At 71.3% G+C, this 85449-nt stretch carries 68 protein-coding genes and 1 pseudogene; 38 read left to right on the top strand and 31 right to left on the bottom strand.

Translation table 11 applies throughout. The features are described 5' to 3' along the window. Positions 1 to 76: 76 nt before the first annotated feature. The 4 genes and pseudogenes from IEY93_RS21290 to IEY93_RS21275 form a co-directional block, all read right to left on the bottom strand. Entirely contained in the window at positions 77 to 247 is a 171-nt protein-coding gene (locus tag IEY93_RS21290) for a hypothetical protein (RefSeq protein WP_203968400.1), read from the bottom strand. Positions 248 to 524: 277 nt separating this feature from the next. Beyond that, complete coding sequence (locus IEY93_RS39405) at positions 525 to 998, bottom strand: BBE domain-containing protein (RefSeq protein ID WP_268241573.1); 474 nt, start codon at positions 996 to 998, stop codon at positions 525 to 527. Positions 999 to 1125: 127 nt separating this feature from the next. Beyond that, positions 1126 to 1191: pseudogene (locus IEY93_RS39400) on the bottom strand (hypothetical protein); the annotation flags it as partial. 73 nt (positions 1192 to 1264) lie between these two features. Next, the gene (locus IEY93_RS21275; protein WP_189164851.1) at positions 1265 to 2173 is read right to left on the bottom strand and encodes a helix-turn-helix domain-containing protein; all 909 of its coding nucleotides are present in this window, start codon (positions 2171 to 2173) and stop codon (positions 1265 to 1267) included. A 139-nt stretch (positions 2174 to 2312) separates the two neighbouring features. Here IEY93_RS21275 and IEY93_RS21270 point away from each other — a divergent pair, with 139 nt between their 5' ends. The 4 genes from IEY93_RS21270 (at position 2313) to IEY93_RS21255 (ending at position 5361) form a co-directional block, all read left to right on the top strand. After that, a complete protein-coding gene (locus IEY93_RS21270; RefSeq protein ID WP_189164850.1) occupies positions 2313 to 3770 on the top strand; it encodes an MFS transporter in 1458 nt (485 codons plus the stop codon). A 46-nt stretch (positions 3771 to 3816) separates the two neighbouring features. Continuing rightward, the gene (locus tag IEY93_RS21265; protein WP_189164849.1) at positions 3817 to 4125 is read left to right on the top strand and encodes an alpha/beta hydrolase; all 309 of its coding nucleotides are present in this window, start codon (positions 3817 to 3819) and stop codon (positions 4123 to 4125) included. Further along, the gene (locus IEY93_RS21260; protein WP_189164848.1) at positions 4122 to 4460 is read left to right on the top strand and encodes a hypothetical protein; all 339 of its coding nucleotides are present in this window, start codon (positions 4122 to 4124) and stop codon (positions 4458 to 4460) included. The genes IEY93_RS21265 and IEY93_RS21260 overlap by 4 nt, the downstream gene beginning before the upstream one ends. Positions 4461 to 4704: 244 nt before the next feature. Beyond that, on the top strand, positions 4705 to 5361 hold the full coding sequence (locus tag IEY93_RS21255; protein ID WP_189164847.1) for a flavodoxin family protein: 657 nt from the start codon (positions 4705 to 4707) through the stop codon (positions 5359 to 5361). Here the strand turns inward: IEY93_RS21255 and IEY93_RS21250 are convergent. From IEY93_RS21250 to IEY93_RS21210, 9 genes are all read right to left on the bottom strand, one after another. After that, positions 5304 to 5840 (bottom strand): hypothetical protein, encoded by a 537-nt coding sequence (locus IEY93_RS21250; RefSeq protein ID WP_189164846.1) that lies wholly within the window; start codon positions 5838 to 5840, stop codon positions 5304 to 5306. The genes IEY93_RS21255 and IEY93_RS21250 overlap by 58 nt on opposite strands. Beyond that, positions 5830 to 6222: a carboxymuconolactone decarboxylase family protein gene (locus IEY93_RS21245; RefSeq protein WP_189164845.1), complete on the bottom strand. Its 393-nt coding sequence runs from the start codon at positions 6220 to 6222 to the stop codon at positions 5830 to 5832. Before IEY93_RS21245 ends, IEY93_RS21250 begins: the two co-directional genes overlap by 11 nt. A gap of 3 nt (positions 6223 to 6225) precedes the next feature. Then, positions 6226 to 7434, bottom strand: coding sequence for an MFS transporter (locus IEY93_RS21240; protein ID WP_189164844.1), 1209 nt, complete (start codon positions 7432 to 7434; stop codon positions 6226 to 6228). Between the two features lie 7 nt (positions 7435 to 7441). Further along, positions 7442 to 7954 carry an aromatic-ring-hydroxylating dioxygenase subunit beta gene (locus IEY93_RS21235; RefSeq protein WP_189164843.1) on the bottom strand — a complete coding sequence of 171 codons (513 nt, stop codon included), beginning with the start codon at positions 7952 to 7954 and terminating at the stop codon, positions 7442 to 7444. Then, on the bottom strand, positions 7951 to 9270 hold the full coding sequence (locus tag IEY93_RS21230) for an aromatic ring-hydroxylating oxygenase subunit alpha (RefSeq protein WP_203968397.1): 1320 nt from the start codon (positions 9268 to 9270) through the stop codon (positions 7951 to 7953). Before IEY93_RS21230 ends, IEY93_RS21235 begins: the two co-directional genes overlap by 4 nt. Further along, entirely contained in the window at positions 9267 to 10433 is a 1167-nt protein-coding gene (locus tag IEY93_RS21225) for a glycosyltransferase (RefSeq protein ID WP_189164841.1), read from the bottom strand. The genes IEY93_RS21230 and IEY93_RS21225 overlap by 4 nt, the downstream gene beginning before the upstream one ends. A 445-nt stretch (positions 10434 to 10878) precedes the next feature. Next, positions 10879 to 12474, bottom strand: a complete 1596-nt coding sequence (locus IEY93_RS21220) for an MFS transporter (protein WP_189164840.1) — start codon at positions 12472 to 12474, stop codon at positions 10879 to 10881. Between the two features lie 54 nt (positions 12475 to 12528). Beyond that, complete coding sequence (locus IEY93_RS21215; RefSeq protein WP_229691327.1) at positions 12529 to 13239, bottom strand: LppX_LprAFG lipoprotein; 711 nt, start codon at positions 13237 to 13239, stop codon at positions 12529 to 12531. A gap of 85 nt (positions 13240 to 13324) precedes the next feature. Beyond that, entirely contained in the window at positions 13325 to 13819 is a 495-nt protein-coding gene (locus IEY93_RS21210; RefSeq protein ID WP_189164839.1) for a MarR family winged helix-turn-helix transcriptional regulator, read from the bottom strand. A gap of 153 nt (positions 13820 to 13972) precedes the next feature. Between IEY93_RS21210 and IEY93_RS21205 the strand changes: the two genes are divergently transcribed. Further along, entirely contained in the window at positions 13973 to 15178 is a 1206-nt protein-coding gene (locus IEY93_RS21205; protein WP_189164838.1) for a cation diffusion facilitator family transporter, read from the top strand. Here IEY93_RS21205 and IEY93_RS21200 read toward each other — a convergent pair. Then, entirely contained in the window at positions 15098 to 15724 is a 627-nt protein-coding gene (locus tag IEY93_RS21200; RefSeq protein WP_189164837.1) for a 4'-phosphopantetheinyl transferase family protein, read from the bottom strand. The two genes, IEY93_RS21205 and IEY93_RS21200, sit on opposite strands and share 81 nt — an antisense overlap. 162 nt (positions 15725 to 15886) lie before the next feature. Here IEY93_RS21200 and IEY93_RS21195 point away from each other — a divergent pair, with 162 nt between their 5' ends. Both IEY93_RS21195 and IEY93_RS21190 read left to right on the top strand, forming a co-directional pair. Continuing rightward, positions 15887 to 19351 carry a zinc metalloprotease gene (locus IEY93_RS21195; RefSeq protein ID WP_189164836.1) on the top strand — a complete coding sequence of 1155 codons (3465 nt, stop codon included), beginning with the start codon at positions 15887 to 15889 and terminating at the stop codon, positions 19349 to 19351. Between the two features lie 233 nt (positions 19352 to 19584). Next, positions 19585 to 19992 (top strand): hypothetical protein, encoded by a 408-nt coding sequence (locus tag IEY93_RS21190; protein WP_189164835.1) that lies wholly within the window; start codon positions 19585 to 19587, stop codon positions 19990 to 19992. Between the two features lie 64 nt (positions 19993 to 20056). Here IEY93_RS21190 and IEY93_RS21185 read toward each other — a convergent pair whose 3' ends face one another. Then, positions 20057 to 21460 carry an aminopeptidase P family protein gene (locus IEY93_RS21185; protein WP_189164834.1) on the bottom strand — a complete coding sequence of 468 codons (1404 nt, stop codon included), beginning with the start codon at positions 21458 to 21460 and terminating at the stop codon, positions 20057 to 20059. 233 nt (positions 21461 to 21693) lie between these two features. Here IEY93_RS21185 and IEY93_RS21180 point away from each other — a divergent pair, with 233 nt between their 5' ends. Together IEY93_RS21180 and IEY93_RS21175 are read left to right on the top strand one after the other, a co-directional pair. Further along, positions 21694 to 22122: a CBS domain-containing protein gene (locus IEY93_RS21180; RefSeq protein WP_189164833.1), complete on the top strand. Its 429-nt coding sequence runs from the start codon at positions 21694 to 21696 to the stop codon at positions 22120 to 22122. 280 nt (positions 22123 to 22402) lie between these two features. Beyond that, positions 22403 to 23041: an SDR family NAD(P)-dependent oxidoreductase gene (locus tag IEY93_RS21175; protein ID WP_229691326.1), complete on the top strand. Its 639-nt coding sequence runs from the start codon at positions 22403 to 22405 to the stop codon at positions 23039 to 23041. Between the two features lie 67 nt (positions 23042 to 23108). On the opposite strand, the gene IEY93_RS21170 is transcribed toward IEY93_RS21175, so the two are convergent. After that, the gene (locus IEY93_RS21170) at positions 23109 to 23981 is read right to left on the bottom strand and encodes a sigma-70 family RNA polymerase sigma factor (protein ID WP_189164831.1); all 873 of its coding nucleotides are present in this window, start codon (positions 23979 to 23981) and stop codon (positions 23109 to 23111) included. 136 nt (positions 23982 to 24117) lie between these two features. Between IEY93_RS21170 and IEY93_RS21165 the strand changes: the two genes are divergently transcribed. The 3 genes from IEY93_RS21165 to IEY93_RS21155 all read left to right on the top strand — a co-directional run bounded on the left by IEY93_RS21165 (position 24118) and on the right by IEY93_RS21155 (position 26152). Next, positions 24118 to 24531 carry a VOC family protein gene (locus tag IEY93_RS21165; protein WP_189164830.1) on the top strand — a complete coding sequence of 138 codons (414 nt, stop codon included), beginning with the start codon at positions 24118 to 24120 and terminating at the stop codon, positions 24529 to 24531. A 173-nt stretch (positions 24532 to 24704) separates the two neighbouring features. Then, positions 24705 to 24887 (top strand): alpha/beta fold hydrolase, encoded by a 183-nt coding sequence (locus tag IEY93_RS21160; RefSeq protein WP_189164829.1) that lies wholly within the window; start codon positions 24705 to 24707, stop codon positions 24885 to 24887. A 137-nt stretch (positions 24888 to 25024) separates the two neighbouring features. Continuing rightward, positions 25025 to 26152, top strand: a complete 1128-nt coding sequence (locus tag IEY93_RS21155; RefSeq protein WP_203968396.1) for an AI-2E family transporter — start codon at positions 25025 to 25027, stop codon at positions 26150 to 26152. On the opposite strand, the gene IEY93_RS39580 is transcribed toward IEY93_RS21155, so the two are convergent. From IEY93_RS39580 to IEY93_RS21135, 4 genes are all read right to left on the bottom strand, one after another. After that, on the bottom strand, positions 26076 to 26462 hold the full coding sequence (locus tag IEY93_RS39580; RefSeq protein ID WP_372444481.1) for an N-6 DNA methylase: 387 nt from the start codon (positions 26460 to 26462) through the stop codon (positions 26076 to 26078). The two genes, IEY93_RS21155 and IEY93_RS39580, sit on opposite strands and share 77 nt — an antisense overlap. A 67-nt stretch (positions 26463 to 26529) precedes the next feature. Next, positions 26530 to 26736 carry a DUF397 domain-containing protein gene (locus IEY93_RS21145; RefSeq protein ID WP_189164828.1) on the bottom strand — a complete coding sequence of 69 codons (207 nt, stop codon included), beginning with the start codon at positions 26734 to 26736 and terminating at the stop codon, positions 26530 to 26532. A 24-nt stretch (positions 26737 to 26760) separates the two neighbouring features. Continuing rightward, a complete protein-coding gene (locus tag IEY93_RS21140) occupies positions 26761 to 26967 on the bottom strand; it encodes a DUF397 domain-containing protein (RefSeq protein ID WP_189164827.1) in 207 nt (68 codons plus the stop codon). Next, on the bottom strand, positions 26958 to 27785 hold the full coding sequence (locus tag IEY93_RS21135; RefSeq protein ID WP_189164826.1) for a helix-turn-helix domain-containing protein: 828 nt from the start codon (positions 27783 to 27785) through the stop codon (positions 26958 to 26960). Before IEY93_RS21135 ends, IEY93_RS21140 begins: the two co-directional genes overlap by 10 nt. Positions 27786 to 28010: 225 nt before the next feature. On the opposite strand from IEY93_RS21135, the gene IEY93_RS39395 reads away from it, so the two are divergent. From IEY93_RS39395 to IEY93_RS21105, 7 genes are all read left to right on the top strand, one after another. Further along, positions 28011 to 28142 (top strand): hypothetical protein, encoded by a 132-nt coding sequence (locus IEY93_RS39395; protein ID WP_268241572.1) that lies wholly within the window; start codon positions 28011 to 28013, stop codon positions 28140 to 28142. Beyond that, positions 28139 to 28594, top strand: coding sequence for an ATP-binding protein (locus IEY93_RS21130; RefSeq protein WP_189164825.1), 456 nt, complete (start codon positions 28139 to 28141; stop codon positions 28592 to 28594). The genes IEY93_RS39395 and IEY93_RS21130 overlap by 4 nt, the downstream gene beginning before the upstream one ends. A 503-nt stretch (positions 28595 to 29097) precedes the next feature. Continuing rightward, positions 29098 to 29601, top strand: a complete 504-nt coding sequence (locus IEY93_RS21125; RefSeq protein ID WP_203968394.1) for a hypothetical protein — start codon at positions 29098 to 29100, stop codon at positions 29599 to 29601. Further along, positions 29601 to 30989 (top strand): hypothetical protein, encoded by a 1389-nt coding sequence (locus tag IEY93_RS21120; protein ID WP_189164865.1) that lies wholly within the window; start codon positions 29601 to 29603, stop codon positions 30987 to 30989. Before IEY93_RS21125 ends, IEY93_RS21120 begins: the two co-directional genes overlap by 1 nt. Continuing rightward, positions 30986 to 32467, top strand: coding sequence for a vWA domain-containing protein (locus IEY93_RS21115; protein WP_189164823.1), 1482 nt, complete (start codon positions 30986 to 30988; stop codon positions 32465 to 32467). The genes IEY93_RS21120 and IEY93_RS21115 overlap by 4 nt, the downstream gene beginning before the upstream one ends. Before the next feature lie 14 nt (positions 32468 to 32481). Next, positions 32482 to 33594: an ATP-binding protein gene (locus IEY93_RS21110; RefSeq protein WP_189164822.1), complete on the top strand. Its 1113-nt coding sequence runs from the start codon at positions 32482 to 32484 to the stop codon at positions 33592 to 33594. Next, entirely contained in the window at positions 33591 to 36383 is a 2793-nt protein-coding gene (locus tag IEY93_RS21105) for a DUF5682 family protein (protein WP_189164821.1), read from the top strand. The genes IEY93_RS21110 and IEY93_RS21105 overlap by 4 nt, the downstream gene beginning before the upstream one ends. A 76-nt stretch (positions 36384 to 36459) precedes the next feature. Here IEY93_RS21105 and lexA read toward each other — a convergent pair whose 3' ends face one another. Both lexA and IEY93_RS21095 read right to left on the bottom strand, forming a co-directional pair. Then, the gene (lexA, locus tag IEY93_RS21100; protein ID WP_189164820.1) at positions 36460 to 37116 is read right to left on the bottom strand and encodes a transcriptional repressor LexA; all 657 of its coding nucleotides are present in this window, start codon (positions 37114 to 37116) and stop codon (positions 36460 to 36462) included. Between the two features lie 126 nt (positions 37117 to 37242). Further along, positions 37243 to 38154: a hypothetical protein gene (locus tag IEY93_RS21095; protein WP_189164819.1), complete on the bottom strand. Its 912-nt coding sequence runs from the start codon at positions 38152 to 38154 to the stop codon at positions 37243 to 37245. Positions 38155 to 38546: 392 nt separating this feature from the next. Between IEY93_RS21095 and IEY93_RS21090 the strand changes: the two genes are divergently transcribed. The 5 genes from IEY93_RS21090 (at position 38547) to IEY93_RS21070 (ending at position 44152) form a co-directional block, all read left to right on the top strand. Next, complete coding sequence (locus IEY93_RS21090) at positions 38547 to 40328, top strand: ABC-F family ATP-binding cassette domain-containing protein (protein WP_229691325.1); 1782 nt, start codon at positions 38547 to 38549, stop codon at positions 40326 to 40328. Positions 40329 to 40415: 87 nt separating this feature from the next. Continuing rightward, positions 40416 to 41084 (top strand): tetratricopeptide repeat protein, encoded by a 669-nt coding sequence (locus tag IEY93_RS21085; RefSeq protein ID WP_189164818.1) that lies wholly within the window; start codon positions 40416 to 40418, stop codon positions 41082 to 41084. Positions 41085 to 41234: 150 nt separating this feature from the next. Further along, positions 41235 to 41726: a GNAT family N-acetyltransferase gene (locus tag IEY93_RS21080; protein WP_189164817.1), complete on the top strand. Its 492-nt coding sequence runs from the start codon at positions 41235 to 41237 to the stop codon at positions 41724 to 41726. Between the two features lie 203 nt (positions 41727 to 41929). Continuing rightward, on the top strand, positions 41930 to 43234 hold the full coding sequence (locus tag IEY93_RS21075) for an aspartate aminotransferase family protein (RefSeq protein WP_189164816.1): 1305 nt from the start codon (positions 41930 to 41932) through the stop codon (positions 43232 to 43234). Positions 43235 to 43480: 246 nt separating this feature from the next. Next, positions 43481 to 44152, top strand: a complete 672-nt coding sequence (locus tag IEY93_RS21070) for a lytic polysaccharide monooxygenase auxiliary activity family 9 protein (protein WP_189164815.1) — start codon at positions 43481 to 43483, stop codon at positions 44150 to 44152. A 190-nt stretch (positions 44153 to 44342) separates the two neighbouring features. Here the strand turns inward: IEY93_RS21070 and IEY93_RS21065 are convergent, their stop codons facing one another. Beyond that, a complete protein-coding gene (locus IEY93_RS21065; protein WP_203968393.1) occupies positions 44343 to 47732 on the bottom strand; it encodes a S8 family serine peptidase in 3390 nt (1129 codons plus the stop codon). 305 nt (positions 47733 to 48037) lie between these two features. On the opposite strand from IEY93_RS21065, the gene IEY93_RS21060 reads away from it, so the two are divergent. Together IEY93_RS21060 and IEY93_RS21055 are read left to right on the top strand one after the other, a co-directional pair. Further along, positions 48038 to 48292, top strand: coding sequence for a Smr/MutS family protein (locus tag IEY93_RS21060; RefSeq protein ID WP_189164814.1), 255 nt, complete (start codon positions 48038 to 48040; stop codon positions 48290 to 48292). A gap of 93 nt (positions 48293 to 48385) precedes the next feature. Beyond that, positions 48386 to 49159, top strand: coding sequence for a pyridoxamine 5'-phosphate oxidase family protein (locus tag IEY93_RS21055; RefSeq protein WP_372444479.1), 774 nt, complete (start codon positions 48386 to 48388; stop codon positions 49157 to 49159). A 117-nt stretch (positions 49160 to 49276) separates the two neighbouring features. On the opposite strand, the gene IEY93_RS21050 is transcribed toward IEY93_RS21055, so the two are convergent. Continuing rightward, complete coding sequence (locus tag IEY93_RS21050; protein WP_189164813.1) at positions 49277 to 49747, bottom strand: hypothetical protein; 471 nt, start codon at positions 49745 to 49747, stop codon at positions 49277 to 49279. Beyond that, positions 49744 to 50583 carry a hypothetical protein gene (locus tag IEY93_RS38395; protein ID WP_203968392.1) on the bottom strand — a complete coding sequence of 280 codons (840 nt, stop codon included), beginning with the start codon at positions 50581 to 50583 and terminating at the stop codon, positions 49744 to 49746. Before IEY93_RS38395 ends, IEY93_RS21050 begins: the two co-directional genes overlap by 4 nt. A 178-nt stretch (positions 50584 to 50761) precedes the next feature. Between IEY93_RS38395 and IEY93_RS21040 the strand changes: the two genes are divergently transcribed. Next, a complete protein-coding gene (locus IEY93_RS21040) occupies positions 50762 to 51694 on the top strand; it encodes an antibiotic biosynthesis monooxygenase (protein WP_203968391.1) in 933 nt (310 codons plus the stop codon). Between the two features lie 18 nt (positions 51695 to 51712). Here the strand turns inward: IEY93_RS21040 and IEY93_RS21035 are convergent, their stop codons facing one another. Continuing rightward, on the bottom strand, positions 51713 to 52402 hold the full coding sequence (locus IEY93_RS21035) for a GntR family transcriptional regulator (protein ID WP_229691324.1): 690 nt from the start codon (positions 52400 to 52402) through the stop codon (positions 51713 to 51715). 325 nt (positions 52403 to 52727) lie between these two features. Between IEY93_RS21035 and IEY93_RS21030 the strand changes: the two genes are divergently transcribed. Beyond that, on the top strand, positions 52728 to 54530 hold the full coding sequence (locus IEY93_RS21030; protein WP_189164811.1) for an acyclic terpene utilization AtuA family protein: 1803 nt from the start codon (positions 52728 to 52730) through the stop codon (positions 54528 to 54530). Here the strand turns inward: IEY93_RS21030 and IEY93_RS21025 are convergent. Next, positions 54476 to 55774, bottom strand: coding sequence for a cation:proton antiporter (locus tag IEY93_RS21025; RefSeq protein ID WP_189164810.1), 1299 nt, complete (start codon positions 55772 to 55774; stop codon positions 54476 to 54478). The genes IEY93_RS21030 and IEY93_RS21025 overlap by 55 nt on opposite strands. A gap of 536 nt (positions 55775 to 56310) precedes the next feature. Between IEY93_RS21025 and panD the strand changes: the two genes are divergently transcribed. Further along, entirely contained in the window at positions 56311 to 56739 is a 429-nt protein-coding gene (gene panD / locus IEY93_RS21020; protein ID WP_189164809.1) for an aspartate 1-decarboxylase, read from the top strand. A gap of 35 nt (positions 56740 to 56774) precedes the next feature. Here the strand turns inward: panD and IEY93_RS21015 are convergent, their stop codons facing one another. Next, positions 56775 to 57233: a MarR family winged helix-turn-helix transcriptional regulator gene (locus IEY93_RS21015; RefSeq protein ID WP_229691323.1), complete on the bottom strand. Its 459-nt coding sequence runs from the start codon at positions 57231 to 57233 to the stop codon at positions 56775 to 56777. A 285-nt stretch (positions 57234 to 57518) separates the two neighbouring features. On the opposite strand from IEY93_RS21015, the gene IEY93_RS39575 reads away from it, so the two are divergent. Next, positions 57519 to 58856: an extracellular catalytic domain type 1 short-chain-length polyhydroxyalkanoate depolymerase gene (locus IEY93_RS39575; protein WP_189164808.1), complete on the top strand. Its 1338-nt coding sequence runs from the start codon at positions 57519 to 57521 to the stop codon at positions 58854 to 58856. 57 nt (positions 58857 to 58913) lie between these two features. Here IEY93_RS39575 and IEY93_RS21005 read toward each other — a convergent pair whose 3' ends face one another. Then, a complete protein-coding gene (locus tag IEY93_RS21005; protein ID WP_203968389.1) occupies positions 58914 to 59780 on the bottom strand; it encodes a PaaX family transcriptional regulator in 867 nt (288 codons plus the stop codon). A 126-nt stretch (positions 59781 to 59906) separates the two neighbouring features. On the opposite strand from IEY93_RS21005, the gene IEY93_RS21000 reads away from it, so the two are divergent. The 4 genes from IEY93_RS21000 to IEY93_RS20985 all read left to right on the top strand — a co-directional run bounded on the left by IEY93_RS21000 (position 59907) and on the right by IEY93_RS20985 (position 64803). Further along, the gene (locus IEY93_RS21000; protein WP_189164807.1) at positions 59907 to 60791 is read left to right on the top strand and encodes an amidohydrolase family protein; all 885 of its coding nucleotides are present in this window, start codon (positions 59907 to 59909) and stop codon (positions 60789 to 60791) included. Further along, positions 60788 to 61246 (top strand): MaoC family dehydratase, encoded by a 459-nt coding sequence (locus IEY93_RS20995; protein ID WP_189164806.1) that lies wholly within the window; start codon positions 60788 to 60790, stop codon positions 61244 to 61246. Before IEY93_RS21000 ends, IEY93_RS20995 begins: the two co-directional genes overlap by 4 nt. A 533-nt stretch (positions 61247 to 61779) precedes the next feature. Further along, on the top strand, positions 61780 to 63123 hold the full coding sequence (locus tag IEY93_RS20990; protein ID WP_189164805.1) for an MFS transporter: 1344 nt from the start codon (positions 61780 to 61782) through the stop codon (positions 63121 to 63123). Positions 63124 to 63231: 108 nt separating this feature from the next. Next, a complete protein-coding gene (locus tag IEY93_RS20985) occupies positions 63232 to 64803 on the top strand; it encodes an acyl-CoA synthetase (RefSeq protein ID WP_189164804.1) in 1572 nt (523 codons plus the stop codon). 180 nt (positions 64804 to 64983) lie between these two features. On the opposite strand, the gene IEY93_RS20980 is transcribed toward IEY93_RS20985, so the two are convergent. Further along, positions 64984 to 65949: a ketopantoate reductase family protein gene (locus tag IEY93_RS20980; protein ID WP_189164803.1), complete on the bottom strand. Its 966-nt coding sequence runs from the start codon at positions 65947 to 65949 to the stop codon at positions 64984 to 64986. Between the two features lie 89 nt (positions 65950 to 66038). On the opposite strand from IEY93_RS20980, the gene IEY93_RS20975 reads away from it, so the two are divergent. After that, positions 66039 to 66608, top strand: coding sequence for a TetR/AcrR family transcriptional regulator (locus IEY93_RS20975; protein WP_189164802.1), 570 nt, complete (start codon positions 66039 to 66041; stop codon positions 66606 to 66608). 96 nt (positions 66609 to 66704) lie between these two features. Here IEY93_RS20975 and IEY93_RS20970 read toward each other — a convergent pair whose 3' ends face one another. Beyond that, positions 66705 to 79961, bottom strand: coding sequence for a hemopexin repeat-containing protein (locus IEY93_RS20970; protein WP_189164801.1), 13257 nt, complete (start codon positions 79959 to 79961; stop codon positions 66705 to 66707). A 371-nt stretch (positions 79962 to 80332) separates the two neighbouring features. Here IEY93_RS20970 and IEY93_RS20965 point away from each other — a divergent pair, with 371 nt between their 5' ends. The 3 genes from IEY93_RS20965 to IEY93_RS20955 all read left to right on the top strand — a co-directional run. Next, positions 80333 to 83071: a hypothetical protein gene (locus IEY93_RS20965; protein ID WP_229691322.1), complete on the top strand. Its 2739-nt coding sequence runs from the start codon at positions 80333 to 80335 to the stop codon at positions 83069 to 83071. A gap of 204 nt (positions 83072 to 83275) precedes the next feature. Then, the gene (locus tag IEY93_RS20960) at positions 83276 to 83419 is read left to right on the top strand and encodes a hypothetical protein (RefSeq protein WP_189164799.1); all 144 of its coding nucleotides are present in this window, start codon (positions 83276 to 83278) and stop codon (positions 83417 to 83419) included. A 269-nt stretch (positions 83420 to 83688) separates the two neighbouring features. Further along, a partial coding sequence (locus IEY93_RS20955; RefSeq protein ID WP_229691321.1) for a hypothetical protein occupies positions 83689 to 85449 on the top strand: 1761 nt, incomplete at its 3' end.

The raw sequence follows: 85449 nt of genomic DNA, 5'->3' as shown, positions 1-85449 counted from the left end.
GCAGGGCTTGCCCTTCGCGACGCCGCGGAAGCGGCTTAGCGAGAAGCCGCTCCCTTCAAGGAGCGGAGGAGTCACGTCAGGGGTGATGCCGAACGCCCGCCCGTAGCGTCTCGTCCAGCATGTTCCGGTGCTGTCCGGTGGACAGGACCAGCGGCGTGAATCGCGGATCGTCGTGCAGTGCCCGGATGACCGGAGCGCACTTGATCGCCTTGGGCCGGGTGCCGAGAATGATGGCTATCTTGCGCATGGACGGTGGCTCCCCGAGAACGGCATGCGGCGGATCACGCGCGCATGCGGGTCAGGTTCACTGGATCGGAACGCGGTCGACCTGTGCGGGACCGCGCCGGGCACCGCCTGGGTCCGCGTCGAGGGATTTCCGCGGCAGCGGCAGGCGGTGACGGGTACGGAGAAGACATCCGGCCGGTGGCGGCCGGGGAGTGACGAACCTTTCCCACCTGCCCTCAGACCGGGGAACGGCCGAACGGCCGCAGGGGGAAGACGGTCGGAAGAATCGGCCGGCCGGGTCAGCCGCCGGCGGGCTCGATGGACAACGCGTGCCGGAAGAAGTTCGTCGGGTCGAAGCGGCGCTTCACCTGGCGCAGCCGGGCGTAGTTGTCCTTGTAGTAGAGGGTGTGCCAGGGCACGCCCGAGCGATTGTGCCGAGTATCGGCGACATCATTGTCGGGATAATTGATGTAACAGCCGTCGAAACTCTCGCCGGGCACCGGGACGCCCCCGGTCGAGGCGAAGAAGTCTTCGTAGATGTCCCGTGCCCAGCCGACATAGAATGCGTCGTCGGCGGAGTCGGCCCAGAATGTCTGGAAGCACATCTTGAACACCGAACCGCGCTGTGCGTTCGCGGTCGCGTGCGGTGCGACGGCGTTGACCTGACCGCCGAATGAGAACAGCACCAGCATGGTGTCCGGATTGTGAAAGTCGCTGCGGGTCATGTGCCGGTACACCGCCGCTATCTGGGCGTCGGTGAAATTCTTTTGCATATACCCGGATTTGTGGACGCCGCGTGAGCTCGGATTGGTGATCGTCGGGTTGTTGGTCCCCACCATGCGCCGGATCGGTCAGGTCGGCGGCGACGCCGGTCACCCGGTCGCCGAACTCGTGCGGTTCCGCCACCCCTGGAGGCTTGCGGGCGACGCCCACCACCATGGCGCCCTCACTCGCGAGCGCGCGCACCGTGGCCGCGCCGATGCCGGCCGTGGCGCCGGTGACGATGAAGACCTTGCCGGTCAGCCGCAGGTCCACCGCGTCACCTGACCAGGTCCGGCGAGACCGCCGGGGTCGTGGCGGAGGTGTGGCCGATCCCGGTGGCCAGCAGCTGAAGCGCGGCGAGCGCGGTATGGGACGGGCCTCCGGCCTCGGCGCTGTACAACAGCACGCGGTGGCCGCTGTCGTCGGGCAGATGCAGAACCTCGAAGTCCAGGAGCAGCTCACCCACCTCGGGGTGCCGGATGTGCTTGGTGCCCGAGGTGCAGGTCGCCACCGGGTGCCTGGACCACAGCGACGCGAACTGCGGACTGCGCATGGAGAGCTCACCGATCAACTCGGCCAGTTCGCGGTCGTCCGGATGACGCCCGGCCACCAGCCGCAGCGACGCCACCGCCCGGGTGGCCTCCTCGTCCCAGTTGGCGTACAGGTCGCGGTGGTGGGCGTCGAGGAACAGCATTCTGGTCAGATTGGGGCGGTCGGCCGTGCGGCTCGGGGCCTCGAAGTCACAGTGCCCGGCGAGGAGGAGGTGGCCGAGCCTGTTCCACACGAGCACCTCTGTGCGCCGGCCGAGCACGACCGCGGGGACATCGCTCATCGCCTCGATGATCCGGCGGGTCCCCGGCCGCGGCACCGCCGGGCGGACGGCCCTGCGCCGCTTGACCGGGGTGGGCCGGGCCAGGTCGTGCAGATGGGCACGCTCGTCCGCGTTCAGGTCGAGGGCCTGGGCGATGGCGTCGATCACGGACGTGGACGCGTTGGCGCTGTGCCCCTGCTCCAGCCGCGCGTAGTAGGTCGCGCTCACCCCGGCGAGCTGGGCGAGCTCCTCGCGCCGCAGTCCCGGAACCCGGCGGGCGCCGTACGACACGATCCCGACGTCCTCCGGCTTGACAGCCGCGCGCCGGCTGCGCAGGAAAGCGCCGAGCGCCGTGTTGTTCTCTCTGTCGGCCATGCGGCCCACTGTAAGCACGATCCGCGCGGCGCTGCCTATCCCTGCCAGTGCTTGGCACGTCAGATTCTGGTTGCCCCGGAGGCGGCCTTCTAGCGTTGCGCCAGGATCCGTGAATCCAGCCTTCGGAAGGAATCACCGCATGACCAGCGTGGACCAGACATCGGCCGCCCACGGCGGGGCCACCAGGGTGACGGGCAGGCATCGCGTCGTTCTCCTGCTGCTGCTCAGCGCGAGCTTCACCCTGGCCGTGGACTTCTCGATCCTCAACGTCGCCCTGCCCGAGATAGGAAGCGGCGTCGGCTTCGGCCTGGAGAACCTGCAGTGGGTGGCCACCACGTTCGCGCTCTGCGCGGCGGGATTCACCCTGCTGTTCGGCCGGATCGGCGACCTGTTCGGGCGCCGCCGGCTGTTCCTCATCGGAATGGCCCTGCTCGGCGCCGGATCCCTCGCCGGCGGGCTGGCCACCTCCCCGGAGCTGCTTCTCATGGCCCGGGCCGCGCAGGGACTGGCCACGGCCGCGGTCACCCCGGCCGCGCTCTCGCTGCTCACCACGTCGTTCCCGGAAGGCCCGCTGCGCGACCGGGCGCTCGGCCTCAACGGCGCGCTGATGGCCGCGGGGTTCACGACCGGCGCGATTCTGGGCGGAGTGCTCACCGATCTGCTCAACTGGCGGTGGGCCTTCTTCATCAACGTGCCCGTCGCGGTCGCCGTCCTGGCCGTCGCCCCCCTGGTGCTCGCCGAGAGCCGGCCGGCCCAGCGGCCCCGGCTGGACATCCCGGGCGCCATCACCGTCACGCTGGGGCTGCTGGCCCTGGTCTACGGGCTGACCGCCGCGGGCGAGCACTCGTGGACCGACACGCGGGCCGTCGCCGGCCTCGCGGGCGGCGTCGTGCTGCTGGCGGCGTTCTGGCTGGTGGAGTCGCGGGTGGCCGCGCCGCTGGTGCCGGTGCCGATCCTGCGCAGGCGTTCGGTCGCCTGGGGTAACGTCGCGGGCCTGCTCGCCTTCGCGACCGAGACCTCACTGGTGTTCCTGCTCACCCTCTACCTGCAGAAGGTGCTCGGCTTCTCTCCGTTGGCGGCGGGGCTCTCCTTCGCGGTGCTCGGCGCCGGCACGGTGCTCGGCGGCATGATCGCGCCGAAGGTCATCGGATGGGTCGGCAACAAGTCGGCCATCGTCTACGGCTTCGCCGCGCAGACCGCCGCCACCCTGCCCCTCGCGCTGCTGGGCCCGACCTCGGGCTGGATGACGCTTCTGCTGGTGGCGACCTTCCTCGGCGGGGTGGCCAACCTGGTGGCGATCGTCGGTTTCATGGTCACCGCCACCTCCGGCCTCCCCGACCACGAGCAGGGCCTGGCCGGTGGACTGGCCACGATGAGTCAGCAGGTCGGCATCACCATGGGCATTCCGATCATGAGCGCGATCGTCAGCGCGCGGGTCCACGGCCTGGGCGGCCAGGAGACCGCGTCCAGCGTCCTCGACGGGGTCGGGACGGCCATCTTCGTGAACGCCCTGCTCTGCCTGGCCACCGGAGTGCTGGCCGCTCTGTTCCTCCGGCGCCCGGCGAAGGCGCCGGTGACCCAGGCCACCACGGCATGACCCCGGGGCCGGCCACGCCGCACCGAAGAGGGAGAAGGCCCAGGCCATGACCGTACGGCAGGTTCCCTGGGCCCCGCTCACCATCGCGGCCGCCGGACGCGAGGTCCGGGCGCGGTTGCTCGAACCCCCCGGCCGCCGGGGATGGCTGGTCTGGGCGCACGGCGGGAGCTGGGTCCGCGGATCGGTCGCCGAGTGGCACACGCCCGTCGCGGAGCTGGCGCTGACGGCGGGATGCGCGGTGGTGAACGTCGAGTACCGGCTGGCGCCGCGCCACAGGCATCCCGCCCCCGTGGACGATGTGCTCGCCGCGCTGGACTGGGCGCACGCCGAGGCGGCCGCGGAGCCGGAGGCGTGACCGGGACCATCGAGGTGACGGACCCGGCCCGCACGCCCGACGGCGGGATGGCCGCGCTGTGGATGCTGTCGTGGCCGCTGCAGCGGGCCGTGTCGGCCGACCCGATCACCATCCGGGCCCACTACGGCAGGGGTTTCCACCACCCGCACCTCGGAGGCGGAACGGTCGGGGAATGGCCGCTCAACGTGTTCGACTCCGAGCAGGCGGCGCACGAGACGCCGACGCTGCGCGCCATCATCGCCGCCGAGCTGCACAACATCGTCTACCAGCGCGACTGGCGGATCGTCCCGGCCACCGCCGGCCGCCCGGCGGGCGAACGCCCCGGCGCCGGGTAGCCGGGCCCGCACCGGTCACACCGGCCCGTGACCCGCGCCGGGCGCACCGCATGCGACCGGCTCAGGGGAACCGCGTCCGGCTCGCGGGCGCCGGCGCCGGACCTGCCGGCGGTCGCGACACCCGGACCGCTTTCGGTGGTGCCCGATTGTGAGTAGGTTGAGGCTGCCTCGGTGTGCGATCAAAGAGGCCTTCGTCAGGTGGCCGGTCCTGGGTGGCGCTGAGCGGACAGGGGAGACCCTTCGGATGAAGATCATTGCGTTGTCCTGCACGCAGAAGCGTCTCCCGTCGCTGACCGACGCGCTGCTGGAGGCGGCGATCAGCGGCGTCGTCCAGGAGGCCGGTGACGCTCAGATCCAGCGGATCCGGTTGATCGACCATCGCATCGCGATGTGCGAAGGCGAGGACACCTGCCTTGATCCCGAGGTGGGCCGGTGCACGCTCGACGACGACTTCGAGCATGTCGTCGATCTGGCCGAGGGCGCGCAGGCGATGCTGCTCGCCATGCCGGTGTACGCGGGGAACGTGCCGGCGATTCTGAAGATCTTCCAGGAACGCCTGAAGAGCTACATGAACGCCACGCGACGCCCGTTCGGCAACCTGCTGGTGGGGACGATCGTGCACTCCCGCACCATGCTGACCGAGCCCGCACTGGGGTCGCTGTTCCCGTGGTACCTGCGCCTGCGCAACAAGAACGTGGCGTCGGCGTGCTTCACCCAGAGCGGTCACCAGGACCTGACCCGCACCGCGGCGCCCGACCTGTGTGCGGCCGTGGGCCGGCAACTCGGCATGACGCTCGACGCCGGCCGGTCGCCGGCCGGCGAGCGCACGGCACTGCCGCTGGTTCAGTCACCCGCCCGTCCGCGGTGCGGTGACCCGGCCGCGTCCTCTCCCGGAGCGTGAGGAGATTCCGCGCGCCAGGTGCACCCGTCCCCTGACTGCTCGCACGACACCGTGACGTCCGGTTCCACGTAGCGGGATGCGATGGCGGTGTTGAGCTCCTGGCAGTAGCCGCACGGTGAGGAGAACGTCAGTACCACGCCGGCGCGGGCGGCCCGTTTGCGGTACCGGAGGATCCCGCAGTCGGTGTTGCGCAGGACGGTGCCCGAGGGCGGGCGCTCACTGGTCACCGCCGAGTCGTACAGCATCAGCTGACGCTGCAGCCGGGTCATGAAGTGATCGGTGGCCGACACCCCGGCGGGCCGTTGCGCCCGCAGCAGCTGCGCGGTGATGCGGGAGTTCGCCTGGATCCACGCGGCCAGGCCTTTCTCGCCGTGCTCTCCCAGGACGAACTCCTCCGCGGCCGCCTGGGCCTCGAAGAACCGCTGGCGCCACAGGTCGACCTTCTCGGCCGGGTCGAGGGAGGACGGTTCACCGGTCATGGTCGGCGTCCTTCCCGGTGGCGGCGTCCAGCTCGGCGAAGACCTCCTGGGCGACGCGCAGCCCGTTGTTGGCGACCGGCCATCCACCGTAGTAGGCGAGCTGGATGATGACTTCGATGATCTTCTCGCGCGACATCCCGAGGTGCAGGGCGGCGCCGATGTGGCCGCGTAACTCCCAGTCGGTCCGCGCCAGCGTGACCGCGGTCAGCGCGACCAGTTCGCGCTCCTCGACGCTCAGGTGCGGGCGGGTCCAGATCTCACCGAACAGGTGGTCGACGGTGATCTGCAGGAACTCCGGGTAGGACCCCGGGCGCGGTTCGCGGCCGAAGACCTGCTGGAACATGGCCTCGCCCCGTTCATGCCGGGAAGACGGCTGGTTCATCGATCAACTCCTTGGTGTTGGCCGAACGGTTGTCAACGTCCACGACGCCAGGAAGGCGACGCCCAGCAGCGCGGCGCCGCTGCCGAAGGCGGCCGGAACACTCACCCGCTCGGCGATGAGGCCGACGACGACCGGTCCGACCACGGCGCCGACATCGGTGCACATCGAGAAGAGGGCGACTCCACTGCCGCCCCGGCCGGCGACGACGTCGCCGACCAGCGCGGCCGGTGCGGCGCCGAGCAGCGCCGATCCCGCCGCGTACACGCACAGCAGCACGACGAGCCAGGCGTAGGTGTCCACGAACACCAGGGCCGTGATCGCCGCCGCGGCCACACCGGTGCCGGCGATCATGGCGGGCCGGCGGCCGGCCCGGTCGACGGCCCGGCCGGCCGGCGTGATCAGCAGCGCCTGGACGACGGCGGATATCGTGAACGCCCACCCGACCCACGTCACGTCATGCCGCCACGCCACGACCACCATGGGGACCAGGGCGCTGCGCAGCCCGAACAGCACCCATCCCTGCGCCAGCCCCGCAAGGCAGGCCACCACGTAGCGCCGATCCCGCAGCAGGACCGGCAGCCGGACCACCGCACGGCCCGGCTCGGCGCCGGTCGCCCGGCCGGCGCCGAGCACCGCCAGTGTCAGCGCCGCGGCGGCCAGCAGCAGCACGGCGTAGACCACGAACGGCACGGGCAGGGCGATGACGGCGAGCGGGCCGCTCAGCGCAGGTCCGCAGACGCCGCCGAGCAGGAAGCCCGCTTCGAACACCGCGCCGGCCCTGCCCCGCCCGTCGGCCGGTGCGACCGCCAGCAGGGTCGCCAGTGCCGACACCGAGAACAGCACCGAGCCGATGCCGCCGAGGCTGCGGAACACCAGCAGCTGCCCGTAGGACCCGGCGAACCCCGTCAGGGCCGAGGAGAGCGCGCAGAGCAGCAGGCCGGCGACCAGGACCCGCCGCTCTCCGAAACGAACTCCGAGCCTGCCGCAGAACGGACTGGTGGCCAGCCGCATCAACGCGAACAGGCCGACGAGCACGCCGATCTGGGCAGGCCCGGCCCCGAACGTCGCCGCGTACACCGGGAGCACCGGGAGCACCAGTCCCAGGCCCAGCATCACGCAGCCACCGACGACACTGAGGACGTAGACCTCGCGAGGGAGACTCGGCTGGGCGGTGGCAACGGGTGGGACGCTGCCGGGGCCGGCCGTCGTCACCGTCCGCTCACAGGATGATGCTGAGCTTTCCGTGCTCGTACAACGTCTCGTGGTCGAGCACCACGACCCGTCTGCGGATCCGGAACGACTCGCCGTCGACGACGATCTCGAACCGGTACTTTCCGACGTAGGTGTCCGAGCGCCCGTGCCCGAACCGGTACACGATGACGTTCGCCGCCACGTCGAGGTGCGTGCCCCGATCGGTCAGGATCTCCACGTTGCCGATCATCCGGTTGGTCCGCGACCGGGGGTTCTCGCACCACACCTCGCCGTTGAGGAGTTGCTCGATCCGCTGGCGCAGCCGGGTGGCGTCGTCGTCGATGAGCCCGAGCGCGCCGGGGGTCTCGCCGCGGACGTCGGTGGCCGGCACCGTGTAGCGGACGTCGGCGGTCAGCATCTCGTCGTACCAGTCGAGCAGGCGCCACTCGTCGAGCAGTCGCGCCTCACGGACAAGGAAGCGGTTCACCCGGTGCCACAGCCGCACCTCGGCCGTTTCGTCGATCGTCAGCTCGGTGGTCATCGTGATTCCGCCCCTTGCATCTCGGCCCGGTGGGCGATATCGAGGTGGCCCTCGTCGCCGTGCATCAGCCGGTCCCACTGCCGCCAGAACTCCCGGGCGGGAAGCTCGTCGGTCGTCTCCGGGACCTCTTTGTTCATGCCGCGTGACAGGTCCGAGTAGCGGACCGTGCGGTTGAGGTAGCCCCGCTGGCAGGACTCGACGATCTCGATGTCGTCGGGGGTGGCGAAGCCGGCGGGGCCGAGGAACGTCAGGTAGTGGCTCTTGCGGAGTTCCCGGATGTCCGGATCCTCGTCCTTGGGGGCCAGGGCGACCGAGGTGATGGCCATCTGGCCCGCGCCGACCGGGTCGATCTTGCGGATCGTGATCGCGATCGCGTCGATGATCATCAAGTTGGGGAAGATCAGCACCGCGCGATTGGTGCCGGTGATCCGTTCGGCGCGTTCGGCGCCGAACCGGTCGATGAACCGTGCGGCCGTCGCCTCGATCCGCGGCCGGACCTCTTCGCCGAACATCGGCGTCCAGTAGGCGAGCGGGCGGGCCGCCGCCGGTGGCAGCTCGTTGGCTCCGTGCCCCAGCCCGAGGGCGCGGCCGAAGCCGCCTCGCCGCCGTGGCGGCACCGACCCCAGCGACTCCATGTAGCCGACGTAACGCTTGTGCAGGGCCCGGAAGTGGTAGATGTCGACGCTGTTCTCCATCATGAGCTTCCAGTTGGCCCGGGCCCCGTGCAGCTGCGCGCCCTGGATCACCTCCATCCCGACCTCGGACTGGTCGTCGATCAGGTCGAGGTACTCCGTCGCACCCGCCAGGTACTCGGTCAAGGAGCGCGGCTGCTGCGGATCGAAGGTCAGGAACACGAAACCGCGGTAGGTGTCACTACGGTGCCGAGCCAGGCCGAAGTCCGCCTTGCGGAAGGCCGGCCCGTACCCGTCCGGGAGGGGCACCCCGACCAGGTCGCCCTGGTTGGAGAAGGTCCAGTCGTGATACGGGCACCGGAACGATCTGGTCTGCCCGGCCGGTTGCGAGCAGATCAACGCCCCGCGGTGGGTGCAGCTGTTGGCGAACACCCGGATCACCCCGTCGGACCCGCGTGCCATGACCACCGGGCGCCCGCCGACGTCGCGTGCCACATAGGAGCCCGGCGCGGGCACCTCCGACTCGTGCCCGACGTACAGCCAGCAGCGATCGAAGATCCTGGTCATCTCCTGTGCGGCCAGGTCGTCGTCGGTGTAGGCGCGGCGATCCACCCGGAACGACAGGCGCTCGAGATCGTCGATCACGATCGGGTCGCCCACCGGCCGCTGCAGTTCGATCGTCACTGCTCTCCCTTTCGCTGTAACGTCTCGGCCGTGCCGATGACCAGCTCGGCCGTGCGCACGGCGGAGTCGCCGCACTCCGGCTGCGCGGCGCGCAGCCTGGCCCGGTAGTCGCGGGTGGGATCGAGCAGATCGGTGACGGCGTCGGTGACCGCCTGCTCGGTGACGGCGGCCGGCTCCAGCGCCGTCCCGAAACCCGCGCTTCCCACGAAGTACGCCTGGATGGGCTGATCGACGGCCAGTGGGATCACCAGCATCGGTGTCGCCGCCCGGATCGACTCCGCCACGGAGTTGTAGCCGCCATGGGTGACGAACACGTCGGCGCGCTCGAGCACCTCACGCTGCGGCAGATACGGGGCGGTGAGCACCTCATCGGGCAGCGCGAGTTCCTCGGCGAGATCTCCTACCGAGGCGATCACCTGCGCACCGGTCGCCGCCGCTCCGATGATCACCGTGCGAAGCAGCTCCGGCCGCCGGTAGAAGATCGTGCCGAAGGAGACGTACACCACCGGGCGGTCGGGGTCGATCCGATCCAGGCCGGAGAAGGGGACCTCGTCGCCGCGGGGCCCCTTCGCACCCGGCAACCCGACCAGTCGCACACCGTCGTCGGTGACCGCGTCGTCCCCGACGAGAGCGGGGATCGTCGGCATCAGATTGAGAATCGGCGAACGCGCCGAGTGAGTCCGGGTCGACCACAACACCCCGTGCCTGGTCAGATAGTCGCCGACCTGCTCGTCGTACGGCCAGCGACCTCGTCTGTGCTCCCGCGGGCAGACTCCCCCCAGGTTGGCCCAGATCATCCCGTACGGCACGCCGGACGCCTGTGCGCCGGCCATGGCCGACGCCGTGACCGGCAGCGAGTCGACGAGCACGAAGTCCGGGGCCGTCGCACGGATGGCCTCGGCCGTCTGGCCGGCCACCGGCGACGATTCGAGCATCGGGCCGATCTTCGCCGGGTCGCCGCTCCACGGCGCCATCTCGACCTGCCCGATCGGGTGGACCCGCGCCGTGCCCAAGGCCTGGCGGCGCCGCTCGTCGAGCGCGCCGCCGTCCGCGGACAACAGCAGCAACTCGACCTCACTGCCGGCGTCCTGGAGGGCATTGACCACCGGAATGTAGGGGTTCAGATGGCCATGCTGGGTCGTGGTGAGGAGGGCGACGCGCATCAGATCTCCGATCCATCGAAGAAAGACGACTAGGCCGACTCGAGATGCGGCTTCGGATGCGCCACAACGGCTACCACCGTGACACCCCAAGCTTGTCGAAAACGAGTCGAAACGGCTACGCGCGAACGGCGGAACTCCGCCTCCGGACAGGCGAGAACACCCGGCAGGCGCAAGGGACCATCCGACGTTCAGGTACTGCTACGAGGCTCTACGCATTGCCCACCATCGCTTGAGGGGACACATCGATCGGCGCTACTCGGAACAACCCTCTGGAGAACCGGGTGCATCACCCGCACCCCAGGCAGTTTCGCTGGGAGGTGCAATCGATGTCAACGCCTCGCAAATCGTCGGCCGGCGCCACTCCACGGGACGCGACTTTCGACCGGGCTCCGCCTCGGCGCTCGCGGCCGATCCACCGTCACGGCCGTGTCCGGCGGCGGCAGGGTCACCCCGCCGGCGGCGCGGGACGCGTGGAGCGGCCGGGCAGCGCCAGGGCGACCAGCGCGCCCGCGGCGCACAGCACGGCGGTCAGCAGGAAGATCTCGGTGTACTCGGTGTGCAGGGCCTGGCTCACCTTGGCGGTGTACTCGGCCAGCCGCCGGGCGTACTCCGCCGGCTCCACCCCGAACGGCAGTGGCGTGTCCAGGTCGGCGGTGAGCGACCGGAACCGGTGGAACCCCCAGGCCGACAGGGCGGCGACGCCGAGCAGCATGCCCATCATGCGGGCGACCACGACCGCCGCCGAGGCGACACCGTGGCCGGCCGCCGGGGTGGCCCGCAGCACCGCGGAGGACACTGGGGCGACCACCGCGCCGAGCCCGAGGCCGGCCACCACCAGGTCGGTGTCCACGCGCGGCAGGCCGAAGGCGTACGCGGCGGCCGCCGGCGCCACCGGCCACCGGGAGATCAGGAAATAGCCGGCGGCGGCCACCAGCAGCCCGGCCACGGCCACCGGCCGGTCGCCGAACCGGCGGGCCAGCAGGCCGCCGGCGAGCGCGGCGAGCGCCAGCGCGACGAGGAACCGCGACAGCACCAGCGCGCCGCCCACGGCGTCCTCGCCGAGCAGCGTCTGCGCGGCCAGTTGCACGTCCACCAGGGTGACCAGCAGTGCGGCGCCGGTGAGCAGGCTCACCCCCATCGCCGCCCAGAACCGGCCCCGCCGCACGCCGGTCAGGTCCAGCAGGCGGACCGGCGCGCGACGTTCCCAGACGGCGAACGCCACGATGGCGGCCACCCCCGCGGCGAGGGCGGGCGGCCCCCAGGGCGGGAGCACGGCCCGGTCCGGCTCGGGGTTGTACAGGCCCGCGACGAGCAGGCCGAGCGCGAGCGCCAGCAGCAGCCCGCCCGGCACGTCCACCCGGGCGCGTGATCCGCTGTGCGGCCGGGGCGGTGGCACCGTGTGGTGCACGGCCACCGCGGCGGCCAGCGCGAGCGGGATGTTCACCCAGAAGATGCCGCGCCATCCCACCAGAGCGGCCACCCCCGCCCCGTACAGCGGGCCGAGGACGCTGCCGAGCTCCTGTGCCGCACCGATGGCGCCGAGGGCGACCGGACGGGCGTGCTCGTCCCAGAGATCGCCGACCAGCGCCATCGTGATCGGCAGCAGCGCGCCGCCGGCGATGCCCTGGACGGCGCGACCGGCCGTGAGCAGGGGGACCGACGCGGCGAGCGCCGTCAGTGCCGACCCGGCGGCGAACCCGGCCAGGCAGGCGTGGATCAGCGGGCGGCGGCCGTACCGGTCGGACAGCCGGCCGAGCAACGGCATGGCGGCGACGTAGCCGAGCAGGAACCCGGTGACGATCGGGGTGGCCCGTTCGAGGTGGTTGATCGGCACGCCGATGTCGCGGGAGATGTCGACCAGGATGGTCACCACGACGTAGGCGTCCAGCGCGGCCAGCAGCACGGCGGTGCCGCCCACTCCCAGCGCCACCCGCCGCGCCGCCCGCCCCGGACGGGGGGAGTGGCCGTCGGGCAGGTCGCCGGCGGGAGCGTCGGAGGGGACGGAGGTCACGGGCACTGAGGGCTCTGGAGGCAGGGTCATCGGCTAACTCGGCAGGAGCTTCGGTGGAGTGTGCGGCCGGATCGGCAGGCGCCGTCAGCCGGTCGGGGTGGCGACGGTGACCGGGGCGTCGTAGCCGTCGAAGGTGACCAGCACGGTGCCGGTGTTGGCCCCCGTCCCGATGGGCAGGCGGGCCTTCAGCAGGCGGCCCGAGTCGGCGGCGACCCAGATCTGCCCGTCGACCTTGTCGTTGACGCCGGGGACCAGCGTGGTGACGACCTGCTGGGGCAGGGTCACGGCCACCCGGTAGGCGTCCGTGCTCCCCGCCTTCTCGGCGGCCTCGGTCTTCGGGTTCTCGGCGGTGGCGAGCAGCCGGGCCACGCCGGTGTCGGGGTCGAGGATGGCCGACGGGTCGTAGATGCCGGCCAGCTCCTTGCGGGTCATCGTCTGGTAGCCGCCGGTGGGTCCCTTGAAGTAGACGGTGTCGCCGGTCACCGTGAACTCCAGCTCCTGCAGGTTGCCCAGGACGTCGATCTGCAGGGTGCCCTTGGCGTCGCCCTCGCGGGTCAGGGAGCCTTCGGCGTTCTTGACCGGTACGGGCGGTCTGCCCTCCGTCGTGATCGTGAAGGAGACCGTCTTGACCGCCTTCATCGCCGTGGCGGCCTTGCCGAGCAGGTCACGCCCCTCCGGCAGGCCGGCTCCGCCGGAGGGGGAACTGCAGGCGAGGGTGAGCCACAGCGACAGGAGCAGCCAGGCGATCAGGGAGACGGCACGGCGGGCCGGGGGAGCGGGGCACCTTTTCGACACAGCCGGATGCTAGCCACCCGAACCCGCCCGTCAGCGTTTTTCCCCGGATCGGTACCAGCCCGTGCCTTGCGGCCCCCGCCTCGGCTCAGTTGCGTTCCTCGGCGCGCAGGCGCAGCAGGTGCTTGACCACCGGGGTATAGGCGACCTCGATGGCCTCGACCAGCTCGGGGGTGAGGCGGTCGATGAGGTGGTAGCGGACGTTGGCGACGTGCAGGGGCGCCACGCGCTGCATGGTCTCCCAGCCGTGCTCGGTGAGCACCGCGAACGTGCCCCGCCGGTCGTCCGGGCAGCTCTCTCTGGCGACGAGGCCGGAGACCTCCATGCGGGCGATCTGGTGGGAGAGCCTGCTGCGCGACTGGATCGTCGCCTCGGCGAGATCGCTCATTCGCATGCGGTGGCCCGGGCTCTCGGAGAGGTTCACCAGGATCTCGTAGTCGTTCAGCGACAATCCGAACCCCTGCAACTCGCGGTCGAGGCGATGTTCGAGAAGCTTGTGCGCCGCCAGGTGGGCCCGCCAGGCCCGCTGCTCGGCGCTGCTCAGCCAGTTGGTTTCAAGGTCGTCGGATTTCGCCGTGCTCATGATGTGAATCTATCTCTTTCCGCGGCCCGGCCGGCGATCGTGATCTCCGCGGAATGCCGGAATCATCGGTGGTTCACCGATATTTTCCGCCAGTAAGCGGATTTCCGGACGCGGCGCCGCATTCCGGGCCGGTCGCGGGGAAGGAGCGGCGGAGTGAGCGACGACGAGGCGGCCGAGGCGAGCGGCGAGAAGACGGCCGAGGCGGCCGGTGGGACGACGGCGGCGGCGAATCCCGGCCAGGAGAGCCTGCTCACCGTCGTGGTGGCGGCACTGATCAATCTCGCGATCGCGGTGGCCAAACTGGTGGCGGGACTGCTCAGCGGCTCGGCGGCCATGCTGTCGGAGGCCGCCCACTCCGGCGCCGACACGGTCACCGAGGTGCTGCTGGTGATCGCCGTACGGCGCAGCGAGCACCCGGCCGACTCCCGGCACCCGTTCGGGCACGGCAAGGCCGGGTTCTTCTGGGCGCTCATGGCGGCGGGCGCGACCCTCGTCGTCGGAGCCGGCTTCTCGATCACCCACGGCGTGCAGACCATCACAGAAGGAGAGGACCTGGGGGACCTGCGGATCTCCTATCTGGTGCTGGCGATCGCGTTCGTCCTCGAGAGCATCTCGTTCCTGCGGGCCGTCCACCAGGTGCGCGGGGCCGCCGCCCGCATCGATATGACGGCGCGGCGGTACGTGGTGGACACGCCGGACACGGCGCTCAAGGCGGTGGTGTTCGAGGACTCGGCCGCGCTGGTCGGCATCGTGGTGGCGGCGATCGGCCTGTTCGGCTACCAGGTCACCGGATCGGCGGTGTGGGACGGCGCCGCCTCGATCGCGATCGGCCTGCTGCTGCTCGGCGTCGCGCTGTACCTGATCAGGGCGAACGCCTCGCTGCTCATCGGGCAGGCCGCCCCGCCGCGCCTGCAGCGGGACATCCTCGCCGAGATCGTCGCGCGCCGCGAGGTCGAGCAGGTCGTGGAGCTGCTCACCATGATGCTCGGCCCGAACGACGTGCTGGTCGCCGCCAAGATCGACTTCGTGGACGAGTGCCGCGGGGACCGGCTGGAACGGGCCTCGGACGAGATCGAGCACCGGCTGCGGGAACGCTTCCCGGCCGTCACGCACGTCTTCCTCGACCCCACCCCGGCCGGACCCGCGATCCGGGCACGGTCCCCGCTGCCCGACGGCTCCCTCCGGCCGGCTTCCGGGCCTCCCGGCTCCGGGGAGCCCGCCGAGCCGTCGGGATCTCACGGGGACGGCCGGGCCGCCGGGCCGGCGGCACCGGAGCGGTCAGCCGCCGATCCGGCGCAGCTCGGCCGGGTGATCGGTGATCGCGGCGGCGACGACGTTCCCGGCCGTCCACTCCAGTAGCCGCCGTCCCCGCCACTCGCCGTCCAGCTCGTCGGGCACGTCGGTCACCGGGAAGTCGTCGAGCTTCAGCTCACCCCGCTTGACCAGGGCCTCCTTGCGCACCCACTGCCGGATCACCCGCGTCTTGCCGTCGCCGAACCTGGCCAGCTCGGCGGGCGACAGGGCGAACTCCACCAGGGTGCGCTCCAGCGGCCGGTCGGGCACGTGCTCGGCGTCCACGCCGACCCGGCCGGGCCCCGCCACGGCGCAGACGTACCCGCGGGTGTGCGAGAGGCTCACCGCGAGCCCGGGCGCCTCGGCGATGGACGGGCGGCCGTGGCCGGGGCCGTGCTCGTCGCAGTGCTGCACGAGCGTCAGCTCACGCGCGGGACGGCCGAGACACGCCGCCGCGCACTCGCGGACCAGAAGGTGGGCCGCCGTGAAGTCGTCGCGGTCGCGATCGTGAACGAAGCTCCGCGCCCGCTCGCGTTCGGTGCCGGTCAACGCGCCGGTCACCGCGGCCAGCACGGCCTCCGTACGACCCGCCATCACGATCGAATCGCGCACCCGCCCACCTTAACCCGGCCCGGCAGTGCCTGCCCGCTCCTCCTCCGGGCGGGCACAGGAGCGGGATCCCGCGGCGAATCATCATGGTTTTCCGTGATGCCCGGCCGGTCGCGCCGTTCCTACACTTCCGTGGATCGTTCCTACGGCATCGCTGGAGCACCCATGGACGGACGACGGATCGCGGGCGGACCGGCCCGATCACCATCCCCGCACTGGCTCGTGACCCTGGTGGCGACCCTCGTGATCGTGGTGTTCGCCGTGCCGGCGACGCCGTCGCGGGCCGATGACTTCCAGGTCTGCCGGGTCACCATCGAGATCATGACGGGCAACGACGGGATCGCCGACAGCACGGGGGTCGCGGTCAGCCTCGGCGACGACACCTACGGCCTCCAGCAGAACACGGTCGTCTTCGACGACGCCGACGGCGACGGCGCACCCGGCCCCTCCGGCCCCTTCCAGCCGCACCAGGGCGGCACAGGAGACCGGGCGCAGACCGGCTTCACCTGGAACGGAAGGCTCTCCTCCTGCGTGGCGGAGGCGGAGCTCAGGCACGGCTTCGTCTTCCAGCACCTGACCGGCTCCAACGACGAGTGGGACCTGCAGGGACTGCGGATCTCCGACCCCGACTCCGGGCACGTCTACTTCGCCCGGCAGGGCGGGCCGATCTTCGGCTCGATCTTCCATTTCACCCGGCAGGAGCCCTTGTGGAACACGACGGGGCAGCGCCTCGGCGAGGTCTGCCGGGTGGAGGTCGTCGTCGGCACGGGGGACGACGGCATCCGCGACGACTCGGCCGAGTACCTCACCCTCGGCGGCCAGGACCTGATCTTCGACGACGCCGACGGCGACGGCCGCACCGATCCCTATGTCTACGCCGAGCCGGGCGCCCAGGACCCGTACCGAATCGAGGGCACCCGCTTCCACAAAGGCGGCACCCATGACGACAGGAACGCCTTCTTCCACTGGAAGGCGCGGCTGTCGCCCTGCCTCCCGCTGGCGAGACTGAGGATTCCCTTCGGGATCCGGCACGTCAACCAGGCCGACGACTGGATGGCCGACAACTGGAACCTGCAGTCCCTCCTGGTCGCCGACCTGGACACCGGCCGGGCGCTGGTGAACCAGGCCTCCACGTCCGCGGCCCCTCTGCACCGCTTCTACAAGAACAGCGACCAGACCTGGAGCACGCCGGTCTTCCCGGCCGGCTACCCCGACCCCGCGCTCGACACCGACGGCGACGGTCTCACCGACCTGCAGGAGCTGAACGGCATCCGCGAGGCAGACGGCGACCTGGACACCTGGCTGCCCGACCACGGCGCCGATCCCTGCCGCACGACCATCGCCGTGGAGATCGACTGGTTGCAGGCGCCGGAGGCCGCCGACCGTCCCTCCCGGAAAGCCCTGGACGAGGCGATCGAGATGTTCTCGGCCGCCCCGGTCCCGGCGCCGGCGTCCTGCCCCTACGGCTGGGGGGCGACCTCCGGCGTCCAGCTCATGATCGACCTGTCCGAGGAGATCCCGGTGTCCGACGCGGGACGCCGCCGCCCGCTGAACGTCGCCGACCGGACGGGGCAGACCGACTTCGACCGCTACCGCAGGTTCCACTTCCGTCAGCACCGGACCGGCCGCTTCTTCTACAACCTCTGGGGGTTCACGCACGACGGGTCGACCAGCGGCGGGGTGTGCTGCCTCGGTCCGGACGACAACGGCTTCCTGGTCACCCTCGGCGCCTGGGACGCCGCGAAGCGCACGCCGCGCGCCCAGGCCGCCGCGTTCGCGCACGAACTCGGGCACGCGCTCGGCCTGCGGCACGGCGGCGGCGACCGGGCGAACTTCAAGCCCAACCACCTGTCGGTGATGAACTACCGGTACGCCGCCACCGGCATCCCCGAGTTCAGCGCCTGGCGCACGACGATCGGCGGTGTGCCCGAGGGCGCCGATCTCACCCTCGAGGACAAGCGCCAGATGATCGAGTCGGTGAGCCACCTGGACTACTCCGGCGCGCAGCTGCCCACCCTGGTCCAGACGTCGCTGAACGAGAGCGCCGGAGTCGGCGCGGGCCGTGACCTGGTGGCGGCGTGGTGGGATCCCTCGCTCGCGGTGCGGGCCGGCGACGCGTCCGCGGGTCTCGACTGGGACTTCGACCAGGCGGGGCGGCCGAACCCCGACGATGCCGCCCGCACCTCGACCTGGATCATGGCGGGGGCCGAGGTCTGCGTCGCGCCGCGCTCCAGCGCCGGACGGGCCGATCAGCCGGTCAAGGCCACCGCCGCGACCGGCGACCGGTTCGTCATGAACGCGCAGTGGCCGCGGGGCGTGATCCTCGCCGGTGACGACCACGACTGCGACACGCCCGCCGCGGAACCCGACCAGGCGCAGGACTTCCCCGGTGACGCCCAGGTGGAGCCGGTCGGCACGGACTACCCGGTGAAGTACGGCTACGCATCCGGCATCACCGGATCCGACGACTGGGCACGGATGACGATCCGGATCGGCGCCGCCTCGGCCCCCCTGCCCGAAGAGCCGGACCACGGGATGACGCAGTCGGAGAGCGACCGGGTCGTGGTCGAGCTCTTCGACGCCCTGGCGGGCGGAACGGCGCCCGCTCCGGGGGCCCCGCGGTGGGCCTACGCCTACGTCAATGCCGCGACGGTCACCGAGGCACCGATCGGAGCGCCGACCGCGCTCCATCCGGGCTGGCAGTGGAGCACCGGCGGCGGGCAGGCGACCGTGACGCACACCGGCACGGGCCGGTACCAGGTGCGGCTGCCGAACGTCGCCTCGACCGGCGGGATCGCGCACGTCACCGCGTACCGGACGGTCTACCGCGGCCGGACCTGCGCCGTCACCGGTTACCGGCCCGCCGGCACCGACGAGATCATCGACGTGCGCTGCCTGGACCAGAACGGGGCGCCGATCGACTGGTGGTTCACCGTGTTCTTCGCCGCCCCCGCCGCCGGGACACGGCCGCTCGCCACCGTCGCGTACCCGGGCGGCGGTGGCCTGGACCCGGTGCTCAACAGCGGAACGTACAACTCGGCGGGGCAGGTCAACCGCGTTCTGCGCGACGGCCCGGGCCGGTATCGGGTGCGGATCACCGGCGCGGCCTTCGCCACCGGCGGCGGCCACGTCCAGGTCACGCCCTACGGCGACGGCCCCGCGGCACGCTGTGCCGCCGAAGGGCGCACCGCCCTGTCCGACGCTCTGGAGATCACGCTGGCCTGCCGTGCCATCGACGGGTCCGCCGGCCAGGACAGCGGCTGGCTGCTGTCCTACACCGACGGAGTCGGCCTGCACGGCGACGCCTCGGTGCCCGCCGCGTACACCGAGACCACCGGCGATCCCGCCGCCCCGGCGGTCGACGTGAGCCGTTCATGGAACGCCTCCGGCGAGGTGCCTTCGGTGACGCGGCTGTCGACCGGCTGGTACCGCCTGACCTGGGCGACCGGCGGCAAGCTCGGCGGCGACGTCCAGGTCACCGCGACCGGCGGCTCGGGCCGATATTGCCACCTGGGCGCGATCATCGACTACCAGGCGCCTCCGCAGATGTCGGTCGACGTCTACTGCTCGACGCCGACCGGCTCATCGGGTGACGCGACCTTCGGGCTCGCCTACATCCGGCGTCCCTAGCCACCGTGGTGCGCGGCGCCGGCCACCACGGCCGGTCGCTCGTCCATCGGCCGCCTCCTGCCAGGGGGACGGACAGGGTCCCCAAGTTTACCGACACGATCTCCGCCGCGCGTGGCCCGCGATCCCGGCCGGCCCGTAGACCTGGATCGGCAGGAGCCCGGCGCGCGGCGGCGGAGCCCGGACGGGGGCGCCGCGCGGCGGCTCGTCATCGATGATCGGAACGGAGAACACACATGCGGATCAACAAGCTCATCGCACTCGCCGCCTCGGCGGCGGCCGGGGGGACCCTGATGTTCGCGAGCCCGTCGGCGGCCGCCGCGGCCCCGGCCGCCGCGGGCGGCCAGGCGCTGGCCGCCTGCCGGATCGCCGCCGGCCCTGAGTACCTCTCCGGCCGGACCGTCCGGCTCTGGTTCTGCGACGGGACCGGCGGGACGGCGAACGGCTACCACGGCCAGGTGCTCAGCGGGCGGGCCGGTGACCAGCTGTATCTCAGGAGCGCGACCGGCACCATCACCGCCCTGGTGAACGTCCCGGCGACCGGTGACTACAACACCCGCACCGTGGGCGACCACGGCGGCCCGTGGCGGGCCTGCGTTCACATCCCGAACGAAGGTCAGATCTGCACGGTGGCGGCCTGGTGACGGCGACCTCCGATGAACGCCTTCCACCAGGGCGGGGCGGCGATCGGAGCGCCGCAGCCCGCGCTCAGCCGAGGAGGCCGGACATCCAGGTCTCGACCTCGTCCGGGTGGCGGGGCAGGCCGCTGGACATGAGCCGGGCGCCGTCCTCGGTGATCAGCAGGTCGTCCTCGATGCGCACGCCGATGCCGCGCAGCTCCGGCGGCAGGGTCAGGTCGTCCGGCTGGAGGTAGAGGCCGGGCTCGACGGTGAGCACCTGCCCGGCCTCCAGCACCCCGTCCAGGTACGTCGAGGCCCGCGCCTTGGCGCAGTCGTGGACGTCCAGGCCGAGCATGTGCCCGCTGCTGCACAGCGTGTACCGGCGGTACAGGTCGCCGTCGGTGGAGTCCAGCACGCCCCAGTCGCGCAGCCCTTCGGCGATCACCCGCATGGCCGCGGCGTGGAAGTCGCGGAAGCGCGCGCCGGGGCGCAGCACGGCGATCGCGGCGCTCTGCGCCTCGTACACCAGCTCGTAGACCTGCCGCTGCACCGGACCGAACCGCCCGGACAGCGGCAGGGTGCGGGTGATGTCGGCGGTGTACAGGTCGTCGGTCTCCACGCCGGCGTCCAGCAGCAGCAGCTCGTCGCGGTTCAGCCGGCCGTCGTTGCGGATCCAGTGCAGGACGCAGGCGTGCGCGCCGGAGGCGGCGATCGTCTCGTACCCGACCGCGTTGCCCTCCAGGCGGGCCCGCAGCCCGAAGACGCCCTCGACGTACCGCTCACCACGCGGATGGGCGAGCGCCTGCGGCAGCGCCCGCACGACGTCCTCGAACCCGCGCCCGGTGGCCTCGACCGCGTGCTGGAGCTGCGCCACCTCCCACTCGTCCTTGACCAGCCGCATCTCCGCCAGGTGCGCGGTCAGCTCGGTGTCCGCGTCGCCGTCGCGCGCCGGCACCAGCGCGTCCACCGAGCCGTCCACCCCGCGCAACACCCGGGCGGGCGCGGCCAGAGCACCGGGAAGCAGGTCGAGCGGCGCGCACTCGATCTGGTACAGCGCCTCCGCCTCGGCCAGCGTCGGCCGCGCGCCGACCCAGAACTCGCCGTACCGGCGGTCGCGGTAGAACTCCTGGCCTGCCGTTCCCTCGGCTCCGCGCGGCGACCGGGGGCGGGTGAACAGCGTGGCGGCGCCGGACGGCGCGATGACCAGCACGTCGTCGGGCTCCTGGCCGCCGGTGAGGTAGGCGAAGGCGCTGTGCGGCCGGAAACGGTGGTCTGCGTCGTTGCTGCGGACCTTCAGCGTGCCCGAGGGGATGACCAGCCGCTCGCCGGGGAACCGCTGAGCGAGGGCGGCCCGCCGCTTGGCGGTGTAGGCGGCGAAGGGCAGCGGCGCGAGGTCCGGGCGGCTCGTGTCGGCCCAGCCGCCGGTCATGAAAGCGGCCAGGGCCTCGGAGATCGGCAGGTCGTGACTGCCGGTGTTCAGCTGATCGCTCATCTGCGGTCCCAAGAGTTCGAGGTGGTGCGAGGCATCGTACTCACCGCCGCCTGTCACCTCCGCCCGGCCGCCGGCCGCGTGTGCCGGGTGCGGGGCGCCTGCTTCCTCCTCCTTTCACCGGTGCTCACGTTCCGTTCGAGTGCTTTGCAGGATCCACGCTTAAGGATGTCGGTGAATGGGGAAGTCAGGAGATACCTTTCCGACCTCTCCTTAACCGTGACGAGGTGGTGTCGATGCTGATCAGCGCGATCTTGCGCAGCAAAGGGAACACGGTGGCGACCGTTCGGCCACAGGCCACGGTGACCGAGCTACTCGCGGCCCTGGCCACCCACAACATCGGCGCCGTCGTGGTGTCGGAGGACGGCGAGACCATCGTCGGCATCGTCTCCGAGCGCGACGTCGTGCGCCGGCTGCACCAGCGCGGGCCGTCGGTGCTCGGCGAGCCGGTGTCGGCGATCATGACGACTCCGGTGCGCACCTGCGAGCCGCACGCCGACGTCGACGACATCCGCCAGACCATGACCGACCACCGCATCCGCCACCTGCCGGTGCTCGACGGCGGTCGGCTCGCGGGCATCGTCAGCATCGGCGACGTGGTCAAGAGCGCCATCGAGGAGCTCGAGACCGAGAAGGCCCACCTGGTCGACTACCTCCACGGCTGAGCCGGCCCGGGGGTTGTCAGGCCACGGGCCGCAGGTGCTCGTGCGCCCATTCCTCGAAGGTCGTGAGCGGGATGCCGAAGGCCCGGCCGGGGACCTCGGTGCGCTGTCCGGCGCCGGAGACGGACGTTGCACGAACTGCCGCACGCCCGCGGCCGGCGCGCCTTCGACCAGGTTGACGGCCTGGGTCAGCTCGCCGCCGGGACTGAGAAGACCAGCTCGAGCCAGGCGCGACGCCGTCGCCCGCCCGCGTTACGGACACAGCGAGCGCCTCGCCGACGCCGTGGACGCCCTCGACCGCATCGTGGCCGAGGTCCGCGCCGCCGGAGGCGTCGCCGACGCCGTCGGCATGGACCTCGCCGACCGTTCGAGCATTCGCGCCGCGGTCGACCGCGTTGAGAAGCTGCACGGACGGCTCGACGGCGCCTTCAACAACGGCGCGGCGATCCAGCAGCCCGGCCCGCTCGACGCCACGAGCGACGAGGACATCGACGAGCAGTTCGCGGTGAACTTCCGCTCGCACTGGACCGCCATGACCGCCGAGGCCGCGCTCATGCGACAGGGCGGCGGCGGGGCGATCGTCAACACCTCCAGCATCGGCAGCCGCCGCGCGAACCCCGCCCTCCCGGCGTACGGCGCCATGAAGCGCGCGCTCAACAGCATCACCGAGACCGCGGCCGTGACCTGGGGGCGTCAGGGCATCCGGGTGAACGGCATCACCCCCGGCGGCACCGCCACGGCGATGATCGACGCGTGGGAGACGAAATCCCCGGGCGTCATCGACCGCATCAACGCGGCGACCCCGCTCGGCCGCATGGCCGAGCCCCGCGAAGTGGCCGAAGTGGCCGCGTGGCTGCTCAGCGACCGTGCCTCCATGGTGAACGGCGCGATCGTCCCGGTCGACGGCGGCGCCGGCGCCTGAAAGGGCGAGCCGTGGCGGCACCGCGCCGTATCCCGGGATCAGCACGAGAGCCCCAGACGGGTCCCGGTCAACGCCGCTCCTCGCCGGCGGCGGGAAGAAGGACGATGTCCAGGTCGCGGAGCCGGTCCGGGTCGGTGTCGATGGCGATGCCGGTGATCTTCCCGTCGTCGACGGTGAACGTGAGGACGGCCTTCCGCAGGCCGCGGTGCGACCAGACGGCCGCGGGAACGCCGTCGACCAGCGCGAGCCGGGCGGCCTGAGCCCGTCCGGCGAAGAACGCCGCCACCGCGTGCCCGCCCCGCACCTCGCCGACCACGGCGTCCGGATCGAGCAGTTCGAGCAGGGCGGCGAAATCCCCGCTCCGGGAGGCCGCCAGGAAGGCGGCGACGATGTCCCGCTTCGCCGACCGCGCGGCCTGCGATGCCCCGGCCGCTCCCTGCACCCGGCGCCGGGCCCGGCTGGCCAGTTGCCGGGCCGCCGCCGGAGAGCGGTCGATGACGGGGCCGATCTCGCCGAACGACACGGCGAACACGTCGTGCAGCACGAACGCGAGCCGCTCCGCCGGAGTCAGCGTGTCCAGCACCACCATCAGCGCGACACCGACCGAGTCGGCCAGCAGCGCCTCGTCCTCGGGGCTGGCCTGGCCGGTCGGGTGGATGCGCGCCTGCGGCTCGGCCGGTTCGGGCGGCAGCGCCCCGGCGGACTCCTCCCGCCGGTTCCGGCGTGCTTCGAGCAGGTTCAGGCAGACCCGGGCGACGATCGTGGTCAGCCACCCTCCCGGGTTCTCCACCTGACCCGTGCCAGCGCGGGTGACCCGCAGCCACGCCTCCTGCACCGCGTCCTCGGCCTCGGCGGGAGAGCCGAGCATCCGGTAGGCCATCGCGTGCAGGCGGTCGTGATGCTCGGCGAACCGTTCGCTCAGCCAGTCGTGCTCGGCCATCTGTCACATTCCTCCGTTCAGGCGGTCAAACCAATTGACCGGCGGAACTGAGGAACGTGACGGCCCGGCCGGGACGTCGCACCTGCCGGTTCAGGCAGCACGAGTACCTCGAAGCGGCAGTACAAGGAGACAAAGCATGAAAGCGCACGTTAGCTCTATCCTCCTCGGCGTGCAGGACATGGACCGGGCCAAGCGGTTCTACGTCGAAGGGCTCGGCTGGAAGGTCAAGCACGACTACGGCATCTCGGTGTTCTTCGAGTCCGACGGCGGCTCGCTCGTCGGCTTCTACGGCCGCGAAGGCCTCGCCGGCCAGGTGGGCACGAGCCCGGAGGGCAGCGGCTTCAGCGGGCTGGTCCTCACCTACGTCGTCCGTAGCCAGGAGCGGGTGGACGAGGTCATGGCGGAGGCCGAGAAGGCCGGCGCCACGATCCTCAAGCCGGCCGGCGCCCTGCCGTGGGGCGGGTACGGCGGCTCGTTCGCCGACCTGGACGGCTACATCTGGAGTCTCGGTTACAGCGCCCAGGGCAAGGACCAGCCCTACGCCGAGTAGCCCCCAGCGAGCGCGGCGGCACGGCCGGGTACCCCCGGTCGGCCTCTGCCAAGCGTGACCAGTATGCCCGGCACCGGGGATCAGGTCCGGCGTCGAAGCGGGATCGCATCGACGCCGGACCACCGCGCGTTCGCGGTTTCGACGAGGAGGGGCGCACCGGCGGTGGGTGGGACGTGGTGCGGGTGTGCCGGCGCCCGGGTACGGCGGTGCTCTTCCCGCAGGAGTGGAGCGACAACCTGTCCGACTTCTACAGCGACTACACGCTGCGCCTCCTGAAGAACGCCGGACACTTCAGCCCGCTGGAAGCGCCTGACGTCTGGGCCGAGAATGTCCTGGAGCGCGTGCGCGAGGCATAGCGAAGCTCATCGGCCCTGAACCGGTGAGTCGGCATGGATGGCATCCGGCCGGCCCCTGTCGACCATCTCGTCCACGCTCGGGCGTCCTCCACGTGGGACAAGTCCGGTTTGCTGGGACAGTGTCTAGGGTGTCCTTTGTGCCTGCCACGCTGAATGCCCGAAAGACGCGCACCGCGTTGCGCACCTCGGCGCGCATCTCCCTGGAGATGCTGCTCGTCGTCGTGATGACGGCGGTGGGCCTGTGGATTCTCGGCCGGATGTGGTCGGTCCTGTGGCCGCTCGTGATCGCCCTGCTGCTCACCACGCTGACCTGGCCCCTGACCCGGTTCCTGCGCCGGCATGGCTGGCCCCCCGCCTTGGCGGCGTCGGTCGTGACCGTGCTCTTCCTCCTGGTCGCCGCCGGGACCGTGGTGCTGATCGCCGTCCCGGTGGCGTCCCAGTCCGGAGAGCTGGCCAGGGGCGTGGGCGACGGCATCCAGAAGTTGCGCGACTGGGCGGCCGGGCCGCCGCTGAACATCGGCGCCGACCAGGTCAGCACCGCGTTCGACAGCGCGGTCAAGCGTGTCCAGGACAGCGTCGGCAGCATCGTCACCGCCACCCTCACGGGCGTGGGCACCGTGGTCAACGGCCTGGTGAACACGGTCCTGGCGCTGTTCCTCATGTTCTTCTTCCTCAAGGACGGCCCGCGGTTCCTGCCTTGGCTGGCCCGCCAGTTCCCCGGCCGCCTCGCCACAGACGTGCAGATCGTGGCAGCGCGAAGCTGGGACACCCTCGGCTCGTTCGTGCGCTCCCAGGCGTTCGTGGGCCTGCTCGACGCCGTCTTCATCGGCCTCGGCCTGTGGATCGTGGGCGTGCCGCTGGTCCTTCCCCTGGCCGTCCTGACCTTCGTCTCGGCGTTCATCCCCATCGTCGGCGCGCTGTTCGCCGGTTTCGTCGCGGTCCTCATCGCGCTGGTGTCCAACGGCTGGACGGACGCGCTCATCGTGCTCGCCATCATCGTCGTCGTACAGCAGCTTGAGGGGAACGTGTTCCAGCCCATGGTGCAGAGCCGCGGCCTCGGCCTGCACGCGGCGGTCGTGCTGCTGGCGGTGACGCTGGGCGGCAGCCTGGCGGGCATCGTGGGCAGCCTGCTCGCCGTCCCGGTCGCCGCCCTGATCGCCGTGGTCTGGAACTACCTCCGCGAACAACTCACCGACCCGCCCGAGGAGCCGGAATCCGACCAGCCGGAACCTGGCGAGCCCGTCCAGGCGCGGACGTCCACCTGACCCACTCGCCGGACGACGGCGAACGGGCATCGGCCGCACATGCTCTGCCGGGTGCGGCACGGGCGGGGCTGCGCCGGATGCCCTCGCCGGCGCCGCCTTCGAACAGCACGTTGTCCGGGACGACGACCGCGGCCCGGCCCGGCATCGCCATCAGGCGGGCGATGTGCTGGACGAAGTTGAGCTGCTTGTTGGTGGTGGTCTCCCAGAAGTCCGGTCGGTCGTAGGCGATGTCATCCCGCGTTGCCTCGCCGTCCAGCCCGATCACGATGATCGACGACTTCTTGCCGAACGGCGGATTGGCCGGCACCAGGGAGGCGTGGATATCCGGCGGTTTCCCCAGGGCGTCGATCCATACCTGTCTTGCTTCCTTGAAGTGATCAGGACAGAGAGTCGAAGGTGCCCGTCTTGACGCCGCCGATGAAGGATCGCCACTCGGAGGGGCCGAGAACCAACTTGGGGCCGTCGGGAACCTTGCTGTCGCGTACCGCGACCACGCCGGGCAGGTTGGCGGCAACCTCTACGCACTGACCGCCGTTCCCACCGGAGAGCGACGACTTCCGCCATACGGCGGCACTCAGGTCCATTTGCGTCTCGCTTTCTCGGTGTGATCAGGACAGGGGGTTGAGGGTGCCCGCCTTGATGCCGCCGACGAAGGATCGCCACTCGGAGGGCCCGAGAAGCAGCTTGGGGCCGTCCGGAACCTTGCTGTCGCGTACCGCGACCACGCCGGGCAGGTTGACCGCAACCTCTACGCATTGTCCGCCGTTGCCCGAAGACCGCGACGACTTCCGCCATACGGCGGCGCTCAAGTCCATTTCTGTCTCGCTTCCTCGATCATCTTGCGGGATACATGCTCAGGGTATGCCCATAGTCGTATGGCTTCATATCGCTTTCGGATCGAGGCCACGAATTCGTGGCCGCTAGTAATCTGTCCCTGAACCGGTGAGTCGGCGTGAACCGTGTCCGGCCGGCCGTCCGGTAGTTCGGCGATCATGAAGGGCCCGGCCAGGCCTGGGAGACATGCCGGGTCAACGACCTGTATGGAGACGGTGGATCGCTGGGCGACCTCCAGCAGATAGCCAAGCTGTTCTCGCATTACCTCCGGTTCTCCTACCTGGCGCTTCAAGACGCCTGCGTCGATGAGAACGAGGATCAACGGAGGATTCCTCCTATCGAGAACATTTCGGCGTCGCATGCGGGCCTCCGTCCTCTCCTCGACCTCCTCCGCCGTGATCTGGGGTTCAAGGCTGAAAATGTGCCGGGCGTAGGGCTCCGTCTGGAGAAGTCCGGGGATCAGCAGCGGGTCCCAGGAGCGGAGGACGAGGGCGGTCGGCTCGATCTCTTCGACCCAGCCCTCGAACCAGATCGGACCGCCGGGACGAGAGATGAGGCGGCGGCGCAGGTCGGAGAAGTACGTGCTTCCGTCTTTGCCGAAGAGCCGGTCCAGCCTCTCCGCGTCCGAACGTGAGGGCGTTCTCGTTCCGCCCTCCAGGCGGCTGACTTGCGTCTGAGTGCAGCCGAGGCGTGCGGCGACGGCGGCCTGGGAGAGTTGGGCGGCCTCGCGGAGGCGGCGCATCTCGGCGCCGAAACGTGTGCGGGGGGATTCCGGGCCGGGGAAAGGCTCGACGCTCATCGCGGTCCTCCAGAAAACGGGGTGAAAACGGACTTTCTGGTTGCGCGGATAATGCCAGGCGACGGTTTAGCCAAACCGATTTCTGGCGTCGCCGGTCATCGTCCGGCGTGCCGATTCGATCCTGGATTCGGTGGTCACGGGCCAATCTAAGCACACGTCTTCTGCGGTCGTCAGGACGAAAAGAAAACGAGTGAAAGCCCAGGAACCAGGAAGGGAGGGCGGGTTATGCGCGAACGCAATGGCGGCCTTTTGGGCCCCACCGGCCCGCGCCGCAGGTGTGCGGACATCGGCCCGGAGCACGTGTGCAGGTGGGCCGTCATCGCGGTCGGCACGGTCGCGGGGGCGGTGCTCGCGTGAGGTCGGACGAGCAGGTCATCCGGCACGGCGGTGAGCTACCGGGCGCGGACGCCTGGAGCGGCGACTTCCCCGGCGACATCGCCTCCGTACCGGCGGCGCGGGCATGGGTGCGCGGCCTGCTGGCCAACCGGATCGCCACTTCCGCGCTGGACGACGTTCTGCTGCTGCTGAGCGAGGTGGTCACCAACGCGGTCACCCACTCGGCCTCGGGGAGCACGACGGACGGGCGGGTGACGGTACGCGTGGCCGTGCGGGGCCCGGCGGCCTCCCGGCTGGTCCACGTGGAGGTGACCGACGCCGGGTCGGCCACCAGCGCGCCGGTCGCGCGGATGGCGGCGGCCGACAGCGACGGCGGACGCGGCCTGTGGCTGGTCAACACCCTCGCCACCGCGTGGGGCTCCCACCGCGACGGCGAGACCGGCAGGACGGTCTGGTTCCAACTCGCGCTATAGATCGTCGGCCCGAGGGGCGAGCGCGAGCCTGCTGTCAGGCGCTGGAATGGGAAGTCGCCGGTCAGGCTTTCACGCTGCGGCGTTGGATGCTCGCTCGATGTGGTTGCCTGGTCGCTTCAGGTGAGGCAGTATAAGGAGTGCCGCACCCCCGGTGGGTGTCGGAAGTGAGGCCGGGACTACCGATGGAATCGGGTGCCCGGCCTTCGCGTTGTCTCGCCTCAGTTGAGGCAGATCAGCGTGATGCGGTCGGACAGCGCATGGGGTCATGGGTTGACCACCAACCTGTAGCGGCGCACTCAAGTGGCCGAGGACGTGCTGCGCCCGGCCGGCGCTTGCGCGCAGTCGAGGACACCCTGTGGTGGCGCTGGTGCCGGGGGCCCTGGTCGCGTGGAGCTCTGAACAGCGGGTTCGCTGCGCGATCACATTTGTCGGTGGGGGTCCCTATGTTGGGCCGTGTTCCGCCGCTTCGCGGAAATCCCCCCCCATGTTCAGGAGATGGTGCGTTGTCAGACTGGGAGAGGTCGAGCACGGCGCGGGTGGTGCCGGCCGCGCGGCCGCGCAAGCTGGCCAAGGTCCCGTTCGTCGAGCTGGCGGACGGGCGCCTGCAGGGTGTGGTGTCCAGCGGCTCGGACGTCGAACGGGTCTACGTCTCGTCGGTCGAGGCCGGCACGTACGCCTACGCGTGCAGCACCAACAACAACCGGCCCTGTGGCGGCGCCCGGGGCTGGTTCTGCAACCACCTCAGGGCGCTGGTCACCGAGGCGGTGCTGCAGTACGGCGCCGAGCGGGTCGCCCGCTACCTGCGGGTCGAGGTCGCCGATGAGGAGCCGAGCGCGCAGAGTGTCCTCCACGCCATGACGGCCACCAACCCGTCGCAGGCGGACGGCAAGGCCGCCGCCGCCGTCTTCAGCCGGTTCCTGCGCCACCTGGCCTACCTGGAACTCGCCCCGGCCACGCCCCCGATGCCGGAGATGCAGTGGTTCCCGGCGACCAGGACGGTGGCGTGATGCGCGCAGACCTGCTCGCCGAACCGATCGACGGCCTCGACGAGGCGCTGGCGGCCGTGGACGCCCTCGACCGGGCGCTCGCCGCCGGGCTGCTGCGCCCTCAGCCCGCTCAGGCCGCCGATCTGACCGAGGTGGCCGACGCCGTCGCCGGCACTCCGCTGGCCGAACGGGTCGCCGAGGCCGCCGGCAAGGCGGCGGCCGGAGCCGCGAGTGAGGATCACTTCGTCGCGCTCGCCGCCGCTCGCGTCGCGCTGCTCGGCTCGGTCCACGACGCGATCACCACGCGCGTGGACGAGGCCGTCGGCCGGCCCCGCGGTGAGAGCACGGCGACGCCGGCCGGGGGGCCGCAGGCGGCGAACCCGCTCGCCGCCGCCCGCTCCTGGCTGTCCGATCTGGCGCGGGCCGGGTGGCGGGGCATCGACCACGACGTGGTCTCCGGCGCGGCGCAGATCGTCACCGCGATGCTGCCGGACCCGGCGCTGCGCCGCCTGGCGACGCTCCTGGACGGCTTCGCCGCCGAGCTGGCCGCGTCCTGTCCGGGCGCGGCGCTGGAACGGGTCCCGTCCCGCCGCTGGGGCGACCTGTGGTCGCGCGCGATGCTGCTGACGCTGCCCGGCGCCGCCGGGGCGCCCGCGACCGGCACGGCCACCGGCCGTCTGCTGCCCCTCGGTGTCGACCTGCACGAACACGCGACCGCCGCGCAGGCCCAGGTGCACGCGGTGTTCGAGCCCGCGGACGGCACCCCGTCCCGCCTGGTGCGCGCCGCCGTGTCGGTGCCGAAGCCGGACACGGTCATCGGAGCCGGCGTCTGGCAACTGCTGCGCCCGCATCTGTCCCTGCTGGCGGCCCTCGCAGAGGGCCGCTCGATGGAGCTGACGGACATGCCGGTCACCGCCGAGGGCGATCTGCTCTGGAGTGACGAGCACGCCCGCCCGGGCGAGCCGGCCGACCCCTTCGCCACCGCGCGGGTCGCCCTGCCCGCCGCGACGGCTCCGGCCGCCGCGCCGCTGGACCGGCACCCGGCGCGGATCGCCGTACCGGTCTTTCTGGAGGGGTACGCCGTGCGGAAGGACGACGACGGGGTGACCTTCACCGTCACCGGGCGGCCGCTCGCCGTCGACACCGGCCGCGTCCCGGACGCCTCCCCGCTGACCCCGGAGGTCGTCGCGGCCTCGACCGCGTGCATCGGCCTGCTGCGCTGGGACGCCGGGACGTTCGGCGTCCAGCCGCTGGCCGTCGAGACGACCGTGCGTAAGAAGGCGGTGGCGATGCACGCCGGCGCCTGGGCCGCGGGCACGGCCGACAAGGCCGGCGCCAAGGCGGAGAAGGCCGCGACCGAGGCGGTGGCGGTGCTGCGCGAGCGCGCGGGAAGGCTGCTGCGGAAATGACCGAGCCGAACCCCGATGCGCGGGTCACCGAGCCGGACCCTCAGGTGGACGCCGACGACAACCGCCGCCAGGTCCTGTACTGGCGGCTCCTGGCCCGGCTCTTCGACCACCAGGAGCAGGCCACGCTGGAATCGGCGAGCCTCGCCGTCGTCGAGGACATCGGCCTGCCGCCCGAGTTGCTCGACCCGCAGACCTCGGTCGACTCGATCGTGCAGCGCCACCCGGCACTGGCCGCCGAGTTCGACGGCCTGATGGTGCCCGAGAGCGGCGGCGACGGACGCGACCGCGCCGCCGAGGTGCGGCGGGCGGCGCTGGTGTCGAAGGTGCTGCTCAACGTGTACGCCACCGGCTCGGGCACGGTCACCGCCGGGCAGCTGGCGCGCTGGCAGGCCGACGCGGGCTGGCTGGAGCGCGCGCTCGGCTGCCGCCCCGGCGAGCTGCGCGGCGGCCGGCCCGGCGCAGGCACCGGAGGCGGGTCGGCCGGCTCCGGCGGGCCGGGAGGCGGCGGGGTCGGCGCGGCAGGTCCCGGAGTCAGCCCGACCGGTTCCGGTGGCGGCGGGGTGACGCCGGACCTCAGCCGGCTCATCCCGCAGATCGGGCCGGAACTCGGCGCCCTCGAGGCCGACCTGGTCAAACGGATGCACCTGCGGGAGGTGCTCGCCGACCCCGCGCTCGCCGCGCGCCTGACCCCGAGCATGTCGCTGATCGAGCAACTGCTGCGCGACAAGGGAAACCTGTCGGGCGTGGCGCTGGCCAACGCCAAGGCGCTGATCCGCCGTTTCGTCGACGAGGTCGCCGAAGTGCTGCGCACCCAGGTGGCCAAGGCCGCGATCGGCGCGCTGGACCGCTCGGTTCCGCCCAAGCGGGTCTTCCGCAACCTCGACCTCGACCGCACGATCTGGAAGAACCTCACCAACTGGAGTCCGGAGGAGGAGCGGCTCTACGTCGACCGGCTCTTCTACCGGCACACCGCCCGCAAGACGACGCCGCAGCGGCTGATCGTGGTCGTGGACCAGTCGGGGTCGATGGTCGACTCGATGGTGAACTGCACCATCCTGGCGTCGATCTTCGCCGGGCTGCCGCGGGTGGACGTCCACCTGATCGCCTACGACACTCAGGCGCTCGACCTCACCCCTTGGGTGCACGACCCGTTCGAGACCCTGCTGCGCACCAACCTCGGCGGCGGCACCGACGGCACGGTCGCCATGGCGCTGGCCCAGCCGAAGATCGCCGAACCGCGCAACACGGTCGTGGTGTGGATCTCCGACTTCTACGAATGGCGGACCGAGCCGCTGTTCGAGAGCATGGCCGCCATCCACCGCTCCGGCGCCAAGTTCATCCCGGTCGGCTCGGTGACCAGCTCCGGCCGCGGCAGCGTGAACCCCTGGTTCCGCGAGCGGTTCAAAGACCTCGGCACGCCGGTGATCTCCGGTCATATCCGCAAGCTCGTCCACGAACTCAAGACGTTCCTCGCCTAGAAAGGTCCCTGACCATGTCCGACCTGCTGCGCGCGCCCGCCGAGATCAAGTACGCCGAGGAGCTCAACTGGCTGGAGTCGATCGACGTGGGCCCGAAGCCGTTCTCCTGGCGGCTGTCGCCGAAGATGATCCGCCTGTTCATCCTGGGTTCCGAGCGCTCCGACGGCCTGGACCGGGAGATCTCCCAGAAGTGGTTCGGCGAGCGCAGCTTCGTCGAACGCTCCATCGTCACGCTGGCCTCCGACCGCGGCCTGCTGCTCATCGGCGATCCGGGGACGGGTAAGAGCTGGCTGGCCGAGCTGCTGGCCGCCGCGATCTGCCGCAACTCCACGATGGTGGTGCAGGGCACGGCGGGCACCACCGAGGACCACATCAAGTACTCGTGGAACGTGTCCATGGTGATCGCCAAGGGACAGTCGCGGGAGTCGATGATCCCCTCGCCGATCATGACCGCGATGGAGGGCGGCGCGATCGGCCGCTTCGAGGAGCTGACCCGCTCCACCAGCGACGTCCAGGACGCGCTGATCTCGATCCTTTCTGAGAAGTACATCTCGGTGCCCGAGCTGGACGGCGACAACATCGTCTTCGCCAAGCCCGGTTTCTCCATCATCGCCACCGCCAACAGCCGCGACCGGGGTGTCAACGACCTGTCCTCGGCGCTCAAGCGCCGCTTCAACTTCGTGCGCATCCCCGTGGTGACGAACAAGAAGAGCGAGGCGGAGATCGTCCGCTTCCGCACCGAGGAGCTGCTGCGCCGCCACCAGATCGAGCTGGACGTGCCGCCGACGCTGCTGGACGTGCTGCTGCGGAGCTTCGCCGACCTGCGCGCGTCCTCGGCCGCGGCCGGCAGCGACGACGAGCGGCTGGAGTCCGCGCTGTCCACCGCCGAGCAGATCGGCGTGCTGGAGGACGCCATCCTGCACGGCAACTTCTTCGGGGAACGCGCGCTGACCGCGCACACGCTCGCCTCCTCGCTGGTCGGGTCGCTGGCGCGGCGCGCGCCGGAGGACCTGGCCATCCTCAACAAGTACCTGCACGGCGTCGTGGAGCCGCGCAGCAGGCAGGAAGGCGGCGCATGGCCGGAGTTCCTGGAGGGCGGCCGCGACGCGATCGCCGTACTGTCATGACCACCCCTTCCGAAGGGGCGTTCACCGCGCTTCGCACCCAGTTGCAGCAGGCCGCCGCGACGTTCGCCGACGGGCCCGAGGCGCTGGAAGGCATCCTGCTCGGCATCGTCGACGACGTCGACCGGGCGGTGCGCGAGCCGCTGGAGATCTTCCCGGTCTGCCACCACTCGCCGGCCTCGGCGATCGCGATGGCGCGGCGGCTGCGGGACAAGCAGCCGAAGGTGGTGTACCTGGAGCTGTGCGAGGACCTCGCGCCGCTGCTCACCGAACTGCGCAACTGCGAACTTCCGGTGGCGGTGCAGGCGTTCGCGAGCGAGATCGACGGCTTCCCGGCCGAATGGGCGCCGCTGTCGGTGGTCGCGCCCATCACCGAGGCGTCCGCCGAGTACCAGGCGATCGCCTACGCGCTGGAGACTCCGGGCGTCGAGCTGGTGCTGGTCGACCGCTCCTGCGACCACGTCTTCCAGTGGGACACGCGCGAGCCGCGGCCCGCCGAACCGGCCGACCCGGACGCGCCGGCGGCGCAGGAGGAGACCGCGCTGCACGGCGACGCGGTCGGCGTGGAGATCGGCGACCTGCGGCCCCGCTTCGCCGAGCTGGAGGAGCACCTGCTGCGCCACGGCCGCGTCCGGCACTGGTCGGAGTGGTGGCACCAGTACGTCGAGCTGCCGCTCGGTGACGGCGACCACGACACCTACCGGCAGGTCATGCTGCTGATCGGCAGCCTGTTCCGCCGGCTGGCTCCGGGCGACCCGGAGCGAGTGCGGGTGGACGAGGACCGCGAGCGCCACATGTGGACCAGGATGCGCGAGCACCTGGCCGCGACCGGCACCGACCCCGCCGACTGCCTCTACGTCTGCGGCGCCTTCCACGCGGCCAGCCGGGTAGAGGAGTTCGGCGTCGGCGGCACCACGACCTTCGAGATCAGCCCGCCGACCGCCACCAAGTGGCAGTACGGGCTCATCCCGTCCAGCAACGCGGCGATCGAGGCGCAGTTCGGCCTCGCCGCCGGCTCGGTGTCGATCGCCGCGTCCGTGTGGGCCAAGAACCTCAAGCGCACAGGCGTACGGCCCTACCGGCTCGCCGGGCAGGCGGGCGCGAAGAAGCGGGCCAAGCCCGGCAAGGCCGTCACGCCGGCCGGTCCCGCACCGGCCGGTCCGCCCCCGGACCGGCTCTCCGGGTTCCTGCGGCGGCTGCCCGTCCTCGACCCGCTCGACGAGGCCGAACTGCTCGGCTGGTCGGTGGAGATCGTGCGCGCCGCGCGGCGCAACGGCTATCTCGCCTCCACCGCCGACGCCATCGCGGTGTTCGAGACCTCGATCCTGCTGGCCGGGATGCGCGATCGGGCCAAGCCCACGCCGTACGACTTTCAGGACGCGGCGGTCACCTGCATCGAGAAGGACACCGTGCCGGGCCGGCGTGACGTGGGCCGCCTCGTGGAGATCATGATGGGCGGCGACCGGATCGGCCGGGTCGGCTACGACGCGCTGCCCCCGCTGGCCCGCGACGTGTACGACCGGCTCGCGCCGCTGGAGGTGAACCCACAGCAGCGCGGCGTGCGGCGGGCGCTGCTGGACATCGCCGCCCGGCCCGAGCTGGAGCAGTGCTCGGACGTGCTGTGGATGCTGCGCTACCTGATGCCGCAGGGCGCCGCGCGGCCGATCATGGGGGAGCGGCGGCTCGGCGAGCGGTCCATCCAGGAGTCGTGGGACCTGGCGCTGGGCACCCACCAGCGGGCGCTCATCGAGCTCGGCTACGAGGGCGTCAGCATCGAGCAGGTCCTGGAGCAGCGCCTGCGCCGCACCGCCTACGGCCCGCGCGCGACAGCGGCCACCGTCCTGGCCGCCGTCGAAGACGCGACGCTCTACCTGGGCAGCCGCCGCCTCGCCGACGAGCTGGGCACGCGCGCACTAGAGGTCCTGGCGGCCGAGCGCAGCGTCGACGGCGCGCCGGAGGTGCTCGCCCGGGTGCGGCGGCTGCTGGCGTACTACCGGACCAGCGAGCCGGTGCTGCCGGCCTGGATCGAGTCCTTCGTCAAGACCGGCTATGCGCACTACTGCACCCTGCTGCCGACGGCGTGCACCGACGAGGAGGCGTCCGTCCGCCAGGTCGCCGCGATGCTGGGCTTCCTGTTCAGCATGGAGAGCCTGGCGCTGTCGCTGGGCTGCGACCGGACGCAACTGGAGCTGGCGCTCGCCCAGTCGCATCCGCGGGAGCCGTCGAAGGTGGCGCTGCTGTGGGCCGCTCAGCTGCAGCTCGGGCGGCTGTCCCGTGCGGAGCTGCGGGCACGCTGCGACGAGCTGCTGGACAACCCCCTGGTGGTGCCCGCCTACCCGCGCTACCTCAGCGGGTTCGTGCACGCGCTGGAGCCGGTGCCGGGCCTCGCCGACTTCGTGGTGGAGGCGGTGTCCAACGCCTTCGGCCGGCTGCCCGATCCGGTGCTGTTGCCGTGGCTGCCGACCCTGATCAGCACCCTGCGGTCCGGCGGCGCCGAACTGGCACCGCTGCTGATCCGTGAGGCCGGGCGCGTCTTCCCCGGCCGGCTCGCCGCGCTGGACGCGTGGGTGCCGCCGTGGCGGGCCGAGGCGGCGGCGCCTGTGCGGCCGGTCCGGCGCGCGGGCGGCGGCGGGGTCGCGCTGCTCGCCGCCCACCCCGCGACATGCGACGCGGTGGCGACCCTGCTGGGCTGCGACGGAGCCTGGGAGGCGGCCGCTCCACGGGGCGCGGAGCTGCTCGATCGCCATCCGGACACCGCCCTGGCACTGGAAGCACTGCTGACCGCTCGGTGAACCCAGTGGGGTGACACGGCGCATGCCGTGGATCCGCCGTCACGGCCCGGCGGATCCACGGCTCATCCGGTCGTGATCAGAGGCTGCGCAGGACCGAGACGACGATGCCCAGCACTACGGCGTCGTCACCTTCGATCACGTCGTAGGCGGGATTGCGTGGTTCGAGAAGGACATGCCCGTCGCGCCGGCGGTACACCTTCACCGTGGCCTCGCCATCGATCATCGCGGCGACGATCTGACCCGAGTGGGCCTCCGGCTGCTGGCGTACCACGACGATGTCCCCGTCGCAGATGGCAGCGTCGATCATGGAGTCGCCACGCACGCGCAGGGCGAACACGGTGCCGCGCCCGGTGAGGTCGCGGGGGAGGCTCAGCATGTCGTCCACGTGCTCGTCGGCCACGATGGGGCTGCCCGCGGCGATGTCACCGACCACGGGCACGGTCACCAGATCGGCGGCCGGCTCCGGTGCCGACCCCCGCAGGAACAGGCGGACGTCGATCGGCCGGGTCATGGTCGTCCCCCGGCTCAGGAACCCCTTCTCCTCCAGGCTCCTGAGATGCCTGGACACCGCCGAGGACGACCGCAGCCCGACCGCGTCGCCGAGCTGGCGGGTGCTCGGCGGATATCCGTACCTGACCACCCAGTCGCGGATCGCGGCCAGGATGCGCTGCTGGCGGTGCGGCAGCGCCGAGACGTCCAGGTAGTCGAACGCGTCAGGATCGTAGGTGGTCACCCGCGAAATGCTAGAGCCCGCAAGCCCTCACCGCGGCAGACCGTCCACATCGTGTCCCTGTCCCAGAGCCGCCGATACGGCGATATGCGGCAGGCCAGGAAGGTGCGCGGCTTGCTCAGGAGAGGGTCACTCGATGCCGAGGTCGTCGATGGTGGTGGCGGTGACGGCTTTGGTCAGCCACTTCTCCAACTGCTCCAGGTCGGTGCAGGCCAGGATCGCCGCGGCCTGACGATCGGTGACCGGAACACCCCGCGTGGCGAGCACGGTGAGGACGGCATTGGCCTCCCCCTCGGCCTTACCCTTGGCCTTACCCTTGGCCTCCCCCTCGGCCTTACCCTTGGCCTCACCTTCGGCCAGGCCGCGGCCATAGTGCCGCTTGGCGAACGGAGTGGAGACCGGCCAGTCGGTGACTTCCATCTTTGCCTCCAGCATGCTTCGGAACAGGGCCGGACCGCAGTCGTATGCCCACTCAGTGTAAGGAACGCCCGGCTCCACCGGGAAGAAATCGGTGGCCGACGCGAACGCCTCGGCCACCTTCGGATCGTCGCCGTGCCCGAACACGCTAAGCACCCCGCTCGCCGGGTCGGCGGCGATCTGCTTCGGGTCGGTGAGCCGTGGCAGATCTCTGCGGCCGTAGATCACCGGCGTCAGCACGTAGCTCAACGCGCCACGGCGGACGTTGACCGGTTCGTCCCAGACGCCGGCGTCCAAGGCGCGGGTGAACACCAGCACCTGGACGTCCTTGCGGGTCTCCAGCGCCACTGCGGCCGCCTTGATGGCGAACTGCTCCAGCTTGCCGGCCGACAGCTCGCGCTCGATCTCCACGATGACGGTGCAGGCGCGGTCGTGCGCGGGGCCGACCCTGACCGTGTTGTCGGGATACAGGTCAGTGGACACCCGATCGCTCACGCTGTATGGCCCGGCCGCCAGCGGGAGGCCGTCGGGCACCTTGACCGCGGCGGCGCGTAGTAGGGCGAGGGTGATGGCGGGATCGGAAGTGATCAGGTTTCTCAAGGCGTCGTGCCAGGGGAGAGGCATGTGCGTAACGTTACTATGCGATTACTCTCAGCAGGTAATCGGTGCGGGTGCTTCGCGCGCCTGGGCGGGTGCGGAGGCTTGCCGGCGGTGGTTCGGTGGCTGTTATGGTGGGGGCGCTGTGATCGGATGTCAGGAGACCAGACGTGGCAGGTGACGACGACATCTCCGGGTGACACCGGAGGTCGATAGGCCCCGGCGGCATGGCCGCCGCCGATGTGGCCGCCGTCGTCGTACCCCGATCCCTGTCCCGTGGCTGCGGCATGTCGCGCGCCCGGACCATCCACGAGGTCACCGCATGTCCAATACGTTCATATCCGCTGCACCCTGTCCTGATCCGGGCAACCGGCGGAGGCGCCCGGTCGCCGTCCCTTTCTGGACAGGAGGGTCCGCCGGTGAGTGACGCCCTGCTCGCCCGCGACCTCGTCCGGACGCTGGGCACGCGCCGGGTGCTCGACGGCGTTACCCTCACCGCCGCTCCCGGTCGCCGCATCGGGCTGATCGGCGAGAACGGCGCGGGAAAGTCCACGCTGCTGCGCCTGCTGGCCGGAGTGGACCGGCCCGACTCCGGCACCGTCACCCGTCCCGCCGACCTCGGCTTCCTGCACCAGGAGATGCCGTTCGACGGCCGGGTCACGATCGCCGGCGTGCTCGACGACGCCCTGCGCGAGGCGCGTGCCGACCTCGCCGAACTCGACCGGCTCAGCCAGGCGATCGCCGCCGCTCCGGACGACGCCGGCCTGCTCGGCGCGTACGGGGCGCGGCTGGAGCAGGCCCAGGAGCGCGGGTCCTGGGACGCCGACCGGCGTGCGAAGATCGTCCTCGACCGGCTGGGCCTCGGCGGCGTGCCGCACTCCCGCGCGCTCGCGTCCCTGTCGGGCGGGCAGCGCGGGCGGCTGGCCCTGGCGGCGCTGCTCATCAGGCGGCCTGCGGCGCTGCTGCTCGACGAGCCCACCAACCATCTGGACGACGACGCCGCGGTGTTCCTGGAGGAGGAACTGCGCGGCATGACCGGCGTGGTGGTCGTGGCGAGCCACGACCGGGCGTTCCTGGAGGCCGTCTGCACCGACCTGGTCGATCTCGACCCGGCGGTGGGCGGGCCCGTCCGGTACGGGGGCGGGTACAGCGCGTACCTCGCCGCGAAGCGGGCGGAGCGGGAGCGCTGGGAGCGGCGGTACGCCGAAGAGCAGGCGGAGCTCGTGGAGCTGCGCCGGGCCGTCGGGGTGACCGCGCGGCAGGTGGCGCGGAACGGGCTCAAGCGCGACAACGAGAAGATGGGGTACGGCCACACCGCGGGACGCGTGCAGAACCAGATCTCCCGGCGGGTGCGCGACGCGGCCCGGCGGCTGGCCGTCCTGGAGCGCGAGCAGGTGCCGCCTCCACCGCCCCCGCTGCGTCTGCGCGTCCCCGCTCTGGCCGCCGGCACCTGGGAGGAGGGCGCCTTCGACGTACTGGACGGCACAGCCCGTGACGCGCGGAGGGACCTCGCCCGTGACCAACGGGAGGAAGCCGTCCGTGACATGGGGGAGGGCCGCGTCCCCGGCACGCCGGATGGCCGGGCCGGCGATGTGCCGCTGCTCTCGTTGCGGGATGTGCGGGTGCCGGGGCGGCTCGCGATCGACCGGCTCGACCTGCTGCCCGGCGAGCGGCTGCTGGTCACCGGGCCGAACGGGGCGGGCAAGTCGACGCTGCTGGCCGTACTGGCCGGGCGGCTGGACGCGGAGGGCGAGGTGCGGCGCGGGGCGGGTCTGACCGTCGCCCTGCTGGCCCAGGACACCGTCTTCGACCGGCCCGACCGCACGGTACGGGAAACCTACGAGCTGACTCTTGGCGCGGAGCGCGCCGAGAGCGTGCCGCTGCGCTCGCTGGGGCTGATCGCCCGCCGGGACATGGAACTGCGGGTGGGCGAGCTGTCCGTCGGCCAGCGCCGCAGGCTGGCCCTCGCGCTGCTGGTGGCCGATCCGCCCGAGGTTCTCCTGCTCGACGAGCCCACCAACCACCTCTCACCCGCTCTGTCGGACGAACTGGAGGAGGCCATCGGCGCCGCGGGACCGGGCGTCATCGTGGTGGCCAGTCACGACCGGTGGTCGCGCGCGCGCTGGCGCGGCCGCCACCTGCACCTGTTGCGTCCTGGTGGCGCCGGGGACGACACTGGCGGCTTCGGTCAGGTGACATGATCGACGCCCGGCGGCCGGCCGCGTGACCGGTAGGCGTCACCGGGCCGGAGCAGGCCGGTGATCGGAGCGCGGATGGGGGCGGGGCGGATGAGCGGGGAAGACCGCATCGAGCGGGCACGGCTGCTGTACGAGCGGGCCGTTTTCGGCGGCGACACGAGCGTCCTGGCCGCCGCCGACGACGAGCTGGACGCCGTGGAGGCCGGCCTCGCCCTGGCCCGCGGACGGCTGGTCCACGCGCGCTTCCTCGACCGGCGCGAGGCGGCGCCGCAGGAGGCGCGGGAGATGGCCGATCCGGCCGAGCTGGACCTGTTCGAGCGCGCGGCCGAGTTGTACCGCAAGCTCGGCGACGCGCGGGGCGAGGCCGAGGCGCTGCTCTGGATCGGCATCTTCCACCAGCTGGTACGAGGCGACGGCGAGGCCGCGCTCGGCCCGCTCGAACGGTCCCGCGCGCTCGCCGCCGAGACCGGGGACGCGCTGACGTTGTCCTACACGCTGAGGCACCTCGGCTTCGCCGAGCACATGGCCGGGCGGCTGGAGGCGGCCCGCGAGCTGCTGGAGGAGTCGACGCGACTGCGCAGGGAGCTCGGCTTTCTGCCCGGTGTCGCCGCCAACCTCGTCGGGCTGGCGTACCTGGCGTCCGGGCAGGACCGCCGCCGGGACGCGGTGGCGCTCATCGAGGAGGCGGGCGCCATCGCCGAGGCGGCCGGCGCGCACGGCATCCAGCGCCAGGTCCAGCAGGCCCGCGCCCGGCTGTAGCGCGATCCTGTCGGTGGCCCGATGTAGCCTCCTGCCGTCGGCGACCGGCCCATCCCGTGTTCGGCATGGACGCACTCCGCCCCGGGCGTCGCTCTCGGGGCGGGGGCGATAAGGTCACGCGAGTCGGTCAACAGGGGAGAAAGGGCTGATGTGGACATCCGTCGTGTTTCGTTCGACCACCCGGACGCCATCAAGCTGAACGATCAGGTGCAGCGCGAATACGCCAGGCGATACGAGAGCGACGGCGATGCCACCCCGCTGGACCCGATGATGTTCGAGCCGCCGAACGGCCTGTATCTCATCGCCTACGACGAGAACGGCACTCCGCTGGCCACCGGCGGCTGGCGGGTGATGGAGGACGCGGACGAGGGGTACTCACCGGGCGACGCCGAACTCAAGCGGATGTACGTGGTCGAGGAGGCGCGCCGCCGGGGCCTGGCCCGCCGCGTCCTGGCCATGCTGGAGGACGACGCCCGCGCCGCCGGCCGGCTGCGCATGGTGCTGGAGACCGGCACCCGGCAGCCCGAGGCGGTCGAGCTCTACATCTCCAGCGGTTACGAGTCGTGCGCCAAGTTCGGCTACTACCGCTTCCACGAGGGCAGCCGCTGCTTCGCCAAGCCGCTCACCCCGGCCGGGGACTGACCTCCGGCCCCGCCGGTCACGCGGGACCGGCGGGCGGCCGTGCGGGCTCGCGGCGAGGGCAGAGTTGTGAACGTGAGGGATGCGGCGGACGCGGCCGAAGAGGATGATGCGTCCTGGTCGTTGTTGCGAGGTTCGCCCGCGGTCGAGGACGGCGTCGAGTGGAGGGCCCGGTGTCGTCCCGGACGCGGTGAGAGAGGGTTGGGATGGACACGACGTTCTGGGACGATGCGGACCGCCTTCTGATTCGTTACGGGGGCGGCTTCACCTCACGGGTCATCGAACGTGCGGCGGGTGCGTACGTCTTCGACCGTCAGGGCAGGGCGATCCTGGACTTCACCTCGGGGCAGATGAGCGCCATCCTCGGCCACGCGCATCCGGACATCGTGGCGACGGTCTCGTCCGCGGTCGCTTCGCTGGACCACCTGTTCAGCGGCATGCTCAGCGAACCCGTGCTGGACCTCGCCCGCAGGCTCACCGCGACCCTGCCCCCGGCGCTCGGCAAGATGCTGCTGCTGACCACGGGAGCCGAGGCGAACGAGGCCGCGATCAAGATGGCCAAGCTCGCCACCGGCCGCTTCGAGATCGTCTCCTTCGACCGCTCCTGGCACGGCATGACGCAAGGGGCCGCGGCCGCGACCTTCTCCGCCGGGCGGCACGGCTATGGTCCCCCGATGCCGGGAAACCTCGCGCTGCCCACGCCGAACGCCTACCGTTCGCCGTTCCGGTCCTCCGACGGGTCGCACGACTGGGAGGCCGAGCTCGACTACGGTTTCGCCCTGGTCGACCGGCAGTCCGCCGGGAGTCTCGCCGCCTGCCTGATCGAGCCCATCCTCTCCTCGGGCGGCATCATCGACCTGCCCCCCGGATATCTGCGCCGCCTCAAAGAGATGTGCGACGAACGGGGCATGCTGCTCATCCTGGACGAGGCGCAGACCGCTCTCGGCCGCACCGGACTGATGTACGCGTTCGAGCGGGACGGGGTCACGCCCGACATCCTGACGTTGTCAAAGACCCTGGGGGCCGGGCTGCCGGTGGCGGCCGTCGTCACGACCGCCGAGATCGAGCAGGTTTGCCACGAACGGGGCTTCCTCTTCTACACCACCCACGTCTCCGACCCCCTGGCGGCGGCCGTGGCCTTGACGGTGCTCGACGTCATCGACCGGGAGAACCTGGTGCGGCGTGCCGCGACGCTCGGCGGCCGGCTCACCGAGCGGCTGCTCGCGCTTCGCGACGAGTACGAGGTGGTCGGGGACGTGCGCGGCCGCGGCCTGCTCCAGGGCATCGAGCTCGTCGAGGACAAGAAGAGCAAGACGCCCGCCGACGCGCTGGGCAAGGCGATCACCGCGGCCTGTCTCGAACGCGGGCTGCACATGAACATCGTCCAGCTACCGGGGATGGGCGGCATCTTCCGCATCGCCCCGCCGCTCACGATCAGCGAGGACGAACTGCACACCGGTCTGGACATTCTGGAGGCGTCCATCAAGGCCGTACTCCTCCAGCGGCCCTGAGCCCCGCGCCGAGCCCGGCCACCGGCGCCGCCGCGTGAACCGGTTCAGTGTAATTTTCAACGGGTCCAACGGCCGCCAGGCCGCGTCTTTCGGCTGGTTGCCAAACTAATATAGCGATCTTCGCTGGTCAGTCCCTTGTTGACTTACCGGAGTCGTTTGTGCGGATGTGAGGAGTCAGATAGCGTCCGTGTGCGGGAGCGCTCCCCTTCACCGGAATCCCCCCAACCGGAACACGGAGACCGCACGATGTCCCATCACATTCGCCGCTCACCCCGTCGCGCCCTTCGTGCGCTGGCCATCCTGATGTGCGCGGTCCTGCTGTCCTCCGTCCCGTTCACCGGCACCGCGTCGGCGCACGGGTCGGTCGTCGATCCCGCCTCCCGCAACTACGGCTGCTGGCAGCGCTGGGGCAACGACTTCCAGAACCCCACCATGCAGCAGCAGGACCCGATGTGCTGGCAGGCGTGGCAGGACAACGTCAACGCCATGTGGAACTGGAACGGGCTCTACCGCGAGAACGTGAACGGCAACCACGAGGGGGTCATCCCCAACGGCCAGCTCTGCAGCGCCGGCCTGACCGAGAACGGCCGCTACCGCTCCATGGACACGCCCGGCGCGTGGAAGATGACCAACCTGGGCAGCACGTTCAACATCAACCTGAACGACCAGGCCTCCCATGGCGCGGACTACATCAAGGTCTACATCACCCGTCAGGGCTACAACGCCCTGACCACGCCGCTCGGCTGGAACCATCTGGAGCTGGTCCGCGAGACCGGCAGGTACGCGCCGTCCAACACCTACATGATCAACAACATCTCGCGCGGGTCCCGCACCGGCCGGCACGTGGTCTACACGATCTGGAAGGCCTCGCACGCGGACCAGAACTACTACTTCTGCAGCGACGTCAACTTCGTCTGACGGACGCCCGCCGCCGCAGGACCGCCCGCCCTCCTCCGCGCGCCGCCCCGTGCGAGGAGGGCGGGCCTTCGCCTGCACGCCCTGGTCCCGGCACCTTCCCGGCGGTCGCGTGGCCGGTGAACGGGCGAAGGGGCCCGGCGACCGCGTCGCCGGACCCCTCCTGATGCTCACCCGGTGTGCACCGCCCGGGCTACTGCACGGTGATCTTGTCCACCTCGATGGTGATGCCCTTCACCTCGGGGGTGGAGGTCGCGGTCGTGACCGAGCCGGTGCCCTTGGTGACGCCCTTGACCTTCATGGTGTAGGTCAGCTTGCCGCCGGGGGCGCCCGGCGTGCTGGTGACCCGGTAGTCCTGGACCGGCGGCCCGGAGATCTGGGCGCCCGCCGAGCCCTCGGCGTTCTCGGCGCCCACGGTCAGCCCGTAGGAGGGGCCGGGGTCGCCGGGCAGGGCGCCCGGGTCGTAGGAGTAGGTGATGTCCTCGGCGCCGTTCACGCCGATCCACTGCTGGAACACCTTCAGCGACGAGGTGCCGTACAGGTTGACCCGCCACTCCAGGACGATCCAGGTGTCGACGCCGTCGGTGAGCGTTCCGGCGTACACGCCGGGCGTCCCCTCGCCGTTCAGGTCGGTCCAGTAGGGGGCCAGCACGTTGTTCGGCGGCGCCGGGTCGGGCAGGTTCTGCGGCTCGAACGAGATGTCCGCCTGCCCGGAGGTGCCGCCCGGCACGGAGTAGCCGTTGGAGACCACGCCGATGCGGTTGTAGGTCCGTCCGGCGTAGGTGAAGGCCGGCACGGTGAAGTTGACCGCCTCCTCGTCGCCGATCGGGGTCGGCGTGATGCCGAACAGGTCGAGCGGCAGGTAGCCCGCCGGGCCGGAGCCCGGGGCGATGGCCGGCTTGTCGGGCTGACGCCCGGCCAGCTTGGCCTTGGTGATCGCGATCTGCGTGCCGACCTTGGTCGCGCCGGTCACGCTGTTGAGCCGCAGCTTGGCGTCGAGCGTGCTCAGCGCGGTGACCTCGGTGTCCTTCAGCGTGGTGTTCTCCACCGTGACCGTGCAGGTCGACTCGCCGGTGTTGCGGGCGATCGTGCTCGGCGCGCAGGTCTGGTCGATCGGCACCGCGCCTTCCTTGCGGAAGAACGCCACCGGCAGGTGCAGGTCACGGGTGCCGCCGACCTGCTTGAGGTTCACCTGGCCGAAGTACTGGCCCTCGGGCAGGTCCGGCGCGGTCACCACGATGGTCAGCTCGACGCTCTTGCCGGCCTTCACCGTGAACAGCGGGGGCAGCACGGTGACATTGGCGCCACTCGGCGCGCTGCCCGAGGCGGTGTAGGCCAGCGTCTTGCCGCTGACGTTGGTGAACGTGCGCTTGGCGGTGATCAGGCCCGGCATGACCGGCGCGTTCACCGATGGGACGTTCAGGTCGATGCGGTTCAGCGGGTCGGCCGCCGAGGCGGCGTAGCGGGCCGCCGTCTCGTCCACGGTGAGCCCGGGGTCGCCGGCCTTGGTCAGGTCGATGCGGCCGCCGCCGTAGTCGAACGGGTCGGCCGGGGTGACCCGGTCCTCCTTGGTGACCGAGGTCTTGGCCGTGGTCTCCAGCGCCGACTTCACCTGCCCCGGTGTCCAGTCCGGGTGCAGCGCGAACAGCAGGGCGCCCGCCCCGGCGACGTGCGGCGAGGACATCGAGGTGCCCGCGATGACCTGGTAGAGGTTCCCGGCCGGGCCTTCGAGCGGGGACTCCGGCGTCGGAGTGGTTCCGGCCAGGATGTGCAGGCCGGGCGCCGTCACGTCCGGCTTGAGGAAGTCGCCGGCCGGGCCGCGCGAGGAGAACGTGGTGATCACGTCGCCCTGCCAGGTCGCCTTGGCGCCCTGCGTGAACGAGGCGGTGGCGCCCGGGTTGGCGGTCAGGAAGTTCAGCAGGGTCGTGCTCTCGGGCTGATCGATGTGGACCGTCGGGAGCCAGTGGTTGTCGGTCATCACGTCGAGCGGCGTGGCGTTGTACAGGATCATGCCCGCCGCGCCGCCCTGCCTGACCGAGAAGCCCTTGAGGACGCGGTTAGGGCCGCGCTGGCAGGCGACGATCTTGCCGCTGAACAGCCCGGGCGGCGCCGGGTTCAGGCACAGCGGGTCGCTGTACGGCGGGGCCGCGGCCGACACCACCGGCAGCGCCGAGGTCACGCCCGCCGTGATCGAGGCGCCGGAGATGGTGGCGGTCGCGCCGCCCGTCCCCTTCAGCGTGATGGTCGAGCGGTACGTGCGGGTCTGGGTGGAGGCGGCGACCGTCGTGACCCACGGGCTCGCGTGGTCGGTCGTGCCGGCGCCGGGCCCGGCGTTGCCCGCCGAGGCCGAGACGAACACCCCGGCCGCGTACGCGTCCAGGAAGGCCAGCTCCACCGGGTCGCTGTAGGGGTCGCTGCCGCCGGAGATGGAGAAGTTGATCACCCGGACGCCGTCCAGCACGGCCCGGCCGACGGCGGCGGCCGAGTCGGAGGAGAAGCAGCCCTCGGCGCCGCAGACCTTGTACACCGACACCGACGCCGCGGGCGCGATGCCGTGGATCGGGCCGCGGTCGATGCCGAGCGGGTTGGCGTTCGCCACCGGGCCGCCCGCCGAGGTGGAGGCGGTGTGCGTGCCGTGCCCGTTGGAGTCGCGGGCGCTGTCGGGGTACATCTCGCCGCCGTACACCGCGTTGTAGGTGTCCAGGAACGGCGCGCCGCCGACCACCTTGTTGTTGCACACGAACGGGTCGGCGGCGGGCGTCAGCGGGTTGTCGCCGAAGTCGCACACGCGCGGCGTGCCGTCCTTGGTGGGCGGGGGAGCGGGCAGGTTGCCCGGGTCGGCGAAGGACGGGTGCTCCGGCCAGATGCCCGAGTCCAGGGTGGCGAAGATCACGCCCTTGCCGGAGGAGGGGGCGCCGCCCAGCTTGCTGTAGATCGCGGGAGCGCCGATGAAGTCGGGGCTCGCGTCGGTGAGCGGCTGCAGCAGCTCGTCCTTCTGCACGGCGGCGACGCCCGGCAGCTTCAGCAGCTCCACGGCCTTGTTCGCCGGGACCCTGACCGTGACGCCGCCGTACACGGTGCGGAGCCGCTGCCCCGCCTTCGCGCCGGGGACGCGCTTGCCGAGCTCGCCGAGGAAGGCGTTCTCGACGCCCGCGATGTGCTTCTCGTACTGCTTGGCGGCCGCGCTGTTGACGTCGAGGCTCTTGCCGGTGACCGAAGGGCTGGTGCCCTTGATCCCGTCGACGCCGCCCTTGTAGGCCGACAGCGAGTCGTAGTCGAGCTTCACGACCACGTTGACGGGAGTGGCCGATGTCGCCGAGAACAGCGATGTGTCGCTCTTGGCCAGCTTGCCGCTCGGGGACTTGGCCCCCTGGACGCGGCCGGCGGCGGTCAGCGGGGTCGCCTTCCACTTGCTGGTCGACCCGGTCGCCGGGGTCGAGGAGCCAGAGGTGGGACCTGGCTCCGCGGACGCCGGCACGGCCGGGCTCAGCACCGCCACGACGGCGAGGCCTGCGCCCGCCGCCGCGACGCGCCGCAGCCGGGACGCCCGGGATAAGAAGTTGGGAAGGGACTTACGTGGCACGGCACCTCCTGGTGAACCACCGGTGATCACCGCCCGGCGGGCATGGCGGAGCCGCGTCACCCGTTTGGCGCACGGGAAGGACCCCACCCTCCCCGTCGGGCGACATGTGTCCGGCACGACCCGTGTCCGGGCCGCCGAACTCAGTCGGAGTCTAGAGGCGCGCTTCTTTCCCGCCTAGATCAATGCGGGCGCCGGCCAGCGGCAATTTATGACCAAATGTGGACATGGAACGGTGTAATGCTGTGATCAGCGCAGTTAGCAGAACGGTCCAAAGCAGGCGAAGGCCGACGTCGTACAATCACGGGGTGAAGCTGAAGCTTGATCTCCATGACATCTACAACAGGAGCGGCGAGATCGACCGGGCGCTGCACGGCATCATCCAGGAGGCGGTGCGGAAGAAGGCCACCGAGGTCGAGATCATCCCCGGCAAGGGGTCCGGCCAGCTCAAGAAGAAGGTCCTCCGGTTCCTCGACCAGAAGGAGATCAAGGCCCTCTACCACCGCATCGACAAGGACGCCAAGAACCACGGCCGGCTGTTCGTGTACTTCCGGTGGAAGTGATCCCGCGCGTCCGAACCGTGAAACCCGCGTGACCTCCCCGTGGGCGGCGGCCTAGGCTGGCCGCGGCCATGATCGGGCGACGGAGGGGGCGCGATGACGCGGAAGGCGGAGTACGCAGGGGATGCCGGGCAGGCCGAGATGGCCGAGCACGCCCGGGTGCTTGCGGACATGGACGGCGTCTGCATGGCGGACGCGTTCGAGGAGGCCGCCGCCGAGGGCGCGGGCGGTCCGGCCTCCGGCGAGGGGTACACGCCGGTGACCTCGGCGGCCGAGCTGCGCGAGCTGCTCGGCCCGGTGATGCCCCGGGCGATCACCAAGGAACGCCGGAGGCTGCACGAGATGGACCGCGAATGGCTCGCGGCCTCCCCGTTCTGCCTGATCGCCACCTCCGGCGCGGAGGGCGACTGTGATGTCTCGCCCAAGGGCGACCCGCCCGGGTTCACCCTCGTCCTGGACGACACGACGATCGCCATCCCCGAACGGCCCGGCAACCGCCGCGCGGACGGCTATCTGAACATCCTGGCTAACCCGCACGTCGGCCTGCTGTACGTCGTGCCCGGCCGCAACGAGACGCTGCGGATCAACGGCCGGGCCCGGCTGGTGCGCGAGGCGCCGTTCTTCGACCGGATGGTCGTCAAGGGCCACCGGCCCGTGCTCGCCGTCGTCGTGGAGATCGAGCAGATCTTCTTCCACTGCGCCAAGGCGTTCATGCGCTCCGGCCTGTGGAAGCACCAGACCTGGAACCCCGGCGTGCTGCCGCCGCACCCGCAGATCGTCAAGCGGGTCCAGCCGGCGGTCGAGGAGAGCCTGGAGGAGCTGGAGCGCTACTACGGCGAGCAGTACGCCGAGCGCCTGTACAAGGGCTGACCCCGCCGCGCGGAGCCGACCCGGCTCGGCGGCATGTTCGCAGCCTGCCGCCGAGGCCGGTGCCGAGCCGCGGCGCGTGGCATCCGGGCGTGCCGTCCTCCGCGCCCTCGCAGGTGGTCAGTAGTTCTGCGGCGCGGGCGGCAGCACCACCACGACCACGAACGGCGTGCCGGGCGGCGGCGGGACGGGCTTGCCGGCGCCGCCGGGATACCGGGCTGGCTCGTACTCCGGGCCGGCGGCCACCTCGCCCCCTCCGGTCAGGTGCACCAGCACGGTGGTCGCGTCCAGCCGCTGGTAGCCGCGGGCGCCGGGCAGGGTGCCGTCGGCCGGGCCGTCCACGCCGACGTCGACGACGAACGCCGTCCCCTCGGCGACCTTCTTCGGCAGCCGCACGCGCGCCGCCGAGGAGTCCGGGCCGATGGGACACCGCACCGCGTACGGCAGGGGGCTCGTGTCCGGCGGAATGGGTGATTCGCCGCCGGAGCCGCTCCAGTCCGCCCAGTCGCCGCCGGGCCCGGCCGTGGACGCGCCGGGGGAGGACGGCCTGGACCGGCCGGCCCAGGCCTCCCAGTCCGATGTGCCGCTCATGGCTTCCCGCCTTCCAGGTCGGCCACCCGCTCGCCGAGGGCGCGCAGTTCCGCCTTGATCTCGTCCAATGGGTCCTCCTGGGCCTGCTTGCGCTCCCCGCCCGTCGCAGGGGAGGAACCGCGCCGGTACTGCTGCTGCCAGTTCGCGCCGGCCTTGCCGCTCGCCGGGGCGCCGTCCTGAGCGGAGTTCTGGTAGGAGTTCTGGTACTGCTGCCAGTCGCCGCCCTGCCGTCCGTCGGACCCGGCGCCGCCCTGGTTCACGCCGCCACCGCCGCCCGCGCCGCCGCCTCCGCCGGAGTCGTTCTCCCACTCGATGTGCACGCGGAACGTGGACGTCGCGCCGCCCCCGCCTCCTCCGCCGAGCCCGGCGCCGCCGCCCCCGCCGGTGTTCCCGGTCGCGGGCGCCTGCTCGCCGACGCCGGTCGAGCCGGGCCAGGTGGACTCGTCGGCCTCGCGGCTGTCCCCGTCCGTCACCGCCGCCACCACGGCCACCGCGGCCTGGACCGTCGCGCCGTCGCCGGCCGTGGCGCTGAACGTCGCGGACGTGGGAGCCCGCAGGGTGCCGTACACCTCCACCGACACCATCTGCCGGTGCCCTGGCGCGAGCGGTGCGCCGGGGTGCGGCCGGACGGTGTAGGCGCCGGGTGCGGTCTCCTCGACGGCGGCGCCCGCTCCGGCGGCCATGCCGGCCCCCTCGGGCAGGGTGATCGCCGCCTGCCAGCCGGTCAGGTCGTCGTCGCCCGTGTTGAGCAGGCCCAGCTCCATGACGTAGCGCGATGGTCCGGCGCTGGTGCGCCGCAGGGCCGCGGACGCCGCCGGTGTGCGATCGCTTTTCATCGAATCGGCCTCCCAACGCCCCGGTACGCAGAGCTGAGGGAATGTCTGGCTAATTCATCGGCAAATGGCGAGTGCGTTATCCGATGGGCAAATCGTCGCTATATGTCCCATTTGTCCATTAAGGGCTACCGTAGCAGTTGTGATGGCCGCGGCGAACCAGGGGGACCAGAGTGCCACCGTGTTCCTTTCGCAGAAGGTGCGCAAGGGGCGTGAGGCCGACTACCGGCGCTGGCAGGACGAGATGACCGAGCTGGCGCGGGGCTTTCACGGCTTCGAGGGCAAGGAGGTCTATCCCCCCGGGCAGGGCGCCGACGGCGAGTGGGTGGTCGTGTTCCGGTTCGCCCGCATCGATCAGCTCACCGCCTGGCTGAACTCCCCGCAGCACGAGCGGATGCTCGCGCGGGGGCGTTCCCTGCTGGAGGGGCCGGAGGTCAAGGAGGTGCTGGCCGGCGAGCCCCCGGTGCAGCCGGCGGTGACCGTGGTGATCTCCCATCACCTCGCCCCGGGCCAGGAGCCGGCGTTCGTCCGCTGGCAGCAGAAGGTGCGCAAGGTGCAGGAGAGATACCCCGGGTTCCTCGGCTTCGAGCTGTTCCGGCCCGTCCCGGGCGTCCAGGAGGACTGGGTCTCGGTCTTCCGGTTCGACACCCGCGAGCACCTGGACACCTGGCTCACCTCCGAGGCGAGGAAGAAGCTGCTGGACGAGGGCCGCGCCGCCTTCGCCTCCTACGACGTACGGCAGGTCGGCTCGGCGTTCGGCGGCTGGTTCCGGCTCGGCGGCGACGCGGCGGGCCACGCCCTCCCGCCCAACTGGAAGCAGGCCATGGCCGTGCTCCTGGGGCTCTATCCGATCATGATGGTGCTGAGCCTGACCACCGACCGGGCGCTGGGGGCCGCCGGGGTGCCCGGCTACCTGCACCTGTTCATCGGCGGCGCGCTGAGCGTCTGCGTCCTCACCTGGCTGGTGATGCCGCTGGTCAACCGGGCCCTGCGGCGCTGGCTGACGCCCGGCCGGGAGACGTCGGCGCGTACCCACCTGCTGGGCGCGCTGGCGGTCGCGCTCGGGTACGCGGTGATGCTGGCGTTCTTCGGCTGGGCGACCGGGCGGCTGTGACCGCGGCGGCGCGGGGTCTCACGGCGAGGTGGCTCCGGGCGTCCCCGGAAAGCGGATCAGGGCGAGGTCCTCGGGGTCGGCGGTGCCGCCGCCGTCGGCCACGGACTGCCGCAGCAGCAACTCGCCGGTGTGCGTGAGGTGCAGCCGCATCGCCTGGGCGGCGGCCTCCGCGTCCCCGGCGGAAAGCGCGGTCACGATCGGCTCGTGCTCGGCCGCGACGTCGGCGAGCGAGCGCCTGCGCTCCACGGTCGAGGCGCCGAGCGTCATCGTCGCGTCCCGCAGGTTGCCGACGATGGCGGCGAGCCTGCGATTGGCGCCCGCGTTCAGTAGCAGGTCGTGGAAGGCGCGGTCATGGCGCAGGAAACGCGGCTCGTCGAGGCCGGCGGCGGCGGCGCGCATCCCGGCGAGCTCACCCCGCATCGCCCCGACCAGTTCCTGGCTCGCGCGGCGGACGGCGAGGCGCGTCGCGGGCACCTCCAGCAGCAGCCGGAGCTGGAACACCTCGGCGATCTCCCGCGGGTCGCGCCGCAGCACCCGGAAGCCGCGGCTGCGCTCGAAGCGCACGATGCCCGCCTCGGCCAGCCGGAGCATGGCCTCGCGTACGGGGGTGCGGGAGACGTTCAGCTGCGTGGCGAGCTGGTACACCGAGTACAGCTCGCCGGGCCGCAGCTCGCCGGAGCGGATCGCCTCCCGGACGGCCTCGATCACCTGCTCTGTGAGGCTTGACCCACCACCGACCGTGCGCACCGAGGCCCTTTCCCTGAGGTTACGACTCTCGGGGACTCTATCGGTGAAATGCCGGATAAGGCCGCACTCGTCCCAAGCGTTGACATGTGACATGCCACATGCCGATTCGGGGGTTTTGTGGAATGGAAGTGACCGCCCAAGCCTTGCTTCCCGCCGCTCGTTGGTGTCCGCCCGGCGATGGCCGTACGCCGGGATCGGTTCTCGCGACGACCGGCGCTAGCATGCGTGGATCATCGTCAGATGAGGCGCCCGCCGGCCGGCGGACGCGGACAGGTGGGAGGGCGTGATGGGCGGCATACGCAGGGCCGTGCGGATCGCCAACGCCTCGGGGTTCTACGGGGACCGGCACACCGCGTTCGCCGAGATGGTGGGCGGCGGGGACGTCGACGTGGTCACCGGGGACTACCTGGCCGAGGTCACCATGCTCGTCCTGGCCAAGGGCCGGGCACGCGACCCCGCGGCGGGCTACGCGGCGACCTTCCCGGCCCAGATCGCCCCCGTGCTCGAAACCGTCCTGGACCGCGGGATCAAGGTCGTGGTGAACGCCGGCGGGCTCGACCCGCGCGGCCTGGCCGACCGTCTCACCGCCCAGGCACACGCCGCGGGACTGGCTCCCCGCGTCGCCCACGTGGCCGGGGACGACCTGCTCGGACGCCTCGGCGCGATCCAGGCGGCCGGTCACCCGCTGGCGCACGCCGAGCACGGCACCCCGCTGGCCGCCTCCGGGCTCACCCCGCTCACCGCGAACGCCTACCTCGGCGGGTGGGGCATCGCCCGCGCGCTGGAGGCCGGGGCCGACATCGTGATCTGCGGCCGGGTCAGCGACGCCGCGCTGACCCTCGGCCCGGCCGCCTGGTGGCACGGCTGGGCGCGCGACGACTTCGACCGCCTGGCCGGCGCGGTCGCCGCCGGGCACGTCATCGAGTGCGGCGCCCAGGCGACCGGCGGCAACCACTCCTCCTTCCTCGGCATCCCCGGCCTCACCCACCCCGGCTTCCCCATCGCGGAGGTCGCCGCGGACGGCAGCGCGGTGATCACCAAGCATCCGGGGACCGGCGGCGCGGTCACCGTGGGCACGGTCACCGCGCAACTCGTCTACGAGATCCAGGGCACCCGCTACCTCAACCCGGACGTCACCACGCTGCTGGACACCCTGACGCTGCGCCAGGCCGGCCCGGACCGCGTGGAGATCGCCGGGACGCGCGGCGCGCCGCCCCCGCCGTTCGCCAAGGTGGCCGTCACCGCCCTCGGCGGCTACCGGAACGAGATCACTCTCGTGCTGACCGGCCGCCACATCGAGAAGAAGGCCGCGCTCGCCGAACGCGCCGTCCGCGACGGGTTGCCCGGCGGCTGCTCGGTGGTCTTCCAGCGCATCGGCACGGCCGCGCAGGACGCCGCCGGCCAGGACGCCGCCTCCTGCCTGCTGCGCATCGCGGTCAAGGGACCGCAGGAGAAGGCGGTCGGCCGGGCGTTCTCCGGCCTGGTGGTGGGCCTCGCGCTCGGCAACTATCCCGGCTTCTACGCCACCGGCACCCCGCAGGGAGCCCGCGCGTACGGCACGTACTGGCCGTGCGCCGTCCCCGTCGGGGAGGTGGACCACCACGTGGTGCTCCCGGACGGCACCGTGGAGGCGATCCCCTGGTCTCCCACCGCCCCGCCCGAGCCCGCCGCGTCGTTCCCTTCCGCCCCGAGCCCGCCCGCCGCGGCCGAGGGAACGTCGTTCCCCGGCGCGGGAGTCGTACGGATCCCCCTGGGAGAGGTGGCGGACGCCCGCTCCGGCGACAAGGGCGGCAACGCCAATCTCGGCCTGTGGACCCGCGACGACGAGACGTACGCCTGGCTGCGCCGCACGGTCACGGTCGAGCGGCTGCGCGAACTGCTCCCCGAGGCGGCCGGCCTGCCCGTCGACCGCTACGAGCTGCCCAACCTGCGCGCGCTGAACTTCGTGATCCACGGCCTGCTGGGCGAGGGGGCCACCGAGACCAGCCGCTTCGACGCGCAGGCCAAGGCGCTCGGCGAGTTCGTGCTGTCCCGCTACGTGGAGGTGCCCATCCCCCTGGCGTCGGCCCCGGCGACCTCCGCCGGCTGACCGGGCCCGCGCTCGGCTCGCCCCGCGGCGCCGGGGGAGGGGACCAGCCGGTCCAGCAGGGGCGCGGTGGCGGCGGTGGTCACCAGGGTGACCACGATCATGATGGGGAACAGCGTCTCGGTGATCAGCCCCTGGGACAGGCCGATGCTCAGGATGACCAGCTCGGTCAGCCCGCGGCAGTTCAGCATGGCGCCCAGCGCGAACGCCTCCCGGCCGGGCAGGCCGCTCAGCCGCGCGGCGAGCGCCGCTCCGCCGAGCTTGCCGGCCACCGCGGCCACCAGGAGCAGCGCGCAGACGGCCAGCTCCACCGGCCCGGCCACCGCGCTCAGATGGGTGCGCAGCCCGGTCACGGTGAAGAACAGCGGCAGCAGCAGCCACAGGGTGACGCCCTCGCACCGGCGTACGAAATCATCCGCCACGAGGGAGTTCTTCGGCATGACGACTCCGGCCAGCAGCGCGCCGATCGCGGGGTGGATGCCGATCAGTTCGCCGCTCAGCGCGCACAGCAGCACGTACAGGGTGAGGAACGCCATGATCGTGTGCGGTTCGCGGGGACGCGCCTCGGCCCACGCCAGGGCGCGGCGCACCAGCGGCCCGACCACCACGATCATCGCGGTGACGAACAGTACGGCCAGCCCCGCCGTCCAGGCCGCCGACGCCGAGCCGCCGCCGGAGGACAGGCCGATCAGCAGGACGAGCAGGCACCACACGGTGACGTCGCCGACCGCGGCGGTGGCCATGCCGAGCGAGCCGATCGGTGTGTCGAGCAGGCCGCGCTGCCGCAGGATGGACGCGAGCACCGGCAGCGCGCTCACGGCGAGCGACAGGCCGAGGAACATCAGGAACGGCAGCCGCTGGGAGGCGTCCGGCTGGAATCGCCCGGGCAGGACGAGCCCGGCCGCCACGCCCAGGGCGAAGGGGATGGCCACCCCGGCCTGGCCGACCACGAGCGCGGTGCGTCCCGCGCCGCGGCGGAACCTGCGCAGGTCCATCTCCATGCCGACGGCGAACATGAAGAACGTGACGCCGAGCTGGCCGAGAACGTCCAGCAGGGGCAGCACCGCGGGCGGCAGCACGGCCTGCTGGGCCTGCGGCAGCGCGGCGCCGAGCACGGACGGGCCGAGCAGGATGCCCCCGGCCATCTCCCCGATCACCCTGGGCTGCCGCAGCCACTGGGCCAGCGCCCCGCACAGGTGGGCGCAGAGCAGGATGACGACGACGGCGATGAGCGCGGAGTGCACCATCAGCCGATCCAAGGGCGCGTGGTCCGCGACATGTGCCGGGGGAGGCGTACGGAGCCGGAGGCCGTCGCGATGCCTCGCATCACGGCGACCGCCTGGGCCCGGCCGGCGTCCGGGCCGGCCGATGGCCTGTCCCTCGTCGCGATGGCGGCGGTCGGCTCACTCATCGGTCTCGACCTCCACTGGCCGGCGGGCCCACCCGCGCGGTCCGTACGGCAGCGGCTCGCGGCCGGTGGCCGTGGTGACCTCGCCGGACACCATGTGTGACGGCCCATCTCCTGGGTGCCGCTGATCGATCAGTCTGCCGTCCCGTGTGCGGCCCCGGCCAGATGTGCCCGGGAACGCCCCCATACTTCCGGCAGTTCACCCGGACGGAGCTCATGGGCCTGCGTCGGCCGTGTTCGCGGTGAGCACGTAGAATCCGGTGGGCCGAGTCGGCCGGCAGCGGCCGTGGGTCCAGCACGATCTCGGCGCGAGCACGGCCGGGCGCACGGCCCGTCCTCCTCCGCCACGCCGTTCGTCTCCAGGAAGGCCCCGCAATGTTCAGGGAGATGCTCAAGTCGAAGATCCACCGGGTGACGGTCACCCAGGCCGATCTCGACTACGTGGGCAGCGTGACCATCAGCGGTGACCTGATGGAGGCCGCCGACCTGCTGCCCGGCGAGAAGGTCGACATCGTCGACGTCACCAACGGCGCCCGCCTGTCCACCTACGTCATCGAGGGGCCCAGGGACAGCGGCGTGATCGGCATCAACGGAGCCGCCGCCCACCTGATCAAGCCCGGCGACCTGGCCATCATCATCTCCTACGCCACCGTCTCCGACGAGGAGGCCGCCGCGCTCATCCCGCGCATCGTGTTCGTCGACGAGCGCAACCGGATCACCATGCTCGGCGGAGACCCCGCAGAAGCGCTTCCCGGGACCGCCACCGTGCGCGGCGACACGACCATGGCCACGGGCACCCGGTAGGCCCGCGGACTCGTCGCCCGGGAGACGGGCCGCCGTCAGGTGTGCTCGTCGTGGCGCAGGGACTGCGCGCAGACGGTGAGGCCCTCCGCCAGTGCCTCGCGCATGGCGTCGTCGACCTTCCCGAACATCACCGCTTCGATCTCGTCGAGCGAGCCGTCGCACCGCTGGAGCACCGCCAGCCCTTCGGGGGTGAGCCGCGCGCACAGCACGCGTCCGCCGCCGGGGTGCGGGTCGCGGCGGATCAGCCCGCGTCGTTCCAGGTCGCGGATGACGAGGTTCATCGCCTGCGGCGTGACGAAGGCGATGCGTGCCAGCTCCGCCGACGACACCCCGTCGCGTGCCCGCAGCTCGCTGAGCGCCATGTAGGCGGTCGTGGTGACGCCGTGCCGGGCGAGTTCGTCGTCGAGACGGGCTCTGATGCGCCGCTCCAGCCGGAACACCAGATAGCTCAGGCGTGGCTCGTGCGCGGCCGGATGGGTACGTCGGGGGGTCACCGGATAGACGATATCGTGCCGCCGTGGCGATGTAAGTTTCGCGGGTCTGTATCAAGTCACTTGATGACAAGTTACTTGATAACCAGGGTGAACGCGCCCGCGTGGGACCGACTGCGGGCACCACGGCACCGCCGCGCCTTGACCTGCGGCGCGCGCCGCTCCTATACCGGCTGACGTCAGGACTCACGCGCCGGCGGCGACCCGGCACGGTACCGGCCGGAGGGCGCCCGGCCGGTACCGGCCGAGGGCGGAGAACCGCCTGCGAAATAGGTGGAGGAGGAGCGGATGAAGCGATTAGTCGCACTGCTCAGCGGAGTCTGCGCCGCGGTGTTGTGCGCCGCCGCGACCCTGGTGTTCGCGCAGCCCAGCGTCGCGGCCACGCTGACCGAGGTGACCGGCTTCGGCACCAACCCCGGCAACCTGCGCATGCACCTGTACGTGCCGAACAACGTGCAGACCAACCCGGGGATCGTCCTCGCCATGCACCCGTGCGGAGGCTCCGGCCCGGGCTTCTACTCGTCCAGCGAGTTCGCCTCGCTGGCCGACCGGTACGGCTTCATCGTGATCTACCCGTCGGCGTCGAAGAAGGCCAACTGCTTCGACAACTGGTCGGACGCCTCCAAGGTACGCGGTGGCCAGACCGACCCGGTGTCCCTGATGTCGATGGTCGGCTACGTCCAGCAGCGGTACAACGGCGACCCGAACCGGATCTTCGCCACCGGCAGCTCCTCGGGCGCGATGATGACCAACGCCATGCTCGCCCTGTACCCCGAGGTGTTCAAGGCGGGCGCGGCGTTCATGGGCGTGCCGTTCACCTGCTTCCCCAACGAGGCGGCCTACCAGCCGGGCGGCAACTCCGCTCCCTGTGTCGGCTTCACCGCCCAGCAGTGGGGTGACCGGGTACGCAACGCCAATCCGTCCTACCAGGGACCGTGGCCGCGCATGCAGCTCTGGCACGGCACCGCGGACAACGTGGTCGCCTACTCCGAGCTGGAGGAGGAGATCAAGCAGTGGACGAACGTGCACGGCCTGAGCCAGACCCCCACCTCGACCGACACCCCGCAGGCGAACTGGAACCGCCGGCGCTACTCGGACAAGGTCGAGGCGTACACCATCCAGGGCGCGGGCCACAGCCTGCCGTCCGGTGGCATGGCGGCCGTCGCCATCCAGTTCTTCGGCCTCGACCGTAGCGGCCCGAGCCCGACCCCCACGCCGACGCCGACGGTCACCCCGACTCCGAACCCGACCCCCACTCCGACGCCTACTCCCACGCCCACCCCGACCCCGACACCCACCCCGACGCCGTCCGGCACCTGCCAGGTCACCTACACCCCCAACTCCTGGGGCAACGGCTTCACCGCCGACGTCAAGGTCGCCAACACCGGGACCTCCGCCGTCAACGGCTGGACCGTCACCTGGAGCTGGCAGGGCAACCAGCAGGTCACCAACGCCTGGAACGCCACCGTGACCCAGTCGGGCACGCAGGTCACCGCGCGCAACGTCTCCTACAACGGCGCCATCCCCGCCGGAGGCAGCACCAACTTCGGCTTCCAGGGGACCTACAGCGGGAGCAACACCTCCCCGGCCGCCTTCGCCCTCAACGGCACCCCCTGCAGCAGGTAACCGCGACCAGGGTGGTGCGGGTCCGTCCCGGGTCCGCACCACCCTCCACGGGAGCCGTCACACCGGCAGCACGTCCAGGACGGTGGCGGCGAGCGCGGCGGCGCTCGGCTCGTACGCGCGGGCCAGCGCCTGGAACACCTGCTCGGCCCGGATCGCCGGCCAGTCGCGCGGCAGGTGCTCGGCCGGCAGGTGCGGATCGCGGCGGACGAGCTGCAGCCAGTCGGTGTGCAGCAGCAGTTGCCGGGCGAGGTCGTCCGGCGCGGCGGGAAGCGGCCGGGAGACGTCCCACCGGGCGAGGAACGCGTGATAGCCCCGGGCGATCTGCTCGATGTCGAACGCCTTCCTGACCAGGTCGGCGGCCTCGGTCGGCTTGCGGGCGCCCGCGGTCAGCACGGTCACCTGGTCGCCCGGCTCCAGCGGGGCGAGGACGCCGGTCACGTCCTTGGCGCCGGGAGCGATCCACAGGCCGCTCTGCAGCGGCCCGAACCCGCCCCAGATGAGCCGGGAGCGCAGGTCGTGCCGGGTGCTGCGCCGGCTGTCCGGCAGGGAGAACCCGACGAGGGTCCAGGTGCCGTCCCAGTCGCGGTTCACCGCGCCGGTCTCCCACACCCGCCTGCGGCCGTCCTCCAGCACCGCGACGGCGTGCGGGGTGAGCGCGAAGTACACCTTGCGCCCCCGGCGGTGCCGGGTCAGCAGGTTGCGTTTCACCATGCGGGCGAGCGTGGACCGTACGGCCTCCTCGGAGACCCCGAGGCGGGCGAACACGTCGATGACGCTTCCGGAGTAGACCGCGGCGCCGTGACCGAGGGCGTGGATGCCGAGGAAGCTGAACATCAGCGACTGCGGGCGCTGGGACGGCACGAACTGGTCGTCCTCACCGTCCGGCGACGGTGCGCCGCGGTCGTCTTCGCCGTCGAGGGCCACGCCACCAGGGTAGACGTTCCGCTACGTCATGCAAATCTTTGACGGTGGTCACATAACTGCCCTAGATTCGACGGCGGGGCCGCCGGCACGGCGTCCCCCGATCCCCACGGCCCTCGGAGGTAGTCGATGAACGTCGACGAGCTGGTCGCGATCGACGTGCACACCCACGCCGAGGTCTCCGCCGGCGGGCACGCCTCGCTGAGCGACGAGCTGCTCGGCGCCTCCGCGAAGTACTTCAAGGAGCACCCGAGACCCACCATCCCCGAGATGGCCGCCTACTACCGCGAGCGCAAGATGGCGGCGGTGGTGTTCACCGTCGACGCCGAGCACCTGACCGGGCACCCGCGCATCTCCAACGAGGAGGTCGCCGAGAGCTGCGCCGAGCACCCCGACGTACTGATCCCCTTCGGCTCGGTCGACCCGTGGAAGGGCCGGGCCGGCGTCCGGGAGGTGCGCCGGCTGGTGGAGAAGCACGGCGTGCGCGGCTTCAAGTTCCACCCGAGCATCCAGGGCTTCGCGCCCGACGACCGGATGGCCTACCCGCTCTACGAGGCCATGCAGGAACTCGGCGTGATCGCGCTGTTCCACACCGGCCAGACCGGCATCGGCGCCGGCGTGCCGGGCGGCGGCGGCATCCGGCTCAAGTACTCCAACCCCATGCTGGTCGACGACGTCGCCGTGGACTTCCCCGAGCTGCGGATCATCCTCGCCCACCCGTCCTTCCCCTGGCAGGACGAGGCGCTGGCCGTCGCGACGCACAAACCCTACGTGTACATCGACCTGTCGGGATGGTCGCCGAAGTACTTCCCCCCGCAGCTCGTGCGGTACGCCAACACACTGCTCAAGGACAAGGTGCTCTTCGGGTCCGACTACCCGGTGATCACCCCGGACCGCTGGCTCGCCGACTTCGCGGCGCTCGACATCAAGCCGGAGGTCCGACCCAAGATCCTCAAGGACAACGCCGTACGCCTGCTGGGGCTCGGCACGGAGAAGGAGACGGCGCGTACATGACGACGACGGTGCACGGCCTGGCCGAGATCAAGGCGCTCGCCGGCAGGGACCTCGGCCGCGGCGCGTGGCTGGAGGTCACCCAGGACCGGGTGAACACCTTCGCCGACGCCACCGACGACCACCAGTGGATCCACGTCGACCCCGAACGTGCCGCGGCCGGGCCGTTCGGCGGGCCGATCGCCCACGGGTACCTGACCCTGTCCCTGCTCGTCCCGCTCTTCACCGAGCTGCTCGACATCCAGGGCGTGAAGATGAGCGTCAACTACGGCCTGGACCGGGTCCGCTTCCCGAGCCCGGTGCGGGTCGGCGCCAAGATCCGCCTCGCCGCCACCGTCGTCTCGGTGGAGGACGTCCCCGGCGACGGCGTCCAGATGCTGCTCGACTTCACCGTCGAGATCGACGGCTCCGCCAAACCCGCCTGCGTGGCCCGCGCCATCTACCGCCACTACGCCTGAGGGCCCCGGGCGCCGCGTCCGGCCGCCACCGGGCGCCGCGTCCAGGCACGGACGGGAACCACGTCCCCGGCGGCCCGGATCGCCCGGACCCGGGCCGGTGCTGTGTCTTGGCGCTGCTGCGACCGGGTCTGAGCGTTCCTGGCACGACGTTCGCGTGAACGTTTCGTCCGCCTTCGCCTCGCCCGCCGTGCCGCGCGGCCGTGTGGGCGTTCCCCGGCACCAGGTTCGTGTGCGTATTCCTCCGGCCCGGCCTCGCGCGTCGGGGCCCGATCGTGCGATCGTGCCCGGAACCGCCTTCGCGTGAACGTTCTCCCGGCCTGGCCGCTGGTGGCGTGGGTGGTGTTCTGGTGCCGGAACGGCCTGGTCAGCCGGGGCGCGGACCTGGTCGTGGCGGGGCGTGCCGGAACGCGGCCGGGTAGGCATATCCCGTCCTGTACACATATTCGGCAAACCATTGACCGCCGTTACGAAGATGCCTAACCTCCGGGGGCAAGGCGAAGTTTCCAGCTCGTTACGGGACGAGGGACTCGGTCATGCCGAACCTGTCAGACACACCCCCCAGCCGGCTTCAGCTCCGGCGCGCCGTTGCCTCCAGCTTCCTCGGCAGCGTCATCGAGTACTACGACTTCCTGCTGTACGCCACCGCCGCGGCCGTGGTCTTCAACAAGGTCTTCTTCTCCGCACTGGACCCCCTCGCGGCCACCGTGGCCAGCTTCGGCACCTTCGCCACCGGCTACCTCGCCCGGCCGCTCGGCGGGGTGATCTTCGGCCACTTCGGCGACCGGCTCGGCCGCAAGCGCATGCTGGTGATCACCATGCTCCTGATGGGCGCCGCGAGCTTCCTCATCGGCCTGCTGCCCACCTACGCCCAGATCGGCAGCCTCGCCCCCATCGCGCTCATCACGCTGCGGGTGCTGCAGGGTATCGCCATCGGCGGCGAGTGGGGCGGCGCCGTACTGATGTCGGCCGAGCACGCGACCAGCCGCCGCGGCCTGTGGACCAGCTTCACCAACGCCGGCGCCCCCTTCGGCATGGTGCTGTCCACCGCGGTGCTCACCGGCACCGCCGCCACCATGAGCGAGCAGGCGTTCCTGAGCTGGGGCTGGCGGGTGCCGTTCCTGCTCAGCTTCGTCCTGCTGGCGATCGGCCTGTTCGTCCGCATGCGGGTCGAGGAGACCCCGGTCTTCGAGGCCGCCCGCGACCGCGCCTCCCACCGGGCCCCGCTGCTGGACGTGCTGCGCGACCACCCGAAGACCCTGCTGCTCGGCGTGGGCGTCGGCCTGTCCGCCTTCGTGGCCCAGGGCACGCTCACCACCTACCTCATCGCCTACGGCGTGCGGACCGGCTTCACCCGGCAGACCGTGCTGAACGGCCTCACCCTCTCCTCGGCGCTGGCGGTCATCGGCATCATCGGCTGGTCGGCGCTGTCGGACCGCGTCGGCCGCCGCCCGGTCGTACTGGCCGGGGCGATCCTCATGGCGGTGTTCGGCTTCGTGCTGTTCCCGCTGGTCAACACCGGCAACGCGGCCCTGCTCACCCTCGCGCTCGTGGTCGGCCAGGCGATCTTGCACCCGCTGATGTACGGCCCGCTCGGCGCGCTGTACACCGAACTGTTCGCCACCCGGAGCCGCTACACCGGCGCATCCCTCGGCTACCAGATCGCCGGGCTCGGCGCGGGCCTGGCCCCGCTGGTGTTCGCCCAGATCGACGCCTCGACCGGCGGCGGCGGGACGACGCAGATCTCGGTGGTCATCGCGGCCTGCTGCCTGCTGACCGTGGTCTGCGTACTGGCCCTGCGGGAGACCAGCCGCAACGACCTGACCTCGGTCGCCGCGACCACGCCCGCTCCCGGCGTCGCCAAGCCATCGTCCATCTGACCCGCCCGCGATCTCTCAGCTTTCGCGACATCCGACACATCAAAGGCGCCTGCGGAGACGTCGAGCGTGCTGCGACGCGCGACATCCGCGGCAGAGAGGACGCCGCCTGTGCACAACGCCGGCCTCGGCTGCTGGCCCGCCCGCCGGGCCCAGATGAGCCCGCACCGCACGGCCTTCGTCTTCGCCGGCCGTTCGGTCGGCTACGCGGAGGTGCACGAGCGGACGACGATGCTCGCATCGAGGCTGGCGGCGGACGCCGGGGTGACGGCAGGGGACCGGGTGGCCTACCTCGGCCCCAACCACGTCGCCTTCGCCGAGACCATGTTCGCCACCCACGTGCTCGGCGGTATCTTCGTCCCGCTCAACTTCCGCCTCACGGCGCCCGAGATCGCCTACATGCTCGCCGACTCGGGCGCCACGGTCCTCGTCTACGCCCCCGAATGCGCCCACGTCGTAGCGGCCCTCCGCACCATGCCCGCCCCACCCCCGCCCGCCCCTGGACCAACCGGTCTGCCCGGCCTGCCGGACCTGCGGACGGTCGTCGCGCTGGAGTCGCCCGCGGCGGGGGAGCGGGAGTACGAGACCTGGCTCGCCCAGGGCGACCCTGCCCCGATCGACACCCCGGTGTCGCCCGACGAGGTCGCCCTCATCCTCTACACCTCCGGCACCACCGGCCGTCCCAAAGGCGCGACGCTCACCCACGCCAACCTGGTGTGGAACTGCCTGAACATGATGGTCGGCGTCGACGTGACCAGCACCGAGGTCACGCTGATCAGTGCGCCGCTCTTCCACGTCGCGGCGCTGAACCAGACACTGCTGCCGACCTTCCTCAAAGGCGGCACCTCGGTCATCATGCCGTCCTGGGACGTGGACCTGTGCTATGACCTGATCGGCAAGCACCGCGTCACCTGGATGTTCGGCGTCACCGCGATGTTCGCCGCCTTCGCCCGCTCCCCGCGCTGGGCCCACGCCGACCTGTCGTCACTGCGCACCCTCATGTCCGGCGGAGCGTCCATCCCGGTGGCGCTCATCCGCGCCTACCAGGAGCGTGGTCTGGTCTTCTGCCAGGGGTACGGCCTCACCGAGACCGCGCCCGGCGCGACCTTCCTGGAGGCGGATGAGAGCGAACGCAAGGCCGGTTCGGCCGGGGTGCCGGTGTTCTTCGCCGACGTGCGCGTGGCCCGGGCCGACCTGACCGACACGGCGGTGGGGGAGCCGGGCGAGGTGCTGGTACGCGGGCCGAACGTCACCCCCGGCTACTGGCGCAACCCGAAGGCCACGGCCGACGCGTTCACACAGGACGGCTGGTTCCGCACCGGCGACATCGGCACCCTCGACGACGAGGGGCACCTGTACATCGTGGACCGGGTCAAGGACATGTACATCTCCGGCGGGGAGAACGTCTACCCGGCAGAGGTCGAGGCCGTGCTCTTCGAGCACCCCGCCGTCGCGGAGGCCGCCGTGGTCGGCGTGCCCGACGACCGGTGGGGCGAGGTCGGCCGCGCCTTCGTCATCCCCCGCCCGGGCGCCACCGTCACCCCCGCCGACCTGCGCGACTTCCTCCGCTCCCGCCTCGCCAAGTACAAGATCCCCGTCTACTTCGACCTGGTCGACACCCTCCCCAGAACCGGCTCCGGCAAGATCCGCAAACCCCCCCTCCGCACCCGCCCTCTGCCTTGAGCCGGGTAAACGCGCAGCGCGAACGGCCCGCTAGGCCCACAGCGCTGACCGCACGGACAGGCGGTAGAGGCTGGACAGCGAAAGCTGTGTGAACGCGACCGGTCCGACCGGGTCCGGCGCTGGGGTGCGGCGGACCAAGGAGCCGCGCTAGACCACCGGGACCGACAACAGAGGCGAGATTCAGGCTCGACCCGTGCCCTTGCGGGCGAAGTACGGTTCCGCCGCTTCCAGGCGCGGTACCGAGATGCCCAAGCGTCGTGCTTCGGCCAGGGTGTCCCGGCAGACCTCGCGCGGCTCCTCGGCGCCGGGGTCGGAGTGCGCCGTGAGATTCACGCGCGCGAGGGCTACATGAGTGGTCAGCCAGGCGAGCGCGGGGGCCGTCAGCCAGGTGGGGGCACGGAACGGCAGTACGCCGCCCCGGTGACGTCGCAGGTCGACGCCGCGCGCCTCAAGGAGTGGCAGCAACTCGCGGCCGGTCAGCAGCGCCTCACGCAGGTCGCCCGTCGCTCCGGCCAGCTTGGACAGGGAACCCAGCCGCAGGCCCTGCGTGTGCAGGGCCGCGTTCGCCACGAAGTGGACCCACAGCCAGCCGCGGAAGTCGGGTCGCTCTCGCAGCCGGAACCCGGCCTCGCGGAACACCCTGCGCACGGCCTGCTCGCGGTCGGTCGGGGGCCGGCCGAAGGTGCCGAAGAGGACCGATGGCAGCAGCGCCCCACGGAGCGTGCCGTCCGCGCCGAAACCGCCACCGGCCTGGGGAAAGCCCCAGGCGATCTGGTCGGCGGGGAGTGCGCCGATCGCGGCCGGCGGCTCGGTCCAGATGTTGCCGAAGACCAGCACCGTGGCCTGGCCGACACGCGGGGACAGGAAGGCCGTCGCCTCCGCGAGGCGGTGGTGCGACACGCTGAGCACGATCAGGTCGAAGTCGTGGTCCGACCGCAGCTCCTCGCGGTAGCGCACCGGCCACTTCTCGACGACGCGCTGCCCCCACACCCGGCGCCGCGTATCGATCAGCTCGAGATCCGTCGTGGGTCCGTACGTCGCCGCGCGGCCCGGGCGGACGTAGAACTCGACGTCATGTCCGGCCCGTTCCAAGGCCCAGCCGTAGATGGTGGCGATCACGCCTCGGCCGAACATCAGGATCTTCACGCTGCACCTCGTGGGGTACGATCGATCTGGAGGTCGTCTCCACTTTGAAGATATGGAGGCCATCTCCACTTGTCAACGCGAGGTAGCGCATGACCGCCGACAAGCCGCTGCGGGCCGACGCCCAACGCAACCGCGAGGCCCTGCTCGCCAAGGCCCGGGAGGTCTTCGACGCCGGCGACTTCTTCGACCTGCGCTTCGACGACTTCGCCCGCCTGGCCGGAGTGGGCACCGGCACGCTGTACCGCCACTTTCCCACCCGGGAAGCGCTGGCCGAGGCGGTCTACCACGGGGAAGTGGCCACGCTGTGCGAGCGCGCCCGCCGGCTCCAGGCCACGCTGCCGGCGGCGGAGGCTTTGACGACCTTCCTGCGCGGCATGGTCGAGTACATGGACGTCCACAAGGGCCTGGCCCGGACGCTGGCCACGCTCATGGCCGATCGCTCGGGTGCCCTCGCCGAGGGCAGCCGGGCGCTGGAGCAGGCTGTCGCCGACCTGGTGGCCGCCGCCGTGCGGGACGGTGCCGTTCGCGGCGACGTGGACGCCGGTGCCGTGACGATGGCGCTGCACGGCATCGGCGCGGCCCATGACCGCCCCAATTGGCGGGCCGAGGCCGACGATGTCATCACCCTCCTGCTGGACGGGCTGCGCCGCCCGCTATGACGGAACGGCCATCGGCGGCAGGCCAGGCCGGCTTGGAATTTCCGGCCGCCGGGGCCGTGCCCTGACCGCGGGACGCGGCAGGGCACGGGGGTCCGGTCAACGGGCGCGGTAGGACAGGATCAGGCTCACCCCCTGCAGGGCGGACTTGTCGCCGTCGAAGACCAGATCCCAGGTGCCGACGGAGAGGCCGGGAGTGGCCAGGAGCTTGCCGTCGTTGAGGGCCAGCCGGGATTCCCCGTTGAGCAGGAAGCGGCCGGAGCCGCCGGACTCGCGGGAGTAGAGGGCGTAGATCCCGGTGACGGCCCGGCCGGTCATGCCGGGGAACATGTCCGGGACGAACGGGAGGGTGAGCGTGCCGTCCGAGCTTTCGACGAACGCCGACCACTCCTCGGGGAACTCCGCCGGGACGTCGCAGTAGCGGGCGGTGGCGTACGGCTTGAGCATGCCCTTGACCGCGCCCGCGAACAGTTCGCCGCCCGGCTCGGCGGAGTACTTCACGGTGATGGCGACGTCCATGAGCTGGGCGGCACCTCCGGAGGGCAGCTCCAGCCGCCACCGGGAGACGGCGCCGGTGCCTTCGAAGGGGAGGTAGCGGTCGTCGTCGTAGCGCAGGTCGAACAGCCCGTTGTTGTCCTTGTACTCCTCCAGGTCCGACAGGGTGATCTGCTGGCCGCCGCGCCAGTCGGCGCGCAGCGTGGCGGGCATCGGGCCCTTGGGGTCCAGGAGGTACTTGACGGCCTTGGGGTCGGCCGACAGCACGGTCCTGCTGTCGAGCTGGGTCAGCACGGCGTTGAGGCCGAGCTTGCCGCCGGAGCCGGTGAAGTCGACCGAGACCGTCTTGATGCGCCGGCGGTAGTGGCCGGGGAAGTCGCGGTCGAAGAGCGCTTCGGTGAGGGCGAACTCGCAGCGGCCGATGGTGCGCAGGTTCAGCGCGGCGACGGGGTCGAGCGCCAGCAGGGACACCTTCTTGGTGATCTCCAGGCCGCGGCGGTCGGTCTCCATCGACGCCTTGCCCAGCCGGTCCAGGTCGAGCCCGAGGCTCTCGGCGGCGAGCAGGCCGTTGCGCCGGCTCTCCCAGTAGAGCGGCTGGATGAAGTCGGCCTCTCCTTCGGGGATGCCGCGCTCGTACTGGTAGGCGCGTTGCGCGGCGCGGGCCATCTCGTACGCCATGGAGTAGGCCTGGAAGTACAGCCCCGCCAGCCGTCCCGACATCCACTGGTAGAGCTGGAGGTTGGTGAACTTACCGGTCATGAACGTGCCGACCGCCTCCAGGTTGGCGATCTGCTGGTCGAGGATCTCCAGCTCGCGGGTGGCGGCCCTGGACCGCAGCTCGGCGGCCCTGACCTGGTGGCCGAGCTGCTGCACGTCGTTGCGGGCCTGGGCGAGCTGGAAGTTCCAGTCCTGGACCATGCGTTCCTGGCCCGCGCGGATGCCGAGCAGCTCGCCGATGACGTTGAGCCCCTCTGCCGTGGTCGAGGAGGCCTCGCCGCCGTGGCCGAGGGCCTCGGTCACCTGCTCGCGGCCCATCTTGGTGCCCATGATGAACAGGCCGAGCAGGACGTCGGGCAGGCCCGAGGAGATGGCGGCGCCGACCTGGAAGGCGGAGGCGACGAAGTGCGCGACGACCGCCGACGACATCATGGTGAGCTGCGCCTCCTCCAGCGGGGACAGCCCTTCGGCGATCAGGTGCTCGAAGTGGCCGACCCGTTCCAGCGCGCCCTGCTCGCTGACCCGTGCCTCGCGCAGGTTCTCGGCGGCGATCTCCGCCTCCGCCTCGCGCACGGCACGGGTGAGGGCGAGGATCTTGCCCTCGTGCCGCTGGTTGAGCAGCGTCAGCTCCTCGGAGTCGCGCCGCTCCAGCACGCTGAGTAGGTCGCCGCCGAACTGCCGCAGCTTGTCCACCAGTTCCTGCGCCTTGCGGAAGACGGCGGAGAAGCGGTGGTGCGGCACCGGCACGGCTGCTGCGGCGGCGAGCCGGTCGGGTGCGGCTCCGCCGGCCACGCCGCGGACGAGCGCCATGACGTCGATCGGCGGCTCGAACAGCGGCAGCGGACGGCTGACGCCCATGATGTCGAGCGTGGCGCGGATCTTGCGCAGCCGGTCCTCGACCCGGTCCCAGTACTCCAGGTACACGCTGTTGGCCGGCACGTGGAAGTACGGCCCGGCGACGCCGGCGTGCACCTCGCCCGGTCCCTCCAGCAGCGCGGTGCCGGCGGTGAGCTCGGGAAGCCCGCCGGAGGCCGGCAGCGCGCGGATCTGCTCGTAGGTGCGGGCCGCCGTCGCGGGCCGGGTGCCGAGGTCCTCGGGCGGGCGCTCGCCGAGCAGGTCGTAGGCGAAGACGTAGAGCATGCGGGCCTCGTCGATGCTCTCGGCGGTGTACTGCCGGAACAGCAGGTCGCCCCAGTCGAGCAGGTTGTCGACGTAGGCCATCACGACCGCGCGCCGATAGGCCACCGGGCGCAGCTCGGCGATCGTGTGCGGATCGAACGGATCGTCCATGTAGGCCTTCAATAGCGCGCCCCGGTCGCCCATGAGGGAGTACTGGTAGCCCAGCCTGCCGATCATGGCGACGCGTTCGCGCAGCGCGAGCAGGGCGGGCTCGGCCTCCTTCGGGATCTTCAGGCCCGTGAGCGCCTCCTCGATCGGCGGCAGCGTCGTGGCCGGCAGACCGGCCAGGTAGGACTTCTCCGCGTCGGTGAGCTCGCGGTGGTGCTGGAAGGCCGGCGCCATCGGCTCCAGCCTGAGCAGGATCTGCGCCAGGTCGCCGCCCGCTCTGCCCGCGTCGGCTCCCCGCGCGGCGAGTTCGGCCAGGTCGTCGCGGCAGCTGCGGACCAGGGCCTCGACGTCGGCGGCGAGGAACGGCAGGAAGCGCCAGTACCGCGGCCGGGTGGGGTCGAAGACGTACTCGTACCAGGTCCGGGCGTCGTCGAAGCGCTGGGCCGCGTTGAGCGCCTGGGCGATCAGCGTGGGCGCGTGGAAGAAGACCTCCCAGTAGTAGATGCCGTTGCCGCTGTTGAAGTCCAGGTGCGAGCTGGTGGGCACGCCCTGCGCCGCGGCCTCGGCGGTGACCTTGATCGTGGTGGTGGTGGAGGCGCGCGTGCTGAAGGCGGGCAGCTCGTCGAGCTCCTGGATGGACGGGGAGAGCAGCGCGGGCACCCCTCCCTCCAGCAGCGTCTTGTTCAGCTTGTAGGCGGTGCTGGAGGTGAGCCTGATGACCTCGTGCGGCAGCGCGGCGATCTCGTAGGGCCGCTGGACCTTCGGCCCGGAGGCGTACACGACGTACTTGGCGCCCAGGAACAGGTGCAGGTCGCCGCTGTCCAGCACGCCGTCCAGGCTCGTCTCCCAGCCCGCGGGCAGGCCGCCCCAGTTGCCGTGCACCGGGGAGAACGCCAGGGCCGAGCCCAGGTCCTGGCCGGGGCCGAGCACCGCGTAGTCGGTGCCGCTGAAGACATAGCGCAGGCCCGCGCGCTTGAAGACGGCCCGGACCCGGCGGTTCATCGGCTTGGGGTAGCCGGGGTCGGCCAGGCCGCCCGGCAGGCCGTCGCCGCCCAGCGTGTAGCGGACGTACTCCAGGTTCCTGGTGAGGTACAGCGCGCCGTCCGCGACGTAGGCCGCGTCGACGCCCTCGTCGGTGATCACGGTCCTGGCCACGCCCAGCGTCTTGATGGGCACCGGTTCGCTCCGGACGAACTCCTTGGGCCCGTTGCCGGGCCTGCCGCCCCGCGCGGGCTCCTTGGGGGTGACGCTGATGTAGGTGTGCGCGTTGTTGTCGAAGAAGTAGACCTGGTCGCCGTGCCGGAACGGCGCGCTGACCGGGGCGGAGCGGGGCAGGCCGTCGGTGTTGTCCCTGAGCTGCAGGGGCGACTCGGAACGGCCGTCGAAGCGCCGGTAGGTGTCGCCGGTGACGACGAAGACCGTGTCGCTCTGGAAGAGGACCGCGTCCACCTTCGCGATGCCGGTCGCCCACTGCGGCTGGACGAGCTCCAGAACGTTGCCGGTCGGGGCCCTGCGCAGCCACTGGCGGTCCACCGCCGAGTGGTAGTACTCGTTCCCGCCGGCGTCCACGGCGGCGGCGGAGATCGTCCGCCACTGGGGGAAGCCCTCCTCGTTCCCGGCGATCCGCTTCGGGTAGCCGGTGTCGACCCTGCCGAAGGGCGCGCCGGAGTAGCGGTAGTAGTACTCGCCGGAGAACAGGTACAGGCGGCCGCTCCTGAGGACGGCCGCGTCCACCACGGCCTTGTCGCTGTAGAGCGCGGTGGCGATGTGCCCCCAGCGGTCGGCGGTCGGCGGCTTGGAAAGACGCAGGGCGTTGTTCCGGTCCGCCGGGACCTCCACGTAGTACGGGCCCGAGCCGCTCTCCCCGCTGTTGTTGAAGTAGTACCGCACCCCGCCGGGCAGCTCGGCCGCGGCGTGGATCGGCGACCACGCCGGCAGCTTGTCCCCGTTGCCGCTCAGCGTGCGCGGTGCCTCGTCGCCCGCGGGCGGCGGCGCGATCGGCCGGCACAGGAAGCTGCCGCCCTTGTGGTCGACGCTCACCCAGGCGCCGCTCTCGGCCTCGGCCGGCATGGCGAACCTGACGACCGCGGCCTGGTCGACGGGCTCGGCGAAGATCCGGTTCAGCCGGACCTCCCGCACCGGCTCGGGCACGCTCTCGGCGCGGAAGGCGTACAGCTCGGGAGTGAGCGCGAACGCCGGGCTGACCTGCTTGGGGCCGAGCGGCGTGAGCACGGTGTAGGTGCAGGTGATCAGGATCGTGTCGTGCGTGTCCCCGTTCGGGCCGGGCACCGTGGCCGAGGCCTGGACGTACAGGCTCGCGTCGCGGACGGGCGCGTCCTGCACGTCCTCCAGGGGCAGCACCTGCGCGGGCACCCATTCGCCGTTGAGGTTGCGGAAGGAGTAGTTGACGCGCACGCGGTGCTTGGGCGGCGGCGGGGTGAGCGTGCGGGTGTCGCCGCTCTGCTTGTCGATGAGGGCGGTCTGGGCGCCAGGCTCGGGTGCGACCGGCTCGATCGTCGGCCAGAAGGCGAAGATGCGGCCGAAGGCGTGCACCGGGTAGACCTTCTCGGCCTCGATCTGGGCGTCGACCTTCATCCAGGGTGCCCAGGTGGCCGACAGCCGATCGCCGTCCCGGAACTCCGCCTCGCGGCAGTAGTGGCGGCGCGGCTCGGTCCGGGTCCGGCCGAACAGCACCAGCCGCCGCACCCCCGGCTCCGCGCCGTCGGCGGTGTAGACGTAGCCGCCGGTGATCGACAGCCGGGACACCTCGGTGTACTCGTCCAGGTAGCGCTTGTAGGCGCGCTCCACCTTCTCGCCGGTGATCTCACCCTGGAGCAGGTCGTCCTCCAGGTCGCGGAAGGCGGGCGTCTTGGAGCCGCGCAGCTCGGGCCGCAGGTAGTTCTCCGGGTAGAGGAAGACCTTCCGGTTGGCCTCCCAGGTGCGGTAGTTCTTCAGCCACCCCCACCAGGTCTTGACCCGCTCCCTGAGCTCCTCGGCGTCCTGCCCGTCGCGGGTGGCGACCTGCTCCAGGTCGAGCAGGTAGCGGTGCACGAACAGCTGGGCGGCCGCGATCGCCTCGCGCACCCGTGAGGTACGGCCCTGGCCGCCCATCTCGACATCGATCAGCAGGGCGTCGTACAGCTCGCGGGCCGTCCTGGGCGCGATCGAGACGAGGGCGTCGCGCCTGAGCACGTTGATCTCGTCGTGCACGGCGGCGGACAGCGCCTCCCACTCTCCGGCGAACAGGCGCTCCATGATCCCGTAGAGGGCGGTGTTCGCCGTCGCCAGGGCGGGCTCGCCGCCGAACGCGGGCCGCCAGACGTCACCGTGCAGCGCGGACGGCGCCACCCCGATCCGGCCGGTGAGCTCGAAGAGCTCGACCAGCCGCAGCAGGAACTCGATCTCGAAGCGGTCCTCCTCCCGGCGTACCGGCGCGGCGCCGTTCGCCGAGGCGGCGATGGCCTGCGCTTCTGCGGTCAGCAGGGCGGCGTTGCGCTTGGCCCACCGGATCTCGTCGGCGTCCCAGCCGAACAGGCGGCTCAGGTAGGCGTAGGGATCCTCCACCACCGAGGGGGCGTCCAGCAGGAAGGCCGCCAGGCCGTCCGGCCGCCGCCGGGTCAGCTCGACGAAGCGGGTGATCGTGTGCACGTCGCTCAGCCGGTGGTCGGCCGTGCCGCCCCAGCGGTACCGGAAGCGCTGCGGGTAGGAACGATCCACCTCGTGCAGGCCGCCGGAGTAGCGGACGTACTCCTCGCCCTTGCACAGGTAGGTGCGGCCCTCGAAGACGAAGGCGCCGTCGATCCCGGACTCGAAACGCTCCGGGATGTTCCCGAAGTCGTCCCGGACGGTACGCGGGTGCCCTTCCTCGGCGAAGTCGAAGCGGCCGGGACGGTAGCGCACGTACTGCTCGCCCCGGAAGGCGTAAAGCTCGCCGGCGGGCGTCGCGAAGGCGGCGTCGACCAGCGCGTGGCCGTCGTCGGCGAAGGCGTTGCGCACCGTGCCGAACAGGCCCTCGAGGGCGAGGGTGACCGGCGTGGACCCCGGCTCGCCGATCCGCAGGCACCGCGTGCCCTTGAGCAGGTGGACCGTGTGGCCGGGGGCGCGGAAGGCCGCGTCCAGGCCGTCGGCGAAGTCGGTGAGCGGCTCGGAGATGCGCAGGTCCAGCGCCAGGTTCGCGCCGATGGTGCGCGGGTAGCCGTCGTCGGCGTAGGCGTACTCGGTGCCGGTGTAGCGGACGTACTGGTCACCGGAGAACAGATAGGTGTGCGCGCCGGAGACGAGCGCCGCGTCCACCTTCTCCTGCTCCACGATGGTGTTGCGGACGCGGCCGAAGGCGCTCAGCGGCCGGTCGGCGGCCGCGGCGCGGGAGACGACGTGGACGGAGCCGCCGACGACCAGGCAGGCGGTGCGGTCGTCGGCGACGGCGGCGTCGACCGTGCGGCCGGTCACGGCGTCGTCGAACGATTCCGGCAGGTTGGCGAAGGCCGCCTCCCTGCGCAGGTCGCGGGCGATCTTCTTCGGGTACCCCGGATCGATGTAGCGGTACTCCGGGCCGGTGTAGCGCACGTACCGGTCACCGGAGAACAGGAACGTCGTGCCGTCGCCGAACACGCAGGCGGCGTCGATCGACGCGGTCTCGTCGTCGGGCACGAACGGGTTGGGCGACCTGCCCCACCGGTCGCGGATCACGGCGAGCGGGCCGAACTCGTGCCCGTCGTGCCGGGAGTACTGCTCGGACAGGAAGAAGTACGTCGAGCCGTCCGGCGCGGTGAAGGCCGTGCGCAGCGCGTCGCCGTCCTCCCTGCTCGACTCCAGGGTGCGCTCGAAGCCGGGCCAGAGCCGCTCGATCGGGCGCGGGTAGGACCAGGTGCCGGTCCGGTCGTCGTGCTGCAGGCACTGCTCGCCGTACAGCAGCAGCGTGGTGCCGCCCTCGGACAGCACGGCGCTGGGCACGGGGTGGCCGGGAACGCGGTACTGCTCGGGCACCTGCCAGAAGCTCTCGTCGCAGATGTCCGGCTCACCGTCGGGCGTGGTGTAGTCCGCGCCGGAGTAGACCACGTGGCGCATCCGGCCGTCCTCGCCGGGCGACTCGAACAGGTGCGTCCGGCCGCCGCGCACGTAGGCGAGCGCGACGTCCCGCAGGCCGCCCCAGTGCTCGGCGATGAGCCGCGGCTCCCCGTCGATGGTGAGGCCGGGGCCGTCGGCGGCGTAGGCGACGAACTGGTCGCCGCTGAACAGGTAGGTCCGGCCGTCCCGGCCGGTGAACGCCGCGTCCACCGCGTTGTCCTGATAAATCGTGTTACGCGGCCTGCCCCACTCCTCGGCCAGCGGGTAGGACCTGCCGAGCCGGGTGTTGAGGCACCTCGGCCCCTTGAACAGGTACGTCGTGCCATCGGCGCCGCGCAGCACGGCGTCGAGCCCGCCGCGGAACTCCTCGGGCACCGCGCGCAGCAGCCGCGGCGTGACCGCCTGCGGCACGAAGGCGATGCCGCGATCCGCTTCGACGGCCGCGTGGTGGTGCCAGCCGTCCCCGTCCTCGGCCAGCAGCCTGCCGTCCTCGACGAAGGCGCAGCTCACCCCGCCCAGTGAACTGTCGTCGTAGCGGCGGTAGCGGCCGTCGGAGACGACGTGGCAGCGCGAGCCGCGGAACAGGTGGACGGTGCGGCGGTCGGCGAAGGCCGCGTCCACGCCGTCCAGCGTGACCTCCAGCGCCGCCATGCCCGGCTCGCGTGACAGCTCCGCCACGGCGGCCGGGTAGCCGTCCTGCACGTGGTCGAGCCGCGTGCCGAGGTAGCGCACGTACTGGTCGCCGGAGAACAGATAGGTGTAGGTGTTGTCCACCGGCCTGCCGTCGACCACCTCGGTCACCGTCCTGACCAGCGCGGCGTCCACCCGGCCGGTCCTGGCGATCCGGTTGACCACATTGCCCCAGTACGCCGGGACGGAGGCCGGGTAGCGGTCGTCGGCCCTGGTGTAGTCGCCGGTCGAGAAGCGGATGTAGCGGTCACCGGAGAAGACGTAGGTCCGGCCGTCCTTGCCGACGAACGCGGCGTCCACCTTGGTGAAGGGCAGCAGGCTGTCCCAGTGCCCGCCGATCGTCCGCGGCTCCGACCACCAGCGGTGCCGCCCCTCGGACACCACGAACCGGTCGCCGGCGAACAGGTAGGTACGGCCCGCGCCGTCGGTGAGGACCGCGTCGATGGCCGCGAAGCGGGGGTCGGCGGCCAGCGACGCCGGCAGGTTCCACCAGTTGTCGGAGACCGGCTTGGGGTAGCCGGGGTCGGCGGTGGTGTAGTCCCTGGTGGAGTAGCGGACGTGGAAGTGGCCGTCGTCGGCGTGCACCTGGATGTGCAGCGGGTTGCGGCGGAGCGTCAGCGCGATGCCCTGCTCGGTCATGACGTGCCACTTCCGGTCCTCGTCGGTGCCCCCGGCCGTGACGGCGGCGTTCTCCGCCAGGGTCAGGCCGTGCTCGGAGAAACGCCGGCGCAGCGCGGGCGACAGCCGGCCCGCGTTCAGCTCGGCCTCCTGCGCGAGCGGCAGATCCAGCAGCCGGCCGCCCTGGCCGAACAGGTAGGTCCTGCCATCCGCGACGAAGGCGGCGCCGACCGTGCGCAGGCCGCCCCAGTCGCCGGCGATCCCGCGCGGGTAGCCGAGGTCGACGACCGCGTAGTCGGCGCCGGAGTAGCGGATGTACCGCTCGCCGCTGAACAGGTACGTCCTGCCGTCCATGCCCACGAACGCCGCGTCCACGGCGCCGCCGGTCAGCACGTCGGTGAGCCTGCCCCAGCGCTCCGCGGTCGGCTGCGGCACGCCGCCGCCGGAGGAGGAGAAGGAGACCGTCCTGCCGTCCTTGAACAGGTGCACGAGCCCCGAGCCCGGCTCGGTGAAGGCGGCCTCGACGCCGGTGCGGAACTCGCCGGGCAGGCCGGGGAACTCCGCTTCGACGCGCCGGGGGTAGCCGTCGTCCACCCGCACGCCGTCCTGCTCCACGGCGTCGGTGTAGCGGATCACCTGGTCGCCCTGGAACAGGTACGCCCTGCCGTCCGGGCCGGTGAACGCGCCGCCGAGAGCGCCCGCGCCGTCGAAGGCGTTGCGGACCCGGCCCCACCGGGCGGAGATCGGCTGTGCCGTGCCGCCGATCTGGAGGTAACGGCCGCCCGCGAACAGGTGCACGTGCCCGTCCACGTCCTGGAAGACCGCGTCGGGCGCCCCGGTGAACCCCTCCGGCAGCGCCGAGTCGTGGCCCTCCGCCTGCCACCATTCGGCGACGGCACGCGGGTACCCCTCGTCGACCGTCGTGAAGTCCGGGCCGGAGTAGCGGATGTACTGGTCGCCGCAGAACAGGTAGGTCCTGCCGTCCTCGTCCACGTACGCGCCGTTGATGCGGCGCGGCGCCTCGAAGTTGTTCCTGACCTTGCCCCACAGCTGGTCGCGGGGCACCCAGCGGATGCTGCCCGGTTCCCTGACGAACAGCCGCGACACCTCCCGCGCGGGGCGCTCGCCGCCCTCGCCGGGCACGACGGCGCGTCCGATGATCCACTCCGGGCCGCCGGGGAACGCCACGGCGGCGTCGACGGAGCCCAGCCCGGTGAACGCGGGGGACAGGTCGGTCAGCGGCCTGCGCCTGGGGTCGAGCAGGGCGTAGGTGTCGGCGGCGTAGGTCCAGTAGCCGTCACCGGCGAACACGTAGATCAAGTCATCGGAGCCGCGCAGCAGCGCGTCCACCGTCTCCACGCCCGGGGGCAGCGCCAGCGGTTCGGGGTACTTGCCGGTCAGGTCCTGGTCGTGGAAGGCGACGGTGACCTCGGTCGCGCTCATGCCGAGCTTGGCGGCCAGCAGCGCGAAGCGGCGGATCCGCTCGTAGACCGCCGCGAAGCGCGGCATCGCCGTCCGCCGGGGAACGGCGATGACCGGCGGGAGCAGGATCTCGACCGCCTCGGGCAGCCCGCCCGCGACACACGCGCAGATCGCCGCGACGGTCTCCTCCGGCACACCGAAGGCGTCGGTCAGCACCGAGGTGAGGACCTCCCGCTGCCGGACGGCCAGGCCCTCCAGGGCGGTGGTCACCTCGTCCATCGCTCCGGCGAGCTCCACGGCGACCGCGTGCAGCAGGAAGAACACGTCCCGTTCGAAGTCCTCAAGGCCCGGCAGGGCGAAGCGGATGACATTGGTGGGATCGGCGAAGAACGGGACGGCCCGCTCCGGAACGGACATGGCGTCGGTGAGCGCTCCCGCCTCGACGAGCTGATCGACGAGCGTGCCCTGCTGATCCTGGTCGAAGCCCAGCTCGGCCAGCGCGTCCAGGTGGAGTCGGTACGGCCGCTCGTCCTGCGCGCACTCGGCGACCCTGCGGGCCACGATGGCGGTCTCGGCGGCGGTGAACTCGTCCGGGAGCGTCTCCACCTCCCCGACCAGCCAGCCGTCGTCCAGGGCGGTGCCCTCCATCGCGACGATCGCCCGTCGCGCCATCACCGCGTCCGCGACCTCGGCGAAGTCCTCGGGGCCGAAGGACAGCAGCTCCGCCTCCAGCGCGCCGACCTGCCGTTTCAGCGTGTCCAGGACGGCCTGACGGTGCGGATGGAACTCGGGCGGCAGCGCGAAGTCCGCGAGCCGGAGCTCGGCGAACGCCTGCTTGTCCAGGAAGTGGCCGCTCTCGTCGAGGTGGCCGTTGAAGCGCAGCCCGTCCATCAGCCTGGCCAGCCGTGCCTCGCCGAGCCGCAGCGACGCGAAGACGCCGGGGTCGAGCACGAGCGGCGCGGCGTGGAAGTCCGCGACCCGCCGGCGCAGCAGGTCGAGCACCTCGGGGGCGGCGTCGGACAGGCCCGCGTTGACCCGGAACCGTTCGAGGTTCGCCTCGTCGGCGAAGAACTCCGGGTTCTGGACGTTGCCCTGGTCGTCGACGTACCCGTGGTAGATCAGGTTGTCGTACAGCTCGTCGAGCTGCCCCTGCGACAGGTTGCCGACGGCGGCGAGGTCGGAGGGGTAGAAGACCGAGGTGCCGTTGCCGGTGCTGTTGACCAGCTTGAACAGCGTCTCCCCGAACGCGGTGAAGTCGCGCTCCAGCACCAGGCCATGGTCGGTCACCGGGAGGTCCTCGGTGACGAGGGTGTCGTCGGCGCGCAGGCGCCCGCTGAACACCATCTGGGTGTGGATCTTGCCGGCCAGGCGCTCGCCGAGACCCAGCCCGGCCAGGTCCTCGTCCACGATGACGCCCAGGGAGGTGACCGCCTCGTACGCGGCGGCGGAGAGGGTCGCGGAGTCGAGGTCCAGCAGCCGGGGGTCGCTCGCGGACACCACGCCCTCGGCGCGCTGGGCCAGCACGTCGTGGACGACCTGCGCGGCGCGCCCGCCGAAGCGCTCGCTCGCGAACGCGGCCGGGCTCATGGCGACTTCCTGGAAGCGCTGGTCCAGGGTGTCCAGCACCGCGTCCCGGCCGTCCGCGCCGGACCCGCCCGGCGCGCCGCCGAGGATGTCGGCCAGTTCCCGCGCGCCGAAGCCGCTGTCCTGCATCCACCGGGTGACCGCGAGCAGCGTCTGGGCCAGCCACAGGCCGGAGGCGGAGTCGCCGCCCGCGAGGACGCGGTAGCAGTCCTGGGACGCCGGCTCGACCCCGCCCAGCACGGAGAAGGTCGAGTACCGCCACAGCGACGGGTCGCTCTCCAGCACCCCGAGCAGGTCGAACAGCTCGGCGGCGGACAGACCGAGCGCCGCGGTCAGCCTGCCCACGCGTCGCAGCAGCGCGATCTGCGCCGCCCCGATCGGGCCGCGGTCGAACAGGCTCGGCTCCATGGCGCTGTGCCGGTCGCGGTAGCGCCGCACGGTCTCGGCGAGGTCGCTCTCGGCGGTCTGGATGCCGATGGCCAGCCTGCGCCGGTACTCCTTGTTGTGCGGGCCGAGGATGTCCCCCGAGGTGGCCGGAAGTCCCTCCGGCACCGGCTCGACCACCGCCACCAGCCCGCACACGCCGTCGACGGTCAGGTCATAGCCACGCTGCAGGTGCACCACGATCGCCAGGGTGCGCAGCGCCGCGGCGTCGATCACGCCCGCGCAGCAGGTCGTCAGCACGCGGTCGAGGTCACCGAGGCCGAGCCCGGTCCACCGGGCCAGCCGGACGATCCGGCTGACGCGGTCGTACCAGCCCGGGGTCGCCCCGCGCAGCTCGGCGCCGTCCGCCGACAGGGTGACCGGCTCGCCGCCCCGGTTGGCGTAGGACTCCCTCGCCGGCCGGGTGGTGTCCTCGAGGTCGCCGAGCAGCTCGCGTAACTCCAGGGCGGACAGGCCGGTCATCCGCTGGAACGTCTCCACCCGCACCGCCGGCGGCAGACCGTCCTGCGGCCTGAGCCCGTAGAACGCCTTGATCCTCGCCTCGTCGGCCGGTGAGGTCAGATGCGTGACGGCGTCCGCGGACAGGCCGAGGAACAGCCGCGCCACCGTGTCGGCGTCGGCCACCGGAGCGAAGATCCGGTACAGCTCGTCCGGCCCCGTCCTGAGGCGGCGCAGGTAGGTCTTGAACCGCTCCTCGTCCAGGGAGAACGGCATCCCGAACGGGTGCTCCAGCCGTCGCATCAGCTCGTACGGCCGGTCGCCGGCGAACTTTTCCAGCAGCTCGATGACGATGTCGAGGTAGGGAGTCTCACCGAAGGTGTTCTCCGCGTCCAGCAGGACCCGCTTCAGGTCGGCGCGCCGGTCGGCGCCGAGCAGCGACGGCCGCTGCAGGACGTCGTCGAGGAACGCCAGCAGATCGGCGAGATAGGCGCCGGGGGAGTAGACGGTTCGGGCCTCGTCCTCCTGCCGGCGATCGAGATCGGTGTCGTCGAAGAGATCTTCGTAACTCGGCAGCGCGTTGTTGCCCGCCATGCGTTCTCCCTCAAGAAAGCGAGCCTGTGGAACGGGACCGTCCGTATGGAGCGGTCCACAGTATCGTGATACAAACCCAGCAACAGCCCCATGAATATGGCTGTGTCCGAACGTGGACGATTAGTCGTCTGGGAGAGATGGGCTGAGGGGCGATCATGAAGAAAAAGCGCACGGGAACCAGCAGCGGCACGACCAAACGCCCGACCGCCTCGTCAAAGCGCCCAGGGCTCGGCGGGTCGAGTACGACACCGTTATCCGTGACAAAACACGACATTTCCGTCTCTTCGGCATCTCTTCCAAAAGGCTGGCAGGCGTTCGCCCTCAAGCGCGACGCGACCACCGCCAAGGCGGTCGCCCGGGACCTGCGGACCATGACCCCCACCACCGCGAAGACGACCATGAAGCTCGTCGCCGACCAACTGGCCGAGCTCTCGCCCAAGGACCGCAGCGCGATGTCCCGGCTCATCATGAGCGAGCTCTCCGGAGACCAGGCCCGCGACTTCCTGAAGGTGACCGCCGCCACCCGCCTCAAGCATTCAACGGTCGTGCCGCCGGATCCGACGGCCCAGTCCAGCGACGTGGTCCACTACCTCGACCTCGTGCCGCCCAAGGACCTCGTGAAGCTCAAGTCCACGCGGCCCTCCGACAACGAGAACGCGCTGCTGCTCGACGCGCTGGACCTGTACACCGCGGACCGGCGCATGGTCGACCTGGCCGCCCTGGAGCAGCGCGTCGACGACGAGAGCGACGCGTCGTCGATGGGTCACCTGAGGATGGCGGCCAAGCTCGTCGACGAGATCAACGGCGGCAAGGTGACGTACTCGCAGCTGCGCCGCACCGACCTCGGCCTCACGGTGAAGGACACCACCCAGGAGCACCTCGTCGACCAGATCGGCTTCCGCACCGCGAAGACCCAGCGCACCGAGAAGACGGGTCTGTCGGCCCAGAACGACCTGGCGACCACCTACTGGCGTTCGACCTTCCACAAGACCCTGCCCGACTTCCAGAAGAAACTGCGGTCGAAGGTCAAGATCGAGGACGGCGACCTGCTGGTCAACAGCCCACGCGTCCTGCGGAAGATCGAGATGCTGCTGGGCAAGGAGGTGGCGGGCCGGCTCACGGTCGTGGCCTTGGACGGGAGGAAGGGCGTCAGCGTACTGAAGGGCATCCCGGGGCTCAAGAGGGACGACATCAACTGGGACTCCATCCTCCACGAGCTGGGCGCGGCCCCGTCGGCGTACCAGCTCTACGAGCTCATGGACCTGGGCAAGGACGAACCCCCGACGAACTTCAAGGTGGACACCCGGGCCGACCTCGCCGAGCTCATCACCTCCAGCAGGTTCTCCCGGCTGCAGGAGATCGCCAGGAGCACGGGCCAGCTGGCACCGGTGTGCGCCATGGTCGAGCACCTCGTGCTCGGCCTCACCGACGAGCTCGGCCCGCAGCGGTTCGACACGCTCACCGCCAGCGCCATGGCCTCGATGAGTCGGCTGCTCGACATCATCGTGGACAACGAGCGGAACCCGTCCGCGGCGATGCGCGCCGCCGATCTCATGATGGACGAGATCGCCCTGGTGGTCGCCGCGGCCAAGAACTACCACGACGTCGACTACCGGGACACGATGCGGGACATCATGCTGGAGCGGGCGCCTAGCCTCGCGCCGCTGGTCACCAAGAACCAGGTCGAACTCGGCAGCCACCTCATGTCGAGCGGCATGGACGCGCTCGGCACCGCGCTGTACATCGCCCTGACCGCGCGCGACCACGACAAGGTCGTGCGTCCCACCGAAGACGTCGACTACTTCGAGACGGGGATGCTGCTCGACCGGCTCAAGAAGGGCGAACTGGTGACGCCGCGCAGCGACGTCCTGGTCGCGGCGCTGAACCCGAGTTCGCCCTTCGTCGCGCCGTCGACGGAGAACCTGGTGAAGGACGTGCGGGAGGCCCTGCGGACCCGCAAGAAGGGCGACCCGCCGTTCGCGCTGATCCTCGACACCACCATCCAGATGGCGGCCACCTCCACCAAGGACCCGACCCAGCTCGACGCCGTGCTCGACGGCCTGAAGGACCTGGTCGCCGACGGCAGCCTGGAGGTCTTCCTGTGCAAGAGCTTCCAGAAGTACGCCTCGTTCGGCACCGGCAAGGTGGCCGCCGGCGACCTCACGATGCTGTCGAAGAAGGGCAACCTCGACTCGGCGTGGTCGCGGGCCGAGGCGCTGCTGCAGGAGCGCGCCCTCGACCTCGCCTCGCACGACGAGGGACAGTTCGTGATCCACATGCTCCGGCACGGCCATCGCGACGAGCTTGCGCTGATCGACCACGCCGCCGAGAACGCCCAACTGGTGGACGGGTTCTGCTGGCCGATCGCGGCGGACTATGCCCTGGGCTCCACATACGTGGACGGCATCCCGCTGGTGCTGCGTTCGACGCCCACCGGCGATGTCGACTCGATCTTCAAGCGCCTCGCCCAGATCGATTGGCGGGACAGTTTCTCGTTCCTCCGAACGTCGTACGTCGGCGGAATTCCGGGGCCGTGGCCGAAGCCGGATCATGAGAAGTGGTACGTGCGCATCAATACCGGACACGAACCGAAAGAAACCATGGTCGAGAACTTTTACGCGTTCGGCCATCTTTCCGGTAGTTTGCTCGCCAATGGCAAGAAAAGCGACGAACCGGTCATTCTCCGGGACCTGACGGCGGAAACCGTGCTCAAGCATCTGTCCGCGGTGCCGAGCGCCGCGCTGAGCGACCCCACCGTCGCCCAGTACAAGAACAACATCATCGCCTCCTACCTCGCGTTCGGCTTCCAGAGCGCCAAGGGCAAGGCCGACCTGGTGAGCCCGACCCTCGACTTCTTCGCGAACGGGACGGCGGGCGTCACCATCGACACCCAGCGCCTGATCGCCCGCGAGCTGTTCGCGCTCGTGCAGACCAAGCCGGTCCCGAGCGACCCAAAGGCCCTCGCGGGGCTGTGCAACGCCGCGATCGTCCTGCCCGCCTGGCAGTTCAAACCCATCGCCGCCAAGCTCAAGCTCGACACCATAGGCGACTCCGAGCAGGCCAAACTCCTCCGCAAAATCGTCGACCGCGCCAACCAGACGACCCTGTAACCCGGAGCCCTCCCCTCGAGGCCTCCCACCACCACCTCGCGCTACGCCCCCTCTCAGGGACGACAAGTACGAAACGGGACATCGCCACCCCATCGGCGATGTCCCAGCATCGCGCCCCCTCCCAGAAGTGATGAGGATCGGCCAAGCCGACGCGCACGGGAATCGGGCATACGCGTTGCGACCCCTCTCAGGGGTGATGAGGACATGCGCGTCGCCAACGCGACGGGCGGCACGTTCACGCTGACCTTCGAGGGCCGGACGGCGGAGCCGATCACCGCCAGCGGCGCCGGCCTGACCGGCACCGCCACGCCGGCGGTCGCCACCAGCACGGCGCAGGCGGGCGGCTGATATCAGCGGCTCACCGGTGACTCGCGCCGCAGTGCGCTGAACACCTGCAAACGCGACCGCGCCCACTACGAGTTGACCCTGGCCGTTGGGCCACGTTACGCGGCTTGTTTCGGGGTTGTTGCGTCTGTTATCAGCGGTTTGTATTTGACCATCAGCCGCCTGAGCGGCGCAAATCCCGCTCTGGGCGGTTCGACCTGAGCTTGGTACCGAACCAACCTGATTCACGGACCCCGCCGCGCCACGTTGAGACGTTCGTAACCGTGTTGCGCGTGAGCGCCGGTTCACGGCGAGTTAACTGCGCCCAGCCGCGCGTGAAACATCCGGCTGGCGTCATCGATCTCACCCCACTACAGGAGGAGTGCATGCATTCTCCCCCACGCGGCATTCTCGCCGCCCGACGCCGGGCCAATCGACGACGACTGGCTTGGCTGTTGACCCCGATCCTGTTTTTCGTAACAATTGGGGTCAATCCTTCCCCAGCCCAGGCGCTTCCGATCGGTGTAGGAACGCCGGTGCAATTCACGCTCACCGACAACCAGGGTGCGTGGTTCGACACCGGTGCGACGCTGTTCGGCACGCGGTCGCTCGGCGTCGCCGTGACGCCGCGGACCAAGCTCGCGGGGCTGCCGCTGGACACCGACACGCTGCTCAACGGCGATCTCGGCGGCGGCCTGCTCAACCTGCCGCTGCTCAACGGCGACGCACCGCTGATCGGCAGCCTCGGTGTGAACGTCAACAGCCTGCTCAACCTCGACCAGCTCAACTCGGCGGTCGACGCGGCGGGCGGCCTGCTCGGATTCCTGAACCCGACGATCCAGCGTGCCAAGACGCAGATCAACCAGCTCAACCAGCAGCTGTTAACCGTGCCGGACAGCAGCGCCGTCCCGCTCGGCAGCCTGCCCGTGGGGCTCGACCTGATGCGCACGCTCAACGAGGTCGCCGCGCTGGCGCCCAAGGACCTGAGCCTCGCGCCGAAGGGGAAGTTCGCGGTGGCGGCACCGGCGGCCGCCTCGGCCCACTCGGTGACCAGCCTGATCTGGCCGGTCGGCGCGCCGCCGATCGACCAGAACAGTGCGTTCATCGGCAACGTCGAGGCCAACCTGACCGAACCGGGCCTGTACGCGTGGGCCTGCAAGATCCACCCGTACATGCTCGGCGCCGTGGTCGTGGACGACCCGCTCACGCCCGGCCTGGACTTCGGCAAGAAGCTCAACGTCAACGTCAAGGGCGGGGTCGTCGTGCCCAGCTCGGCCGACGTGGTGCAGGAGCTCGTGCAGAAGTTCTTCCGGATCACCACGCCCGACAACTGGCAGGTCTACAGCAACACGCAGACCAAGAACTGGAACCCCTACTACCCGCCCGCGCCGATCCTGCAGTACGACGCGAACGAGCAGCCGGTGCTCATCCCGAGCCTCGACGCGTACTACAACAGCAAGTTCAGCGAGGGCGTCACGCTGCCCGCGCTCACCCAGCGGCCGAGCGTGCCCGGCGTCGGTGAGCTCTGGGTCGACACCCAGATGGAGAAGTACGCCGGCAAGGCCAAGTCCGGCGCGGCGACCAAGGTCGACGTGCAGGGCTGGACCGTGGACCGGAAGGTGGCGCTACCACAGATCAACCTCAACAACCCGCACAATATGTGGTCGGACCGCGATGGAAAGTACATCTATCAGACGGAATGGTTCTCCGACCGCCTGACCGTGTTCGACCGGACCACGGGTAAGCTCGTGCGAACCATCCAGGTCGGCCCGGACCCATCCCATGTGATGACCCGGACCGACACCGACCAGATCCACGTCGCCATCAACGCCGGCAACGCGGTGGTCGAACTGAGTCCGGGTGCCACGCAGATCGACAGACGCATCCTGGTGCAGGGTCCCGGCCAGACACCGGCCCACCCGCACGCGCACTGGATGAGCGCCGACGGGCACACCATGGTCACGCCGAACGTCAACCACAACAACTCGACGATCGTCGACGTGCCGTCGGGCTCGATCCAGGAGGCGCAGACCGAGCAGCTGCCCATCGCGACC

The sequence above is a fragment of the Sphaerisporangium melleum genome (assembly GCF_014646695.1).
Lineage (GTDB): Bacteria > Actinomycetota > Actinomycetes > Streptosporangiales > Streptosporangiaceae > Sphaerisporangium > Sphaerisporangium melleum.
Note: the sequence above shows the minus strand (reverse complement) of the source record. Positions and strands in the feature narration are given on the sequence as shown.

Bases quoted from the DNA above. Each gene is read 5' to 3' on its own strand.
- IEY93_RS21290 (WP_203968400.1), bottom strand. From the start codon at position 247: ATGCGCAAGATAGCCATCATTCTCGGCACCCGGCCCAAGGCGATCAAG.
- IEY93_RS39405 (WP_268241573.1), bottom strand. From the start codon at position 998: ATGCAAAAGAATTTCACCGACGCCCAGATAGCGGCGGTGTACCGGCAC.
- IEY93_RS21275 (WP_189164851.1), bottom strand. From the start codon at position 2,173: ATGGCCGACAGAGAGAACAACACGGCGCTCGGCGCTTTCCTGCGCAGC.
- IEY93_RS21270 (WP_189164850.1), top strand. From the start codon at position 2,313: ATGACCAGCGTGGACCAGACATCGGCCGCCCACGGCGGGGCCACCAGG.
- IEY93_RS21265 (WP_189164849.1), top strand. From the start codon at position 3,817: ATGACCGTACGGCAGGTTCCCTGGGCCCCGCTCACCATCGCGGCCGCC.
- IEY93_RS21255 (WP_189164847.1), top strand. From the start codon at position 4,705: ATGAAGATCATTGCGTTGTCCTGCACGCAGAAGCGTCTCCCGTCGCTG.
- IEY93_RS21250 (WP_189164846.1), bottom strand. From the start codon at position 5,840: ATGACCGGTGAACCGTCCTCCCTCGACCCGGCCGAGAAGGTCGACCTG.
- IEY93_RS21245 (WP_189164845.1), bottom strand. From the start codon at position 6,222: ATGAACCAGCCGTCTTCCCGGCATGAACGGGGCGAGGCCATGTTCCAG.
- IEY93_RS21235 (WP_189164843.1), bottom strand. From the start codon at position 7,954: ATGACCACCGAGCTGACGATCGACGAAACGGCCGAGGTGCGGCTGTGG.
- IEY93_RS21225 (WP_189164841.1), bottom strand. From the start codon at position 10,433: ATGCGCGTCGCCCTCCTCACCACGACCCAGCATGGCCATCTGAACCCC.
- IEY93_RS21220 (WP_189164840.1), bottom strand. From the start codon at position 12,474: ATGACCCTGCCTCCAGAGCCCTCAGTGCCCGTGACCTCCGTCCCCTCC.
- IEY93_RS21210 (WP_189164839.1), bottom strand. From the start codon at position 13,819: ATGAGCACGGCGAAATCCGACGACCTTGAAACCAACTGGCTGAGCAGC.
- IEY93_RS21195 (WP_189164836.1), top strand. From the start codon at position 15,887: ATGGACGGACGACGGATCGCGGGCGGACCGGCCCGATCACCATCCCCG.
- IEY93_RS21190 (WP_189164835.1), top strand. From the start codon at position 19,585: ATGCGGATCAACAAGCTCATCGCACTCGCCGCCTCGGCGGCGGCCGGG.
- IEY93_RS21185 (WP_189164834.1), bottom strand. From the start codon at position 21,460: ATGAGCGATCAGCTGAACACCGGCAGTCACGACCTGCCGATCTCCGAG.
- IEY93_RS21180 (WP_189164833.1), top strand. From the start codon at position 21,694: ATGCTGATCAGCGCGATCTTGCGCAGCAAAGGGAACACGGTGGCGACC.
- IEY93_RS21170 (WP_189164831.1), bottom strand. From the start codon at position 23,981: ATGGCCGAGCACGACTGGCTGAGCGAACGGTTCGCCGAGCATCACGAC.
- IEY93_RS21165 (WP_189164830.1), top strand. From the start codon at position 24,118: ATGAAAGCGCACGTTAGCTCTATCCTCCTCGGCGTGCAGGACATGGAC.
- IEY93_RS21145 (WP_189164828.1), bottom strand. From the start codon at position 26,736: ATGGACCTGAGTGCCGCCGTATGGCGGAAGTCGTCGCTCTCCGGTGGG.
- IEY93_RS21140 (WP_189164827.1), bottom strand. From the start codon at position 26,967: ATGGACTTGAGCGCCGCCGTATGGCGGAAGTCGTCGCGGTCTTCGGGC.
- IEY93_RS21135 (WP_189164826.1), bottom strand. From the start codon at position 27,785: ATGAGCGTCGAGCCTTTCCCCGGCCCGGAATCCCCCCGCACACGTTTC.
- IEY93_RS39395 (WP_268241572.1), top strand. From the start codon at position 28,011: ATGCGCGAACGCAATGGCGGCCTTTTGGGCCCCACCGGCCCGCGCCGC.
- IEY93_RS21120 (WP_189164865.1), top strand. From the start codon at position 29,601: ATGCGCGCAGACCTGCTCGCCGAACCGATCGACGGCCTCGACGAGGCG.
- IEY93_RS21115 (WP_189164823.1), top strand. From the start codon at position 30,986: ATGACCGAGCCGAACCCCGATGCGCGGGTCACCGAGCCGGACCCTCAG.
- IEY93_RS21110 (WP_189164822.1), top strand. From the start codon at position 32,482: ATGTCCGACCTGCTGCGCGCGCCCGCCGAGATCAAGTACGCCGAGGAG.
- IEY93_RS21105 (WP_189164821.1), top strand. From the start codon at position 33,591: ATGACCACCCCTTCCGAAGGGGCGTTCACCGCGCTTCGCACCCAGTTG.
- IEY93_RS21095 (WP_189164819.1), bottom strand. From the start codon at position 38,154: ATGCCTCTCCCCTGGCACGACGCCTTGAGAAACCTGATCACTTCCGAT.
- IEY93_RS21085 (WP_189164818.1), top strand. From the start codon at position 40,416: ATGAGCGGGGAAGACCGCATCGAGCGGGCACGGCTGCTGTACGAGCGG.
- IEY93_RS21075 (WP_189164816.1), top strand. From the start codon at position 41,930: ATGGACACGACGTTCTGGGACGATGCGGACCGCCTTCTGATTCGTTAC.
- IEY93_RS21070 (WP_189164815.1), top strand. From the start codon at position 43,481: ATGTCCCATCACATTCGCCGCTCACCCCGTCGCGCCCTTCGTGCGCTG.
- IEY93_RS21055 (WP_372444479.1), top strand. From the start codon at position 48,386: ATGACGCGGAAGGCGGAGTACGCAGGGGATGCCGGGCAGGCCGAGATG.
- IEY93_RS21050 (WP_189164813.1), bottom strand. From the start codon at position 49,747: ATGAGCGGCACATCGGACTGGGAGGCCTGGGCCGGCCGGTCCAGGCCG.
- IEY93_RS38395 (WP_203968392.1), bottom strand. From the start codon at position 50,583: ATGAAAAGCGATCGCACACCGGCGGCGTCCGCGGCCCTGCGGCGCACC.
- IEY93_RS21030 (WP_189164811.1), top strand. From the start codon at position 52,728: ATGGGCGGCATACGCAGGGCCGTGCGGATCGCCAACGCCTCGGGGTTC.
- IEY93_RS21025 (WP_189164810.1), bottom strand. From the start codon at position 55,774: ATGGTGCACTCCGCGCTCATCGCCGTCGTCGTCATCCTGCTCTGCGCC.
- panD (WP_189164809.1), top strand. From the start codon at position 56,311: ATGTTCAGGGAGATGCTCAAGTCGAAGATCCACCGGGTGACGGTCACC.
- IEY93_RS39575 (WP_189164808.1), top strand. From the start codon at position 57,519: ATGAAGCGATTAGTCGCACTGCTCAGCGGAGTCTGCGCCGCGGTGTTG.
- IEY93_RS21000 (WP_189164807.1), top strand. From the start codon at position 59,907: ATGAACGTCGACGAGCTGGTCGCGATCGACGTGCACACCCACGCCGAG.
- IEY93_RS20995 (WP_189164806.1), top strand. From the start codon at position 60,788: ATGACGACGACGGTGCACGGCCTGGCCGAGATCAAGGCGCTCGCCGGC.
- IEY93_RS20990 (WP_189164805.1), top strand. From the start codon at position 61,780: ATGCCGAACCTGTCAGACACACCCCCCAGCCGGCTTCAGCTCCGGCGC.
- IEY93_RS20975 (WP_189164802.1), top strand. From the start codon at position 66,039: ATGACCGCCGACAAGCCGCTGCGGGCCGACGCCCAACGCAACCGCGAG.
- IEY93_RS20970 (WP_189164801.1), bottom strand. From the start codon at position 79,961: ATGGCGGGCAACAACGCGCTGCCGAGTTACGAAGATCTCTTCGACGAC.
- IEY93_RS20965 (WP_229691322.1), top strand. From the start codon at position 80,333: ATGACCCCCACCACCGCGAAGACGACCATGAAGCTCGTCGCCGACCAA.
- IEY93_RS20960 (WP_189164799.1), top strand. From the start codon at position 83,276: ATGCGCGTCGCCAACGCGACGGGCGGCACGTTCACGCTGACCTTCGAG.